Origin of the sequence: Solibacillus kalamii, assembly GCF_002174535.1 — a bacterium.
In the GTDB taxonomy this organism is placed as follows: domain Bacteria; phylum Bacillota; class Bacilli; order Bacillales_A; family Planococcaceae; genus Solibacillus; species Solibacillus silvestris.
In genome coordinates this window covers 1-115,343 of sequence record NZ_NHNT01000013.1, presented here as the reverse complement: position 1 = coordinate 115,343, position 115,343 = coordinate 1, and the positions used below count along the sequence as shown (strand labels likewise).

The following is a 115,343-nucleotide window of genomic DNA, read 5'->3' as shown; positions in this document are numbered from 1 at the left end:
TGAAGCCGTTTAACAAACCGGCAGTAGCAGGGTTTAAAATTGGTCACTGCGAGCCTAATATTGCGATTCCATTAGGTGTGGACGTATTATTAGATGCAGATGAAAAGACATTAAGCATTTTACCGGGTGTAGAGTAGATTTAGATGAAATAAAAAGCAAAGACACCTTTTCACGTGTAGGTGAGCAGGTGTCTTTTAATAACGGGCGAGCAAAAATACTCAATTACGATTGTGTTAGCTTTTACTATAGTTGGTTATGTGTGAAAGGTAACAGTGTAAACGGTAAAGGGTCATCGGTTTGACCATTAGTTGGGAATGCCGAAGCAAAAATCGCCCGTTATTACCTAGTTTGGAGTCTCACCGCCCTAGGTTTAGAAATAGTTGCTGTCATCAAATTCAATTTCAACTTGATAGTTTTTGGAATTAATTAAATTGGAAAGGCGATGTGCTTCCTTTTCAAGCTCATTTGCACGGTTTCGGTATGTCATTGGATCATACAATGCTACACGGTAAAGCATGGCATCACCGGAATTATGGTAGAAAGCCTCTTTTTCCTCAGAACCAAGGTTTTTGCAAAATTGTGCTTCTGCACGTAATTGACTCGCAAGTTCAATCGCCTCTACAATAGGCATTTCCTCATCTTTAAACACAATAGTATTGTCGATATTAGCCCGGTAGATCAGGGCATCAAGTTTACGTGAATCATAACGAAGCTCTTTTAACTCGGCTTCAAGCATTTCGAGTGTATAATCAGGTGTTTTCGGCTGTTCGCCTTTTTCAATGATAGCATGTGTTAATGAATGCACTTGTATTGTTCGTTCCTGGATTCTTTTCGTAATGATACTTTTTAGTTTTACTGCCTCAGCTAAGTTAATAGTCAAACGATTTCACTCCTTAAAAATAAACTTTTGGATTTTCCTTTGAAAGAATATGTACTTCATATTCGCCACCGCTAATTTGCGTAAACATGTTCCCTGCACTGCCTAATAGTTCAGCTGCTTCCTTTCCACTGAGGGAAGGGCGTAAATAAAAGATTTGCAGCGCATTTGTCGTAGCTTCTGTCACTGCCGTTCTTTTTGAGTCAACAAAGGGGCTGCCGAAAGGACCGATTACATCCTTGGCGTGAATGATGTTTTCCAATGAATTAAAGCGTCCATTAATCCCTTTATAGCCTGTCGATGCATTGCCGACATCGATTTCCACATTACCATCTATACTTCCTACATCATAAATGCCCACAGGAATTTCGTATTGCAGGGAGAAGAAGTTATTTAAATCAACAGCCGAATGGAACGGTGCTAAATATTGCTGTTTGGCGATACGGCGCATTAAGCTTTCCGCAGAGTGACGGTACCGGTTCGGATCCCCGCCGAAAGCCTTCCAAAGCTGGCGCCACTCTTTAATACCAGGACGTTCTGTCACAGGTGTTTCCTGTAATTCCAAATATAGATTTTCCTGATAAAGTTGTGTACGTCCTTTAATCATTTGAGGAGATTCTTCGACGATAATTTTGCTATAATGGATAAGGCCAATTTTTAATTGCTCATTGACAGAAAAAAGAGCTTCATTTATTGAAATATTCATGAGAACACCTTCTTACATTGTTTTTAATGGGAGAAATACTAAAATATGTAATACGAAATAAGTTTATAATTATTGTATCATTTGAAAGGAGTATGTGAAATGAAAGTTCATCAACTTCAAGAAGATTTAGTGAAATACGCAGCATCTATTGGTGTTGATAAAATCGGATTTACGACCGCTGCTCCGTTTCATGAATTGAAAAACCGTCTGCGTCGTCAGCAACAATTAGCATACCAATCAGGCTTTGAAGAAGCAAATATAGAGCTGCGTACAGAGCCTTTAAAATTATTAGATGAAGCAGAAAGTATTATTGCGATTGCGATTGCCTATCCTTCACGCATGCAAGATGCCCCGCAAGGAAAAAAAGGGGAACGCCGTGGTATTTTTTGCCGTGCTTCATGGGGGATTGACTATCATACAGCTGTTCGTGAACGTCTGCAGCTCATTGAAGCATGGCTGCATGAACGTGTGCCAAATGTAAAGGTGAAATCGATGGTCGATACTGGGGAACTAGTAGATCGTGCGGTTGCAGAACGGGCAGGTATCGGCTGGAGCGCCAAAAATTGTTCTATTATTACACCGGAATTTGGTTCGTATGTCTATTTAGGCGAGATCATCACGAATATCCCGTTTGCTCCTGACACACCGATGGAGGATGAATGCGGAGACTGTACATTATGTATTGATGTATGTCCAACCGGAGCGATCGTTGCACCTGGGCAGCTGAATTCACAGCGGTGCATTGCCTTTTTAACTCAAACGAAAGGATTTTTACCGGATGAGTTTCGGGCAAAAATCGGAAACCGTTTGTATGGCTGTGATACATGTCAGACGGTGTGTCCGAAAAATAAAGGAAAGCTGAACTGGATCCATGATGAATTCACTCCTGATCCTGAAATCGCAAAACCTTTACTTCAGCCGCTTTTATCGATTTCCAATAAGGATTTTAAAGCAAAGTTTGGTCATGTATCCGGCTCATGGCGCGGCAAAAAGCCGATTCAGCGCAATGCCATTTTAGCGCTGGCCCACTTTAAAGAAGAAGCGGCGATGCCTGATTTAGTTCAAGTACTCCAAAAAGATGAGCGTCCTGTATTAAGAGGGACCGCTGCATGGGCAATCGGTAAAATCGGAACGGATGGGGCAGAGAATATTTTATTGGCTGCCAGAAAAACAGAGCAGGATGAAGAAGTGCTGGTCGAGATTGATAAAGGGCTAGCAATGTTAAATCATTAAGAGAGAAGGATTAGAAGTGCCAAACCATATCGTATTATATCAACCAGAAATCCCGGCAAACACAGGCAACATTGCCCGTACTTGTGCTGGAACTAATACATCATTACATTTAATCCGTCCATTGGGCTTTTCAACAGATGACAAAATGCTGAAGCGTGCTGGATTGGATTATTGGGAACACGTGAATGTCGTTTACCATGATTCTTTAGAAGATTTTATCGAGTACAGTAAAGATGGCGATGTGTATTTAATTGAGACATATAGTGATGAGCCGTTTACGACACATGACTTCAGCAATTCAGAGCGTGACCTGTACTTTATGTTCGGAAGAGAAACGACAGGCTTGCCAAAGGAGTTTGCAAAAGAACGTGCCGATATGTGTTTGCGCATCCCGCAAAGTGACCATATTCGCTCACTGAATTTATCAAATACAGCGGCGATCGTTATTTACGAAGTGCTCAGACAACAAAACTACCCAGGGTTAAAATAAAACAAGGCAAGGAGCACAGGCTGCTTCTTGCCTTGTTTATTATTTCATCTTCGTTTTAATTACTTGCTCAAGCTTTGCCTGGATATTATCTGTTTCGGATAATGTGAGACGGATGAAGCTCTCGTCCATATCGAACGCTTCGGATAAAAATCCGCCAAGGCCGCGCGCACGACGATCAACCTGCACTAAAATTTCAACTGAGTTTGGTGATTGATGTAAAAAGACAATTTCCAGCTCATCTAGATACCGGCGATACGTGCTGTTTGTCGGTGTGAATTCAAACTCCTGGACAATTGGTGTTTGGCGGCGCAAATTGGAAGGGGCTTGTTCGTTATCTACTTTACGCAACCGGAACCCCATATTTTGGATCGCTGTTAACACACCATTTGCAAGTCGAGTTGGCTGAATCTCGATAAAGTCTTTATCTTTAGGGTCGACCGCATTTTTAATATCTAACCCCGTCTGAATCCATACACGCGAGTTGCCTGTTGTTACCGGAACTACAGAAGGTAACGTGAATGAAAATGGGATTTGGCGTTTTTCTTCTGCCTGGATTGTGAATGGCTCGTTCAATTTATATTGGTGCAGCACAGCTTGATCGTTAATTTTTTTATCATCAACTTCACGGATAAAGTTTGTGTGAAGGGTTAAGTAGATTGCATCAATTTGCTGCTCCGTGCTGCCTCCGATAATTTCAACAACCCCTGTAATATCTTCATTTAAAGTGTACGTAGATTTGTGCAATTTCGTATCAACTTTTGCAGCGCCTATTCCAACACTTGCTAAAACTTTATTAAATAGTGACAAATGAATTCCTCCGTTATTTGTAATTAATTATGTATACGTAGGAAAGAAAAGAAAGTTTCAAAAAGAGCCCGAAAAATTTTCCGGGCTCGTGCTTTAGTTTATTTTATTCGCCTTATTCACCATCTAATGTAAAGATGATGCGTAATCCGTTTGGATCCACTGTTGAGAATAGCTGAGTACCGCCGTATGCCGGTGCTTCTGTAAAGTTTTCAACGATGAAGCCGTTAGTTGTCAGGCTTTGTTTTACTTCTTCTGCATACTGCGCATCTTTTAACACGACCGTAAAGGATTTTAAACCGACCATATCGTTTGTTGGAGCATGGCCGTTGTTGCTGTTCCAAGTATTTAAGCCGAAATGGTGATGATATTTACCTGTTGATACAAACAGCGCCTGTGCACCATAACGAGTTACGACATTATAATCCAATACATTTGTATAAAACTGCTCCGATTTGTCCAGGTTTACTACGGATAAGTGTACATGCCCCATAACAGTGTCAGCAGGCAAGCCGTTCCAATTGCCGTCTGCAGCTGCTAAAATCGGCTGGAAATTAAGCTGTTCTGTCACCATATGCACTTGTTCGTCCTGATTCCAAGTCCACTCCGATTCATGACGGTCGATATAAATTTCGATACCATTTCCATCTGGATCGTTTAAGTAAAGAGCTTCTGAAACATCATGATCTGCAGCACCGATTCGAACATTCAGATTAACAAAATGCTGTACGATGTTTCCTAAGTCCTTGCGAGAGGGTAATAGTAATGCTAAGTGGTATAAACCTGCAAAGCCTTGTTTAAGTGGCTGAGCATTTTGTACTTCGACTAGTGATACTAAGCTTGTTTGTCCGTCTGCTGTCAAGTATGCTTCCGTTTCTGTTTGCTGTAATACTTTAAAGCCGATAACTGTTGTGTAGTATTCGATCGAACGTACTATGTCAGAAACCTTTAATTGAACATGAGCTGGGTATAGATTTGGTTTTTTATGAAAATGTGTAGCCATAATATATGATCTCCCTTAATGGTTATTTTTTATAATCAACTTACTTTATGTAACTAATATAAAATATGCAACAATAAAAGTCAAATGAAAAAGACAATCGCTAATTAACGATTGTCCTTTACTGGAAAGCTAGTGGAATTATCTTTCTTTTGAAAATGGTTTGCTATCATAGCCAGCTGTGAAAATAGCGATTAAAAATGATATGCTGACACCAAGAATTAAAAGTAATTTCATGGAAGTATCCTCCTCATGTTTTAATTATCTCTTTTTTCAGTATAGCATAAATTATTTGAATGAATACTTTATTTATGACAGAAATCAGTCAAAATTGGAAAAAAATAATACTAAATTAATTTGGAGGGATTTATATGAAAAGAGAAGAAATCGTTAATGGAAATATGGCTAATACGATGGATGAGCTGAAAATTCTCGGGAAGCAAATGGAGAACTTGCGAGATGGCGGACAATTGGAAGAAGCGGAACGCATTTCAGATCCGCAGCAGTTTGATGATGAAGAGGATGAACAGCAGGAAGAGGAAAAATAAAAAGGTGAGGTCGGGACATAATCAAAAGACGCCACTTTTCTCAAAGAAAAGTGGCGTCTTTTTGCTATGCATAATAATTGATTTCCATTCCGGGACGCTTTCCGCGGGCACGGTCTGTGCCTGTAGTCTCAGGCGTCGGTGCTCCTGCCGCTTCGCTTTCGTCGCAAAATTGTTCCCGCAGAAAGCTTGCTTGTAGCGAAAGGCGTAGCCGTCAGCTACACTCGCCCTTCATTTCAATCAATTTTATAAATATCCGTTTCTTACTAAGATTTTATACTTTTTTAGTTAAATTTGAACTTCGTAGTCTTTTAATTGTTCCCGCAATGTTGCTTTTAGAAATTTGCCGACAGAAGTTTTTGGGATTTCGTTTAAAAATACAACATCATCCGGAAGCCACCACTTTGCAAACTCCAGTTCAATTGACTCGATGAGCTCCTCTTTAGATGCCGTTGCACCTTCTTTTAAAACGACACATGCCAATGGACGCTCCTGCCACTTCGGATGTGGGACCGCAATTACGGCTGCTTCGAAAACAGCAGGATGTGACATGAGGGCATTTTCAAGATCAACGGACGAAATCCATTCACCGCCGGATTTAATAAGGTCCTTCGTACGGTCGGTAATTTTGATATAGCCTTCTTTTGTATATACCGCAATGTCACCTGTATAAAGCCAGCCATCTCGAAATGCTTCTTTTGTCCGCTCATCATTATAATATTCAGAGGCAATCCATGGACCGCGGACACGCAGTTCACCCATTGTTTTGCCATCCCATGGAACCGGACCGTTTTCATTCACGACCTCTGTTTCAATTAGCGAAACCGTCAATCCTTGGGATACACGAATGTTTAACTGTTCATCATCTGTATAGTCGTTCATCTCACTTATAAGATGCGACATACTTACAAGCGGTGAAGTTTCCGTCATACCGTAAGCGTTGATATACGGAACACCGAGTTTTTCATTGTAAGCTTGAATTAAACCTTTCGGGGAAGCGGAACCACCCGAAATGATTAAACGGACAGAAGAGAGATCTCGAGGCTGTTTTTCCTGTTCGGAAAGTGCACCAAGCCAAATCGTTGGAACACCAGCTGTAATCGTTACTTTCTCTTGTTCAATCAGATCCAAAACTAAGCCAGGTGTCATCATCGGTCCAGGTAAAATAATATTTGAGCCGAAATTCAATGCAGCAAACGGGAAGCCCCATGCATTTGCATGGAACATCGGTACAATCGGCAGGGCAGTGTCGCTTTCTTTAATGGCAAAGGATTCAGCAAGACCTAGTGCCAAGCTATGCAGTACGATGCTTCGATGTGTATAAACGACACCTTTTGGCATACCCGTCGTTGCTGAAGTGTAGCACATCCCAGCCGGCAAATTTTCATCCAGATCTGTCGGAAACTCGAAATTTTCATCCGCTTCCTGAAGAAGCTGTTCGTAGCTGTATACATTCGGAAAACTGGATTGGGGAGCGCTCAATTCATCACCCATGACAATAATATGCTTGACCGTTTTTAAGTGGCCTAGTGCAGGCTCGACCAATGGGAATAAGTCGCTATCAATCAATAAAATTTCATCTTCGGCATGATTAATAATATAAACGATATGTTCTGGGGCAAGTCGGATGTTAATCGTGTGTAAAACTGCACCACTGCTCGGAATCGCAAAATACGCTTCGAGATGACGATGATGATTCCAGGCAAATGTACCGACCTTTGTGCCGCGCTTCATCCCAAGCTTTGTTAGGGCATCCGCTAATCGATGTGTTCTTTTTACATAGTCATTGAATGTAATACGATGTGTCTTAGTGGGGCTTGTACGTGAGATAATTTGTTTGTTCGGGAAATACCGTTGTGCACGCTTCAAAAATCCAGTCAAAACTAGTTGTGTATCCATCATAGTTTTTCAGCTCCTCCAAGAGAATATATTATAATATATACTCCTGTAGATGGAAGATTATTCTGGTAATAGAAATATAGTGGATAATAAGTTTACTGGCCAGTAAGCATCAACAATTGATAGCGATTAATGAACGGCAAATAATTAGAATGTTATAATAAAGACAATCAAATTTAAGAGGTGAAAAAAATGAATTTACACTCAACGAAAAAATTAGCCAATGGCGCAGAAATGCCTTATTTAGGATTAGGCGTTTATAAAATGACAGACCGTGATGAAACACTTGAGGCGATTACAACAGCGCTTGATCTAGGTTACCGTGCAATCGACACAGCAGCGCTTTATTACAATGAAGAAGAAGTAGGGGAAGCCATTCGCCATTCTTCTGTACCGCGCGAGGATCTCTTTGTCACAACAAAAGTTTGGAATAGCGACCAAGGCTACGACAATACTTTACGTGCATTCGAAACATCATTGAAAAAGCTTGATATGGATTATGTGGATCTTTATTTAACACATTGGCCGGTCGAGCATAAATATGTAGATACGTACCGTGCAATTGAACGCTTGTATGATGAAAAACTCATCCGTGTAACGGGAGTATCCAACCATCATGAACATCATTTAAAAACAATTTTGGCAACTTGCAACGTCGCGCCAATGGTTAACCAAATTGAAGCCCACCCGTATTTAACCCAAGAACCACTACGTGCATTTTGTGAACAGCAGCAAATTGCGGTAACAGCATGGTCACCGCTTGGACGCGGAAAAGTTTTAAACGATGAAACGATTATTCGTATTGCAGATGAATATAATGTATCACCAGCTCAAATCATCTTACGTTGGCATTTGCAAAACGATGTCATTATCATTCCGAAATCTGTTACAGCTTCACGCATTAAAGAAAATAGTGAATTATATCATTTCGAATTAACGAATAAAACGATGCAGCAGTTAAATGCATTGAACCGTAATGAACGTTTTGGACAAAATCCTGATAATTTCAAGTTTGATTTCTAACATCGTTTTTACTTAGGGGGAGTGAAACTGTGTTTAAAAACTTTTCACCGAGTTTGTTTTTCTCGATGGCTGCAGTAACGATTGTAGTTGTTGCACCTTTTATTATGATTTTCCATCCGATTTTTCAGCTGGAGTTTTTTCAGTATAATAACACAGCCGCTACGTTTATTCCGAATCCAATTAATTTAAGACTAGTTCTTGTGGCATGTTTTGTTTTGATAGTGATGCTGTGGATTTTAGCGTACAGGCGTAATATAAAAGTTTATTTGATTGGCCTATTACTCTTTATATTGAGTGTTGGCATTGGTTATTTATCGACTCAAAATTATTTGTTGATTAGCCAGGAACAATTGGAACGACATCATTTATTTGAGGCGCAACAATATCGGTGGGAAGAGTTCGATAAAGTTGTTTATGAATATGTAGTAGGCAGTAACAAGGGAGATATCACATTTACAACAAAAACAGGGGAGCAGTTTGTCATTAAAGAAAAAGAATTGCACTCAACCGGTAAAAGTTTGATTTATCAATATTCTAGAGCGAATGAATTAACTTATATTGAGCGTGAAAAAAGATAGAAAAAAGGGCGTCCGTATTTTAATTACGAACGCCTCTTTTTTAGTTATCTTTCACGATGATCTGCTCGTCTAAAAATGGGTGCATAAATGCTAGCTGAATGGCGTGCAATGCATAATCACCTGACGCGGTTTCACGTGCACCGTACATTGTATCGCCAACGATAGGGTGGCCCAGATGCGCCATATGCACACGAATCTGGTGTGTACGTCCTGTCTCAAGAACAACATGGACAACACAAGTACCTTTATAGCGATTCACTACCTCGTAATGTGTCAATGCATGCTGGCCGGTAGGTGATACGACACGGCGAGTATTATGATGGCGGTCTTTACCAATACCAGCGTTGATCGTACCGCTGTCTGTACGAAGATTGCCCTGAACTTCTGCGGCATACGTACGCACGATTGTTTTTTCTTCGATCATACGGTCGAAAATAGACTTTGCAATTGGATGCTTTGCGACAAGCAGTAAGCCGTTTGTTCCTTGATCTAAACGGTGAACATGCTCCGCATAATGCCCGCCGTTATCCATAATATAACGCATTACATGATTCATGCATGTGTCGTTGTCAGTTGGCTCGTTTGGATGAGTCGCCATTCCCTTAGGCTTTGAAACAATAAGGCAGTGCTCGTCTTCATAGCGGATTTTTACATCACAGCTGTCCGTTGGAGTATAGTTCGAAGCGGGAATATCAAATGCAAATTCGATTTTTGTCCCTTTTTCAAACGGCTCCTTCCACATAATGGGCTCTCCATCAATTGTTACTGCTTTAGCCATACGTAATTCGTGAACTAGCTTTTTGCCTAACCGCCATTTATCGCGCAGCAGGTCTTCTACGGTTTGCCCGTTTTCGTGAATGATATATGTGAACATTAATTTTCCTCCAAATGAAAAATCGTGCTCGTAAAGAACACGATTTAAATATAGTCTTATTTTAACACAACATCGTTAAAGAATTGACGCGTTGTTTCATTTGGTGCGTCACCTTCCAGACGGGCAACCTCTTTGCCGCCTTCGAAGTAGATAAGTGTTGGTGTTGATGTAATATTATAAGTATTCCATTCATCAAACTCAAGAATGTTTAATTGATCGACTTGAACATCCAGTTCGTCGGCAATCGGCATAAGTTTTGGAGTGTAGTTTTGGCAGTGAGAACATTCTGGACTGAAGAAATAGCCGACAACGCCGTCACCTGACTCGATTTTCTTTGCTAATGCATCCGGTAAAATGATATTTTGATAGTTTTCATCGTCCAATAAGTCGATTGTTGATTGTTTTAAGTTGTCTGTACCGTACGGATTGTTTTCTAGTTTTTCATTGTTTTTCATGTTTGTCAGTACAATAATTGCTGCGAATAATAACACAATAACCGCACCGACAATCGCTAACTTCTTCAAATTATTTCTCCCCCTTTAAAACCTTTAACATATAAAAACTAACTGCTGCTATAATAACAAAAGCAGTAAGCGCCAAAAAAGGAATCGTAATAAAGCCTAACCAGTTAATATACTGACCGGTACATGCTACACGACCACAAGCAGGTGCTGCATCCTGCATAAAAACTAACTTTTGCAGGCTATAATGATAAAGAGATGTTGCCGCTCCAATTGTAGAGAACACGGCTGTTGTTAATGCAATTTTCGCATTTTTCTGGATGTAGGCAATCGTTGAAATCAGCACAATAGGGTACATTAAAATGCGCTGGTACCAGCATAATGTACATGGTTCGTATCCTCGTATTTCAGAAAAATACAATGATCCGAGCGTTGCTGTCAACGATACAACCCAAATAATGAGCAAGGCATTTTCAAGTTTTTTGGACATAGTGCTACCTCGATATTCAAAATTTAACTTCTATCAGCAGAAGTTTTTCATATTTATTCTCATTGATTATAGTTTGAATTCGAGAAAAAGTAAATTACTACGTTTATTGATCGCTATTAAAAGGAAAGTCTATATATGGAGGGGGAGTTTTGCATGACAGATTCATTAGATATGTCCAAATTTGAAAAACCTATGATAATAAGAAATATGACTACAGAGGATATTGACTCGATACTAGAGATACAGCGTATATGTTTTCCGGGTATGGAGCCGTGGGAACGAGCGCATTTATACAGCCATTTAACGATTTTCCCTGAAGGACAAATGGTAGCCGAGCTTGATGGGAAGGTAATTGGTTCCTGCTCGAGCCTGCGCATTAACTTCGATGAATACGATGACCGTCATACATGGAATGATATTACCGACAATGGTTTTATTACTAATCACAATCCGGATGGCTATAATTTGTATGGTATTGAAGTAATGGTACACCCGGAATACCGCCGTATGAAGGTCGGTCAAAGACTATACGAGGCGCGGAAAGATCTGGCGCGAACACTTAATTTGAAATCTATCATTATTGGCGGCCGTATTCCAAACTATCATGTCCATTCGGATGAGATGAGTCCACGTGATTATGTGGATGCTGTAAGTCGCCATAAAATATATGATCCGGTGCTGACATTCCAAATGATGAACGGCTTTATTTTAATGCGTATTAATCCAAACTATTTACCGGATGATACAGCTTCAGGCAAGTATGCGACATTAATGGAATGGAACAACGTCGATTACCGACCGCTGTCCAAGCGTCATTTCAAGACAAGTTATCCAGTGCGTATTTGTGTTGTTCAATATATGATGCGCGCGATTGATTCCTTTGAGGACTTTGCGAAGCAGTGTGAATACTTTGTTGATGTCGGGTCTGATGCAGGCTCGGATTTTGTTGTCTTTCCTGAAATTTTTACGACACAGCTCATGAGTTTCTTAAATGATAAATCACCGTCACAGGCTGTTCGTAAATTGACGAAATATACACCTGAATATATCGAACTGTTTACAAGTCTGGCGGTCCGCTACAATGTGAACATTATCGGTGGTTCGCATTTCGTTGAGGAAGAAGATGAGGAGATTTACAATATCGCCTATTTATTCAGACGTGACGGAACGATTGAAAAACAATATAAAATTCACATTACCCCAAATGAACGTAAGTGGTGGGGAATCAGTAACGGCGATAAAGTCCGAGTGTTTGATACCGACTGCGGCAAGATTGCCATTCAGATTTGCTATGATATCGAGTTTCCGGAACTTGCGCGTATTGCAACAGATATGGGCGCGAATATTATTTTCACACCGTTTTGTACAGAAGACCGCCATGGCTATTTACGTGTTCGCTATTGTGCACAGGCACGTGCGATCGAAAACCAGATCTACACGGTTATTTCCGGAACGGTCGGCAACTTGCCTGAAACGGAAAACATGGATATCCAATACGCACAATCGGCCATTTTTGCACCGAGTGATTTTGAATTTGCACGTGATGGAATCGTCGGAGAGACGAGTCCAAACTTGGAAATGGTACTGATTGGGGATGTCGATCTTGAAATATTGCGCCGACAACGCCAAGACGGTACTGTTAAGCATCTTAAAGACAGACGCCATGACGTATACCGCGTGGAATATTTAAAATAACGTAAAGGGAAATTCTGCTATTGTAAATAATAGCAGAATTTTTTTCATTCAAAAGTATGAGAGGGATAGCGGTGCGTACTATTTAATTGAAATGGTATGATAGAGAAAAGTGAAGTAGCAAAGGAAGAGCCAGTATGACAAAAGACCAATCTAATATTGCCATTTTAAAAGAAATTGCTGAGCTGTTGAACGAGGAAACAGAGATGATTCCGATGCTAAAGGGTGCGCTGTCGAAATTTTTAAGCGGGACAAAATTCGAAACGGGCTGGATTTTCTTTATCGATGAAAAAGGGAAATCGGAGCTTGTCGTGAAGCAGGATCTGCCGGATGCGCTGAACTATAACGAGTGCCACTATTTAAAGAAGGGCGGATGCTGGTGTGTATCACGGTTCCGCAATGAAGAGTTAAAAAAAGCTTCGAATATTATTGAATGTCAGCGCATCGAAAGTGCCATCGCAGCAAATGTAGGTGATCATAACGAAATTACCCATCATGCGACTGTACCATTGCAATCAGGTCAGGAACGCTTCGGGTTGCTCAACGTCGCTTCAAGAAATACGGTGCGCTTTTCTGACGAGGAGCTAGATTTACTTGAATCGGTTGCCTTTCAGATGGGTTCTGCGATTAAACGTATTTACCTGACAAATGAACAGCAGGAAATTGCACTAGTTCAGGAACGTAACCGGTTAGCACGCGATTTGCATGACTCTGTCAACCAGCTGCTCTTTTCCGTAACACTGACAGCCCGTGCAGGAGTAGAGATGAGTGACGAGCAGGACATTAAAGAAACGTTTAAAGATATTCAAGAGCTTACACAGGAAGCTTTGACGGAAATGCGTGCACTGATTTGGCAGCTCCGTCCAAAAGGGTTGGAAAGCGGACTGATCGAAGCGATTAAAGTGTATGCAGAAATGCTGAACCTAAAATTAACGGTCAATGTTTCGGGGGTCATTCAATTCCCTTCAAGAGTAGAGGAAACGCTTTTCCGGATTACTCAAGAAGCATTGAATAATGTACGGAAACATGCAGGTGTAAAGAATGTGGAAATATATATAAATGTGACCGCTACCGATGTATTACTCGTTGTAAACGATGCAGGCCATGGTTTTAATGTGGAGGCACATCGCCGCATACCATCAATTGGCATGCAATCAATTATTGACCGGGCACATGCAGTTGGAGGAACCGCGGATTGGGTAAGTAAAATAGGAAAAGGAACAGAATTACTTGTCCGTTTACCATATTAGGGGGGATTTGATGATACGGGTACTAATAGCAGATGACCATCATGTAGTAAGACGAGGGTTATTATTCTTTTTAAAAACCCAAAAAGATATCGAAGTTGTAGGGGAAGCGAAAAACGGATTAGAGGCAGTAGAGCTTGTTGAACAACTTTCTCCCGATATTGTTTTAATGGACCTCGTCATGCCTGAGATGGACGGCATCCAGGCAACTAAAAAAATAAAAAAGAATTGGCCGCATATTAAAGTACTGATGCTGACAAGCTTTTCGGATAAAGACCATGTGCTGCCGGCAATTGATGCAGGGGCTTCAGGCTACCAGCTAAAAGATATCGAACCGGATGATCTAGTTGAATCGATCCGGCAAATTATGCGCGGTGAAAATACGATCCATCCGGATGCGACTTCGCAATTGGAAGAAGGGCTGCGTGAAGATGAGAATAAGCCCCATATTTTAAATCCACTGACACCTAGGGAACAGGATGTATTGGCGGAACTGACAAAGGGTAAGAGCAACAGGGAGATCGCTTCTTCGTTATATGTAACGGAAAAAACGGTTAAAACCCATATATCGAATATTTTTGCGAAGCTCCATGTACAGGACCGTACCCAGGCGGCTTTATATGCAGTAAAGCATAATTTGACTGAGACGAACGACAGTTAAAGAAGGGTAAAATAACCGAAATTAAAAACCACACTTTTTCTCCAGTAGGAAAAAGTGTGGTTTTTTGTATCAATTATAGAATTTCCTCGTCTGTCGTTTCAGACGGTGGAAGTTTTGTTACTTCAATATACAAAATGTGGTGACCGTCCAGTTCTGTTACTTTGAACTGATAACCTTCTGATTCAATTATATCGCCTTCTTGAACATCAAAGCGTTGAGTCATGAACCATCCGCCGATTGTATCGATATCTTCATCTTCAATTGTTGTACCTAAAATATCATTCATTTCCTGCAATAACATTTTAGAGTCAAAGATGTAGTGGTCTTCAGCGATTTCCTGAATTTCCGGAATTTCATCTTCATCGAATTCATCTTGAATATCACCGATAATTTCCTCGATAATATCTTCAATTGTTACTAAACCGGAAGTACCGCCATATTCATCCATTAAAATTGCGAGGTGAATACGTTCATTTTGAATTTTTAATAATAAATCACTGACAGGAATTGTTTCGATTACCCGAATAACCGGTTGCATATAATCATCAACAAGCTTATCGCCATTTGCAGCATCTTTAATATAAGCTGTTAATAAATGCTTCATGTTAACAAGGCCAATGACATGGTCTTTGTCACCATCTGTAACCGGATAACGTGTATATTGTTCAATGCCCATTACTTCAAATACTTCGCGAATCGTTTGACCTCTTTCAATACTGATAATTTCAGTTCGAGGTACCATTATCTCCTTCGCTATTCGATCAGAAAACTCAAAAATACTATTAACATATTCGTATTCAGAGTGATTAATTTCCCCACCTTTAAAGCTGTCTGATAAAATCATGCGAAGCTCTTCTTCAGAGTGTGCTTCTTCAGATTCAGAAATCATTTTTAAGCCGAAAAGCCCAGTTAATCCACGTGCCGATCCGTTTAAAGCACGGATGAATGGGTACATGATGTTATGGAACAGAATTAAAAATCCAGATAGATTTAATGTTACGGCTTCTGCTTTCTGAATAGCGAGAGTTTTTGGTGCTAATTCCCCTACGACAACGTGTATGAACGTTACGAGTGAGAAGGCAACAATAAATGAAAGAACAGTTGTGACATTACCGCTTAAGTTAAAGAACTCAAATATTGGATGAAGAATAATTTCGAAAGTCGGTTCTCCGAGCCATCCGAGTCCTAATGCCGTAATTGTAATTCCGAGCTGACAAGCAGATAAATACTCATCAAGGTTTGAAATTACTTTTTTTGCCCGGATTGCAGATTTATTTCCTTCTGCAACGAGCTGATCAATTTTTGTCGTTCTTACTTTAACTATTGCAAACTCAGTTGCAACGAAAAATGCCGTAGCGGCAATTAAGATAGCAAATGCTATCAACCTAATGGTTAGTTCGATTCCTATGTCTACGTCCAACTATATTCCCTATCTGCGGCGCAAATGAGCGTGGCAAATAAAGAGTACACCTCCTAAAAAAATTTTAATACTACAATCATAAAATATTTATGTGAAAAAAACAATTTTCCAATTTGAAATTTGAGGAAAAAAATATTGGAGTGAAATTGGAATAGCCACTCGATAATTGAATTTTAATATTGAAGAAATAAATAATTAGTAGATGAGCGTAGATGAGCGTAGATGAGCGTAAATTGATGGAAAATTGAAATTACAATAGATTTATGATACTGTGAAATGGTAGATAATGATAATTTAATAGGCAGAAAAATTAGCAAACGCCAGCAATAATTTCCTGCAGCCAGCTATTAAATTATGATTAACTCGAAACGCGCATAAAAATGGGAGCATCGAAAATTCGATTGCTCCCATTTCTTTTTATTTATTCATAAACGTGAAAGAGCATTAACTCGTGAATCATTTTCTCAAGCTGTTCTTTCTGTTCTTCAGCAGGGCTTTCCCCAAAGAATTTGATGCTTCCGTCTTTATAATATTCAGCTACATAACGTTTCTGCTCATAGAAAAAGCGGATGGACCACCCCGGAATTTGACTGTTTTCAAATAATGGCTTATAGCTAAAATGTTGAATCATGAAACTTCCCTCCCATTTTTATCGTACAAGAAAGTAGTACATTGTTGCAATTTTTCTTTTTTGAAATTAATAATAGAACATAGACATGATGAAGAAAGAGTGAGCAAAATGGGAGAATTTATTTCGCTAATATTCCTGCTGGGTGTTGTAGGGGCTGTCGTTGGTGCAGCGACGAACTATATGGCAATCAAAATGCTGTTTAGACCTTATAAGCCAATCTACTTTAAAAAATGGAAGCTGCCATTAACACCGGGGCTGATCCCAAAACGCCGAGAGGATTTGGCTATTCAGTTAGGGAAAACCGTTTCGGAATATTTACTGACACCTGAAACAATTAAGAAGAAATTTTTATCAAAGGAAATACGTGAAAATGTATTAACCTTTGCGCAAAATAAAGTGACGCAAGAAATATTTACAAATGAAAAAACGATTAATGACTGGATTCGTTTGGCAGGATTCACACAATTACCGCAAACAGTGGAAGGGAAAGTGGATGAACTTATTCACGTGCAGTTCCATAAAGTAAAAAATACGTTATCTACAAAAGCCATTCGTGAACTATTACCGAATGATTTGGAGCCTGTATTGGACCAGAAAATCGATGAGGCAGTCGTACAGATTTTGCAAAAGGGTGAAGATTATTTTCTGTCGCCGGAAGGTACGATGACAATCAAAAATATGCTGGATGACTTCTTGTCGACAAAAGGTTCATTTGGCGGCATGATCCAGATGTTTTTAGGAGACTCCACATCACTTGTAGATAAAGTGCAGCGTGAACTTATAAAGTTTTTAAAAGCTCCAGGAACCGCTGCGCTTTTGCATCGGATTTTCACAACAGAATGGGAAAAAATTAAAAATCGCCCGGCAATGGACTTTATGAATGACGTAAACTTTGATACGATTGAGACGAGTATCCAAAGCTATGCAAAAAATGCACTTGCATTGGAGGCACGCCTGGATAAAACGATTAATGACTATTGGCCACAAGGAAAAGACTGGGCTACAAATGATCTGCTCCCTAAAATGATGGATAAAACATTTATTGCAGCAGAAGGAAAAATCGAAGACGTACTGAAGCGACTGAATTTAGCGGAAGTTGTTCGAGAGCAAGTAGATACTTTCCCGATTGCCAAATTAGAAGAGCTTGTACTAGGTATTATTAGTAAAGAGCTGAAATTAATCACATGGCTGGGCGGCATTATTGGTGGTCTTGTCGGGATCATTCAAGCGTTAATCGTCTTTTTGACGAACTAAAAAGAGAAAGTAGGAATATTACATGATTAATATTTATGAAGATATTAATAAACTTGAAGCAACATTCCGCAAGACTGATGAGTTTCAAAATTTAAAGAACGCAGTGGAAACTGTACGTGCAGACGAAGAAGCTAAAGTATTATTCACAAACTTCCGCGATGTTCAATTAAAGATGCAGGACAAACAAAATGCTGGTGAAGAAATTACAGAAGAAGAGTATGTATTTTTACAAAAAACAGCACAGTTAGCTCAGCAAAACGCTAAAATTATAGCAATGCTTGAAGCGGAGATGGCTTTAAGTGCAGTAATTCAAGAAATTAACCGTATTATCACACAGCCAATCCAAGCAATGTACGACGGACTATAAGATTCTGGGGTCACACTATGTGTGGCTCCTTTTTATTTTGAGGATAATGAGGGCAATATCCCAATTAAATTTACTAACAATAAACATGTTTTTTTTCTTCTACCTTAATATTTGTTACAATGAGATAGATTTTATATTTAATATCATAAGAAGGTAGAGAATAACATGAAAACGATTCATATTAATGAGCAGTTCAAAGAAGACTGGACACGTGTTCTTAATCATATAGCCAATTTATTTTACGAGGATTCCGTTATTCAAATCGGGCAGGACGGTTCGGATATGTCGATTGAGTTTAACAAGTCTATCGATGAAAATTTTACGATTTCCACATTTGCCAAGCTTAACGTCGAGGGCCAGGAATATACAAGCGACTATTCGATTAAGTATTCGACAGAAGGTACGGAAAAAGAGCAAAACATTCGCATGAAGCGGGCACTGTCACATGTCATGCTTGATGTACTTGAACAATATTCCGGTATGACTCAGCAGTGGGGTATTTTAACAGGGGTACGTCCGACTAAGCTTTATCATAAATATCGCAAAGAAGGTATGAACGATGAGCAGATTGCCGCTGTACTGAAAGAGGACTACCGTATTTCAGATCAGAAAATCGCATTGATGAAGGCAATTGTTGAGCGTCAACTTACGGTTATTCCGGATTTGGACGAGCTTGGAAAGGAAATTTCTATTTATATTGGGGTTCCGTTTTGCCCGACAATGTGTGCTTATTGTACATTCCCGGCCTATGCGATCCAATCAAATCGTAAGGCGGGTCGTGTAGAAAAATTTATCGATGGCCTGCATATCGAATTGCGTGAAATGGGCAAATGGCTGACGGAAAAGAATATGCGCATTACTTCGATTTACTGGGGCGGGGGAACACCGACTTCAATAGAGGCACATGAAATGGATGCATTATATAAAACAATGTTCGATGCTTTCCCGAATCCAGAGTCCATTCGAGAAATTACTGTAGAAGCAGGGCGACCGGATACAATTACACCGGAAAAAATAGAAGTGCTGAAAAAATGGGGCATTGACCGCATTTCTGTAAATCCGCAAAGTTATACACAAGAAACATTGAAAGCAATCGGACGCCACCATACTGTAGAAGAAACAGTCGAGAAGTTTTGGCTATCACGCAATTCCGGTATGAATAATATCAATATGGATTTGATTATCGGCTTGCCCAACGAAGGTATCGAAGAATTCGAGCATTCATTAGCGGAATCGGCAAAAATGCAGCCTGAAAGTTTAACGGTGCATACACTTAGCTTTAAGCGAGCATCAGAAATGACGCGAAACAAAGATAAATATAAAGTAGCGGACCGTGATACAGTAGGGGAAATGATGCAGATGGCAACAGACTGGACAGCTGAAAACGGCTATGTTCCATATTACTTGTACCGCCAGAAAAATATTTTAGGAAACTTGGAAAACGTCGGCTATTGTAAACCGGAAGAAGAATCGATCTACAATATTGTCATTATGGAAGAAGTGCAAACAATTTTAGGTATTGGCTGCGGGGCTTCTTCAAAGTTCGTGCATCCAACGACCGGCAAAATTACACAGTTCCATAATCCGAAAGATCCAGCAGCGTATATCCTGACATTTGAAGAATCAATCGCGAAGAAAATCGCCATTTTAGATGAGCTTTATTCTTAATCGTTGACCATCATTTAACAGAGAATAATATAGAATTTAAAATTTGATTGAAAACGCTTAGTAATAAACGGATATTTAATAAAATTGATTGGGAATAGAGGGCGAGTGTAGCTGACGGCTACGCCTTTCGCTACAAGCAAGCTTCCTGCGGGAATAGCGTGACGCCTGAGGCTACAGGCTCAGGCCACGCCCGCGGAAAGCGTCCCGGAATGGAAATCAATTTTTACGCACAGCGAAAAAGTGCCATTTTTCTCCCGGAGAAAAATGGCACTTTTGGTTATGTCTCTGCTTTTTTCTGTGAAGGAGAGATTTTTATATTTAGATCAACTTGTGTAAACTAGTAAGAGAGTAATTGAAAAGGATTTGTAGCAATGAAAAAAATAATAGGACTGTTAATGTTCACATTACTATTCGTAGCTGGATGTACAGAAACAACCGAAGAAATATACAAAGAACCGCTAAAAGAAATGGCCGTCCACTTTATTGATGTAGGGCAGGGCGATTCCATTTTCATCGAAGCGCCAAACGGTAAGACGATGCTGATTGACGGAGGTGTAAAGGGTGCAGGTAAAGAAGTTGTAGCCTATTTAAAAGCACAAGGAGTCAAACGATTGGATTATGTAGTCGCTACACACCCGGATGCCGATCATATCGGCGGGCTGATTCCGGTGCTGAATTCTATCTCGATTAAGGAATTTATCGATTCCGGAAAAGTACATACGTCTCAAACATATGAAGAAATGCTAAGCCTGATTCAAGCGAAAAATATACGGTTTACAATCCCTAAAGCAGGCGATGAAATTCAGCTTGAAGATAATCTCACTATAGAAGTACTTGCTGCTGATGAAGCAGCTTCTGATAATAATGACGCTTCTATTGTACTGCGGGCGGAATACCAGAATATTTCGTTTTTATTAATGGGAGATGCCGACCATGGAGTAGAGCAGGAACTTTTACGGAAAGGAACGGATGTACAGGCAAGCATTTTAAAAGCAGGGCATCATGGGTCGAATACGAGCAGTTCGCCTGAATTCGTAGAAGCGGTGAGTCCACTAGCTACAATATTAAGCTATGGCCAGGACAATAAATACGGTCATCCGCATGCGGAAGTAATCGATATATTGCAACATGTAAATAGTGAAATTTATAGTACTGCAGAAGCAGGAACGATTGTGATCACAACAGATGGGGTAACATATGAAATAGATGCACAGCAGTGGACAGGTGTAGGTGCGACGAATTCGGCACCGTTAAAAGCTTCGACAAGCAACGGTAAAGTGGAGCTGATAAGCAAAGATGTGCATGAAGAAATTGTTGTGATTCAGAATAATAGTAGCGAGGCAGCTAATTTGGAAGGCTGGGAATTGATATCTGTTGAAGGGAATCAAATATTTAACTTTCCGGCTATTAATTTAGCGCCAGGGAAAAAGCTTTCGATTACGAGTGGGCCCAATGCAAAACCAGGTGCTTCCACACTTGAATGGTCGAAAAGACAAATATGGTTAAACAGCGGTGATGCAGCTCAATTAGTCAATGCGAAAGGGGAAGTTGTAAGTGAACTACAATAAATACACGCTAGACCGATTTGATGGGGAATACGCGATCTTTTTAAAACGCTCAAACGAAACGGAGCAGCTCCTGATCCATCATGCTGAAATTCCATCAGAGCTAAAAGAAGGCGATATTGTAAGTATTCAGGACGATGGTTTTGACTATAAGATTGAATTATTGAGAGAAGAAACGGCAAACCAAAAACAGCGTGTCAATAATCTGTTGCAGCAATTACGAAATAAGGAATAAAAGTTCTTCTCATTCTAAATTGAAATTATCCTCAAAAAGTTTGAAAAGTCAAAAAGTATCGGAAATTGTACGCTTTAGTATGGTAAAATATATGGGTACATATATTAATTTTAGGAGCGTAACAATGGCTATCAAAACAATTATTTTCGATTTGGATGATACATTATTATTCGATCAACTTTCGGTAAAAACGGCATTTGAAAAAACATGTGACTATGCTGCGACTAAGACAAACGTCAACTCTCAGCAATTGGAAGAGGCGATTAGATCAGCGGCACGCAGTCTTTATGAAAGTTACCCTACATATGACTACACAGTCTTAATCGGTATTAACCCATTTGAAGGTCTTTGGGGGACGTTTGATGATCCGACACCACAATTTCAGCAGATGAAAGAAATTGTGCCTGCGTATCGGGCTGAGGCTTGGACAAAAGGTTTAGCGGCAGTCGGAATTGAAGATGCAGCATTAGGCGCAGAGCTAGGGGAGCGTTTCGTAGAGGAACGTAAAAAAGCACCGTTTTTCTATGACGATACGTTTGCAGTATTGGATGAATTAAAAGGGAAATACGAGCTTGTTTTATTAACGAACGGTGCACCGAGCTTACAAAATTTAAAGTTGGAGATTACGCCGGAGATTGTACCTTATTTTGACCATATCATTATTTCAGGTGATTTTGGTAAGGGGAAACCGGATGCTTCTATTTTTGAATTTGTAATGGAAAAAGCACAGGTTACTAAAGATGAAGCTATAATGGTCGGCGATAATTTAATGACCGATATTTTAGGCTCGTCGCGTGTCGGTATGCGCAATGTTTGGATTAACCGCGAAAGTAAGCCGCACAATCCGGATATTGTCCCGACATATGAAGTAACTTCACTTACAGAGTTTTTACAGTTAGTGAAAACATTATAAACTAGCAGACGCACTTTAATTAAGTGCGTCTTTTGTATTAAATGAATGAATTTTCTAAAAATTCATGCTATAATAAGTGTATGAAAGGGATGAAAGAGGTTTTTTTATGGTAAATAATAATACTTGTCGCTGTGAAAGCTGCGGCCGCACAAACAACTTAGTTCAGATCAATCGGGTGACGATTGACCATCATACAGCATACATTTGTTTGGCATGTGAACATGTGCTTCATTTACCTGAAAACAAAAACCGATTTTTCAGCCTTGTACGCAGCAAAAACAGAAAACAGGCCAATCCTGAGATGCAAAGAGTACACCGTATACTGTCTGCATTTATTGCAGTTGGTGTCTTATTTTTTGTTGGGATTGCAGCATTAGGGGTAGCGCAAAGCACGGACCTTGTCACATTGCCACTTTTTGAAGCTGACTCCATTCTAATAAATGAGCACTTAAGCTTTTTACAATTAAAAGAATATCAATAAGTTAGGGACCTGTTGAAACATTCACCAGGTCCTTTTATTTATTTCCCTAACAGTTCGGAGACGGTCACAAATTCATAGCCTTGTTTTTGGAGTGTAGCGAGAATCTCATCCAATGCATCGGCAGTCGTCTGGTGAATATCATGCATTAATACGATACTGCCATTTTTTGCACCTTCTTTTACTGCAAGTACCGTTTTTTTCGGCTCACGATGCTTCCAGTCAAGTGTATCAATTGTCCACAGTACATTTGGAACATTTAATTGGTCAGTAATCGTTTCGTCATAGCTCCCATATGGCGGGCGGAAGACGGTTGCCCGTTGACCGATAGTCGATTTAATAATTGCATCGGTTGACTGGATTTGCTGCTTTATATCCTCTGGTTGCAATGTTGTCAGTTTTTCATGATTAAATGTATGATTGCCAATTTCATGGCCTGCGTTATAGACCGCTTTTAAAATTTCAGGATGTTCCTTCACCTCTTGCCCCACAACAAAAAATGTTGCCTTTGCATCGTATTTCTCCAAAGTTTTTAAAATTTGTTTTGTCACTTTTGGATGGGGTCCATCATCAAAGGTTAAGGCGATTTTCTTATCGGTTGCCGGTTTAGGAGTGACTGGTTTTACCGGTTTTTCTTTTTCAACAGGCGGTGTAATCAGTCCATTTGTCAGCACATAGCCTGATAATTTATCCGTTGTGACAAATGCCCAGCCTTTTAAATTTGTGAGCATTGTAACAGGGCTGTTTTTACGTAACACCCCGATTTCCTGACTTGAAGAACTAGCGATTTCCCTTACAACTAAATCGGCTGAACTTTTGACGATCATTGCTTTTGAAACAGGTTTTACAAGAGCCTGCTGATTTACAAAGCCGGCAAGCTTTCCGTATTTTACGAAAACAAAGTCGGCTGTTGCAGACCCGTAAAGCTCTACAATTGTATTTAAATGGAGTTTTCCTTTAATTTCGCTCTGTAGTTTATTCGTCACACGCACAAGTGGCTCTTCTTTCGCTTGTACGAGCATATATTGAGGGGATGCAGACTTTAAATATTCACTTGGAATATAGCCGATCACCGTTTTGTATTGGATTTCAGTCCATCCATCCGCTTCTGAAAGTACGATAACGGGCGTTGCTTTTGACAGAGTAATCAATTTTTTTTGTAACGTTTCATCGAATACTTCGGTCTCTTTTGTTGTGATTTTAATTGTGGCAGAAGGGGCTGCTGCATGGACACGCTCGTTATTTACTAGAGAAACACCAACGATACAGATAACAATTAATAAGAAATAAAGTATTTTTCTCAACTAAACTCTCCTTTTAGTTAAAAGTGAGCGAATAGAGTGAACTGTTGATGGGAATCGGGTAGGGTTCTTCACTTTCGCCAAGTTTTATGTAAGATTTTATCCGATCGAAGTTTCAAATAATAAGAGATAAAATCGTCCTTTAAACTTATGTATGCGAATTGAAAATATGTTAAAACAAAAAAACTACTGATGAACGAAATTTCCGTTCATCAGTAGCGGGAATAATTAAAGTGTAATGGCTTTTACTTCATCGATATTTTCAAGTTGTGCTACAAAAATTAAATCTTCTGTTGTTACTTCGTTATCAACGACAAGCATCATGACTGCAGAGCCGCCGATTTGATCGCGACCTACTTGCATTGTTGCGATATTAATATCTTTTTCAGCCAACTTAGTAGCAACACGGCCGATTGAACCCGGCTTATCTTGGTTTTTAATGTAAAGCAGGTTGCCGTTTGGAATGACATCAACTACGAAGCCTTCTACTTTAACGATGCGGGCACCAAGACCATTTAATAACGTACCAGCTACTGTATGTGTTTCTGTTTCTGTTACGATTTCAACCGTGATTAAATTTGTGAAGCCTTTAGCAGTTGTTGTTTTATGTTCATTAATTTGAATGCCGATACGCTCAGCCAAGTATCGTGCGTTTACGTCATTTACGTGAGAACCGTGGTTCGTTGAAAGCAGTCCTTTAATGGCATTTGCCGTTAATGGACGTACATCAAAGTTTGCAACTTCACCAGCATAAGAAATATTTAATTGTCTGATGCTTTCTTCAGTAACTTGAATTAAAAACTTACCAAGCTTTTCAGCTAATGCGAAGAACGGCTCTACTTCAGCAAGCTTTTCTTTCGGAATAGATGGCATGTTTACTGGGTTTGTTACAGTACCTGTTTTAAAGAATTTAATAATATCATTTGATACATCGACTGCTACTGATTCTTGTGCTTCTACTGTAGATGCACCTAAGTGAGGTGTTGCAATCACCTGTGGCAAAGTTAATAGTTTATGGTCTGTTGCAGGCTCTTGTACGAATACATCAAGTGCGGCACCTGCTACTTTGCCTTCAACAATCGCATCGTATAGATCATCTTCGTTAATGATTCCGCCGCGAGCACAGTTGATAATACGTACACCGTCTTTCATAATGGCAAAACGTTCTTTGTTAATGATGTTACGTGTTTCAGGTAAAAGTGGTGTATGAACCGTTACAAAGTCTGCTGCTGCACATACTTCGTCGACAGTACCTTTTGTAATACCTAATTCTTTTGCACGCTCTTCAGTTAAAAATGGGTCATAGGCGATTACGTCCATACGTTGACCTTTTGCACGGTAAGCCACTTCGGCACCGATACGGCCCATTCCGATAACACCTAATGTTTTGTTTTTAAGTTCAACCCCAACATAAGACTTACGATCCCATTTCCCATTTTTTAATGTGTTGAATGCTTGTGGTATAAAGCGGGCAAGAGATGTCATCATTGCAATTGTATGCTCAGCCGCAGAGTTCGTGTTCCCGTCTGGAGCGTTTACAACAATAATTCCGTGCTCTGTTGCGGCATTTAAATCGATGTTATCAACACCGACACCGGCACGCCCGATTAATTTCAGGTTTTTCGCTGCTTCAATGACTTCGCGTGTAACCGTTGTTTGAGAGCGGACAAGTAATACATCCACATCCGCAATACGAGCAATTAATTGTTCAGGTGCTAACCCTGTATCAACAATGATATTTAAATCTAATTCTGTTTCTTGACGAAGCGGAAAAATACCGTCATCACTTAATGGATCTGCAATAAATACATTAATTGTTTTTGTCGCCTTTTCGATTAATTGTGTCGCTGTCATAATAATCTCTCCTTAAAATTCACTATTATTTTTAAAAATATATACAAAAAAAGCCTTCCGTCCCTTACGAATAACGTAAGGGGCGAAAGGCATTCAATAAACAAATCGCGGTACCACCCTTATTCGTTGCCGACTAACAGAAAAAATAGTCATACAACCTTATCAATATGCGTAACGTGCATGGGACGGAATAACTTACTTGTGGTTTTCGGCTATTCTATTCAAGAGTGGAACGTATTTAGTGTATACACTGGTTCACACCGACCACCAGCTCTCTTTGCTATACAAAACTAAACAGTATGTCTCTATCACAATAGTTTGTCGTTTTTAAATTTGATAACATCATAAACCCGATTGTTCATCTTTGTCAACGAAATTTTCAAAATTAATAAATAATTAGTGAATTAATCAGCTAATATGTGGTTATTTTACGAACTATATTCCAAGTTATTGATTTTAATGTTCGTAAATGGCAAAAAGTATGAAAGCGCTAACGATATTGATTTGAAGGGATTTGTTTGAATTTACAGAAAAATTATGATTCAGCGGATTCATCGGAAAATAACGGTTTTACTATTTCGCTAAAATTTTGCCTTAATTTAAATTTTCGATGCTTTAAAGAAAAATTATTAGAAGGGGAAATAAAAAATAACACGAAATTGTATAACAGGTGCACTGACAAAGGGGGAGTAGAAATGCATTATGATGCAATTGTTATCGGAGCAGGGCTGGCAGGGTTAACTGCAGTTTGTCAGCTTATAGATGCGCAAAAAAAGGTATTGCTTGTTGATCAGGAGCCCGAAAATTCAATCGGGGGTCAGGCATTTTGGTCATTTGGGGGACTATTTTTAGTAGATACTCCTGAACAGAGACGGTTGGGTATAAAAGACAGTAAGGAACTCGCATGGCAAGATTGGCGCGGCTCTGCTGGATTCGACCGATTAGAGGATGAGGATTACTGGGCATATGAATGGGCAAAGGCCTATGTAGATTTTGCAGCGGGAGAAAAATATCAATGGCTAAAATCACAGGGCATTCAATTTTTCCCGGTTGTCGGCTGGGCGGAGCGTGGGGGTGCTTTAGCAGGCGGTCATGGGAATTCGGTTCCACGGTTTCATATCGTTTGGGGTACTGGGCCTGCAATTGTAGAAGCTTTTGCGAGTAAAGTATTACAAGCATCGGAAAGCGGGTTCATCGATTATTTGCCGCGCCACCAAGTAACGGATTTAATGACGGAGGATGGTGCGGTAACTGGTATTCAAGGTAATATTTTAGAAAACTGTATCATTCGCCGCGGGGAAGAAAGTTCCAGAGAAGTCATTGGCACATTTGAATATACGGCAGATGCAGTCGTAGTGGCTAGCGGTGGAATCGGAGCAAATTTAGAACTTGTCAAAGAAAATTGGCCATCACGACTAGGATTGCCACCAGAAAATATGGTGTCTGGCGTACCTGCATTTGTTGATGGGAAAATGCTCGAAATTACCGAGCGAGCAGGCGGGCGAATCGTCAATCGAGACCGTATGTGGCATTATACGGAAGGCCTGAAGAACTGGGATCCGATATGGAAAAACCATGGAATACGTATATTGCCTGGACCGTCATCGATGTGGTTTGATGCAAGAGGAGACCGGTTTAAAGCTCCAAACTTTCCTGGCTTTGATACACTCAGCACACTCGAAGCAATCCAAAAAACCGGATATGATTATTCCTGGTTTATTTTGACGGAAAAAATAATCGAAAAAGAATTTGCATTATCCGGTTCTGAGCAAAATATGGATTTGACAAATAAAAGTATAAAGGACGTGCTGAAGCGTGTTTTACCTGGGCCGCCTAAAGCTGTTCAGGCATTCAAAGAAAACGGGGAAGACTTTGTCATTGCAGAAAGTTTAAAAGATTTAGTCGATGGTATGAACAAACTGGCAGGCAATGACATGCTTGATTTTATGCACATTAAAGAGCAAATCTTGGCGCGCGACCGTGAAATCGACAATCCCTTTTCAAAAGATGCACAAATTAATGCATTGCATGGGGCGAGAAATTATATAGGGGATAAATTGATTCGTGCTGCCTCGCCTCACAAAATCTTGGACCCGAAAGCCGGGCCGTTAATTGCGGTACGTTTAAATATCCTTACACGGAAAACGTTAGGAGGATTACAAACCAACTTAAACGGGCAAGTACTAAATGATGAGGGAAACCCTGTTCAAGGCCTCTTTGCAGCAGGGGAAGTCAGTGGCTTTGGCGGGGGCGGCGTACATGGTTACCGTTCATTGGAAGGGACATTTTTAGGCGGTTGCTTATTTACAGGATTGAAGGTCGGTAAATATTTAGGCACTTTAAAGCCTGAACCGAACAAAGCCAAAGCGATAGAAGTATGAAAAATAAAGGAGATATGCAGGTATTTGTCGAAATGAATGATTATTCATAAATAAGGGGTGTATACAATTGAACTTTGAAACAATAAACTTGGAAATTGCGGAGCGAAAAGCAACATTAACATTAAATCGCCCGAATGCTATGAATGCAATGGATTTTACGATGATGCGCGAGCTGGCGGTTTGCTTTGAAGCGCTACATAATGAAAAGGATGTTCAAATTCTTATCATTAGAGGAGAAGGGAGAGTCTTCTCAGCGGGTGGCGATGTAAAGATGATGGTTTCATCAGACGACTTTTCTGATTTTGGAACGATTATGGAAGACATTTCACGTTTAGTGAAGGCTTACTATACACTTCCGATGATTACGATTGCACAAATTCATGGTGCTGCAGCTGGTTTAGGCTTCAGCCTGGCACTAGGAAGCGATATCATTGTTGCGGAGCAATCGAGTAAACTAGCGATGAACTTTATTGGAATCGGTTTGGTTCCGGACGGTGCTGGACACTTCTTTATGAAGGAACGTCTAGGGACACCAAAAGCGAAGCAAATGATATGGGAAGGAAAAGTGTTAAACGGGAATGAAGCGTTAGCATTAGGACTCATTGATTATAACGTGGAAGATGGTCAGGCATCTGTAACAGTGGACCAACTTGTAGGCAAGCTGCTGGCATCACCGATTTTGGCGATGATTGAAACAAAGCAGATTTTGCATAATTCGAATTTGCCTCTTTTAGAGAAAGTTTTGGAAGGCGAATCAGCAGGACAAGTGAAAATGCGCCAAACACAGGACCATTTAGAAGGAATTCAGGCGTTTGTCGGAAAGAGAATGCCGCAATTTGAAGGAAAATAGATACATGTCGGAGGAACCTAGTGAAACATCGCTGGCTCCTCCTTTTTTATTGGGCTATAAAATATTTACTGTACAACATTACCGAATGCTTATATGATAGTGAAAGACGAAAAATGGAGGTACCTTCATGGACCAAATTTGGCTATCAAATAACCGGCGACAAATTGTGCACAATGTGTATTGTCCCAATATAAATGATGCGATTGCAATTTGCGAAATTGAACTAAAACAGCTAGATCAGGAACAGAGTAATTATTTGGAAGTGCCTTTTGAGCAATATCATGAAATACATGCACATTTTAATAATAGCGATATTATTAAACAAGGTGCTTTCACATATGAGCAAGTCCGTCATATATTAGATGCTGGTAATATCCACAATCTAGTAATTGATGAAAGAGGTTGTATCGATTTTAAGAAAGAAATAATCGGAATGAGTACCGCAATTTCTTTCGCCCAAAGTAAATGGAATGGCGCAGAACGAAGTACCGCAGTTGAAAATGCAGTTCTGACAGGTCTAACAGTAATAGGAGAACCGTTTGCTGAAGAAATAATTGAAAAGCAAATCGATAACCTGAACATTGTGGACCATATAGAGCTGGATGAAGGTATTGCTAGTGCAGTAAAGAAAAACGGTGCCAAAGCAGTAGTGAAGAGGATGGCTAGTACGGCGACGAAAAAGGCGATGTACAGCTCTGTAATCGCTAAAAAAGCCATCACATTACTAAATGCAAATGTTGTAACAGGCGCCATCGTAACAGGTGTTATGTCGAGCGTTGATATTATCCGCGCGATTAAAAATCAGATGTCTCCGGCACAACTATTTAAAAATATTTCCAAAACGGCTGCAAGTGTTGCAGGAAGTATTATTGGTTTAATCGTTGGCGGAGGAATCGGCTTATCGATTCCGAATGTTAGTACAACGGTCATCAGTTTAATAGGCGGGATCGTCGGTCTTATTATAGGGAGTATATTGACGACAACTCTTGTCAAAAAAGTACTTGATCTATTTATAAAAGATGATGCGGTTAAAATGCTGGAAATTTTTAATGAGGAGCTTATCAATTTAGTAGAGCAATATTTGTTGAATGAAAAAGAGCTTCAACTAGTGTTAAGCGACTTTAATGAGATGTATAATATGCAGGAAGAGTTTCGGAAGATGTATGCAACAGAGGATCGTGTTGCCTATGCTAGAGCTATGATCGAAAAGGAATTGAATCGTATCGTTCGGTTGCGCATGTATTTGCAAGTGCCAACAAATGAAGAACTATATGGGGCAATAAAACGTTTAGTATAAAAAAGAGGTGCCCTGAATTTCAGGGCACCTTCTCATTTACCCCAAATTAACGGGGAGTAATTTATTTTTCTAGATAGCACAGCGGCAGAGGAAGGACCCCGCCGCACTGATGGAAGTTACACTTTATGTACGTTTTTAAACGTGGAATAAAATTAATTTACCAGATGAATTTACTAGTCGGTGAGTTTTTTCAGCAATACCTTTTTCTTCGATTTGCTTTTGACCTTCGATTTTTGCAGCGTCATCGTTTGCGAAATTCCACACTTCATCAAATAATGTTTCCCCAGTTTTTTCAAATGCAGTAAAACGATAATTCTCCATTTAAACCACCCTTTATAAGCAAGATAATATAATTATACTAGAAATTTTCCGATAATTCACGAAGCAGCTAACATAATTCGAGAAATATTTGCAGTTTATGAACGGTTCATGAACATTTTAATCCTTCAATATTTACCCGAATCTTTATTTTGTTAAACGCTATTTTGCGAAAAAATTTAGCATTCGTTAGCGGGAGTCGCAATTGATAGTCTTTTAAACGGTAAATAACGCATATACATGTTACAATAAATTGTAATAGAGTTATAAAGGGGCGATTACTTGTGAATGGAATTACAAAACTCCAACCTGGTGAACAAGTGGACCAATATTTATTGATTAAAGAAGCAAAAAAAGGTGTAACGACTGTCGGCAAGCCTTTTATGTCACTAATTTTACAGGATCGTAGCGGCGATATTGAAGCCAAGCTATGGGATACAAACGAGGAACATGAAAATTTATACCGTGCACAGGTGATTGTAAAAGTTGGGGGAGAGATTCACGACTACCGTGGGAAAAACCAACTGCGTGTGAAACAAATCCGACCTGCACGTGAAGAGGAAGGCGTTCAAATCAGCGATCTTTTGCCGACGTCTGCGGTACCAAAGGAACAATTATTTGAAGAGCTGACACAGTACTTCTTTCAAATTCAAAATCCGAATATCTCGCGTATTACACGCAATCTTACAAAAAAATATCAAGACCAAATACTGATTTACCCTGCAGCAACTAAAAATCACCATGACTATGCATCAGGCTTACTTGACCATGTTGTATCGATGCTTAAATTAAGTGAGGCGATTTGTGATCTATATCCTACATTAAACCGTGATTTACTGTATGCTGGGGTTATTTTACATGATATCGGTAAGGTGATTGAGCTGAGCGGTCCAGTAGGTACAATGTATACGGTGGAAGGCAACCTGCTTGGTCATATATCCATTATGGTCAATGAAATTGGTCAAGCTGCCAATGAGCTGAAAATCGAAGGAGAAGAAGTGATGCTGCTTAAGCATTTAGTATTGTCACATCACGGTAAAGAAGAGTGGGGCAGCCCGAAAAAGCCTATGATTCAAGAAGCGGAAATTTTACATTATATTGATAATATTGATGCGAAGATGAATATGCTGACTCGTGCCCTTGATAAAACAAAACCTGGTGAATTTACAGAGCGTCTATTCCCGTTAGATAACCGCTCATTCTACAAGCCGACGATTTAAGCTACCTCGGTTCCATCCTGTGGCTCACATTTTGTGACCAACAGGTGTTTGGCCCCGGTCCGAAGAAAAGCGTCCTCCGTAACGGAGAATAACGTCTACAAGACAGATATAAAAATAAGGCCGTTCAATTTTACTCAGCGTAAATTTGAACGGCCTTTAATTATGGGAAGGATTGTTTGGCTTTATTTGTTATTGATTATCCTGCTGAAATTTCACCATGAAATCAGCTAGGGCTTTGCATGTTTCAAGTGGGACCGCGTTGTAAGTAGATGCGCGGCAGCCTCCTACAGAACGGTGACCATTCAAACCGACAAACCCGGCTGTTTTTGCTTCAGCAAGGAATTTCTTCTCCAGCTCTTCATCTCCTACACGGAACGTAATGTTCATCAATGAACGAGAATCTTCAGTTGCATGCCCGTAGTAGAAACCATTGGAATTGTCGATCACATCATAAATATACTTCGCCTTTTCTTTATTACGCTGCTCGATTGCTTCTAAGCCACCTTCAGCTTTCACCCATTTCAATACTTCACCTAACATATAAATTCCGAAAGTAGGAGGGGTATTGTACAGCGAGTTATTTTTAGAATGTGTTGCGTATTTCAACATTGTCGGGATATTTGAATTTGCTTTTTCAAGAAACTCTTTGCGGATGATGACTACTGTTACACCTGAAGGGCCTAGGTTTTTCTGTGCGCCCGCATAAATCATGGCAAAATTTGATACATCAATTTTCTTCGATAAAATATCAGAAGACATGTCTGCAATTAATGGAAGATCCCCAGTAGTCGGGAACGTTTTCCATTGAGTACCAAAAATTGTATTGTTTGATGTTAAGTGAAGGTATGCAGCCTCTTCATCGATTTGGATCTCCGATAGAGCCGGGATATTTTTGTAGTTATTGCTTTTTGAGCTTGCTGCCTCTACAGGTGTCCCGAATAACTTCGCTTCTGCAAAGGCTTTTTCTGACCATGCCCCTGTTTGGATATAACTTGCCTGCTGTCCTTCTTTTAAGAAGTTCATTGGAATCATTGAAAATTGTAGGCTTGCTCCACCTTGTAAAAATAGTACTTCATAGTTTTCAGGGATATCATATAACTCGCGTAAATTTGCTATCGCTTCATTATGTACGCCTTCAAATTCAGCACTACGGTGACTTAATTCCATTACAGACATACCCGTACCTTTAAAATCTACTAGTTCTGCCTGTGCTTTTTGTAAAACTTCCAATGGTAATGCCGATGGACCAGCATTAAAGTTAAATGCGCGTTTTGTCGTTACTGTCAATGCAATCACTCCTGAATTTTAAAATTAGAATATATAAATTGATAATATACCCTTTCGGAACAAATATGTGAAAATTCTTGAAATTATTTTTCTAATAAACATAAAAGAGAAGAACCTATAGAAAATTTATAGATTTTTGTCACTAAGGAAATAGGAATGTTCGTGTTTAGAGCCATTTACTTGTATAACCTTGTTTAAAATAAGGATCTGTGCGAGTATAGAGGGGATGATAGACAGGGGGGTATATAAAAATGGAACAATTACCGAAATGCCCGGAATGCGGGTCTGAGTATACGTATGAAGATGGTCAGAATTATGTGTGCCCGGAATGTGCACATGAATGGTCTCAATCGGAGGAAACAGTGGAAGAAGGATTAGTCGTGCGCGATGCAAACGGTAATCTGTTAGCTGATGGGGATACCGTAACAGTTGTTAAGGATTTAAAAGTAAAGGGAAGCTCCTCTACATTAAAAATCGGAACACGTGTTAAAAACATTCGACTTGTAGAAGGCGACCACAATATTGATTGTAAAATTGACGGTTTCGGTGCAATGAAGCTGAAATCGGAATTTGTAAAGAAAAACTAAAAAATGCGAGGCCCGTTTGTGGGTCTCGCATTTTGTCCCGCATTAACGGGTAGTATATCTCGCGCCTCTAAATTTAAGCAAGGCGAAAAGGTCAGGCGGGAGATCGACTCCCCGTAAAAGCTCGATTGTTAGTTTCACTTTATATATCAACGATTATTCAGCTTTAATGCCTGAAAATGCGTCTTTTAAATCTTTGTCTTTTACTTTTACATCGGCTTCTTTAATTAACTCTGCCATTTTTGTGTTCCAATCAGCTTTTGTAGCTGCAATTGATTCACGGATTTCTTCTTTTTTGTCCTCAAGTTTACCGTAATCTTTAACATCACGTTTGTCAGTCACTTGAATGATGTGGAAACCGTGCTCAGATTGTACAGGCTCACTGATTTCATCGATTTCCAATGCATATGCAGCATCGTTGAATTCAGGCACCATTGTCCCAACTGTAAACCAACCTAAATCTCCGCCTTGTGCGCCAGAACCTGGGTCAGTTGAGAATTCTTTTGCTAATTTTGCAAAATCTTCACCGGCATCTAATTTAGCTTTGATTTCTTTTGCAGTCTCTTCATCTTCCACTAAAATGTGACGAGCGTTTAATTCTTTAGATGCTTGGTTGTAGTACTTTTCGATTTCCTTGTCTGTTACTTCAACATCTTTTAATGCTTTTTCTTGTAACAATGTGAATCGAATATTTGTTTTTAACGTTTCTTCCGTTAAATTGCTTTGTGCTAAAACAGCTTCATAGCTTTCACCATACTGCTCTTTTACACCTTTTAATTCTTCTTCGATTTCCTCATCTGTTACTTTATATTTATCGTTTAAAATCTGTTCAACTACTACTTGTTGCAGTAATTGATCACCAGCGATGTCCTTCATTGAATTATAAAATTCTTCTTGAGTGATATCGCCAACACTTGTTGATACTACAACTTCATCGCCTGGATTACTGCATGCAGCTAAACCGATTGAAGCAGCAACTGTTAATGCAAAAATGGTCTTTTTCATTTGAATACGCTCCTAACTTAACTTTAATGCAATTGTAACTATAACATAAACGATTTAAAAACAAAATGGTTGCATGTGTATAGTGCCTAAGTTTTGTAACAACAGGCGCATACGATATTGAGAGAAAGAGAGAAGGGAGGTGGCAATATGGGTGGCGGAGGTTACAATGGCGGCGGCTACGGCTCTGGCTTTGCTCTATTAGTTGTATTGTTTATCTTATTGATTATTGTTGGTGCAGCTTTCATCTACTAAGAAAGCAAGGTGTGTTAAAAGTCTTTACGGCTTTTAACACACCTTTTCCAATTATTGAAGTAAGTATGGACAAAAATCTATTTACATAAAAAATTCTTTAAACGGCTAGCAGTACTTCGACATACATGCTCACAAGTAAAATCGTAATTAGTACATTAATCGTACGGAAAATTTTTGGTTGTTTTTCTTCTGGAATTTCACGTCGACTGCATAAAGCGGCAGTCATTCGATTTATTTGGAATAAGTATATTACTGAGAATAAGATTACAATAAGTAGTAACAAATTTATTCCTCCCCTCTAAAGCATCATTAAAACCTAAATATTAATAGGAACTAAAATTTCATAACCTCTTGGTGTTTCTTCAATTATAGCATTGTTTGGTGCATACATTAAATTTTTCACATATAAAAAATCCATTAGACAAATACAAGAGTGAAAAGCGAGCAAACCACTAAAATAATGCGCATATTCAGGGAAATAAATGCCCCCGGCAATCAATGCTGAATTAATAACAATAAAAGGTGTCACAAGTGCGAAAATATAAGATTTTTTCGGAATACCGTTTTGCAGGCGCATCCGGACAACTGGCATGAAATGTTGAATCTTAAAACGAATGACCAGTGATTTTCTATGTTGAAGCAGAGCGAAATAATGTAATAATTTGTGCATAGGATAAATAAAAGGTATTACTAATAAAACTAACCATAAATGGCGATCGATATGCTTACCGTTAAAATTAAAACTAAATGCAATATATGAAAAGCAAAATACAAGGACGAAAAGAGTGATTGCCAATAGTACAAGTCTTCCCGTACCGTATTCGCGCTCAATGTTGATCGTTTTCCAACAATGCATGTGAGCCCTCCTAAAACATTATGGAAAAGGACGTATTATGCTTTTCCATTAACGAAACAATATTAAACATAAAACTAACTATAATCAATAAAAAAAGAAATGTCATCAATTAAAATCGGCGACATTTCTTCTGCAAATTTTATGAAGTTGTTGTGATTGATGGCTTTCCCTTGTCATCAATTGTTTCTTTGAAGTTAAAGAATGAACGTTCGAATATTTCGATGAAATCATCCCCGTAAATATTTCGGATAACGGCCATTACATCTAAAAACTCAGGGAATCGACCGTAAAGTTCTTTTAATGGCAATGCACCTGTTAAAATCGTATGTTCTGTATCGTGATAATGATCATACATACGTAAAATGAGTTCTGCGCCTTTATCAGTTAACTCCACATATGTATTACGCTTGTCTTCATCACGTTTTGAGAAAGTAAGTAATCCACGTTCTTCTAATTTTTTTGAAAAGTTGAAAGCGGTAGATACATGCATGACACCAAATTTAGCTACATCTGAAATGGAAGCACCTTTCAAATGATATGAAATCCATAAAATATGGTGTTCATTAATATTTAAATCAAAAGGTTTAATCCATGTTTGCCAATCTTTTTCGATAGCTTTCCATAGTGCTTTCGAAAGTTGTGCGACTCTTTGGCTAAATAACATAGCCTCTCTTTGCGAGTATAAATCTTCTGTCAAAGCAATCACCTTCTTCTTTCATTTAACATTTTAAAATTATTATAGCAATAAAAGAAAAGAGTTTAAAGTTAGAAAAATGGAATAATTCAACATTGGTTGATTTATGCTATAAAAAGATAAATTTGGGATTGAATTGACTGTTTTTGTTATTTTTATTGGTTCTAAAGTTATAGTGGTGAATTTGTATTCATTACTCGTTATTTCTAGTTGAAGGGATATTTTTCTCGATTTCACTTATAGAATTCTGTAATTTCTCTATTTCTTGTTTTAAATTTATTGCTTCCGGCTCTATCTGAGTTTTGAAATTTGCGAAATTATCCTTTAATTCATTTACTATACTAGGCATACTATTTTGGACTTCTGCCTTTAAAGTTGTGATCGATTGCTTCACATTATTTAGTTCGTATTGAACATCTTGAAGTTTGGATTTGGCGTTTTTCGTATTTTCCAACAGGTTTTGTCGTAAAGCCGTCCCAGATTGTGGTGCTGTAAATAAAATGACAGCTGCACCGCTAACGATACCTGTTGTAATACCTAGTAAAAATGATTTTGCTTTCATATTGTTAACCTCGCTTTATTTATATTTGTTATCCAAATCTTTTTCCAAATCCATCTTCCGATAAACATTGGAAAGATTGTGGGAAAATGTACTAAAAGAAAAACCAGCATTTTCACTTATGAAAAAGATGCTGGCCATCGTCTCCTCGTACAATCATGTAGACATAACTGAGTGGAGCAATTATAAGTGTGATTTAATTTCCTCAGAAAGTGTTGAAAGCACATCTGGCGGGAATTCCTGTGAACGACCATTCCAGTTGACCACTAGTCCATCTTTTTCGTCATAGCGCGGAACGAGATGCAGGTGGTAATGGAAAACGGTTTGACCTGCTTCAGCACCATTATTATTAATCGTATTCATACCAGCCGGGTTAAAAGCAGCTTTAATGGCATTAGCAACTTTTGGGGCAGCAGCATATAAATTACGTGCCACATCTTCAGACATTTCAAATAGATCTTTACAATGTGTTTTCGGAATTAATAGTGTATGACCCTTTGTCAACGGGGCAATGTCCATGAAGGCAAAAGTATGCTCATCCTCATAAACCTTAATACTTGGAATTTCACCGGCAATTATTTTGCAAAATAAGCAATCACTCATCGTATTTCGCTCCTTTTTTATTTTTGATTTTCACCATAAGAAGTTAGAAAATAATGTTATTGTAAGTTGAAAGGTATACAGGGGGTCAGAATCCGTCGGAAAGTGTGCGCCCGCAATGAAAATTAACTGTACAACTCCAATTTATGGTGAACATACTATTATTTTTCTTTATTCTATCATAGATTATTTGGAAAACTACTTTCTTATATGAAAGAATTACTTTTAAACCCGTGTTAACGGGTCCTTCAACGCGTGGCGGCGGAGGCAGCATTTTCCGTAAAAAAATCCTCGCTGAATGAAGTTTCACTTTAAGTTCTTTGAATTGAGTGTTGCATTCAGTGTTCAATTTTATTCGCTTTTGATAAACTAAATTTTAGAAAAGAGGAGTGACGACTGTGACAATTTTACAACTGCAAAATGTAACAGGTGGTTATACGAGAAAACCTGTGATTCAAGATCTATCATTTGAAATTAACAAAGGAGAGCTCGTTGGATTAATCGGCTTAAACGGTGCGGGGAAAAGTACGACGATCAAGCATATTATTGGCACGCTCTTACCACGCTCTGGTGAAATCCGTTTAAACGGTGTGACGTTAAAAGAGAATTTGGACAAGTACCGGTCGAGCTTCTCTTATATTCCGGAAACACCCGTATTATATGAAGAATTAACATTAAAAGAACATTTACAATTAACGGCAATGGCATATGGTTTAGATGAAAAAACATTGAATGAGCGTTCTGAAGTTTTATTGAAGGAATTCCGTATGGAGAAGCGATTAAATTGGTTTCCGTCGCACTTTTCAAAGGGGATGCGCCAGAAGGTAATGATTATGTGTGCATTTTTAGTCGATCCAAGTCTGTATATTATCGATGAGCCGTTTGTCGGTTTAGACCCGCTCGGCATCCAGTCATTGCTTGACCAGATGGACGATAAAAAACGTGCAGGTGCTTCGATTTTAATGTCGACACATATTTTATCGACTGCAGAAAAACATTGTGACCGCATCATCTTACTTCATGAAGGACGTGTACGTGCACAAGGAACAATGAATGATTTGCGCAAAGCGTTCAATATGCCGACTGCGACACTGGATGATTTGTATATTGCAATGACAAAGGAGCAGGACAATGAACAGCATGCATAGTGTATGGGCTAAGCGCTTCGAGCATTACATCGGCGAAGTGATGAAGTATATGCGCTTCGTCTTTACAGGGCATATTGCGATTGTCCTTGTCTTTATCGCAGGGGCAGGGGGATATCAGTACAGTGAATGGCTGAAGGTCGTACAGCCCGATTTTCCGGCAGAATGGCTCATTGCCCTTGTGATCGGGTTCTTAGTTGCATTAAGTAGACCTGTCACATTGCTGAAAGAACCCGATCAAGTATACTTATTGCCGCTAGAAAGCCAAATGCCGAACTATTTCAAAAAGGCGATGAACTGGACGTTTTGGTCACAGCTATTGTTGCCGGTCGTTCTGTATATTATAACGATTCCGTTATTGAAAGAAGTTACGACACTTAGCGTAGGTGAAATTTGGCTTACGGCTCTATTTATCGCGGTTCTGAAATTTATTAATGTGCGCGCCGAATTTAATTACCGTTATGCAAATCGTGGGAATGCCGTACTAATGGACCGTTTCGTACGGGCAATCGTGTCGATTATCGGAATTCAAATGACATTGGCAGACGGTTTGATTGGCATCGTATTTCTCGTTATGATGGCTTATTATACAGTTACATTGAAGAAAAAAGTGCAGGATAATCCAGTACCTTACGAACATTTCATTAAGCTCGAGCAAAACCGGATGATGCGTTTTTACCGCTTTGCCAACTACTTCACAGATGTTCCGCATTTAAAAGGCTCTGTAAAACGTCGTGCTTGGTTGGATATTGCGTATAAAGCGATCAGCTATAAAAAGGAAAACACGCAAGCCTATTTAATTTACCGTACGTTTATCCGTACAGACGACCATTTTTATTTATGGGTGCGATTAACAGCAATTTCAGCTGTTGTAGCTATGTTTATTACAATTCCGTTTGTAACTTGGATTGTTGTCGGTGCTCTGGCATTTGCGACAACGCTTCAGCTTAAGTATGCACTTATGTCAGCAGGGGATTTCCGAATGGACATGCTTTACCCGATTCCCCGTAATACGAGAAAGCAGGCTGTTGCAAAATTGCTTCGTCAATTGAGCATTGTACAGGCTATTATTGTGACACTGTGTGCAGTAATGCAGCCACAGTTTTATTTCATTCCGGTTGTCATTATTGCAGTCAGTGAATTGACGATGAGAATGTCAAAATAAAAAATCGCTAACCCTACGTATGAGTTAAGTAGAGGTTAGCGATTTTTTTATTAACCAAGTTAAATTACAATAGAAATCCGCCAATTAATAATCCTGCGGCTATTACTATAATAGAAGGAACTTTGAATTTTTCCAGAGCAATATAGCTGCCGACAATCATTAAAATCGTTGGAATTAATTTATTTGATTCATAGGAAGACTTGGCGAAATCGAATGTTAATGTAATTAATAATACGGCAATTGCAGGTAATACAAAGCTTGATAACCGCATTACTTTAGGCGAATCTCTATATTTTTGTAGAAGATTCAAAAGTGTGATCATCAAAATCAGGGTAGGGGCTACTGTCGCAAATAACGCTATAATACCCCCTAAAATACCACCGACTTCAAAGCCGATATAACCCGCCATCTTCGTTGCGATAGGACCGGGCAATGAATTTGCCAAAGCAAGAAACTCACTGAATTCACTTTGCGTCATCCACTCATACCTGTCTACCACTTCATGTTCAATTAACGGGATTGAAGCAGGCCCGCCTCCGTATGCCAAAAGGTTCGGTATTAAAAATGCAATAAAAAGCTCCCAAAATATCATTGTTCGTTTCCTCCTTTATTTGGCAATGCCAGCGCCAATATTAAGAGGGAACCAATGATAATCCCAGGGTGGAGATCGAATACAACAATTGTTATAAAACTGAATATGAAAATAATTGCGCTGATTTTTAGACCTAAAGCTTTATGCGATTTCTTTAAAAAGTCAAATGCATAAATCCCCATCATCACTGTCACAATGGGTATGACGCCATTAGACATGTTGTTGATAAAGTCAGAGTTACTGAATTGGTTTAATGAATTTAATAATAAAATAATTAAAAGCACGGTAGGTATAACCGAAGCAAACAGAGCGTTAATTAATCCGAGAAAACCCCCTATCCGGTAACCAATATAGCCTGCCATCTTTGTCGCAATCGGACCGGGCAATGTGTTTCCAATTGATAACACATCAGAAAAATCATCATCTGTCATAAGTTTATATTTTTCAACCACTTCTTTATGAAGCAATGGAATGATTGTCGGACCTCCCCCGAATCCAAGAATTCCTGAAACAAAGAAAGCTTTAAACAACTGAATTTGTATTTTCACATAATAACCGCCTTTTGTTTAGTTAGAAGCAGAATAGTTCGGAAAACGAAAGATTTTCTAAATATGTATTATTTTATATAAAAATGCTACGAAAAACAATCGTAGCATTTTTTATAAAAGCATTATTCTTTTGAAGCTGCACTATATGTCGTAATATAGGATGATGAGTTAAACATCGACTGTAACACTTGTGTCGTGCCTTCAAAGATAGGGGCAAATGAAGTCTTATACTCATTGCTGCCTTTCCAAACTTCATAAGAAGCAGGCCCGCCCCATTGAATAATAAATAAATAGGTTTCTGCTTTAATCGGACGCAGTAAACGATAGGCAATTACAGCGTCATTGGAGTTCAAAGCAGGGATGACATCGAGAGCTTTTTTCTCGAAAACCGGGCTCTCATCTGACATAATGGGCATATTGAAAAAAGTATAATAGCCCTTTTGTGTAAACTGTCCATCTTGAGCAATGACTTCAAATTTGCGGGGTACTGCGAAAATAGATTTGTTCTCTGTTTCATGCAACACCACTGAATTACCATTTCCGTGTAATAAAATTAAAGGGTGCTGTGGATTTTTTGCAATTAAATTTTCCATATAGTCAGGTGTTCCTGAAGTTACATAAAAATTCATATGACTGACCTCCTTTACACTATTATTTCCATTTATAAAGATGTTCAAGCCATTTGTCAAAAAGTTCTGTAGCAGAAGAGACAAATTTATGACATTTATTCAAGAAATCTATACAAATATTTGTGAAAAGTTTATAGTCGATGATGGATATCAATGACGTTTTTGAGGTATAGAATAAAAAAGAATTTACTTTAAGGGGAAGAAATCAAAAATGATGAAATTTAATGACACATTATTACGTGCTGCTCGCGGTGAGCAAGTAGAACATACACCAGTTTGGTTTATGCGCCAGGCAGGCCGTTCACAGCCAGAATATCGTGAAATAAAAGAAAAATATTCATTAGAAGAGATTACAATGCAGCCGGAGTTATGTGCTTATGTAACGCATTTACCTGTTGAGCAATACAATGTAGATGCAGCGATTCTTTATAAAGATATCGTTACCCCTTTACCAGGAATGGGAATTGATGTAAAAATAAAAGCGGGGATTGGTCCGGTTATTTCAAATCCTATCCGTTCAGCTGCTGATGTGGAAAACTTACGTGAGTTCAATGCACAGGAGCATACACCTTACGTGTTAGAGACAATTAAAATGTTAACAACAGAACAGTTAAATGTTCCGTTAATCGGTTTTGGCGGTGCGCCGTTTACGCTTGCGAGCTATATGATTGAAGGCGGCCCAAGCAAAAACTACGCTAAAACTAAATCATTCATGGTTTCGCAGCCAAAAGCATGGTTTGCTTTAATGGAAAAACTGGCTGATATGATTATTGTGGATATTACAGCGCAAGTAGAAGCCGGTGCAAAAGCAATCCAAATTTTCGATTCTTGGGTTGGAGCATTGAATGTTGAAGACTACCGTATTTTTATCAAACCGACGATGACACGCATTTTTGCTGAATTGCGCGCATTGAATGTGCCGTTAATCCAGTTTGGTGTAGGTGCATCGCATTTAGTAAACGAATGGCATGACCTGCCAGTCGATGTAGTAGGTTTGGACTGGCGTTTACCGATTCGTGAAGCAGAAGCACGCGGCGTAACAAAAGCGGTACAAGGGAACTTGGATCCTACTTTATTACTGGCAGACTGGAACGTAATCGAAGCACGAGCGAAAGATATTGTCGATCAAGGTTTAGCGCATACAGGCGGACATATTTTCAACTTAGGCCACGGCGTCTTCCCGGAAGTAGATCCAGCTGTATTAAAACGACTAACTACATTTGTACACGAATACAGCCGCGAACAAATCGCAAAACGTTCATAATACAAATACTAATATAAATATGATTATTCACCGGTGAAGGTGAGAAAACTAGATAGATGAAAAGTTGATTGGAATGGAGGGGAGGCGACTCCAGCGGGAACAGCAAAATTTATTTTGCGACGAAAGCGAAGTGGCAGGAGCACCGACGCCTGAGACGTTCGTGTAAGGCCGTGCCCGCGGAAAGCTTCCGACCCGGAATGTAAATCAACCCCTTATTAAGATGAAGAATCTTTAATAACTTACTAAAAAAGAAACGTGTTAAAAAACATGCAGAGGTGAACTTACATGAAAGAAGTACGCGGTTTATTAGTAATGGCTTATGGTACGCCATATAAAGAAGAAGATATTGAACGTTATTACACACATATTCGTCATGGCCGCAAACCAAGCCAGGAACATTTGGACGACTTAACTGAACGTTACCGTGCAATCGGCGGTATTTCTCCGCTTGCGAAAATGACGGAAGCACAAGCCCATGCATTATGTGCACGTTTAAACGAAGTGCAGGACGAAGTGGAATATAAAGTATTTATCGGCTTAAAGCATATTGAACCATTCGTTGAAGATGCAGTAGAAGCAATGGTGAAAGAAGGTATTACTGAAGCGGTATCGATCGTTTTAGCACCACACTTCTCTACTTTCTCTATTAAATCGTACAATGGACGAGCAAAAGAAGCGGCTGAAAAGTTAGGTGGTACGTTAAATATCACTTCTGTTGAAGCATGGTATGACGAACCGAAGTTTATTGAATTCTGGAAAGATGCCGTGAATGGCGAACTGGCAAAAATGACAGAAGAAGAGCGCGCAAATGCTTGCTTAATCGTATCAAACCACTCGTTGCCGGAAAAAATTAAACTTGCAGGCGATCCGTATGAAGAACAGTTAGTCAAAACGGCACGTTTAATTGAAGAGGCTTCTGATATTGTGAACGTTGAAGTAGGCTGGCAGTCAGCTGGACAAACACCCGAGCCGTGGCTAGGACCGGATGTACAGGATTTAACAAAGGAATTATTTGAGCAAAAAGGTTATAAAGCATTCATCTATACACCAGTAGGATTTGTAACGGAGCATTTAGAAGTACTCTATGATAATGATATTGAGTGTAAAGTTGTATGTGATGAAATCGGTGCAAGCTATTATCGCCCGACAATGCCAAATACACATCCTTTATTCATTGATGCAATGGTAGATGCTATCAATAAAAAATTAGCGGAATAGTAGAGAGTGATGATGAGGGTGACTTTAAAAAGGAAGAAGGTTGTTATCGTTGGCGGTGGGATCACTGGTTTAACGACGGCATACTATTTACAGCAAAAAACGAAGGCGCATAATTTACCGATAGATATCGTGTTGATCGAAGCGTCACTACGTTTAGGTGGTAAAATCCATACTGTACGTCAAAATGGATATATTATCGAACGTGGGCCTGAATCGTTTTTTGATACAGGTAGCAGTGTCCGAAAGTTGGCACGTGATTTAAATATCGAACATGAGATGATTCAAAATAATTATGGTCGAACATTTATCGCAGTTGGTAGCAAGTTACACCAAATTCCGAGTAATATTCTGCTCGGAGGGTCACCTAAAATCCTCCCGTTTATGACATCGAATGTTCTATCTTTAATGGGGAAATTCCGTGCAGCAGGAGATTTGTTGTTGCCGAAATTACCGCATGCTGCAGACGAACCGATTAGTGAATTTTTCAATCGGCGCTTTGGTAAAGAAGTGGTAGAAAATTTAGTTGAGCCGGTGTTAGCGGGTACTTTTGCAGGCGATGTTGACCATCTTAGTATGCAATCGATGTTCCCGCAGTTTTATCAGTTGGAAAAAGAATATCGCAGCTTATTGCTCGGTATGAAAAAAACCGGAAAAGGTATTTACGCGCTCGTAGATACGCCAGGTGAACTACATTACGAATCATTTGAAAATGGATTGGAATCCTTAATTGAAACATTGGAAAAAACTTTAACCGATGTAACGATTTTAAAAGGATTGAAAGTGAATTCCATTGAAAAAAATAATGATGATACACATCTTGTAGAATTGAATGATGGGACGTCGATTCAAGCAGATAAAATCGTCGTAACGACACCGTTTAATGTAACAAAAAAAATCTTTCCGGACTCAATGACAATGATGAAAGTTCCGGATATGAATTATGCCACAATTGCCACGGTTACGATGGCATTTGAAAAAGGTTCGATACAGAAATATGAAGATGCACTTAACTTCTTCGTTTCACGCAATAGTCATTTTGCAATTACAAGCTGTACGTGGAGTCACCGGAAATGGGATAATGTGTCACCAGATGGTCAGGAACTACTTAGAGTGTACATTGGCCGTGTAGGGGACGAATCGATTGTAGAGCTGTCCGACAGTGAAATTGAAAAAATTGTATTGCAAGATTTAGAGCGGGCAGTGGGGTTGAATGCCCAGCCGCTACTGACAACAGTTGCCCGCTGGAAAGAAGCAATGCCTCAATATACAATTGGTCATGAATTGCGCATGTCTACTATGAAAGAACAGTTTTATCAAGAGTTTCCGAATGTCTTATTAACAGGAAGCTCCTATGAGGGGATTAGTATTCCGGACTGTGTATTGCAAGGGAGAAATACTGCCGAGCAATTACTCAACCAATTTGCCGAGTCAAAAGTAGCAATGTAATAATTCAATAGACTAATTGAACAGAATGCTGTATTAAAAGTGAACCGCTTTTAGCAGCATTTTTATTTGGATAATTTTTCAATGGTTCACAAATTTACCTTAATTATAGTATGCATCTGCACGTATTTTTTAGTACGCTAGTAAGGATGGGAAAGATTGCATTAAAATACATAATAGTTAACAGGATGGGAGATTTAACGATGAAAAAATGGTTTTACAGTTTAGTAGCAGTCCCTTTTTTATTGGCAGCATGTGGCGATGACCCTGAAGTGGAAACACTTGATACTGCCGAGGTGCCGGCAATCGTCGAAGTAGATATTCAAACGGCAGAACAGTTAAACGTAGGGGAAACGATACAGCTATCTGCACGTGTTACTCAAGAAGAAGAAGCGGTAAATGATGCAAAAGAAGTGAAGTTTGAAGTATGGGAATCCGGCCTTCGCGATGAAGGGGAGATGCTGGACGGGGAACTGACTGAAGACGGGATCTATGTCGCTGACTATGTATTTGACCATGATGGCGTATACTATATGTTTGCCCATACAACGGCGCGCGGCATGCATGTGATGCCCAAACAGGAGCTAATTGTTGGCAACCCTGATATGAGCAAAGTGCTGGAAGATACAAGTTCTAATTCGATGGAACACGATGAAAAAGATACTGAAGAAAAAGAAGAAGATCATAACCATTAAATATTGCAATATGAGAAAAACGGTGTATAATAGTGACTGAATGACCGAAGTGTTATTTTGGTCACTTTTTTTGAGGAGGTGGATTTATGGATCGTCGACATGAAATTTTAATAGCTGCTACAAAATCCTTTACATTATTTGGGTATAAAGCAACAACGATTGAGCAAGTTGCTAAGATTGCAAATGTAGGGAAAGGGACTATTTATACTTTTTTTAAAAATAAAGAAGAGCTGTTTCAGGAAGTTGTATTCCATTTAATCGGTGAAATGAAGCGCGAAACAGATCAGCTAATCGACGCAAACGCTAGCTTTATGCAAAATGCCCATACAGCATTAATGAAAATGCTGCAGTTCCGTGAGCGTCATTTACTGTTTGCCAAATTAATAGAAGAGGAAACAGCACTGGGCACTCCTGAAGTACAGCAAATGCTGTTAAAAATCGAGTCGGAAATTATTTCTTACGTCTCGATGCGTATTCGTAACGGCATTGCAAAGGGTGAGGTCATTGAATGTAATCCTGAGCATGTAGCCTTTTTATTGTTTAAATCGTATTTGGCTTTTATTGTAGACTGGCAGTTGACACATAATGAACCACTCAACGAACAAGAAATTCTGACATTATTCAGCGAAACCATTTTCCGTGGTTTGGCAAAGAAAAAGTAGTAGTCACTTCCTGGTGAAGTGGTTTCTTTTTACCATGAAATGACCAATTGACGATATTGGTCATATAGTTTTAAAGGAGGAAATTAGTGTGATAAAAGCAGAATGGCTGAAGATTTTTAAAACAAAAAAAATGCTTATTTCAGTTATTGCCGTTCTTTTTGTTCCCGTTATGTACAGTGGGATGTTCTTATGGGCATTTTGGGATCCATATGCCAATTTAAAGAGCTTGCCGGTTGCCGTTGTCAATGAAGACAAAGGGGCTATGATGGATGACGAAACAATGGAGCTCGGTCAAACATTGGTCGATAAGCTGATAGATAGCGAGCAATTCCAGTTTGAGGAAGTTGATGCAAAGGAAGCGGACCAAAAATTATTGGATCAAAAGTATTATATCTTAATTAAAATTCCGGAAAACTTTTCTGAGCATGCAACTACATTATTAGATGACGAACCACAAAAATTGGTTATTGATTATATTCCAAATGAAGGCTTCAACTTTTTAGGCGCACAAATTGGTGAAACAGCAATGGATCGCATTAAAGCAGAAGTAAATACACAAGTTTCAGCAACATATGCCGAAAAATTATTTGATTCCATTACACAACTTGGTGACGGTTTTGCCGAGGCAGCAGATGGAGCAGGGGAGCTAGATAAAGGTGCCGCGAAGCTGGCGGATGGCGCTGATGAGTTGAAAGGCTATTTAGAACAATTGGCATCAAGCTCTGTTGAATTATCCGATGGTACTGACACTTTAGTTACCGGTGCTAAAAATGCTGCGAAAGGTGCTGCCGATCTGGCGGCAGGTGTAGCAAAAATTGCGGATGGCAGCGGCCAACTTGAAACAGGAGCAAAATCTGCAGCAGATGGCGCCAATACATTGCAGCAAGGTATTGAAAGCTATACTGATGGTGTTGCACAAGTAGCAAACGGACAAAAGGATCTTACATCCGGTCAGGCGAGCTTAGCTGAAAACCTGAAATTATTAACACAAGGTACAGCGAATATCGATGACAAAGTAAAAGCGCTGGCAGATGGTTCAGCTAATGTAGCAGGCGGTATGGATCAGTTGGCAAGCCAACTTGAAGCGATTTTACCTATGCTGCCTGAAGAAAATCAAGCAGCTTTAAAAACCGCTCTAGGGCAGCTGCAAGAAGGCAGTAAACAAGTAAGTGGCGGTTTAAGCCAGCTGCATGCAGGAACAAATGGATTGGACGATAAAATCGCGGCAATCAGTGAAGGTGCAAGTAAATTAAATGCAGGGCAACAACAAGTAACTTCAGGTGTTGCACAATTGCAGCAAAATTCAGCACAGCTGATAGCAGGTGCCAATTCATTAGCACAAGGCAATACGACAATTGCCGGAAAACTAAATGAACTAACAGCAGGTGCATCAAGTGCGGCAACTGGCGCCAACACATTAGCACAAGGTTTGAACACATTAGTGGATGGTTCGAATAAATTATATGACGGTACGAGCTTGTTGGCAGAAAAGTCAGGTGAGTTGGCACAAGGTTCTACTACTTTAGCGGATGGTACGAAAGAGTTGAAGGATGGTACGACAACTTTATCTGAAAAGTTGACGGAAGCAGGCGAAAAAGCCGCTGTAAATCCGACTGAAGATACGTACAATATGGTCGGTTCTCCAGTGGAAGTCGAAAAAGATTCAGTAAACCATGTACCGAATTATGGTACAGGTTTTGCACCATACTTTATTTCTTTAGGATTATTCGTTGGGGCATTATTAATTTCGATTGTATTCCCATTTGTTGAACCAGCCGTTATCCCGAAAAACAGTGCAAGCTGGTTTGTAAGTAAAGTAACTGTATTAATCGGTGTTGGATTGGTGCAATCATTTATAACGATTGCAATTGTCGTTTGGGGGCTTGGACTTGAGGTAAATAATATGCCGCAATTCATTCTGACAACAATTATAACTAGCTTTACATTTTTAGCTATGGTTCAATTGCTTGTGTCTGTGTTTGGTGATCCAGGACGATTTATTGCCATCGTCGTGTTGATTCTTCAATTAACAACAAGTGCAGGGACATTCCCGATTGAGCTAGTACCAGAGCAATTGCATTTCTTCAATAAAATTTTACCGATGACATTCTCTGTACAAGGCTTCAAAGCAGCCATTTCAACTGGTGATACATCATTCCTAATGTTTAACTGGTCGATTTTAGGTGCAGTTATGATTTCATGCTTAGCAATCACGTTCGGTTACTTTGCATTGCTTTATAAAAAACGTTATTCAAAACAACATACAGAACTATAAAATGAAAAAGCGTGGATCCGGGTTTTTCCCCTGAATCCATGCTTTTTTTATACAGAAAAAACCACGGCCATTAAGCAATCTCGTTCGCGTTCTGTGCGCTTCTATACAGATGCCGTTATTCAAAAGTACAGGAAGCTTAATCTTTATAGTTGTAACCATAAAAAAACGATTCGCTATTTAGCGAATCGTATTTTTTATTGTAAACATTGAGCGGGGTTTACAATAAAAATGTAAGCTATTATAGGTTCATCCTAGTCCTAAGATGAAGGTTGTCAGTAATACGAATTAAACAGTGTGTAAAGAATTAAAGAGAGTTACATTTATCACAATTGTTGCTGTAGCACTCGCTTTGTTCTTCGATTTTATCACCGCATTGAACGCAAATTTTATCAGGTAAATTCTTGAAAAATTCCACTACGTTTTCTAACATTGTGCATGCCTCCTTTAAGTTTCTGTTATACTACTTCTGTTTATATATTGTATTGTATTATAACAGATTTAATTCGTCAACACAAAATGCCTAATTTAAGTTAAAATATAAATGGACGATTTTTGAAGGAGTGAGCCTCTTGTATTTTATCGATAATAAAGGAATTACAGATCCGCGTATTAACCTGGCAATAGAAGAGTATATATTGAAAAACATGGATATTGAAAAGGATGATTTTTTACTGTTTTATATTAATCAGCCTTCGATTATCATCGGAAAAAATCAAAACACGATCGAAGAAATCAACACAGATTACGTTGAAGAAAATGGAATCCTTGTCGTACGTCGTCTTTCCGGAGGTGGCGCAGTTTACCATGATTTGAACAATCTGAATTTCAGCTTCCTGACAAAGGATGACGGCAACAGCTTCAGCAACTATAAAAAATTCACCCAGCCTGTTGTTGATGCACTTGCAAAACTGGGGGTTAATTCAGAGCTTTCAGGCCGTAATGATATTTTGGCTGAAGGGAAAAAGGTTTCGGGCAATGCCCAATATTCAACGCGCGGCCGCATGTTCAGTCATGGGACACTAATGTTCAATCTGGATATTGATGCTGTCGTGAACTCACTTAAAGTAAAACAGGACAAGATCGAATCAAAGGGAATTAAATCAGTTCGCTCGCGTGTTGCAAACATCATTGATTTCCTTCCAGAAAAAATTACAGTAGAAGAGTTCCGTATGGAAATTTTAAAATCTATTTTCGGTGGCGAGGAAAATATTCAATACTACGAGCTTACCGAAGAAGATTGGGAAAACATCCATGAAATTTCAAAAAACCGTTACCAGTTATGGGAGTGGAATTACGGAAAATCACCGCGCTTTAACATTCAAAAAACGAAGCGTTACCCTTCAGGAAGCTTGGATATTCGCTTAGAAGTGAATAAAGGTGTTATTGAAGAGGCGAAAATTTTCGGAGATTTCTTTGGTGTCGGTGATGTAGATGAGGTCGCTGAATTATTGGTCGGGACGAAATATGACCGTGCCGCAATTGCAGAAAAGCTGAAAGATATTGAAATCCCGGTATACTTTGGCGGGATCACGGAAGAGGATTTCCTACATCTAATTTACTAGCAGCTGCTGTCAATCACCATGAACGTAATAGAGAGTGTGAAAAGGGAGGCTCCTGTTTTCGGGAGCCCCCTTTTTTTGATACAATGGAACAATATGAACAAATAACTTATGTAGGGATAATTTAGTTGAAAACCTATTGAAAAGGAGGTCATTCAGATGGAAAAACATCGAATTTTCATCGTTGAGGATGATCCTAAAATAGCTGCACTACTCGCAGACACATTGAGAAAATACCAATACGAAGTCGAAACGATTAAAGACTTTGATTCATTAATGGATCAATGCTTAGCGTTTTCTCCTCATATAATTTTACTGGATATTAATTTACCTTCCTATGATGGGTACTATTGGTGCCGTGAGTTGAGACAATATACGAAATGTCCGATTTTATTTATTTCGGCTCGCTCGGGTGAAATGGATCAAATATTTGCATTGGAAAACGGCGGAGATGACTTTATTACGAAGCCGTTTAACTATGAAATTGTACTTGCTAAAATTCGCAGCCATTTGCGTCGTACATATGGAGAATATTCTGCAAGACAGGAAGAGCGGAAAATTGTACAAGGACAGCTAACATTGTATTTGGAACGGATGGAACTTCAATTGAAGGAGCTCGTCGTTCCGCTTCAAAAGAAGGAATGTGTCATTTTAGGATTATTGATGGGACAAGCGCCAAAAGTCGTATCACGTGAACAGCTGTTGGAGGAATTGTGGGATGATCAGGCATTTGTTGATGAAAACACGTTAAATGTAAATATGACGCGTGTTCGGAAGAAGCTGGCCGATTATGGCATTTCATCTGTTATTGAAACAGTGCGCGGCGCAGGGTATCGCTTTTTATTGAGCTCGGAGGAAATGTAATGGCGATCAAATTATTTGTGAAGGAAAATCTTTCCTACCTGATTTTTCAAATCGTCCTAACATTATTTTTACTTTCTTTGTTTTGGCTAGATGGATTTCGCAGTGTCACGACCGCCATTTATGCGATAGCGATCAGCCTTCTGTTAATCGTCTCATTTTTAGTTGTGCGCTATATGTTGAGGCGCCGTTACTTGGCGAAGATTTCCACGTTGCCGCAAACGATGGAAGATGCGCTTCAAAAGAATGCGAAAACAACGGAATATATGGAGACTGAGCGTTATTTGCATGAGCTGTACAAATTATATCAGCATGAAGTACAGGCGCTTTATGCGACCCAGTCCAGACAATATAAGTTTATGAACCAGTGGGTACATCAGATGAAAACACCCGTCTCGGTTTTGGAGCTTTTACTGCAGCAGGAAGAAGAGCTTGATAAAAAAAGTGTGCAGGAAGAAGTCGAACGTTTGAAGCGCGGTCTTGAAATGGTTTTAGTGAATGCACGTTTGGAAAACTTTTCGGATGATATGCAAATCGGAAAAGTACCGCTGAAATCGGCGATTATGTCTAATGTGAATGACAATAAACGTCTGTTTATCGCCAATCGGGTATTTCCGGAAGTGAAGATCGATGAGGAATTAATCGTAATGAGCGATATAAAATGGCTGAACTTCTTAATTGGACAGTTCATTACAAATGCAGTCAAATATACATTTGAGCCGAATAAGAAATTGTATATTACGGCGGAACAAAAAGAACAGCATGTCCATTTATTCATTCGTGATGAAGGAGTCGGCATCCCTAAATCTGATTTACCCCGTGTAATGAAACCATTCTTTACCGGTGAAAACGGCCGGAAAACTGGAGAATCTACCGGCATGGGACTCTATATCGCAAAGGAGATTTGTGATAAGCTCGGACACCAGCTTTTGATTACATCGGAAGTTGGGAAAGGTACACAAATTGAAGTGATTTTTCAATCATGAAGTATTACTATTGATTGAAAGAAACAGACTTGGTTAAAAGGAGTTACTATGTCTATTTTACAAATACAAGATGCAACGAAAGTATATGAAGGAAAAGTGACGAAGCGAGCGCTCAACCAGCTAAGTTTTGAAGTGGAAAAGGGTGAGTTTGTCGCAATAATGGGTCCATCCGGCAGCGGGAAAACGACGTTGTTGAATATGGTATCCATGATTGATACGCTGACATCAGGCGAAATTATCTTTAACGGGATGAAACCGCAAAAGCTTAATAGTGAGGAACTTGCTTATTTCAGACGCCGTCAGCTCGGTTTCGTCTTTCAGGACTTTAATTTGCTGCCGACATTGACGGTCGAGGAAAATGTTATTTTGCCGCTGACAATTGATGAACAGCCGATATCTGTCATGGAGGAACGTCTGCAATATTTAAGTGAACTGCTCGATTTAACGTCAATTTTAATGAAACGTCCGTATGAAATTTCAGGTGGACAAGCCCAAAGAACAGCAATTGCACGTGCACTGATCCACCATCCGATGCTCGTTTTAGCAGATGAGCCGACAGGAAATCTAGATTCGAATGCATCACGTGAAGTGTTGGAGCTTCTGGCAAGAATGAATAAAGAAAACGATACGACGATTTTGATGGTGACACATGATCCGATTGCGGCGAGTTATTGCGATCGAGTTATTTTTATTAAAGACGGCGAGTTTTTCAATGAAATTTATACAGATGATCGTCGCCAAACATTTTTCCAGCGCATTTTAAATGTATTAAGTTTATTAGGGGGACATGTAGGTGACTTTTCTTCAATTCGCTTACCGTAACGTTTTCCGGAATTTCCGTAACTATGCCGCCTTTTTTATGGCCAGCTTTTTTAGTGTTTTTGTGTTCTTTATTTATTCGATGCTCATGTTCCATCCTGAAATCGAACGCGGTTTTTTAGGGGAAGTATCGATAGCCGGAATGGTTTTTGCTGAAATCGTTCTTGTGCTGTTTTCATGGTTTTTTATTTTTTACTCGATGCGTGCCTTTTTGGAAGCGCGATCTAAAGAGTTTGCGATATTGCTTCATCTTGGCATGGACCGGAATCAGCTAGGAAAACTGATCATCATCGAAACAATGACGATTGGAATTTTCTCCTGTATATCCGGTATTGTTTTCGGATTCGCTTTTTCGAAATTCTTCTTTATGATTGTCCGTGAAATTTTAAACTTAAATGCATTACCGCTCTATTTATCATGGGAGCCGTTTGTGCTGACATTATTCGTTTATTTAAGCGCATTTGTTGTCATCTCGACGTTGAGTACCCTGTTTACCCCGGACATTAAAATACGGAATTTTATAAGAGGCCCGAAGTTTGTCGATGCTGCAGTGACCTATTCAAAGCGCAATGCCATTTTAGGAATCATCCTCATTTTATGCGGATACGGTCTTGCACTTATTACAACGAAGTCATCTATTTTTTCATATACATTACTGATTCCTGTTTTCGTGACATTGGGGACCTATTATTTCTTTACGGATACGACGCTTTATATTATTGACCGGTTGAAGGGACGAAAGCAGTTTTACTGGAAAAAGGCCCGCATGCTGGCGATTGCCGAACAAGTGCAGATTTTACGTTTCAACTCACGCATGTTTTTCATTGTGACACTCGTCTCGACACTTGCCTTTTTAACGGTCGGCGTTTTATCGGCGATGTCTTCCTATACATCACAATATGACAAGATCAATCCAATCGGCCTAATCTATAAAGGGGAAATGGATAATCCTTATGAAATAGAACATATTTTATCGGTCATTGATGAGCTTGAATTTAATGGAATCAGTTATCATATGACACGCTTTACGGTCATGCGCCAAACATCATCGTATACATCGAATCCGGTGGAAGTTTTCCGGGAAACGGATATTAACCATCTGCTGTTTTCGTATAAATACCCGCTCGTGAATTTAAAAAGCGGGGAAGCAATGTTCATCCCATATTCGGAAGATTCGATTGAAAAGCTGGAGAAAACGGAAGTAAAGACGGTGCTAAAGGAAAATAATGTGGACCTGACGATTAACAGTGTATACCCGAAAATGTTTTTCCCGACGGCTATTATTAGCAGCAACTCCATTATCATTAGTGATGAAGACTTTGAAAAACTGACAAATGAGTTTGAAATGTCGCCATATGTTGAGCCTGGCTATCATTTATTTACATTTGATATCCCTAACTGGACCGAAACGGAAAATATCGGAATCGATATTCAGCAGATGGTCGCCCGCGATTATCTGATCAACAAAAAATATACGTTACCGTTTTATTTTGAAAATGCCGGATTAAATTATTCTTATATATTAGCTACGTATTCTTTATTAACACTCATCGGTATATTAGTAGTAGCTGTATTTCTACTTGCTTCCGGAAGTTTCGTTTATTTCAAAATCTATGCCAACTTGGATCGTGAGAAAAAACAGTTTGATATGCTCGTTAAAGTAGGGTTGAGCGGAAAAGAACTGAAACGCCTTATTACGAGAAATTTAATGATTCAATTTTTCCTGCCGTGGGGTTTAGCCTTTGTACATAGTGCATTTGCGTTCTATGTTGTGCAAACCGTATTGAATGATGTGATGAATTTATCGATTGTAAAAGAGGTCGTATTTTCATTTACAATGTTTGCCCTTATTCAAATTGTTTACTTTTTCTTAATTCGCTGGCGTTATATTTCACATGTACGCGGTTGAGTTTAAATAGAGAAAAAATGATTTTAGTACAATATTTGTGAATAAGCGAGATTTTCATATTGTTTTATTAATATACTTATTCTATAATGCTAATAGAGTGAATATTTTTTCATTTTACGCAATAGGGGGATGGGTGTATTGAATTTAGTTGAAAAGGTAAGACAACAAGCTTTCGAACAACCAGAAAAAACAGCGTACTACTTTTTAGGTAAAGGCACATCTTACGGTGAATTGGAGCAATCTGTTGCACGATTTGCAGCTGCTTTGGAAGATTTAGGTGTAAAAAAAGGCGATCATATCGCGTTTTTATTAGGTAATACACCGCATTTCATCATCAGTTTATACGCGTCAATGCGTATTGGTGCTGTGGCAATTCCGATTAATCCAATCTATACAGCAGATGAAATTTCATACATCATACAAAATGGTGATGTAAAAGTTGTTATCGCACTTGATTTACTATTACCGCTTGTGGAAGCAGGGGTGCATAGATTCCCACAAGTAGAACAATATATCATTTGCGAAACGACTGAAGACATCGGTGAAAAGTATGCCGCGCTTTCAGATGAGGCGAAAGAAAAAACGAAGCTGTTTTCACAAGTATTAGCAACAACAGCACGTACAACGGATCCAGTAGAAGTAGCGCCTGATGATACGGCGATTATTTTATATACTTCCGGTACGACAGGTCATCCGAAAGGTGCCATGCTGACACATAATAATTTATTCTCAAATGCAAGAGATATTGGCGATTACTTAAAAATGACATCAGAAGATCGTATTGTGGCAACATTGCCGGTTTTCCACGTCTTTGCATTAACGGTCGTTGTGAATTCACCGTTAACACGAGGTGCAACGATCTTATTAGCGCCACGCTTTAGTCCGGGAGAAATTTTTGAGTTAATTTCGACGTATAAAGCAACAGTATTTGCGGGTGTTCCGACAATGTACAATTTCCTTTATCAATATGACAAAGCGAATGTTGCTGCATTCTCAACAATTCGTTTAGCGATTTCAGGCGGTGCTTCATTACCTGTATCATTGCTACATAACTTTGAGCAAAAGTTCAATGTACGAATTTCTGAAGGATATGGATTATCTGAAGCTTCACCTGTTACTTGTTTCAACCCAACAGACCGTGAGCGTAAACCAGGCTCAATTGGACAATCGATCAGCAATGTTGAAAATAAAGTGGTCGATGAAAATGGGGATGAAGTGGGCGTTGGGGAAGTAGGCGAGCTAATCGTACGCGGACCGAATGTCATGAAAGGCTATTACAACATGCCTGAAGAAACTGCTGTAGCGATTCGCGACGGCTGGTTATATACAGGTGACTTGGCAAGAAAAGACGAGGAAGGTTACTTCTATATCGTCGACCGCAAAAAGGATATGATAATTGTAGGCGGTTACAATGTTTACCCACGTGAAGTAGAAGAAGTATTGTTCTCACATGAAGGGATTGTGGAAGCGGCAGTAGTAGGCTTCCCGGATTTGGACTTTGGTGAAGCGGTACATGCCTATGTTGTTTTGAAGGATCCTTCATTAACAGTAGAAGCAATTCGCGAATTTTGTGCAGACCGTATTGTGAAATACAAAGTACCGACTGTCATCGAAATTTTGGACGAGCTGCCAAAAAACACTACTGGTAAGATTCTGCGCCGTTCTTTAAAAGAAATAGCAAGAACATAATATTCCAGCACCTGCCATACGTTGTGGCGGGTGTTTTTTAAAATGGAAAATAAGGTGACGGTTGTTATTGGCGGGCTAAGCACAAAAGTCACCAAGCCATGTTGCACATGTCTTTGCGACTTTTCTTCGTGCTTTTTGAAACGCCCGCCAATCATAAAGTTCCGGTATTTCCATCGTTACTTATATCGGGAGGCGCTGTGCATTCGCAAGGCGCCTTACGTACTCATAGGGATATGCCTTCTTTTTAAGGAAGGGAAATTATTTTTTTACCGTTTCAAGGGCTATTGATTTTTATAAAGAAAGATGAACTTTGTGCGTAGAACCGGAAAAAATGTGCTTCTGCGGTGGCCGCAACAAGTTGCGACCATCCTCGGCGCAAATAAAAATAGTGCATCATGAGGCATGCACTATTTTTATTGCCTACCACTGTAAGCGCCGACTATAGAGCGTAACGGTTTAGAGCCGGACACTATTGATTTGGCGGGAGTCCCAAGCCGCAATGCGGGTGCTCCTGTCGCTACGCTTTCGTCGCAAAGCCTAACTCGCATAAAACGGAATGCGAGTTAGGCTTCCCCGCCAAAATAAACCGGAACTAAATAAGAAGCCCTATGAGAAGAGGACTTAAACTTTTATTCTTATATATTTATATTTTGAAATTTCAAATAAAAGATGGTACATTGTTATTACGGAAATCGAAATAAATGAAGAGGTGTTTTAATGACAAAGTATATGACAAAAGAAAGCTTATTCGAAATTCAATCCATTGCAAATCCGGTACTTGCGCCAAATGAGCAAGAGGCGGTATTTATTCGTACCCAAATCAATGAAAAAGAGAATAATTACAATACCCATCTGTTCCACATCGACCTGGAATCAGGGGAAATAACGCAATGGACTTACGGCAATGAACGTGTCTCAAGCCCACAGTGGTCAACAGACGGCAAACAAGTCGCATTTTTAGTAAAACGCAATGAAAAACAGCAACTATACATATTAAACCGTCGTGGCGGGGAAGCACAGGAAATTACGACACTTCCAAATGGCGTCAATTCATTTTTATGGAGTCCTTGTGGTAAGAAAATTTGGATCACAAGCACAGTAAAAAAAGGGTTGGACATTACGAAAGAGGAAGAAAAAGAAGATACGAAATTCCCGAAAGCCTATGTCGTAGACAAAATGAAATACAAAGCAGATAGTGTCGGGTTATTGAAGCAGGACCGCTATTCACAAATTGCTGCTGTAGACTTGGCAACAAAAGAAGTGAATACTTTTACAGAAGGAAATTATTCACATAGTCTACAAGGCATTTCACATGACGGGAAAACATTGGTGATCGGTGTGAATCGTGAAGAAAATACGGATAATGTATTCCGTACACCGCTTTATCTAGTAGATGTAGAAACGAAAGAAGAAACAGTACTAATTGAGGAAGATGGCTACTTTGGTGGTGCTGATTTTTCATTTGATGACCGTTATATTGCATTTGGCGGTTCGGATCATACATTCAGAAATGCAACACATGGCCATGTCTATATTTATGATACAGAAACGAAAACAACACAAAAGCTGACAGAGATGCTGGACTTGCCTGTTGGTGATTATGGTGTTGCAGACATTCAGCAAGGTGTATCGGCCCCATCTGTAATGTGGACGGAAAACAATGATTTGTATTTCCAAGTATCTACACAAGGGGATATTCGCTTATATTATGCAACGTTAGAGGGCGCACTTTATCCTGCGTCACCTGAAAATGAGCATGTATATGGCTATGCAATCTTTAAAAACGGCAACCGTGCATTATTGACGGTATCCAATGGAACATTCCCTGGGGAGCTGTTTGACTTTGATATTACAACAGGTGAGCGCGAGCAGTTAACAACATTTAACGAAAAGTTTTTAAATGAGACTACGCTGTCAGAACCGGAAGCGATTTCGTATACATCAAAAGACGGTTTGACTGTACATGGCTGGATTATGAAACCTGCACAGTATACAGAAGGGGAAAAATATCCATTAATTGTTGAAGTACACGGCGGACCGCATACTTTATATGCGAATACGTTTTTCCATGAGATGCAGCTATTAGCAGCGAAAGGATATGGTGTGCTTTATGTGAACCCACGAGGCAGTCATGGCTACAGCCAGGAATTTGTTGATGGCGTGCGCGGTAATTATGGTGATGGAGACTATGAAGATATAATGGCTGGTGTTGATTATGCACTCGAAAATTATTCATGGATTGATGAGTCGCGTTTAGGGATTACTGGCGGAAGCTATGGCGGCTTTATGACGAATTGGGTTGTTGGTCATACGAACCGCTTTAAAGCAGCTGTTACCCAACGGTCAATCTCAAACTGGATCAGCTTCTATGGTGTATCGGATATCGGTTATTATTTCTCGGAATGGCAAATGCTCGCAGATATGAATGATGTGGAAAAACTGTGGCACCATTCACCATTAAAATATGCGGCTAATGTGGAAACACCGCTGCTTATTTTACACAGTGAACGTGATTTCCGCTGCCCGATTGAGCAGGCAGAGCAACTTTATATTACGCTTAAGAGCATGGGCAAAGAGGTCGGTTTCGTCCGTTTCCCTGAATGTGATCATAACTTATCACGTACAGGTATCCCGAACTTACGATTAGAACGACTTGAGCAAATTACAGGCTGGTTTGAGAAATATTTATAAAATACAAACAGGGTGTCCCATTGGCGGGCACCCTATTTATATGAGTGGGTTTATCTACCTTTAAACTGAGGTGGCCTTTTTTCAGCAAAGGCATTCAGTGCTTCAATACGGTCTTCAGTAGGAATTGTCAGTTCATAGGCTTTTCGTTCAATTTGGAGACCTGTTTGAATATCGGTTTTCATCCCTTGTTTTACAGCAAATTTAGCCTGCTGGATCGCAATCGGCGCATTTCGTAAAATAAGTGCGGCAAAGTCGGCCGTCACTTCATGTAAACTTTCAACCGGTGCCACCTTCGTAATAACCCCATAGTCGAGGGCTTCATGCGCAGTCATTCGTTTTGCTGTCAAAATGAGCTCCAATGCTTTCGCTTCGCCGATTAAGCGCGGCAGTCGCTGTGTTCCTCCAGCACCTGGAATGATGCCTAAGCTCGTTTCCGTTAAGCCGAGTGAAACGGTATCAGCAGCAATACGGAAATCACAGGCAAGCGCAAGCTCAAGTCCGCCGCCAAAGGCATAGCCGTTTAATACACAAATCGTCGGTTGCGGTAATTGCTCAATGAGTGTGAATACTTCCCCGAATCGATTTAAGTTGCGTTTTACAAGTGTATCGGGCAATGTTTTACGTTCTTTTAAATCCGCACCAACTGAAAAGGCTTTATCACCGGAACCTGTAATGATGACAAGACGAATGTCAGGATGGATTTGAATGGATTCCATGACATTGCGTAATTGTTCCAGCATTTCATAATTAAAGGCGTTTAACATATCGGGGCGATCAAGTGTTACATATGCAATAAAGTCTTTTTGCTCATATTTTACAGTGTTCACATTTACTGCCTCCTTGAATTTTGTTAATCTAGTTTTATAGTACATTGGAAAATTGTAAAATAACAGCAATTTCCATAATAAATAGAGAGAAAATAAACGAGTATTGGGGAAATTACAAAATGGAAGTATTCGTTGGGCGACAACCTATATTTAACAAACATGAAAAAATCGTAGCATATGAGTTGTTGTATCGAAATAATTACACCAACCAGTTTCCGAATATTGATGCAGATAAAGCAACCGTTGAGCTGATCATCAATTCATTTCTTTCGATTGGCATTAAGGAGCTGGCCAATGGAAAGCCATCTTTCATTAACTTTACGGAAAACCTGATTATGCAGGATTCAATAGACGTTATTGAACCCGAACAAATTGTCATTGAAATATTGGAAGATATTCCGATTACAATGGAATTGATCGAACGGCTCAAACAATTAAAAAATGCGGGAAATAAAATTGCGCTAGATGATTTTGTCATTAATGATGAAGTTTTGATCTATGATGATCTCTTTCCGCAAATCGATTATATAAAAATCGATTTTTTACATAGTGGTCAACACGAGAGAACTGCAATTGAAAATACAATAAAATCGAAATTTCCTCATATTAAGCTATTGGCAGAAAAAGTAGAGACGCGTGAGCAGTATAATATTGCTAAACAATCGGGGTATTCATTATTTCAAGGCTATTTTTTTGAAAAGCCGCAAATACTGACAGCGACAGACATACCGGCAAATCTGTTTCAATATTTTCAGATTATCTCGTTGTTGCGGGATGATGAGGCCAATATCGATGTATTGGCGAATCATATTGAACGGGAAATTTCATTATCATACCGGTTGCTCAAATTAATCAATGGTTCATCAAGACGTTCGAAAACGAAAGTCCGCTCGATTAAACAGGCCATATTATTACTAGGGTTAACGGAGTTGCGGAAATGGATTTATTTACTGGCGATGCGGGAATCGGACGTGAATCGAAATAATGATGTGTTTCAGGAGTTAATGTATGCTTCGTTGTTCAGAGCAAAAGTCTGTGAGAAAGTTGCCCGTCGTAACTACAAAAAGAATTTCTCGGAGTATTTTTTAGTTGGTCTGTTTTCATTGATTGATTCTTTATTAAAACGGCCGATGAATGCAATTGTTTCGCAGTTGCCGCTATCGGAAACGATTTTGGAAACAATCTCTGGTGAACATACGGAAATGACGCCGTATTTACAATTTGGGTCGGCTTTAAGCAAATTGGACTGGGAAAATATTATTCCATTATCTCGTAAATTAAACATACCGGTCGAAGGGCTATTGCCGATGTATGAAGAAGTGAAAGCATGGGTAGATGAGGCACTAATAATCCAATAAAAAGTAATAAAGAAGGCGTCCTTTTGTAGGGCGCTTTTTCTTTAGTTTGATGAAGTTCTCATTTTATGTAGGATTTGTTATAATTCAATGGAATTTACAAAAGAATCGAGGATTTGTATGACATATAGCTCACAGAGTTCACTGAAAAACAGTGTAATGGAATATGTATTTGTCATTGTCGGCGCAGCAATCATTGCGTTTGGCTTTAATGTGTTTTTATTTCCAAACCAAGTCGCATCCGGCGGAGTAAGCGGAATCAGTACGATCTTGCATGGAATGTTCGGATGGAATGCCGGGATTGTTCAATATGCATTCAATATTCCTTTATTTATAGCAGGCGTGCTTGTACTAGGAAAAAAATTCGGGATTAAATCCTTTATTGGTACAATCGCCCTTCCTTTTTTTGTTATATTAACGGAGAGCTGGGATCCTTGGACGCTGAATCCATTATTAGGGGCTATTTTTGGCGGGATTGTTGTCGGTTTGGGGATAGGTCTTGTTTTTAAAGGGAATGCTTCAACTGGCGGGACGGATTTGCTTGCCCAAATTATTACGAAGTATACAGGCTTAACATTGGGGACAAGCGTGCTGTTAATCGATGGACTCATTGCCGTAAGTGCAGCAATTGTATTTGACCTTGAAAAAGGACTGTATGCGTTAATCGGCCTATATGTCACGACAAAAACGATTGATATTGTGCAGCTTGGTTTTAGCCAATCTAAAATGGTTTACATTATTTCACAAAAAGAAGCAGAAGTGCGCGATGCGATTTATAAAGAGATCAATCGCGGGATTACAAGACTTCCGGCATTTGGCGGGTATACGGGTGAGGAGCGCCCGGTTTTAATGGTCGTAGTTTATCAAACAGAGTTCACACGGTTGAAACAAGTGTTGAAAACCGTGGATCCTCAAGCATTTGTCATCGTTTCGGACGCATATGAAGTGCTAGGGGAAGGTTTCAAAAAAGTATAAGTTTGTTATAATGGGTAGTGGAATAGTAGTTCATTTTTGGAGGGGTTCAGAATGAAAAAGAGTTTTCTTACATTAGTTTTCGGCTCGGCAATTTTTCTTGCTGCATGCGGTGGAGACGATACGGCTACAAACGGCGAAACAGCTGAAATCGATGGTAAAAATGTCGTTCAGCAATCATGCGCAACATGCCATGGCGGTCAATTACAAGGCGGCAGTGCACCGGCATTAAATCAATTAGGGGCGAAATACTCGGAAGAAGAGATTTTGGATATTATTTTAAATGGTAAAGATCGTATGCCTCCAGGGATTGTAAAAGGCGAAAAAGCGGAAGCGGCTGCAGAGTATTTATCAACATTAAAGTAATGTATACATAAAAAAGATGGAGCTTTTTTGCTTCATCTTTTTTTACCTTTTCAGCGAATTGCTAAACGATGTGATTGATAATTTAAAAAACTAAGCGCGTTATATATTGGAAATGGGATAGACATGATAAAATACAGTGGAGATGCTAGAAGATAGGAGCGTACCAAATTTATGATTCAAGTAATTGCGAAAGATGTTATGGAAAAGTTTAATTTGGAGCTAGTCAGCGGGGAAGCCGGAGTTGGGCGATACATAACGACGAGTGATATATCCCGCCCAGGTTTGGAAATGGCCGGCTATTTTACACATTATCCAGCTGATCGTGTTCAGCTGTTAGGTAAAACAGAGCTCTCATTTTTCGAAATGTTGCCTGAAGAGGAAAAAAGAAGCCGGATGAAGCAACTTTGTTCGGATGAAACACCAGCGATTATTATTTCGCGTGATTTGGACGTGCCTCAGGAACTGATTGATGCATCGAATGAAAATCATGTCCCTGTGCTCGTGACAAAGCTGACGACGACTAGGTTTTCAAGCCGGTTGACGAACTTTTTGGAAAGCAAGCTTGCGCCAACAACTGCCATTCATGGGGTTCTCGTTGATGTTTATGGAATTGGTGTACTTATCATTGGTAAAAGTGGTGTCGGTAAAAGTGAGACGGCACTCGAGCTTGTGAAAAAAGGGCATCGGTTAGTAGCAGATGATAGTGTGGAAATTCGTCAGGAAGGCGAAAACATGCTTGTTGGTTTCCCGCCTCCATTATTGGAACATCTGCTGGAAATTCGAGGTATTGGTATTATTGATATTATGACATTGTTCGGTGCGAGTGCGGTACGTCCATACAAGCGTATTACTTTGATAATAGAGCTTGAAAATTGGGATCCGGATAAGTTTTATGATCGTCTAGGGCTGGATGAGGAGAAGATGAAAATTATTGATTCGGAAGTAACGAAGCTGACAATTCCAGTTCAGCCTGGTCGAAATGTATCTGTAATTATTGAAGTAGCTGCGATGAATTACCGTCTGAAGAAAATGGGAGTCAATGCAGCGGAGGAATTTTCACGTCGTCTGGACGATATGCTTGTTCCGAATGATGAAATAGACGATTATTAAAAGGTAGTTGAAGGGAGAAGTTTATGGTTACAAATTTATTAGCAATTAATCCGGTGGCATTCCACTTAGGACCAATACCGGTGAACTGGTACGGAATCATTATCGGACTCGGTATTGTCGTTGCCTATTTTCTCGCACAAAAAGAGTCGGTCCGCCGTGGATTAGATCCAGAGTTTTTCGCCGATCTGCTCATTTGGGCGATTCCGATTTCAATCTTGTCAGCCCGCGTGTATTACGTTGTGATGAAGTGGGACTACTATAGTCAACATCCGGGTAGTATCATTCAAATTTGGAATGGCGGTATTGCGATTCATGGTGCATTAATCGGTGCGTTTATTACAGCATACATATTTACGAAAAAGCGCAAAGTGAGCTTCTTGAAACTGGCCGATATTGCGGCTCCAAGTATTCTCGTTGGTCAGATTATTGGGCGATGGGGCAATTTCGTGAATCAGGAAGCTTATGGCGGCCCTGTATCACGAGACTTTTTGGAAAGCTTGTTTTTACCGAATTGGCTGATCGAACAAATGTACATTAGTGAAGATGGGAACTATGTACATCCGACTTTCTTGTATGAATCATTATGGAATGTAGTCGGTTTAGTCATTTTGCTGTTTGCCCGCAAATTAAACTGGCGACGCGGCGAAATGTTTTTCTTCTATTTAATCTGGTATTCAATCGGACGTTTCTACATCGAAGGCTTACGAACAGATAGCTTATACTTAGTGGGCGATTTGCGCTCTGCTCAAGTTGTTTCAATCATCGGTATTACGGTCGGTATTATTGCCATTGTTTATCGCCGTATGAAAGTAAAACCGGTTATCCACTATTTAGATGAGGAAAAACCTGCTGCGACTAAAAAGAAAAATAATACTACTAATAAAATGAAGAGCAAGAAAAAATAATTCTGCTGGGAAGTTAAATAAGTAGAACGAAAAATATTAAAGCTGGTTGATTGGAATAGAGGGAGGCGACATCCGCGGAAAGCGTCCTTCCCTGAAATCAACCCCCTCTAATAGGGGAAATAAATATTCTTAACACCGTTTGCATTAGTGCGAGCGGTTTTTTAAAAGGGAGCATTCTTCAATATGAAAACAAAAGCATTGCTGTTTGATTTTGACGGCACATTATTAAATACAAACGATTTAATCATCCAGACATTCATGTATATTTTTGACGAAAAATTTCCCGGGCAATATTCGACAGAAGACTGCCTAAGATTCATTGGTCCGTCATTAAAACAGACATTTGACGAATTAACACCTGGTGAAACTGATGTCATGATCGGGAAATATAAAGAGTGGAACGCCATCAACCACGACCGTTTAGTAACAAGCTATGATGCAGTAGTCGAAACATTGGAAGAGCTCCATAAATTAGGAATCAAAATGGCGATTGTTTCAACGAAGAGCAGAGAAAGTCTTGCCCGTGGTTTAAAAGTACTTTGTGCGGAACAGTTCTTTGATGTTATTGTCGGGTTAGATGACGTGGAGCATGTGAAACCACATCCGGAACCGGTTCTATTAGCATTGCAAAAGCTAGGTATTGAAAAAGAGGAAGCGATTATGATTGGCGACAATTCACATGATATTGAGGGCGGACAAAATGCAGGTGTCCGAACAGCGGGGGTTGCGTGGTCTGCCAAAGGTGTCGATTCTTTAATGTCCTATGAGCCAACCTATATGCTTCATCATATGCGTGATTTATTGGAAATTGTGAAAGGGGAGTAGGCATGCGCAGAACAGAACGCTACAAAGTTCAAGGTGCGAATTCATTATGGAAAGTTTATAATACCGTTTCCTTTTGGAAAGTAATGAAATGTTTTATTGTTATTCAAATTGGACGGGTTACTCCGGTTATGGCCTGGAAAAACTGGCTGTACCGCTCGTTTTTAAAAATGAAAATCGGCAAGCAGACATCCTTGGCATTGATGGTAATGCCGGATTCCATGTTTCCGGAACGCATTTCAGTTGGTGATAATTCGATCATTGGCTTTAATACGACCATTTTAGCGCATGAATATTTAATTGAAGAATACCGGCTAGGTGATGTCGAAATTGGCAGCAATGTGATGGTTGGTGCAAATTCCACCATTTTACCGGGTGTGAAAATTGGAGATGGGGCAATCGTTTCTGCCGCGACATTGGTTCATAAAGACGTACCGGCTGGCGCAATGGCAGGCGGCAACCCGATGCGTATTATTTTTACCGCGGAACAAATGGCAGAACGAAAAATGAATGACAAGCCAGTTTGGCAAAATTAAATGCAGAATGAGGTTGGGACATAAGTAGAAATACCGTTTATTAAGAAGAAAACCCTTATTAAGAAATGGATATTTTATAAAATTGATTGGAATGAAGGGCAGGGCGACTCCTGCGAGAATAGCGTGACGCCTGAGACTAGGAACAAAAGCTAAGAACGCCACGTCCTGTGGCAATGCTTTTGTGACCAACATCCTGTTGGCCTCACGCCCGCGGAAAGCGTCCCGGAATGGAAATCAATTTTTAACGCTCAGAAAAAATGCTATTTTTCTTTTCAAAGAAAAGTAGCATTTTTTGGTTATGTGCTTACGCTCATTTTTTTATGTCTTTTCCACCAGAAAACTTAAATTGCCAAAATATGATGTATAATATAAAAATATATCAGAAAATTAAATTAACTAAATATTTGTATGAATCCATTGACTGCAAACGTAAGTAGCAGTAAAATACTTTCATACACTAGTGATTTAACACTCTAGTATACTAAAGTGTAGTATACAGACTTTTACCAAGTATAAAAATTAGGATGTGTGAAAATGTCATCGATTAAAATGTTTGAAAAGCCACTTGGAATGCGTGATACGTTACCGGAAATCTATGAAAAACTAGAATTAATCCGCACGACAGGTCGAGCACTGCTGCGTGAACGCGGCTATGAATTAATTAAAACACCATCTGTAGAATATTATGATACGGTCGGGAAAGCATCTGCAATTTCCGATGCCCGACTTTTTAAATTGGTGGACAGCCAAGGGAATACGCTTGTACTACGACCTGATATGACAACACCGATTGCCCGTGTTGCGACTTCGAAATTACTGAAAGAGAAAATTCCGCAACGTCTTGCCTATTTTGCCAATGTATTCCGTGCGCAGCAGCGTGAAGGGGGACGCCCGGCTGAATTTGATCAAATGGGAATCGAACTGATCGGCGACAATTCTGTGTATGCCGATGCGGAAGTCATCATGACGGCAATTGATTTAGTAAAGGCGTATCAAATTACAGATTTCAAAGTAACAATTGGACATGCAGGTGTATTGAGCTGCATTTTAAAGGACTATACAGAAAGTGATGCACAGGCAGATGATTTAAATGATCTTCTCGTTCAACGAAATTTTGTCGGGTTTGAAGAAGCCGTACTGGCATTTGATTTACCGAAAACAAAATCCGATGCGCTGTTAGCCTATATTGCAGATGCTATCAGCCTACCTTCTATTGAAGCAATTGAAAAATATGTGCGCAAAAATGATGCGCTGGAATATATGCGAAACTTGGCAAGAATTTTGGATGCTGCCGGTTATGAAGAGTACATCGCATTTGATTTTACATTATCAAGCCATATGAGTTATTACACAGGAATGTTATTTGAAGTGTTTGCTTCAGGCAGTGGGTTCCCGTTAGGAAATGGCGGACGTTATGACGGCTTAATGCAGCACTTTGGCTCACAAGTTGGGGCAACAGGCTTTGGCTTACGCGTTGACCGTGTCTTTGAAGCAATGCCAAAAATCAAAGTCGAAAAAGATGAAGTGCTTGTATTGTTCACGGCAGAGCGTTTTGCGGAAGCACTGGATGCAGTACAACAGATGCGCGCGCAAGGAAAGCAAGTGACATTCCAATCCTATGAAGGCATCGAAAATATCGAGGCATTAAAAGCACACTTTAAAATAATTAATGAATACAATAGCAGGGAGGCGTAATTAATGACACAGCTAACAATTGCGATGCCAAAAGGCCGTATTTTTGAAGAAGCTTATGAAATGTTGCTTGAGGCCGGCTTTAACCTTCCTGAAGAAGTGGAAATGTCGCGTAAACTCATGATTGAAATACCTGAGGAAAACATCAGCTTTATTTTAGCGAAACCGATGGACGTACCGGTTTATGTCGAGCATGGGGTGGCAGATATCGGAATTGCGGGTAAAGATGTATTACTGGAGCAACGCCGAACGGTCCATGAGCTGCTCGATTTAAAAATTAGTGAATGCTATATTGCTTCAGCAGGTTTGCCAAATACAACAATTAACGAGATTGCGCCGCGCATTGCGACGAAATATCCGAATATTGCGATGAAGTATTATAAAGGAATCGGCGAGCAGGTTGAGATTATTGAGCTGAACGGATCGATTGAACTGGCACCGATGATCGGCCTGGCAGATCGCATTGTCGATATCGTTTCAACGGGTCGTACATTGAAGGAAAACGGCTTAGTGGAATATGAGCATATTGCCGAAGTTTCATCCCGTTTAATTGCCAATCCTGTAAGCTATCGCATGAAAAGTGACCGCATTCAAGATTTAGTGACACGCTTGAAAAAATGTGTGAAATAAGAGGGGCCAATGAGATGAAAATAACAATTTTGGATAACGATATTTCTTTAAAACGCCAACTCGAGCAAGGCAATGAACAACAGCTGCAAACGGTACGTGAAGTCATTCAGGATGTACGTGCGAAAGGTGATGCGGCGATTAAATATTACAGTGAAAAATGGGACGGTTTTGCGCCTGAAAACTTACGCGTAGCCGAATGTGAAATCATCGAAGCGGTTAAAAGTTTTGATCCGCAATTATACGGCGATTTACAAGAAGCAGCAGATAATATTTATCGTTATCATAATAAACAAAAACGTACGGGCTTCCAGTTGCCGTTAGAAGACGGTTCGTATTTAGGGCAACGAATTACACCGCTTGATGCAGTAGGGTTATATGTACCTGGCGGATCTGCGGCTTACCCATCTTCTGTATTAATGAATGTCATCCCGGCACAAGTTGCGGGAGTGAAACGCATTGTCATTACATCACCTGCAGGAAATGACGGGAAATTGCCGGACGCTGTACTTGTTGCGGCCCATATTTTAGGTGTGACGGAAATTTATAAAGTAGGCGGTGCACAGGCGATTGCAGCACTAGCATACGGAACGGAAACGATTGCCCCTGTTGATAAAATTACAGGTCCGGGAAATATATTTGTAGCATTGGCAAAGCGTGAAGTATTCGGTGAAGTGGCGATTGATATGATTGCCGGCCCATCTGAAATTTGTATTTTAGCGGATGAAAGTGCCTATGCTGATGAGATTGCTGCAGACCTTCTGTCACAGGCAGAGCATGACACATTAGCATGTGCTGTCCTGATCACAACAAGCGATGACTTGGCAGATGCAGTGGCAGATCAAGTCGAGATTCAATTGTCAAAATTACCACGACAGGCGATTGCTCGAAAATCGATTGAAAACTTCGGTCATATTTACGTAGCAGAATCTATTAAAGATGCGGTACGTGCTGTCAATTCATTGGCACCCGAACATTTGGAAGTCATTACGGAAAATGCTGAAAAGGTTTCGGAGATGATTACGCATGCGGGTGCGATTTTTATCGGCCGCTATAGCTCGGAGCCGGTAGGAGATTACTTTGCAGGCACGAACCACGTATTACCGACAAACTCAACAGCGCGCTTTGCAAGTGGCTTAAATGTCGATGATTTTATTAAACGCACGAGCGTTGTTTATTATAGCGAAAAAACTTGGCAACAAAATGCGCCGAAGATTGCGCGTCTTGCACGACTGGAAGGGTTGGAAGGACATGCAAGAGCGGTAGAATCGCGCGGCTGGGATAAAGGAGAAGAATAATGACACGTTTTTCAAAAATCGAACGCGATACAAATGAAACAAAAATTAAAGTAGAGCTCAACTTGGACGGTACAGGTCAAGCCGACATTAAAACAGGTGTTGGCTTTATGGACCATATGCTCGATTTATTTATAAAGCATGGATTGTTTGACGGCAAAATACTGGCGGATGGGGATACATGGATTGATGATCACCATACGACAGAAGATATCGGAATTGTGTTAGGACAAGCATTCCGTGAAGCGTTAGGCGATAAAAAAGGAATCAAACGCTACGGTACGGCATTTGTACCGATGGATGACGCGTTAGCACAAGTTGTCGTTGACTGCTCAAACCGCCCGCATTTGGAATACCGCGTTACACCGGAGCTCAATGCCAAAGTAGGGAACTTTGATACAGAGCTCGTCCATGAATTTTTATGGAAGTTTGCACTGGAAGCCCGCATTAACCTGCATGTCATCGTTCCTTATGGCCATAATACACACCATATTATTGAAGCGATTTTTAAAGCAACGGCACGTGCATTGGATGCAGCGGTAGAAATCGACCCACGTGTAAAAGGTGTGCCATCAACAAAGGGGCTGTTAACGTGAAAATAGGTGTAATTGATTATGGAATGGGCAATCTGTTTAGTGTCGAGCAGGCATTAAAGCGATTGGATGTACAAGTAATTGTTTCAAGTAATATTGAACAGCTGGAAGCGGCGGATGCTTATGTACTGCCGGGTGTAGGTGCATTTCCGGATGCGATGAAACGCCTGGAAGAAACGGGGTTCATCGATTTCATTAAAAAGACGAAAAAGCCGCTGCTTGGCATTTGCCTTGGGATGCAGCTATTGTTTGAGGAAAGTGATGAAGTGGAGCAAACGAAAGGTCTTGGCATTTTCAAAGGACGTATTCAGCGCTTTACTGATGTTACCCGCATTCCGCATATGGGCTGGAATGAGCTGAAATTAAAGCAAACACCAGAATGGTTAGATAAAGAGGACTTGCCGCAAGAACGCCATGTCTACTTTGTTCACTCGTACTATGCGAGCGGTATCGATGAGATGGAGCTGATCGCCTCAGCTGATTATGAGCACGTACAAGTACCGGGCATCGTGGCAAAAGATAATTTTACAGGTATGCAGTTCCATCCAGAAAAGTCAGGGCCGTTTGGTGTGTATTTATTGACGGCTTGGACACAGGGAGTGAAAGAGGGAGTATGTTAACAAAACGAATTATTCCATGTCTTGACGTTAAAGAAGGACGAGTTGTAAAAGGGGTACAGTTTGTAGAGTTGCGTGATGCAGGCGATCCTGTCGAGTTAGCTAAATTTTATGATGAGCAAGGCGCCGATGAGCTCGTATTTCTCGATATTTCCGCTTCACATGAAGGACGGGAAACGATGGTCGATGTTGTCCGTCAAACGGCAGCAACATTGGCGATTCCATTTACAGTAGGCGGCGGAATCCGAACGATCGATGATATGAAGCGTATTTTACGTGCAGGTGCCGATAAAGTATCGGTCAACACATCTGCACTGGAACGCCCGCAGCTCATAAAAGAAGGTGCGGATTACTTCGGGGCACAATGTATCGTTTGTGCAATCGATGCGAGGTACAGCGAAGAAGACGGCACATGGATGGTATATACTCATGGCGGCCGTAATAAAACGACATGGACAGCAGTCGATTGGGCGAAAGAAGCGGTACGACTAGGTGCCGGAGAAATTCTTCTTACTTCGATGAATCAGGACGGCGAGAAATCAGGCTTTGACCTGGAATTAACGAGAGCGGTACGTGATGCGGTAACTGTACCTGTCATCGCTAGCGGCGGAGCAGGGAATGCCGAACACTTCCGTGCAGTATTGCAAGATGTTGATACAGATGCCGCATTGGCAGCGAGTATTTTCCACTATAAAGAAACAAGCGTAGCAGAAGTGAAAAGCTACTTAAAAGAAAAAGGGGTTCGTGTACGATGAACGTAAAATTTAATGATCAAGGCTTAATTACAGCCGTAGTACAAGATGCACAGTCAAAAGAAGTATTAACAGTAGCTTATATGAACGAAGAGTCACTCCAAAAAACGATTGAAACGAATGAAACATGGTTCTATTCACGTTCTCGTCAGGAGCTTTGGCATAAAGGGGCAACGAGCGGCAACACGCAAAAAGTAGTTTCGATTAAAACAGACTGTGACAAGGATGCGCTCGTAATTGAAGTAATTCCAGCTGGCCCGGCTTGTCATAACGGAACGACTTCATGCTTTACTGAAAGCTTGGTAGAAAACGAACGTCCAGGTTCTGTCGCGATTCTTCCGCAGCTAGTAGAAGTGATTAAACAGCGTGAAATCGATATGCCTGAAGGGGCGTACACAACGTATTTATTCGATAAAGGAATCGATAAAATCTGTAAAAAAGTCGGCGAAGAAGCTACAGAAGTTGTCATCGGTGCGAAAAACCGTGACGCAGAAGAAGTGAAATGGGAATCGGCAGATCTTCTTTATCACTTATTAGTTCTTCTTCAAGAGCAAAAAGTCGATGTTTATGAAGTGCTGGATGTATTGCAAAAACGCCATGAAGGAAAGAAGCAGTAACTACTGGAAAAATAACACCGCTTTGTCAGACGTGTTTTTAGTACATATGTGCCGGATATGCTATAATAGTTAGAATTGATTAAGGGACCACACCTGTGCGTTCCTTATTTCTTTGTTTACAAACAAATGACCTGCGTATTTGATGATATAGAATGTATTGAACGGAATGACTCGGAGGAATATTATTGGAAAATAAACGTTTAAAAACAAAAGTTACTAATGTCGTGTCGTTTGTTCCGAATGGTGATTATTATTACAATAAAGCTTTAAAGGCAATTGAACGAGACGAAATGGATAAAGCATATAAATTTATTAAGCGCGCGGCGGATTTAAGTCCGGATGATGCGCATGTGTTATTACAGTACGGAATTCTTGAAATGGAACTTCAAAATTTCGAGCATGCATATGAGTTGATTCACACAGCCTATAGTTTAGAGCCAAATGAATCCGAAATCATCTTCATGCTGGCGGAAGTGTCGGGCTGTATCGGTCATATTGCTGATGCCCAAAAATACGCAGCCCAATATTTAGAAATGGAACCTAATGGCACATATACGGAAGACGCCTCCGAAATAATGGAGTTTGTCGACTATGTGGGCGAAGATATGGATGACATGGATGAATTTGATGGGGCGAAGCATGTGGCACAGGAAAAGGCCCGCCGCCATATGGAGCAGGGCGATTTTAAAACAGCAATCGAAATGCTGGAGCAACTCATTGAAGAGTATCCAGACCTTTGGAATGCATATAACAATCTGGCGTTAGCCTATTTTTATGTCGGTGAGGCAGAACAGGCACGGGCACTTTTATATAGAGTACTGCGTGAAAACCAAGGCAATCTTCACGCACTTTGCAACTTGACCGTCTTTGCTTATTACGAAAAAAGCAGTGAAGAGCTGAATGAACTGGTCGGTTTATTGAAGAAAATCCAACCGTTTGATTGGGAAAACCGTTATAAGCTCGGTGCCACATTTGCGTTAATCGGGCAGTATGAAGAGGCCTATAAATGGCTGCGCTCTATGAGTAAAAAAGGTTATGATGGAGAGCCTGGCTTTTATTTCTGGCTTGCCCAGTCAGCCTACTTCTCAGGACATGAAACGATTGCTAAAGAAGCGTGGAAAATGCTCATCCAGTTGGATCCATCAAAAGAAGGGATGGAACCGTGGGCAAATGGTGAAGGCTCTATTTTACGGAATTCCGCGGAAAATCATCGTGACTTCATCATTCGTCAACTAACAGATGAGCACCAGTCAAGCCGATTATTTGGCATGTTTTTATTGAAGCGTTCGGCACATAAACAGGAAATTGTCGCACACCCTTCTATTTTAAATGTCTCAAATTTTACGGCTATCGAAAAACTTTGCCTGGCATATGCACTGGACTATGATTTCAGTAACGGCAGCAAGGAAGAAAAGCAATTCCTGCGTTTTATGGAAGTAGCTGAGCAGATTACAGAAGTAAATGATTCGATTTCTTTAGAGGTCGCGCAAGTGTTAAGTACATGGTTTGCACTTGGGGAAATTGCATTCGAACAAGGCTATTCGTTTAAAAACAGCGCGGCTCTGGCTGCTGCTGTTGAATATTCGTTCCATGTAGCACTGGAAAACAAAGTGACGAAAAAAGCAGTAGCGGGCAAATATAATATTTCAACTGCAACATTATCGAAATACAATGATGAATTATATGAATTTGTACCGTCGGACTTTGAATAGGCAGTATATTTGTATTTATTTAAGCAATCTTATACGATAAAAATATAGAAAAGGTATACGCAAGAGGAGGATCTTCATGTCAGAAGAAAAAATTTATGATGTAGTCATTATCGGAGCAGGTCCAGCAGGTATGACAGCTGCGGTATATGCATCGCGCGCGAACTTATCAACATTAATGATTGAACGTGGGATTCCCGGCGGACAAATGGCTAATACAGAAGCAGTGGAAAACTACCCAGGTTTTGATACAATTTTAGGACCGGAGCTATCGACAAAAATGTTTGAGCATGCGAAAAAATTCGGTGCTGAATATGCTTACGGTGATGTAAATGAAATCATCGACGGTGAAGAATATAAAATTATCATTTCTGGTAAAAAACAATATAAAACACGCACGATTATTATTACAACAGGTGCAGAATACAAAAAACTAGGCATTCCTGGCGAAACAGAGCTTGGCGGCCGCGGTGTAAGTTACTGTGCTGTATGTGATGGCGCATTCTTCAAACAAAAGAAACTGATCGTAATCGGCGGGGGCGACTCTGCAGTTGAAGAAGGTATTTACTTAACACGTTTTGCGGATAAAGTAACAATCGTACACCGTCGCGATAAACTTCGCGCACAAAAGATTATTCAAGACCGTGCATTTGCCAATGAAAAAATTGACTTCATCTGGAACACAACAGTAAAAGAAATTCATGAAGTTGACGGTAAAGTAGGGAAAGTGACGTTAGTTTCAACAGTTGACGGCACTGAAACGGAAGAGGCTGCAGATGGCGTATTCGTATATGTCGGCATGCTTCCATTAACAGCGCCATTTGCTTCGTTGAATATTTTAAATGAAGCAGGCTATATTGTAACAAACGAGAAAATGGAAACATCAATTCCGGGTATTTATGCAGCGGGCGATGTTCGTGATAAAATGCTGCGTCAAATTGTAACAGCTACAGGTGACGGCAGTATTGCAGCACAATCAGCGCAACATTACGTGGAAGAAATAAAAGAAAAGATAAATCAATAATTCTTTAATATAAATGTAATCATATCGTTACAAAATAAGGGTATACTAAAAGTGGAATTTGTTTTAACCCCCTTATTTTTTTATCCTAAGGTTGTTTCAAGCGTGCTTACGCTGAAGCAACCTCTTTTTTTGTGGCTTTCCGGCACAAATGTTGACTTTATAAATGAAACGCTTGCTTTTACGGAATGCATAGGACAAGGTATAATAGAAATAAGCTTTAGAAAAACACAATTCGCTGCACAAAGCGAAATTGTGTCTTTACTTATGTGGAATTCGTGAAATATTAGTTATTCACTTATCCCATTAAATGAAAAAGTTGAGGTGTTGTGTATGCAACGTATTACAAATTTACTCGCTATTAAAGATGGTCAAGTGTTACTGCTGCAAAAACCGAGAAGAGGCTGGTTTGTGGCACCCGGTGGGAAAATGGAGCCAGGAGAATCCATCTATGACTCCGCTATACGCGAATTTCAGGAAGAGACGAATCTAACACCAAAAGACGTTCATTTAAAAGGTGTATACACAATGGTTATCAAAAATGGAGATACAGTCGTCGATGAGTGGATGCTGTACACATTTATCGCAACTGATGTTGAAGGAACACCATTTGTCGAAACGCGGGAAGGCATTTTAAGCTGGTATGAAATTGAACGTTTAAAGGATCTTCCGATGGCGGCAGGTGACCGAACGAATTTATTATTTGCAGCATTAAATCAAGGTACGCAATATGGTACATTTGAATATACAGAGGATTTTGAGCTAATCAGCGAAAAAATTCAAAACTCGACGGAACAAAACTAGAGGAGATGAAATAAGTGGCTAGTTCGAGCTATACACATGAGTTAGTGATTATTACGGGAATGTCAGGGGCGGGCAAAACGGTAGCAGTTCAAAGTTTTGAGGATCTAGGTTATTACTGTGTAGATAATTTACCTCCGGAACTTTTAACGACTTTTTTAGCGCTAATGAAGGATTCCGAAAAAAAGATTTCACGTATGGCAGTTGTTATGGATTTACGTGGGAGAGAATTTTTTGGCTCATTGATCGAATCGCTCGACGCACTACTGGACGAAGAAGATATTTTACTCCGTATTTTATTTTTGGAATCCGATGATGCCACATTAGTTCGGCGCTATAAAGAATCACGCCGATCACATCCGCTTGCACCTCAGGGATTACCGCTGGAAGGGATTCAATTGGAGCGCGAACTGCTCTCTGAAGTAAAAGGGCGCGCCAAATCGATCGTCAATACTTCCCAGTTAAAGCCACGGGAATTACGTGAACGCATCGCCCAGGAATTCAGCAATATGAGCAGTCCTACGTTTTCGTTAAACATTATGTCATTTGGATTTAAGCATGGGCTGCCGATTGATGCAGATTTAGTATTCGATGTTCGCTTTTTGAAAAATCCTTACTATGTTGAAGAATTGCGACATAAAACAGGGCTACAAACAGAAGTTTCCTCTTACGTACTAGCAACAGAAGAAACACAACAGCTAATTGCCAAACTGACTGACTTGTTCACATTCATGATTCCTCATTACCGTAATGAAGGCAAATCACAGCTTGTCATCGCTTTCGGCTGTACGGGCGGGCAACATCGCTCCGTTACACTTGCTGAATACTTCGGGAAGCTATTGGCAAAAAATGATCAAGTCATCGTTACACATAGAGATATCAATCATAGGAAGGATTGATGAGATGAAAAAAAAGAGAACAAGAATCGTCGTAATTGGCGGGGGGACAGGCCTTTCTACAATATTACGCGGTTTAAAGCAGCATCCTTTTGATATTACGGCCATCGTTACGGTTGCAGATGACGGTGGCTCTTCCGGACGTTTGCGGGATGACTATGATATCCCGCCGCCCGGAGATGTGCGAAATGTAATTGCCGCGCTTTCTGATGTAGAACCGTTAGTGGAGCAGATGTTTCAATATCGCTTTTCCCAATCAAATGATTTAGGCGGACATTCGCTCGGGAATTTGATGTTGACCGCTTTAACGGAAATTACAGGTGATTTTAACCATGCGATTGCTGAAATGAGCAAAGTACTCAATGTGCACGGAAAGGTCATCCCAGCGGCCAATAAAAAGGTTACATTACATGCCGAGTTATCGGATGGATCGGACATTATAGGCGAGTCGAAAATTCCATCAGGCCATGCACCGATTAAACGGGTATACTTGGAGCCTAGTAACCTCAAACCATTACCTGCTGCAGTTCATGCGATTGAACGAGCAGATTTTATTTTGATTGGACCTGGCAGCCTTTATACGAGCATCATTCCGAATTTATTGGTTAAAGGAATTGGGCAGGCGGTTATTCGTGCGAAAGGTGAAAAGATTTATATTGCGAATTTAATGACACAGCAAGGCGAAACGAGAAGCTTTACTGCCTCACAGCATATAGAAGCAATCCATGAGCATGTGGGAGAAGCATTTATCGAATCGGTACTGATCAATGAAAAGGAGCTACCTCCTTCGATTTACGAAAATTATCGGGAGGAAAATGCTGAGCCTGTTAAGTTTGATATTGAAAGATTGCAAGAAATGGGCATTAATATTATTCCAAAAGAGATTGCGCTTATTGAAAATGGAACAGTACGTCATGATGCGGTAAATCTCGCTGAATGGCTTTGGGAATATACAGTAAAGAAAAGACAAACGATGCAAGAATAGTAGTATGAAACAAACACTACATAGGTTGCTAGGAAAGGGGGAGCGAATCCATGTCATTTGCATCTGAAACAAAGAAAGAACTGACGCAAGTAGAAGCAGGTGATAGTAGTTTAAAGGCAGAAGTTTCTGCTCTTATACGGATGAACGGTTCGTTAAGTTTTGCGAATCGCCAATTAAGCTTAGACGTACAAACAGAAAATGCGGCAATCGCACGTCGGCTTTATACAATTGTAAAAAAGCTTTATCCATATAATGTAGAGTTGCTTGTTCGAAAGAAGATGCGTCTTAAAAAGAACAATGTGTATATATGCCGTGTACGGGAAGGTGCGCGGGAAATTCTTGCGGATTTAGAAATTGTCTCAAATTCATTTGAGTTTAATCATACAATCGCCAAATCAATCATACCGAAAGAAAATGAACGCCGTGCCTATTTACGTGGAGCCTTTTTGGCAGGAGGCTCGGTAAACAATCCGGAAACCTCTTCCTACCATTTGGAGATCTATTCTTTATATAAGGAGCACGGGGAAGCGTTGGCAGAGCTCATGAACCGCTATGATCTAAATGCGAAAACAATTGAACGGAAAAAAGGCTTTGTCACGTATTTAAAAGAAGCTGAAAAGATTTCGGATTTTATGAATTTAGTCGGTGCTGTTCAGGCGATGCTGAAGTTTGAAGATGTTCGGATTATTAGAGATATGCGGAACAGTGTAAACCGTATTGTAAACTGTGAAACGGCCAACTTAAATAAAACAATTGGCGCGGCATTGAGGCAAGTGGAAAATATCCGCTATATCGATAATGCGGTAGGGCTTGATCAGCTGCCGGAAAAACTGCGGGAAATTGCACGTCTTCGTGTAGAATATCAGGACGTGACATTAAAAGAGCTCGGTGAAATGGTTTCAACTGGCGTTGTCAGTAAATCAGGTGTCAATCATCGTCTGCGCAAAATCGATGAAATCGCGGATGCGCTCCGTCGTGGAGAGAATATATAAATCCACTTGCGCGTATGGAGCACATACGTCATGGCGTAATAAAAAAATTGGTAACGATTTCATAAAAGATGTTTCCAATTGTTGTTCTTTTCGGACAATTTCGTTAAGATAAACATAGAAGCGATGAACGGTTGTGAAAGGGAGTATTTCAAGATGATTGAAAAACAAGTAGAAGTAAAGTTAAAATCGGGCTTACAAGCAAGACAGGCGGCTTTGTTCGTCCAAGAGGCAAATCGTTATAAAGCAGATGTCTATTTACAAAAGGATACGAAAAAAGTGAATGCGAAGTCGATCATGGGCATTATGAGCCTTGCCGTTGCAAAAGGCACGGTTGTCACATTATGGGCAGACGGCCATGACGAAGAAAAAGCAATCAACGCATTACAACTACTTATTGAAAAAGCGGATTAAGACAAAAGCACAGCCAGTTCAGTTTACATGAACGGCTGTGCTTATTTTTTAAAATACAAAAAAGCATACAAGATGAATCTTGTATGCTTGAATGAATCGATTATTTTAATTGGTTACGCTCATAAATTTTATCGATAAGACCGTATTCCAATGCTTGCTCTGCAGACATGAAGTTGTCACGATCTGTGTCGCGTGCTAACGTTTCGTAATCTTGGCCACTGTTTTCAGCCATGATGCGGTTTAGTTTTTCACGTAGGTGTAAAATACGTTTTGCAGCGATTTCGATTTCTGTTGCTTGACCTTGTGCACCGCCAAGTGGTTGGTGAATCATTACTTCTGCGTTTGGTAAAGAAACACGTTTGCCTTTTGCACCAGCAGAAAGCAGGAATGCACCCATTGATGCAGCCATACCGATACAGATTGTTGATACATCAGGTTTGATGAAGTTCATTGTATCGTAGATCGCCATACCTGAAGTGATAGAGCCACCTGGTGAGTTGATATATAGGTAGATATCTTTATCTGGATCTTCTGCTTCTAAAAATAATAGCTGTGCTACGATTGAGTTCGCAACATTGTCGTCAATCCCACTACCTAATAAAATGATGCGGTCTTTAAGTAAACGTGAATAAATGTCATATGCACGCTCGCCGCGGTTTGTTTGTTCAATAACTGTAGGAATTAAGTTCATTGAAAAATCCTCCCTTTGTTAAAGCTTATATTCGATTACTTTTGCTGAAAATGACAAATATTTCAGCTGTAAACATATCATACACGTATTAGTCAGTTATGGTCAAATATAAACTCTGAATTTTACAGTTGAAAATAAGGGGTTCCATCTGTATAATGAAAAAAGTTGCACATATTCTTATTTATATGTCCTCGTGGTGTAATGGATAACACTTCAGATTCCGGTTCTGAGGCTGGGGGTTCGATTCCCTCCGAGGGCGCTTTCTTTTTAAAGATTATTACTGATCTATATAGAGTTAAAATAATCTTTCTCTTCCATTTTTCTACAGTTTATTTTTGACGCTACACTATAAGTTTCCTAAACCAATCTAATTTAAACGCTCTTCCTATAAAAAATAAAATTCTTTATTAAAAATCACAATTTATACTTGAATTATATGTGAAAAATTAGTACATTATTAAATGTTGTGTTTTCACAAAACTAGTTAGATAGACCATATTATCATGTCCTTTAGGGGGCACCATTTTACTGTTTTAATATACGTTTCAATATCAATTGCAAAAATCATCTGAGATTTTTTTGCAATGGAGAATGAAGTTTTAGTAGGATAGAAGGAATCACTGTACCGGTTCTTTTTATCCTTCATTCGTTCTCTGACTAATTAATACTCCAAGGCTGTATGAGAGGCTCACCTCTTGTGCAGTCTTTTTTGTTTTGGAAAAAAATTACCTATCTAATTGACATATATTTTAAATAACAGGGAATATATGTAATGGAGTTAGAGTCTTTTTGGAGGAGGAAACACAATAACGAAATAGTAATATAATGAATAAATATTTAATTATATGCCATTTTACCGTTAATTTTGTTATAATAATTCATCATACTGCAATAATAATCAATTTTTTAAAAATTAAATGTTGTATATTAATTGCGGAATTAATATAATTGAACATGTTATTAACAAAAAAACTACTACATCCAGGAGGATATTCATAATGAGTACTAGAAAACTATTTAAATGGGCAGCACCATTAGCTGCAGCTTCAATGATTTTAACAGCATGTGGAGCGGACGAATCTACATCTACAGGGGATAAAGAATATAAGAAAATTGTTGCAGGTACGGAAGCTACATATGCACCATTTGAATACTTAGATGATAAAGGAAATGTTGTCGGCTTAGATTCAGAGATTTTAGCAGCGATCGGCGAAGAGATGGGTATTGAAACAGAAGTGAAAAATGTAGGCTGGGACTCAATGATGAGCCAAGTAACAACTGGCGAAGTGGATATGGGTGCAGCGGCTATTACAATTACAGATGAGCGTAAAGAATCATATGACTTTACAGATCCTTACTATGAAGCAACTTTACTGATCGTGACAAAAGAAGGCTCGACAGTGGCATCGCTGGAAGATATTAAAGACAAAAAAATTGCAGTACAGATTAATACAACAGGCCACATCGCAGCACAGGAATTGCAAGGCGTTGCAAGCTCAAAAATTTTAGCATATGAAAACTTCTCTGTTGCGTTAACGGAAGTGCTGACAGGTGCAGCAGATGCCGCAATCGGTGATAATGCAGTTATTTTAGATTACCTTGAAAACAATCCTGATTCTGGCTTAAAAGCAGTGGAAGATAACTCATTTGAGAAAGACTACTTCGGCTTTATGGTGAAAAAGGGCAACAAAGAGCTATTGGATATTTTAAATGAAGGTCTTCAAAAAATTAAAGACAATGGCAAGTTAGCTGAAATAACAGGTACGGAAATCGAATAAGCTATATTTTAATTTATTGGAGGGTTTCAGATGGACTTTTTTGATTTTTTCCGTTGGGATATAATCTGGAACTACCGTGAACTATATGCAAAAGGACTTTGGGCGACTATTGTTTTAACAGCATGTGGTTATATTGGTGGTATCATATTCGGTCTAGTTTTAGGATTAGGCCAGGTTTCAACAAAAAAATGGATTTACTGGCCGGCTAAAATTTATGTCGACGTATTCCGTGGTACGCCAATGCTCGTACAATTATTATTAATTCACTTAGCTGTTATTCCAACTATTTTTGGAACATCGCAAGGTTGGTGGGTATCGGGTATTGTCGGTCTGATTTTAAACAGTGCCGCGTACAATGCAGAAATTTTCCGTGCAGGGATCCAGTCGATCGACAAAGGGCAAATGGAAGCTGCAAGGTCATTAGGGTTAACACAGGGCCAGGCGATGCGCAAAGTTATTTTACCGCAGGCGTTTCGTCGTATGATTCCACCATTAGGGAATGAATTTATCGCATTGTTAAAGGATTCTTCACTTGTAACGGTAATCGCCGGGGCCGAGATTTTATATGTAAGTAAAGTAGTAGCCGGAACGTATCAGCGTTTCTGGGAGCCTTATTTATTCGCAGCGTTCCTATACCTTGTATTGACGTATGCTGTAACGAAGCTTATTGCATTTATCGAAAAACGAGTTGATATTAATTACAACCCACGTAAGAAAAAGGAGCGCGCGTAAATGATTAAAGTAGAAAACTTACACAAGCATTTTGGCAAGCTCGAAGTGTTAAAAGGAATCGATTATGAAGTACGTGAAAAGGAAGTAGTTTGTGTCATCGGGCCATCCGGTTCTGGGAAATCAACGTTTCTTCGCTGCATGAATTTGCTGGAGGAAGTAACGGATGGTGCAATCTATATTGAGGGTACTAAAATTAATGATCCGAAAACAAATATTAACGAGATCCGTACAGAAGTAGGGATGGTATTCCAACAGTTCAACTTATTCCCGCATATGTCGGTCATCGATAATATTACGATGGCACCGATGCAAATTCGTCAACTGAACAAAGCCGATGCCGAAACACTGGCACTGGAGCTATTGGATAAGGTCGGTTTGCGTGAAAAAGCCTATAACTACCCACAGCAGTTATCAGGCGGTCAGCAGCAGCGTGTAGCGATTGCCCGCGCATTGGCAATGAAGCCGAAAGTGATGCTGTTTGACGAACCAACATCAGCCCTTGACCCGGAAATGGTAAAAGAGGTTTTGGAAGTAATGAAAAACCTTGCAAAAGAAGGGATGACAATGGTTGTCGTAACACATGAAATGGGCTTCGCACGTGAAGTAGGCGACCGTGTACTGTTTATGGATGGCGGCTATATCGTAGAGCAAGGGCACCCGGATGAAGTATTCGGCAACCCGCAAAACGAACGTACAAAAGCCTTTTTAGGAAAAGTACTATAAATGTAGGTAAACTATCTTCTATTATGTTGAGTAGTAGAAGGTAGTTTTTTATATTGCGTCTTACTAAGTTTAGAAGAATGCACAAATATATAAAAAGCGTTGATTGGAATGTAGGGAAGGCGAGTGTTCGTGCTGACGGTTTCACCTTTCGCACTGCTAAAACATTAGCTGACGGCTAGCGCCTTTCGCTACAAGCAAGCTTCCATCGGGAATAGCAAAATTTATTTTGCGACGAAAGCGAAGCGGCAGGAGCACCGAGCGAGAGACTAGGAACAAAAGCTGAGAGCGCCACGTCCTGTGGCAACGCTTTTGTGACCAACATCGTGTTGGCCTCGTGCCCGCGGAAAGCGTCCGACCCGAAATGGAAATCAACACTATATGAGTAGTAGATATTTTAGTAGCATAAATTATTGGGCAAATTTTTATCGCCTAAACTATCAGAAGATTTAGAATTACATATTGTGTGGCACTACTAAAAAATGTATAATCTTAACAAAATTAGAGGGGGTTTTATAATGTTCAAAACAAAGAAGTTTTTCATAACAATGCTGCTAATGGCATTAACAATCATTTTAGCCGCATGCGGTACAGCGGATGATGAAACATCAGGAAGCGCAACATCCGGAGAAGGTGGCGTTAAAAAGCTGTTAGTAGGAACGGAAGCAACATTTGCCCCATTTGAATCGATGAATGATAAAGGTGAAATTGTTGGAATCGATGTAGATATTATGAATGCAATCGGTGAAGAAATCGGTTCAGAAGTTGAATTCCGAAATGTCGGTTGGGAGCCGGTATTCCAGCAAATTACGAACGGCGAACTGGACTTAGGTGCATCAGGCATTACCATTACAGATGAGCGTAAAGAGACGTATGATTTCACAGATCCGTATTATGAAGCATCATTAATGATTGTTGTGAAAGAGGATTCACCAATCAAAACATTGGATGAGTTGAAAGATCAAAAAGTTTCTGTTCAAATTAATACAACAGGGCATATTGCAGCACAAAACTTGCAAGGAAAATCAAGTTCAAAAATTTTAGCGTATGAAAACCAGCCGATAGCATTCCAGGAAGTAATCAATGGTGCAACAGCAGCGGCATTTGGCGATAATGCGGTTGTCATCGAGTACTTAAAGAACAATCCGGATTCAGGACTAAAAGCGATTGAATCGGATCAGTTTGAAAAAGAATATTACGGCTTCATGGTAAAAAAGGGCAACACTGAGTTACTGAACCGTTTAAATGAAGGTCTAGCAAAAATTAAAGAAAACGGTAAATTAGAAGAAATTACAGGGCAGAAAATCGATTAATTTATAAGTGAAAAATATGATAAAACCGGTATTTTGAAACTTAAACTTTATGAATTGATTGGAGTGCAGGGGCGACTCCTAGGGAAATAGCGTGACGCCTGAGACTTAGGAACAAAAGCTAAGAGCGCCACGTCCTGTGGCAACGCTTTTGTGACCAACATCGTGTTGGCCTCACGCCACGCCCCTGGAAAGCGTCCCCGGAACGGAAATCAATTCTAGGGTAAGCAGAAACACCTCAATTTTCTCCCAGAGAAAATTGAGGTGTTTCGTTTTGTCCAAGTTTATAAGGACTATATTAGAAAATTCTTTAGCCGAATCGCTCTGGAAAATAAATTTGCGTCCCTCCCCATTTTCGTTGAGGGGTTTTTGTATTGATTTAAACATTGTTGAAAAATTGCGTCACAATATCTTTTATCGTAGCCACTTGCATAACAAGCATCGTGGTGCAGACAGCAATTATCGACTGCATTCGTTGGTGCACCAGGTCCGCTGCAGCCAGGTCCGCAGTAACGGTAACCAGGGAAGCAGAACCCCATTGCAGGACGTCTCATCATCCCACCTCCTTCTACTAGATACCATATAGTATGTTCACCTAATAAGAAGAGGAGGGCAAACCTATTGATTTCATCATAAAAACCCTTACTTTACACTAGCAGACTTAACGGGTGAAACCGAAGATTCGGCTACTTTCAATATTGCATTAACAAGGACATCGGCACCCTTTGAACATTCTTCGTAGGAAGTATATTCATCTTCCCGGTGACTATAGCCTTTCGCACTTGGAACAAAAATCATTGTAGAAGGAATATATCCTGCGATAAATTGAGCATCGTGGCCCGCACCGCTGAACATATGATGGCGTGAATAGCCCAGTTCATCTGTACTTGCTGCTACAGCATGGACAACTTCCGGTGCGAAATAGACCGTATCCCGGCTCCATAGTTTTTGGTAGCTCAGCTCGCAGTTTTCGATTTCTTTAGGAAGGTCAAAAATAATTTGTTCCACTTGCTGGATGACTGCAGGGTCTTGGTGGCGGGACTCCAACGAGAAAGTTACGTTACTCGGGATGACCGTATGAATATTCGGGTAGGCATTGATACGTCCGATTGTATAAACAAGATCTTCAGGAAGCTGTTTTAGTTTATTTTGCAGGATGGAAATGATCTGCATCGCGGCAAACATACTGTCTTTACGCATGGAAATAGGGGTAGTGCCCGCATGGTTCGATTCACCGGTTAATGTAATGTCATAGCATACCATGCCAAGAACGCCTTCTACGACTCCGATTTCTTTTTTATAATGTTCCAAAACCGGACCTTGCTCAATATGAAGCTCCAAATAGGCATGCGCTTCGGTTAGACGGTTTGCGACATCGCCTTCATAGCCGCTTTCTTTCAAGGCTTGTTCAAATGTTACCCCTTTACGATCCGTCGAAGCGAACATCTTTTCCTTATCGAATTTTCCTGAAAGAACACCTGAAGCCATTAAGGACGGTTCAAAACGTGCACCTTCTTCGTTTGTGAAGTTTACTATTGTTATAGGGTGATTTAGTTCGAGTTCTTCATCAATAATTGTTTGGACAGCTTCCAGTGCAGTTAAAACACCAAGCACCCCATCAAAGCGTCCTCCCTTTATGACGGAATCTAAATGTGAGCCGATGACAATCGGCAAGTTATCGGAGTTGGATGGCAGTGTTGCGTACATAGTGCCCATATCATCAACCGTTACCGTCATGCCAAGCTGTTCACAAATTTCCTTGAACTTGTTGCGGGCGAGAATATCTTCGGGAGATAGGCTTAAACGTGTGACACCATTATTTTCTGTTGCCCCAAATTGGCTAAATAAATCAATAGTGTTTTGAAGTCGTTCGCGGTTTGTTTTTAACATAAAATTCCCCCTTAAATTCAATAATATATAAACATTAGCACTAGCATATAACAAATTAATATATACTTAATGTAAAATGATACAATAATTGTATGGACGAATTGTTAATGATAGGGGGCTGCTTATGTTAACCGTAAAAGAAGTTCTAAATCGAAAATACTTTGAATCGGCGAAGGTCGTCGCAGGTCAAACCGGCTTAAACCATGCGATCAAATGGATTCATATATTGGAAGTTACCGATGTGAAGCAGCTGATAAAAGGAAATGAGCTCATTCTGACAACGGGCGTCATTTTAAAAGATAATGAACAAGGCTTTCTGAACTTTGTAAAGCAACTTAATGAATTAGATGTAGCCGGGCTATGTATTGAATTAGGTATGTACATTCAAACGATTCCGGAAAGTGTCATTAAACTGGCAGATCAACTGGATTTTCCGCTCATCGTTTTTCAGGAAATTGTCCCGTTTGTCGGCATTACGCAAGATTTGCATACAGCGATCATTCATCAGCAGTACGATATTTTAAGGCAGCTCGAAGATTATTCCCAGAAGATCAACAACTATGTTTTAAAAGTGAACGACAAAGTGAAGATTTTGCAGTATATGCAAAAGTATTTAAACGTGGATATTTATTTTGATGTGAACAAAGGAACAAGTCTCGCAATCCCGAATAAAAAGATTGAAAATTGCGAAAAGTATATCAATCTTTTAGGTAGTAAACATAAAGCAAAGATTGAAGTGAATTTATTTGATCAGTTGTACGGGACGGTCTATATATACTCCGAAAAAAGAGAAATGACGGAATTGGATTTACTTATTTTGGACCGAACTGTAGTTACGCTGTCTCAGTTTATTTTAAGAGATTTATATATTGAAGAAAAATTGGAAAGCGAAAACCGGAAGTTTTTTGAGAAATGGCTCGAAGGTGAAAACAGCGATGATGAATTGCTTTATTTTATCGAAGAGATCGATCAAAAACTGAAGCACAATGGTTGGATGGTCATGATTCATCAGCTTAGAAGAAAGAATGCAATAAAGGATTTAACGAATTATAAAATCAATCTTCGCCAGGCACTGCAGAAAGAAGGGTTTTACACATTTATTGTCGAGCAGTCCCAATATTTAATTTTTATCATCAACGATTTGGCGCAGGGAGCTACGTATAAAGAGCGGATGAACCGAGTAATGAATGAGATGATTCATCAAAGTAAACAGGACATGCTTATTGCTGTTGGGAAATATGTTACGCATTACAATGAATTGAAAGAAAGCTATCAAACAGCGCAGGAAACCTTGCAGATCCGGATGAAACATACAGAGCTTTCGTATTTTTATGATGAACTGGTGTTGTACCATATGGTGAAAGTTCTGCAAAACAACAGCAGTCTTATGCAGGCGGCAATGGAAAAAATCGAAAAACTCAGCCAGTATGACAGCAAGCACAACGCGAATTTAATTCAAACACTCGATGTTTATTTTCAGTGTAACGGACTAAAAAAGGAAACTGCCGAAAAACTGTTTATCGTCCGCCAAACTCTTTATCACCGCCTGGAAAAAGTGGAACAGATCATCGGCAGTGATTTTATGAAGTACGAAAACCGGCTCTGCCTGGAAATCATGCTGCTCATGACGAAGCATAACTATTATGAGGGTGTGAAGGTATAGATGCCATGATTGAAGATGATGCAATTAAATATCAAATGCGTTGATTGAAATGGAGGGGAGGTGAGTGTTCGTGCTGACGGTTTCACCTTTCGCACTGCTAAAACACTAGCTGACGGCTGGCGTTTTTCGCTACAAGCAAGCTTCCAGCGGGAACAGCGAAATTTATTTTGCGACGAAAGCGTAGCGGCAGGAGCACTGACGCCTGAGACTAGGAATAGGAACAAAAGCTAAGAACGCCACGTCCTGTGGCAACGCATTTGTGACCAACATCGTGTTGGCCTCGTGCCCGCGGAAAGCGTCCGACCCGGAATGGAAATCAACCCCCTTGCCTGATCAGGATATCCTCATGTGCTAAATGTGAAATCAAGGCAAACATCCATTTGACACTATGTATAATGCCCTTAATCTTCCAATAAGCGAAAATAGAAATAGAGTTTAGGAATGTAGGAGGGAAATGCATGAGCCAATATGTAGAGTATAACTGGAAAGCAAATGACGAAAAACATGTATGGCACTCGATGAAGCCGTATAACCCAGAAGCAACATTTATCGTTGAACGAGCGGAAGGGGCTTGGCTGACAGATATCGATGGCAATAAATATTTGGATGCAATGGCAGGGCTTTGGTGTACAAATATTGGTTATGGTCGTAAGGAAATTGCCGACACAGCTTACGAGCAAATGCTTAAAAATTCTTATACACCGCTGACGAATGGGCACACCCCTGCAATTTTGCTGAGCCAGAAAATCAGTGAACTGCTTGGTGACGAATATGTTGTCTTCTATTCGAACAGCGGATCGGAAGCAAATGAAGTTGCGTTTAAAGTGGCAAGACAATATCATCAGCAAAAAGGTGATACGACCCGTTATAAAATTATTTCCCGCTACCGTGCTTATCATGGGAGTTCAATGGGCGCTTTAGCAGCAACAGGCCAAGCGCAACGCAAATATAAATACGAGCCGCTTGCACCCGGCTTTTTACATGTGGCACCACCTGATCAATACCGGAATCCGGAACAGGCGGAAAACGGCGATGCTACAACATTGCCTAGTGTGAAAAACATTGATCAAGTAATGACTTGGGAAATGTCCGAAACAATCGCCGCTGTCATTATGGAGCCGATTATTACAGGTGGCGGTGTCATTATACCGAACGAAGATTACTTGAAAGGTGTAAAAGAGGTATGCGAGAAACATGGTGCGCTTTTAATCGTTGACGAAGTAATCTGTGGCTTCGGACGTACAGGTACAGCGTTCGGATTCCAAAACTATGACATTAAGCCGGATATTGTGACGATGGCAAAAGGTTTAACAAGTGCCTACATGCCATTATCAGCAACTGCAATCCGCCGTGAAATTTACGAGCAATTTATCGCGAACGGGGACTATGAGTTTTTCCGTCATATTAATACATTTGGCGGTTCACCGGTTGCATGTGCTGTCGCATTGAAAAACATTGAAATTATGGAACGCGAAAATTTATTTGAGCAATCCGTTGTTCTTGGAGAATCACTTAAGCGCACATTGCAAGAAAATTTAAATGATCATCCATTCGTAGGTGATATTCGCGGAAAAGGATTATTGATTGGTATTGAGCTTGTGGAAAATAAAGAAACGAAGGCACCGCTTGATGTTGAACGCGTGAATGCAGTGATTGGCTACTGTAAGAAAAAGGGCGTCATTATCGGGAAAAACGGTGTAACGGTCGCGAACTTCAACAATATATTAACGCTGTCACCACCGCTTTCGATTTCAGTGGAAGAAAAAGATCTGATTGCCAATACAGTGATTGAAGCAGTAAACAGTATTAAATAAAGGGGGATCATCATAATGACAGAAGCAGTTTCGGTAAAAAAGTTAACACATTTTATCAATGGTGAATTGGTCGAAGGGAAGAGCAACAACTATTCGAAAGTTTATAACCCGACGACAGGCGAAGTAATTGCCGAAGTTCCGATTGCGACAGCTGAAGAAACACGTGAAGCCATTGCAGCAGCAAAAGCAGCTTTTCCGGCATGGCGTGATCTATCTGTTGCGAAGCGTGCGGAAGTGTTGATGCGTTTCCGATTTTTACTGACGGAAAATATGGAGCAGCTGTTGGATATTATTTGTACGGAGAGCGGGAAAACGTTGGAGGATGCGCGCGGTGAAGTGACACGTGCCCTGGAGTCAGTTGACTTGGCAATCGGTGCGCCTCATCTTGTGAAAGGGGAATATTCGGTAAATGTGGGCGGGCAAATTAATGCCTACTCTGCGAAGTATCCTTTAGGTGTTGTAGCGGCTATCTCGCCATTTAACTTCCCGATTATGGTGCCGTTAGCGCAAACATCGATGGCAGTCGCTGTTGGGAACGCGGTTATTTTAAAAGCATCCGAAAAGGTGCCGATGACTTCGCTGTTTGTCAGTGAGTTATGGAAAAAGGCAGGTTTGCCGGACGGAATCTGGACAGTTGTAAACGGCAGTAAAGATGCGGTAAATGAGCTGTTGGAAAACCCGACTGTTCAAGCGATCTCATTTGTCGGTTCGACACCTGTTGCGAAATATATTTACGAAACGGGTTCGAAATACGGTAAGCGCGTTACGGCTTTAGGCGGCGGGAAAAATAATATGGTCGTTATGCCGGACGCGGATTTAGAGCAAGTGGCGAATGCGTTTATCGGTGCTGCATATGGCGCGGCTTCCCAACGTTGCATGGCAATTTCTACAATTATGCCGGTTGGTGAAGAGACGGCTGATCGACTTGTGGCGATTTTGAAAGAGAAAATCAGCAACTTAAAAGTGGGCAGCTATAAAGAGGAAGGCACGGATTTTGGTCCGGTCATTTCGAAAGAGTCGAAAGAGAATATTTTAAAAGCGATCGATTTAGCGGAACGTCAAGGTGCGACGGTTGTAGTCGACGGCCGTGAACTGGATATCGTGAAAAACGCGGAAGGCTTCTTCGTTGGTCCGACATTACTGGATAATATTACGAAGGAGATGGAGATTTTTGATGAGGAAGTATTCGGTCCGGCTCGTAATGTCGTGCGCGTGAGTACACTTTCGGAGGCCATTGATTTCATTAACGGTCAGGATCTGGCGAATGGCGTTACGATCTTCACGAATGATGGTGCAGCAGCTCGTAAGTTTACAACGGAAATTGATGTAGGCATGGTCGGCGTCAATGTGCCGATTCCAATCCCTGTCGGCTATCATAACTTTGCCGGCTTTAAAGGTTCGCGCTTTGGTGAAGGGCATATGTTTGGTCCGGATCAGGCCCGATTCTTTACGAAAACGAAAACGGTATCGGAACGCTGGCCAGACACAAAAGAAACGACAGCATCGACATTCGCTTTCCCTAGCAACAACTAAAATACATGCAAATACCAGCCTAATTCCGGAAGTGGGGTTAGGCTGGTATTTTGTTGGGATGATGGGGTGTGTGGATACTGATTTGGGCTTGGTGAAGGCGGTTTTATAGTTTTATTAGAACAATGAGAGCGGTTATTAGAAGAAGTGGGCCGGTTATTAGAACAGTTGGGCGGTATAGGTGTCTACAAGTACTTATTTTAGACGGGTGAGTAAACGAGTAATAGGTTTATTAGAACATTGCCAGCGGATATTAGAAGAAACAGAATGGATATTTGAAGATTTGGGGGAGATATTAGAACATGGCGGACACATATTAGAACAAGAGAAGGATATATTAGAAAATCCAAACTTTATTAGAACAAATAAAAATATATTAGAACAACTCCGTAACATATTAGAAAACTCTTCACCGAAGCTTCCTCCTACTAAATACCCGACAAAAACAATACATTATGTTAGAAAAACTTACATAAATACAGTATATTTCCTTACAACTTTTAACCTTTTGTCTAAAATATTTACGGAAAAAATTACCTTTTGTATATTAATTTTATTCTAAATATTCAGTAAAGTTATATTTATAAAGGATTCACAAGGGTTTTATTAACAGAAAATATTTATTTAAATTTTTTCCGTTAATTAGATATTATGTTACTAATTGTTACATATAATACTATATATTAAATTATATGCTTAAAAACTAGTAAATATTCTCAAAAGTTAATAGTACTAGAATCGAAATTAATCTTCGCTTTGGTTTTTCATTTTTTCAATAGAAATTACTAGAAAACTAGGAGGGTTCATATGAAAAAGATTATTACTGGGGGAACAATTGTTACTGCTGCGGATACGTTTAAAGGGGATGTGCTGATTGAGGACGGGATCATCACTCAAATTGCAGCAAAAATAGAAGATGCGGAAGCAGAAATTATTGATGCAACAGGAAAGCTTTTATTCCCGGGTGGTATTGACCCTCATACCCATCTTGATATGCCGTTCAACAATACGGTAACTGATGATGACTGGCAATCAGGAACGATTGCTGCGGCATACGGTGGAACGACGACGATTATCGATTTCTGTATTAGTGCGGGCTCGCCAACATTGATGGATGCGATTGATACGTGGCATGGCAAGGCACAAGATAAGGCCGTGATCGACTATGGCTTCCACTTAATGATCGGTGATTTGAATGAGCAGCGCCTGCAGGAATTACCGGAAGCATTGGAAAGAGGCGGGATCAGCTCGATCAAAGTGTTTCTTGCTTATGCGAAGGAGTTCCAGGCGACGGATCGTACGTTATTCCAGGCGTTTAAAGTCGGGAAGAAGCTTGGTGCAACGGTGATGGTCCATTGTGAAAACGGATCGGTTATCGATGAGCTAGTAGAAGAAGCGAAAGCGAATGGTCAGACGGAGCCGATTTATCATGCGCTTACTCGTCCGCCTGAAGTAGAAGGGGAAGCGACGAAGCGTGCGATTGAGCTGGCGAATTTAGCGGGAGCGCAGTTATATGTCGTGCATGTAACGTGTAAAGAAGCGGTCGATGAAATCATTTCGGCACGTAATAAAGGTTACAACGTGTTAGGGGAAACTTGTCCGCCGTATTTAGTGCTTGACCAGACAGCATTGGAAAAGCCGAATTTTGAAGGCGCGAAATATGTATGGTCACCACCGTTACGTCCGGTAGAGCATCAGGAAGTATTGTGGAATGCACTGAAAGCGAAGCAGCTGCAAACGATTGGTTCAGACCAATGTTCATTCAGCTTCAACGGCAAGAAAACATTAGGGAAAGATGACTTCTCGAAAATCCCGAATGGCGGGCCGTTTATCGAAGACCGTTTCTCTGTACTGTATTCGGAAGGTGTTGCGAAAGGCCGCATTACAGAAAATGAGTTTGTTGATATGATTTCGACGCAGTCTGCGAAAATTTTTGGGCTATTCCCTAAAAAAGGAACGATCGCGGTCGGTTCGGATGCGGATATCGTATTATTCGATCCGACAGTAAAACGTACGATTTCTGCAGAAACACATCATATGAATGTGGACTACAACGCATTTGAAGGGCTTGAAGTGACGGGTGAGCCGACAAGTGTGCTCGTGCGCGGTGAATATGTTATTCAAGATAAAAAATTCGTCGGACAGCTTGGAAGCGGCAAGTATATCCGTCGTGAAGTAAAGGGTTCCACTAAAGTAACTTCATAACACAATCAATTCGCTTTTGAGTAATTGTGTCCAGATTTTAGGCCCACAGGACGTGGGTCAGTCAGCCTTTGTCGCACAATACGACGTTTTTAGGCTGACATCCATTCCATTAAAAATCTGTGGCATCCGCCGGGGCTTATCTTCATTCAGCAGGTGATTGGGGCATCGGCTGAATTTAATAAACAAGCGTCAAATCATCTGTAAAGGTTAACGAAGGTATAGCTAAAAGTAATAACAAATCAAACTGGAGAGGGTTGTTATGAAATGAGCAATAGTTTAGCGAAAAACTTTGAAGAAATATTTGGTGGCTTAACAACATACGCGGCAACTGTTGAAGCGAATCGTTGTTTGTATTGCTACGATCCACCTTGTGTGAAGGCATGTCCAACGAGCATAAATATTCCAAGCTTTATTAAGAAGATTGCTTCCAATAATATGAAAGGTTCAGCGCGTGTCATTATGGAGTCAAATCCCGTAGGCGCAAGCTGTGCACGTGTTTGTCCAACGATCGAGCTTTGTGAGGGGGCTTGTGTGTTGAACAGTGAGGAAAAACCGATTCAAATTGGTCATCTACAGCGCTATGCAACGGATTGGCTGCGCGAGTCGAATGTCAATCTGTTTACACCACAACCGGCAAACGGCAAGAAAGTCGCGATTATTGGAAGCGGGCCGGCAGGGTTATCTGCCGCACGTGAACTGGCATTGCTTGGGTACGGTGTGACGATTTTCGAAGCAGATGAAAAAGCGGGCGGCCTGAATTATTACGGTATCGTTTCATTCCGCTTACCGCAGGATGTTGTGGAGTGGGAAGTGCAGCAAGTACAAAACCTCGGCGTTGAAATTAAAACGAGCACGAAAATCGGCGAAGATGTACTGGTAGATGAACTGCTTGCAAATTATGACCGTATCATTGTAGCGGTTGGTATGGGCAAAGTACCGATGCTTGGCGTTGAGGGCGAAAACTTGGACGGTGTATATGATGCGATTGATTTTGTGAAGGAATCAAAATCTTCATTCACTGATCGAGTGTTAGGCAAAAAAGTGCTAGTTATCGGTGCCGGTAATACGGCGATTGATGCAGCGACATGTTCTGTAAGGTTGGGTGCTGAGCAAGTACAAATCGTTTACCGTCGTACATCAAACGAAATGACGGCGTACGATTTTGAGTTTGATTTTGCGAAGCAGGACGGTGTTGAGTTCAGGTGGCTGACATTACCGAAGCGCATTATTGGCGACGATAATGGGAAAGTGATCGGAATGGAATGCATCAAAATGAAACTGACGGACATCGAAAATGGAAAAGGGACATTAATGGAGATTCCTGGTTCTGAATTTGTCATTGAGGCGGATGCGGTTATTCGGGCGATCGGTCAAACGAAACAGTATGAGCTGATTGAGCATTTAGGGTTGGCAAATACACGTGGTGTGATTGATGTAGATCATAATAGCCTGAAGACATCGAATCCGAAAATTTACGCTTGCGGTGATGCGATTTACGGCAACGGATACGGTGAGGCGACAGTTGTATCAGCGGCGCAGCAAGGCAAAGATTCGGCTTACGCGATTCATTATGAACTAAACGCAAATTCAGAAATTGCATAGGGGGAATTGAAATGGCAGATTTACGAATAGATTTTGCTGGTATTAAGTCACCGAATCCTTTTTGGTTGGCATCGGCACCACCGACAAACTCCGGCTATCAAGTGCAGCGTGCATTTGAAGCGGGGTGGGGCGGCGCTGTGTGGAAAACGTTGGGGGATCCTATTTTAAACGTTTCGTCACGTTTTGCTGCTGTCAGTTTTAATGGGCAAAAGGTGGCGGGTTTCAACAATATTGAGCTCATCACTGACCGACCGCTCGAAGTGAACTTAAAGGAAATTTATGAAACGAAAAAACGGTTCCCGAATCATACGATCATCGCATCGTTAATGGTGGAGCCGAAAGCAGAAAAATGGCATGAAATTGTAAAAAGAGTACAGGATGTTGGGGTAGATGGCTTCGAATTAAACTTCGGCTGCCCACATGGTATGGCGGAACGTGGCATGGGAGCCGCTTCGGGTCAAGTGCCTGAACTGGTGGAAAAGCAGACCTATTGGGCGAAAGAATATGCTGAAGTACCGGTCATCGTCAAACTGACACCGAATATTACGGATATTACTGTAACGGCGGAAGCGGCGGTGCGCGGCGGTGCTGATGCGATTAGTATGATCAACACGATCAATAGTTTGGCGGGTGTTGATTTAAACTCTTGGAACACGATTCCGCATGTTGGCAATAAAGGGGCGCACGGCGGTTATTGCGGACCGGCCGTTAAGCCAATTGCTCTGAACATGGTTGGTGAATGTGCAAGAAGTCCGTATATCAATTTACCGATTTCCGGAATTGGCGGTATTTCGAACTGGCAGGACGCTGCTGAGTTTATCTTAATGGGTTCGACGAGTGTGCAAGTTTGTACAGCAGCAATGCATCATGGTTTCGGTATTGTTGAAGATATGATTGATGGTTTAAACAACTATTTAGATGATAAAGGCTTAGCATCGGTCATGGATCTTGTTGGGAAAACAGTACCGAAATATTCGGATTGGGGAGATTTGGACTTAAATTATAAAGTTGTGGCAGAGATCAATAATGATGTTTGCATTAACTGTAATAAATGCCATATTGCCTGTGAAGATACGTCCCATCAATGTATCGATCTGTATACAGAAGATGGCCGTCCAATGCTGAAAGTGCGTGAGGAAGACTGCGTTGGGTGTAACTTATGTTCGATTGTTTGTCCGGCAGAAGGTGCGATTTCGATGAAGGAACTTATTCCGACACAGCCTCCGATGACGTGGAATGAAAGACAGACATTAATAGCAGGTTTTGCTCCAAGCAGTTCAAGTATTGCGAGGTAGTTGGCACCAATTTTTTAAAGGAATGGATGTCAGTCTAACAGCATCGCATCGTGCGACAACGGCTGACTGACCCACGTCCTGTAGACCTAAAAATTGAATAAAGAGAGGTGTAGCGATGTCAGACAGAAAAAGCACAAGTAGTAACTATTTAAAATCACCAGACTTACTTCCTGTCACACATGAGAATCGCAGTATTGGTATGATGGGCTTTGGCGTCATCTGGGTAGGGATGGCCATCGTACTCGCCGCATTTGCGATCGGTGCAGGAGGAATTGTTAATTTAAGTATGCCGATGCTCATCCTGGCGACACTGGTTGGCTCGATTTTAATCGGGATTTTCATGGTCGTCATCGGGGATATCGGTGTTGAACACGGCTTATCGTTTCCTGTTTATATGCGTGCCCCATTCGGAACGATCGGTACGCACTTCCCGTCATTTGCCCGTGCGTTTACAGCGTCGTGCTGGTTCGGGATTAACACGTATTTCGGGGCATTGGCGATTAACGGCATTCTAAATATTATGTTCGGCTTTGACAACTGGTTTATTTGCTTCCTTGTATTTGCGACATTGCAGTTGTTCAATGTGTCTCTAGGGATTAAATCGATTGAACGTTTCGCAGATTTCGCTGCACCGATTATTATCTTTATTTCAATTTGGATGTATTTGCAATTATCTGCTGAAGCGAAAGAGCAAGGAAAAGCGGTATGGTCTTGGGTGGAAGCACCGCAAACCGGTTTTGAACAGTTTACGGCATTCATGGTAGTCGCGATGGCGATTATGGGCTTCTGGGCTACATTGGCTGCGGATATGCCGACTCTTTCCCGTCACTTCAAAGCACCGAAAAATGAGCGTAACTGGTTCAAACGAAATAAAACACAGTTACTAGGTTCCCTTGTCGTTCAGCCAATTTTCAATACGCTGATGATCGTCATTGGTGCGGTATGTTATATGGCGACTGGCTCAGGTGATCCGGTCAACGCACTACAGCAAGCGGCGGGCGGTATTGTCCTAGTGATGCTGTTATCGATGATCGTACTTGCACAGTGGTCAACAAATACGTCCGCGAACGTTATTCCGGCCGCAACGATTTTCTCGAATATCGGCGGACCGAAAGTACCTTTCTGGATTGGTGTAGTCATTGCCGGAATTGTCGGAACGATTGTTCAGCCTTGGAGTTTGTTCGATATTTTAAATAGCGTTCTGCTCGTTGTCGGCGGAATCCTTTCTTCCATTGTCGGTATTTTATTTGCTGACTATTACTTGCTCCGTAAGCGACGAGTAAATGTAAAGGACCTTTATGAGGTGGAAGGGCAATATCGCTATTTAAAAGGTGTCAATGTAGCGGGTATTATTGCTTGGGTGCTTGGCGGTCTGATCGCGAATATTTGGCCATCATTTTCTTCGCTTGTCGGCTTCTTTGTAGGGGCGGCAATCTATTATGTGCTGGCGAAATACTGGTGGTTCAAAAAGTATCCGCAAGCTGAAATCGTGAATCCGAGCGATGATGAATATTTAGGTATTACAGCAGGACGCAGCTGGGAAATTGACGCTGTTCCAGAACCAATTGGTGTTCAACAAACAGCTTCCACAGATTAAATTGTAAACGAGGTGCAATCATGTCAGAATTTCAGTTTGTAGAAAAAGAAATTCAGCAAATTGACGAACTGCTTGCTGAAAATTATATGATTAAAACGATCGATGAAAATCTGGAAGGGGCTTTCGTTACGTTTATCAATCCGGTAAGCCTTGAAGAGCGTTTACTGCATATTAAAATGGCAGATACGCGGAAATATTTCTCCAGTAAATTATTAGAACAAATAAGCAGTTGAAAATTTGGATCGGGCGGGCGCATTTCTTTACGGGATGCGCCTTTTATTATTTTACGGGGAACTTAAATGGGAACGAAAAATTTATCCTGCATTCCTTGTAATTAGTGAGGATGAAAAAAAATTCACACTGATTGAAGTTTCATTTTATAACAAAGCATATTTCGACATGGAAATACATATTGTGAAGAAGAACAAGTGGATGCACCAGTTGAATCCAGAAAAATTTCTGATTGAAGTGGAGGGTTATTATGGGTGAAGGGAAAGGCACATTTCAGAAATGGAGGAAGAAAGTCAACAAGAAGGTGACAACGCTTAGCAGTAAAACGTCTTTTGCGGTCGACCGGTCCAAACTGCGAAAACAAATCAATGGAATTGAAGAAGAAATCAAAATACTGAAACAGCAAATCGGGGAAATCGTCAATTTGAACCGCAACAGCCTGTTTTCGGTCAGCATGGTGAATTATCAGCTCGCACAAATTGAGGCGAAAGAAAACGCGATTGCGCAGCTGGAAAAAGATATTGAAGAATTAAATGAACTTAGTAAATTAGCGGGTGTCGAAGAGGAGGAAATAGTGCCCGACTTTAAAGCAAAGCAAACGATTGATGATATTACGGCGTCATATATATATAATTGCGCCAACTGCAATGAATGCTACGATGAACCGAAAAAGTTTTGCGAGGAGTGTGGTTATAACATGGTTGACTAGGGCTGAAGGGGGGTGACCTTTAGCTCAACATTCAGGGGGTGTGCTGGCAAGCAGTGATTTCTGCTTTACTATATATCACTTAAAAAGGAGCAATCAGGAGACAAGATACAGGGCTTTATACGGAGAGTTCCACCAGATCTTTCAGTGAAAATACCGTGTTATCAGGGTTTGTGGGGATTGTATAAAAAGGTGTATAAAGGATGTTCTATAGGATAGGGCACAAACACTGATATAACAGCGTTTGTGCTTTTTTAGTATGTTTGCAAGCTTTTGTTAGAGGGATGTTATTTTGTATGACTATGTATGCTAAAATCTAATTTCTTCAAAATCAAAGGAAGTTCTAAATAATCATCAATTATTGCATCTGCTTCTACACCAGTCCATTGATTATCTTTTTTCCAAATTCCCTTCATTCCAACGTTTTGGGCGGCTTTCACATCATTTTCAGGATGGTCACCAATAAATACACTTTCTGAAGGTTCTACGTTTAATTTTTTTAATGCATTCCTAAAGATTTGGGGATTAGGTTTCTTGATACCTTCCCACTCGGATACTAATATTACGTCAAAATATTTCTCAAAGCTTTCATGTTATCCATCTGGAACTGACCGTACCCATTTGTAATTATGCCTAAAGCGATTTTATTTTTTTTAAGCTCTTCCAACATTTCATGAATATGAGGAAATGCTACACAATGATGTTTGAATTCCTCAATATAATCTTGGAGGAGTTCTTCCCAAGTTATTGAAGATATTTTAAATTCATCAATCAGTTGTTGGTATACTTTATCCTTCCAAACATATCCATGATTGTCTAATTCAATAAACCTTGAAATATATTGCTCTTTTGGAGTATGAGAAAGTAAGTCATACAATCTTTCATATTGCTCGTTTATAAAAAGCTCAACCGATTTATCACGATTCAATAACGTTCCATCTAAATCAAATAATACCGCTTTAAACATTTTACAGTTCCCCCTTAGGCAAATTTTTACGTGCAAAGAATTACTTGAATTTTCTTAATACAATTATGTAAATAATATCATGATTGAATGAAAGAATCTTCGTATGTTGCGGAATTCAATAAAGGCAGGGATAAGAGTAAAAAGCCGGCCATAAAGAACCGTAAAGATTCTTTAAGCCAGCTTTTTCTAAGCAGGATATCCTGCTCTTACTTACGATGTTCTACAAGGTCAATTGCTCCTAATACAATATGGGCAAGGCCGAAACCGAAAATGGTATTGGCAAGCATCTTGTTCGTACCGATTTTTTGTTTCATTGCATACCCCGTTGCAGTGACAGCTGATCCAAGTACAGTCGGAATTAAACCTTCACGAATGTTTTTCATAAAAGCCCCTCCTTCATCGTAGTAGGTGAAACGAGCACCGTTCTTATTGTTTGTATATCCACCCGAAATATTTGTTGTAAATATTGGATGGATTATTTAAAAATTGAAACTATACAATGATTCGTTCGTATAGTTTATTGGGCATACTAGTTAGGCATATTTTTCGCTTGATCTGCTTTGCCATACATATTGAGCATTGCGCTCATGTCCTGTGGAGATAGTTGTGGCACTTGATAATAACCTTTTTTGTTTTGGTACAATGAAATTTCATAGGCCATTTCAATGCAGTTTGGTACTGAATCTTGTAGCACGCGACGTACTACCGGGTTTGTGCTTTCTAAAGCAGCACCTGTTTTTCCTGTAGCCCCAGCTTTATGGCAGCCGAGCAAGAAACCTGAAATAATGCCATCATTAATTTCACTTGCCGAAGTGATCGGCTTTTTAGGCTCACCTGGTTTTAAGCCGTAAATAGTATCGTTGCCCATATTCATATTGTAGGTGCGTGTAGGGTGTTTTGGATCATGACCTGTTTTAAAGGCTTCCACAGTAATATTATACTCATCAAGCATAAACGCATACTGGCGATCCATAATAGAAAGAAGCTCGCTATCTTGAACTTGGTCGCGAAGTAAAACGTATTGGTTTAATCCGCCGATCATAGCGCTTAGTACTTCATGAACATCCAGAATTTCGTGGGCGCCATGATTTGTTGAAAGGGGCATTTGATTGTCTTGAGATTCAGATGATTGGGTAAACATTAATAAAAAACCTCCATAGTAAGATATTTCGTACGCTCTTATTGTGGAAACGAACCGTAATTTTATACGCATTTTTAAAAAAAGAGAGGATGGGGCAAATGTTTAAAAAAAATGAACGAGGCAGTGCGGTATTGGTCGCCCTTATTGCAATTGTTGCTTTGATCGTCATTGCGGCAATGCTTATCGTGCCAAAATACAACAAACTGGTAACAGGTGAAGAAACGGTGGACGCAGCATGGGCGCAAGTCGAAAACCAGCTGCAGCGCCGATTTGATTTAGTGCCGAACTTAGTAAATACGGTTAAAGGTTATGCCGAACATGAGGAAGAAATTTTCACACAGATAGCAGATGCCCGAACACAATACGGGAATGCCAATACAGTAGAAGAAACGGCGGATGCTAATAATGAGCTATCTTCTGCATTGTCCCGTTTACTCGTTGTAGTTGAAAACTATCCGAATTTAAAAGCGGATGTGCAATTTACGAGGTTAATGGATGAATTGGCAGGGACGGAAAATCGTCTAACGGTAGCGCGTAAAGATTATAATGACACGGTTCAGCAGTTTAATAATGATGTTCGCCGCTTCCCAGGAAACTTAATCGCGGGCATGTTCAGCTTTGAACAAAAAGACTACTTCGAAATTAAAGAAGGTGTGGAAGAAGCACCGGCTGTCGATTTTGGCGATTAAAGATGGGAGTCATGACGGAGCTTTTCGGCATGACCGAAGCTTCTGAAAAGGGGGACTGTATGTGAGACTAATGGTATCGCTTTTAATATGGGTAATGCTCGTACCACTCCAGGCGATGGCAGCAATACCGGAAAAACCGGCCTACAATTCTTACGTTTATGATTACGCCAACGTTTTGTCCGATGATGTGGAACAAAACTTGATCCAGTCGGCAAAAGCGCTCGAAGGTTCAACGGGAAATGTCATTGTTATGATGACAATTGATACGATCGATGGAATGGATGCGTTTGAGTTTGGTACGGAGACAATGCGCAGTTGGGGAATCGGTGAGGAAGCGCTTGATAACGGCATGCTTATTTTTGCGACAACCGAGCAAGGACCGGAGCAAAATGATGTGTGGATTACGGTCGGCGGCGGTCTGGAAGGAGAATATCCGGACGGAAAGCTCGGCGGCATGATCGATACGTATATGCTGCCGTATTTAAAGAACGATGATTATACAAATGCGTTCGCCAGTATTTTCTCCGCATTTTATGAAGAAATGGGTGGTGAAGCAGGAGGTGCGGATTTAGTCCAGCCTGTTGCATCAAATGAGGATGATGGGATTTCAATCGGTTTCATTATAATGATCATTATTATTTACTTCATCATTACGAAGTTTGGTGGTGGCGGTGGCCCAGGTGGACGCCGACGCACAGCACGCCGGGTGTACCGTAGTGGCGGTTTCGGTGGCTTTGGAGGCGGCTTCGGCGGAGGCGGCGGTTCATCGGGCGGCTTTGGCGGCTTCGGTGGAGGCGGCTCGTTCGGCGGAGGCGCGGGGAGGAAATTCTAGGTTTTATGAGGAAGGCATCTTACTCTTTGCGGGTGGGATGCTTTTTTGATGCGGGTGGCGGCGGTTTTCTAATAAGTTGGCGCGATGTTCTAATAAATTGGGGAAAGTTCTAATAAAACGCGGATGTTCTAATAAAAGCCGCAGATGTTTAAATAAGTGGTGCGGATTTTCTAATAAGTGAGGGAGAACTTCTAATATGTCAGCCGGATGTTCTAATAAATCCTTCAAAGTTCTAATAAAATGCGGATCTTTTAATATTAGCAATAAGTGGTGCGGATTTTCTAATAAGTGAGTGAGAACTTCTAATATGTCAGCTGGATGTTCTAATAAATCCGTGAAAGTTCTAATAAAATGCGGATCTTTTAATATTAGCAATAAGTGGTCCGGATTTTCTAATAAGTGAGGGAGAACTTCTAATATGTCAGCCGGGTGTTCTAATAAACCCGTGAAAGTTCTAATAAAACACCGATCGTCTAATATCAGCCTCCAAAGTTCAAATAAGTGCCCCGCATTATCTAATAAGCAATCGAGAACTTCTAATAACCAACCCGGATGTTCCAATAAATCAAAAAACCTTCTAATAAAGTCCCCGCCATCCCCAGCATCATCAGCTATAATAATAAAAAAAGGGAGGAACTGCCAATGATCATCAAATTTTATTCAAAACCGGACTGCGGACTTTGCATAGAAGGACTCCATACGTTAAAAATGGTGCAGGAAGACATCGACTTCTCGATTGAGCACTATAATATAGAAGAAGATGATGAAGCGCATGAAAAGTATATGCTCATGATTCCTGTCGTTGAGCATAACGGGGATGTTGTGCAATACGGACAGCTAGATTATGCGACATTGTACGAGGCACTGGTGGACTAGCCATCGGTGCCTGTTCGCTATTTTTTGCGAATAATTCCGTCATAAAAGTTGCAAATCACTCCGAGACGATCTATAATGAAGACAGAAATTCTTTTTTTTACCCCATGTGGGACATAAAATATTTATGTGGGACATATATTGTCCAACAAGATAAATCAGGTAGGTGGTTTTTTGACGGATATTTCATTTTTTGCAGCTGAGCGTAAACTAATGCCTGAAATTGATGCTCTTTTTCAAAAGAGGTTTCGAGTTTTACAAGCAATTGCGACATTTAGCCCGATTGGCAGACGTGCTTTAGGAGAACAGCTTCAGTTGACAGAGCGTGATATTCGTAATGAAACAACGGTCCTGAGTGAGCAGCAATTGATCTTGATTCAAAAAAAAGGCATGATTTGCACGCCAAAAGGGTATGAAGTAATAGAGCAGCTTTACGAACTGTATCGTGAGCTTTCCGGTATTGTGGCGATGGAACAGCAGCTTACAAACATCTTTGGCATTGCACGTGTCATCATTGTGCCAGGTGATGCCGAACAGGATGAAACGGTAAAGCAGCAGCTCGGTAAAGTTGCGGCACAAGTACTACAGCAGATTGCACCTGCAAAAGCGAAAATTGCGGTGACAGGCGGCAGCAGTGTTGCTTCGATGAAGGAATATTTATCGGATGTCCCGGTGCTGAGCGACGCAAACTTTATTGCGGCACGCGGTGGTATGGGGGATGAGATGACATTCCAGGCGAATACAATTGTTTCGAAGTTTTCAAAAAGATGCGGGGCAACATACCGTACATTGTTTTTGCCGGAGCATTTAAGTGAGCAGGCATATGAAGCGATGAAGGATGAACCGATTATTCGGGAGATGATTACACTTTATGAACAGGTGGATATCGTGATTCACGGAATCGGTGCAGCACAGGAAATGGCACTTCGTCGTAAAAGCTCACAGCAGGAGCAGCAAATACTTGATGAAAAAGGCGCGGTTGCGGAAGCATTTGGCTACTATTTCAATGCAGATGGCGACATTGTCCATCATCTGAGGACAATTGGAATCCAGCGTCATCAAGTCAACAAAGCGCAGCATGTTCTTGCCATTGCGGCAGGCAGAAATAAGGCAGCAGCGATTCAGGCGTATTTTAAAAACGCTGCACCGCAATCGATTTTGATTACAGATGAGCAAACTGCAAGTACAATCCTTAAAAATTAAAACATGTTTTTAAAAGTATGATTTTACACATACTATTTTAATAATAAAGTTATTGGAGGAATTACACATGGCATTACAATTAGCAATCAATGGATTTGGACGAATCGGACGTTTAGTATTCCGTGAAGCAATGAAGCACGAGGAATTTGAAGTAGTTGCAGTAAATGATTTAACTGATGCGAAACAACTTGCACATTTATTAAAATATGACTCAGTACATGGAGTGTATGATGCAGACGTTCAAGCGGAAGAAGATGCATTTATCGTAAACGGCAAACGCATTCAAGTGCTTTCAGAAAAAGATCCTGCACAATTACCATGGGGTGAACTTGGTGTAGATGTAGTTTTAGAATGTACAGGTAGATGGCGTTCAATGGAAGAAGTATCAAAACATATCGAAGCCGGCGCGAAAAAAGCAATCCTTTCTGCACCAGCACAAGGCGATATGCCAACATATGTAATGGGTGTTAACCATACGGAATATGATCCAGCACAAGATGTTATTTCAAATGCTTCTTGTACGACAAACTGCTTAGCACCACTTGCAAAAGTGTTGGATGAAAAGTTCGGCATCAAACGCGGTATGATGACAACAATTCACTCTTATACAAATGACCAACGTATCCTTGACTTCCCGCACTCTGACCCACGTCGTGCACGTGCAGGCGCGGTATCAATGATTCCGACAACTACAGGTGCAGCAATCGCAGTATCGAAAGTATTGCCTCAATTAAAAGGCAAACTGGACGGTTTCTCAATGCGTGTTCCAACACCAAACGTTTCATGTGTTGACTTAGTTGTTGAATTGGATAAAGACGTAACAACAGATTCAATTAACGCAGCATTAAAAGAAGCATCAGAAGGCGATTTAAAAGGCATTCTTGCATACAACGAATTACCGTTAGTATCAATCGACTACAATGGTAACCCGGCTTCATCTACAATTGATGGTTTATCAACAATGGTAATGGAAGGTCGTATGGCGAAAGTTGTTTCTTGGTATGATAACGAAATCGGCTACTCAACTCGTTTAATGGATTTAGCTTTATATATCGCTAAACAAGGAATCGAAAAAGCATAATATTTCGATAAAATGTGACATACTTTTTCGAAATTAAAGGAAAAGTGTGACATATTAAAAGGAAATGGGCATAAAAAGTATAGCCTTTAATACAGGTAAACCTTATAATAAATAAGGGTAAAAGAGCGGCAGGGACTCACCCGGACCGCTCTTTTTTCGGATATAAGGAAAATATACAAAACAGAGGCGATACCAAGACAGCCTTATCGAATTTTGTTACTATTTTAACTAACGAGTATACAATCCACAATAATTGACGAACGAGTATGAAGGAGGATGTTCAGTATGTTTTTAAAGAAATCAATGAACGATGTAGATGTAAAAGGAAAACGCGTATTTGTGCGTGTCGATTTTAATGTGCCGATGGATGAGGGCCGCATTACCGACGAAACGCGTATTCGTGCAGCTATTCCAACAATTGAACAATTAGTAAACGCTGGAGCAAAAGTAATTTTAGCTTCACATCTTGGCCGTCCAAAAGGCGAAGTGAATGAGGACATGCGCTTAACAGCAGTCGGCGAGCGTCTTTCTGAATTAATGGACAAGCCAGTCAAAAAATTGGATGAATCAATTGGTTCAGATGTAGAAGCAGCGGTTAATAATATGCAAGACGGCGAAATTATCCTGCTCGAAAATGTTCGTTTCCATAAAGGCGAGGAGAAAAACGACGAAGCATTGGCAAAAGAGTTTGCGAAATTAGCGGACCTTTATGTAAATGATGCGTTTGGCGCAGCTCACCGTGCACATGCTTCAACAGAAGGTATTGCAAAACATGTACCGGCTGTATCAGGTCTATTAATGGAAAAAGAACTGGACGTATTAGGGAAAGCTTTATCCAATCCGGAGCGCCCGTTCACAGCAATTATTGGTGGAGCGAAAGTTAAAGATAAAATCGGTGTTATTGAAAACCTGTTGGATAAAGTGGATCACCTGATTATCGGCGGCGGTTTAGTATTTACGTTCGTAAAAGCGATGGGTCACGATATCGGGAAGTCATTGCTGGAAGAAGATAAAATCGAGCTGGCAAAAGGCTTTATCGAACAAGCGAAAGAAAAAGGTGTACAGCTGCATATGCCGGTCGATGCTGTCGTAGCAAACGAGTTTTCTAAAGATGCGGAAACTCAAGTTGTGGCAATCGATGCAATTCCATCTGATTGGATGGGACTGGATATCGGACCGAAAACGGCTGAAAACTATGCAGAAGTCATTAAGCAATCAAAATTAATCATTTGGAACGGACCAATGGGTGTATTCGAAATGGAAAAATTCGCAAACGGTACGAAAACAGTAGCGGATGCAATGGCAACAACAGACGGCTACACAATTATCGGCGGCGGTGACTCAGCTGCAGCGGTAGAAAAATTCGAAGTCGCTTCGAAAATGGACCATATTTCAACAGGCGGCGGTGCTTCATTAGAGTTAATGGAGGGTAAAGAATTACCGGGAATTGTTGCGTTAAACGATAAATAAATCATTACTAGGCCAGAATATCTGTAGAAACAGTTGTTTGAAGCAAAGGCAGCTCACCCGAGAAAAGCGTGCGCCTTGGCTCATATCAACAGCGTTTATGAACAGAATCTTTTAAAAACGGAGGGTTTTGAATGAGAAAACCGATCATAGCAGGAAACTGGAAAATGTATAAGTCCTTTGATGAGGCAGTTGATTTTATCGAAGAAATCCAACAAGAGATTCCTTCTCCGGATAAGGTCGATGCAGTCATCTGTCCACCTGCATTATATTTACCGACACTTGTCGTAGCGGCTGAAGATTCAAGCCTGGCAATTGGCGCGCAAAACATGCACTTTGAAGACGAAGGGGCATTCACAGGCGAGATTAGCCCGAAAATGCTTTCGAATGTCAATGTCGATTATGTCATTTTAGGACATTCGGAGCGTCGTGAGCTATTCAACGAAACAGACGAAGCGATCAACAAAAAAATTCGTGCTGCCATCAATTACGGCATTGTACCGATTATTTGCTGTGGCGAAACATTGGAAGAGCGTGAAGCGGGTCAAACCGAAACAAAAGTAGCACGACAAATTACAAAAGCGTTAAAGGACTTTGCTCCAGTAGAAGTTGAGCATATGGTCATTGCGTATGAACCAATCTGGGCAATCGGTACAGGGAAAACAGCTACTGCCGATGATGCGAATACAGTATGCTGTGCAATCCGTCTGGCGGTTGAAACATTATACGGAAAAGATACAGCTGAAAAAGTGCGCATTCAATACGGCGGCAGTGTAAAGCCTGAGAACATTGAAGAACTTTTATCAAAAGAACATATTGATGGCGCATTAGTAGGAGGAGCAAGCCTACAACCAGCATCATTCATGAAATTATTGGAGGCGGCAGCAAATGCCTAAACAACCCGTAGCATTAATTATTTTGGATGGCTTTGCCTTTCGTGATGAAGTAAAGGGAAATGCCGTAGCACAAGCAAATAAACCGAATTTTGACCGTTACTGGCAAGCCTACCCACATGCAACTTTAACAGCAAGTGGTGAAGCGGTAGGTCTACCGGAAGGCCAAATGGGGAACTCTGAAGTTGGACACTTGAATATCGGGGCTGGACGCATTGTGTACCAGTCCCTGACACGTATTCACAAATCGATTCGTGATGGGGATTTCTTCCGCAATGAATCGTTTCTTGCGGCTGTTGAACATGCAAAAGCACATGGTTCGAAGCTCCATTTGATGGGTCTTCTTTCAGATGGCGGTGTTCATAGTCACTATGAGCATCTATTTGCCTTATTGAAATTGGCGAAAGCAAATGGTCTTGAGCAAGTATATGTTCACGGCTTCCTGGATGGTCGCGATGTCGGTCCAACGACAGCACTTGAATATATTTTAGAAACAGAAAAACAGATGAAAGAAATCGGGATCGGGAAGTTCGCATCGATTCATGGCCGTTACTATGCAATGGACCGTGACCGCCGCTGGGAACGTGTCGGTTTAACGTACAATGCATTAGTTGACGGAATTGGACAAACTGCCTCTTCCGCAACAGCAGGTGTTGAGTCTTCTTATGAACGTGAACTACATGATGAATTCGTTGTACCGTTTGTCGTGACTGAAGAAGGACGACCTGCCGCAACGCTCAGCACGAACGATGCGGTCATTTTCTTCAACTTCCGTCCGGACCGTGCGATTCAATTATCATCTTTATTTACAAATGAAAAATTTGATGCAATGCCACGCTCTGAAAATCATCCGACGAATCTGAAATTCGTTACGTTTACACATTACAGCGATGATGTTGTAGCGGATGTGGCATACGAAAATGACAATTTAGTCAATACGGTCGGTGAGGTTATTTCAAAAGCTGGCAAAACACAGCTGCGCATTGCGGAAACGGAAAAATATCCGCATGTCACGTTCTTTATGAGCGGTGGACGTGAAGAGACATTTGCTGGCGAGGAGCGTATTTTAATTGCCTCTCCAAAAGTGGCGACTTACGATTTGAAGCCTGAAATGAGTGCGTATGAAGTGACGGATTCTTTACTGGAAGCTATTGCAGGAGAGAAGTTCGATGCGATCATTTTAAACTTTGCAAACCCGGATATGGTCGGACATTCCGGAATGCTTGAACCAACAATTAAAGCAATCGAAACAGTGGATGAGTGCCTAGGTAAAGTCGTTGATGCGATTACTGCTAAAGGCGGTTATGCGATCATTACAGCTGACCATGGCAACTCGGATGAAGTGGTGACACTGGATGACAAGCCGATGACAGCACATACGACAAACCCGGTACCGGTGATTGTCACAAAGCCTGGTGTCATGCTGTATGAAGACGGCATCTTAGCTGATTTAGCACCAACAATGCTTGAATTACTTAATATTGCCCAACCTGCAGAGATGACAGGGAAATCGTTAGTTATGCCAAGCGAACAGTAATTGATCGCGCGGTTAATTATATAGCTTGTCCTTGTGCAAGCACCTACTAAATTTATCAATAGAGGAGTTTTTTATTATGCCATTCATTACTCAAGTATATGCTCGTGAAGTATTAGATTCTCGCGGTAACCCAACAGTAGAAGTAGAAGTATTCACAGAATCAGGCGCATTCGGCCGTGCTATCGTGCCATCTGGTGCTTCAACTGGTGAATATGAAGCAGTGGAATTACGCGATGGAGACAAAGGCCGTTACTTAGGTAAAGGTGTTGAAAAAGCGGTAGAAAACGTCAACACAATTATCGCGGAAGAACTTGAAGGTCAATATTCTGTATTGGACCAAGTTGTGATCGACCAAGCGTTAATCGAACTTGATGGAACAGAAAACAAAGGTAAATTAGGTGCAAACGCAATTTTAGGTGTGTCAATGGCAGTAGCGCACGCAGCAGCCGACTACTTAGACATTCCTTTATACCAATACTTAGGTGGCTTCAACTCGAAGCAATTACCAGTACCAATGATGAACATCTTAAACGGTGGTGCACACGCGGACAACAACGTGGACATTCAAGAATTCATGGTAATGCCAGTAGGTGCTAAATCATTCAAAGAAGCATTACGTATGGGTACAGAAATTTTCCATAACTTAAAAACAGTATTAAAAGAAAAAGGCCACAACACAGCTGTAGGTGACGAAGGCGGATTAGCTCCAAACTTAGGTTCAAACGAAGAAGCAATCACGGTGATCATCGAAGCAGTTGAAAAAGCAGGCTACAAAATGGGCGAAGAAATCCGCTTAGCAATGGACGTTGCCTCTTCTGAACTTTACAACAAAGAAACAGGCAAATATGTTTTAGCTGGTGAAGGCGTAGAAAAAACTTCTGAAGAAATGGTTGCTTGGTACGAAGAGTTAACTTCTAAATACCCAATCATCTCAATCGAAGACGGTTTAGACGAAAACGACTGGGCTGGCCACAAGCTATTAACAGAGCGTATCGGTGACCGCGTACAATTAGTTGGTGACGATCTATTCGTAACAAACACAACGAAATTATCTCGCGGTATCGAAGAAGGCGTTGGCAACTCAATCTTAATCAAAGTAAACCAAATCGGTACATTAACAGAAACATTTGAAGCAATCGAAATGGCGAAACGCGCTGGTTACACAGCAGTAATCTCTCACCGTTCAGGCGAATCAGAAGATAACACAATCGCTGACATCGCTGTTGCAACAAATGCAGGCCAAATCAAAACAGGTGCACCATCTCGTACAGACCGCGTTGCGAAGTACAACCAATTACTACGCATCGAAGACCAATTAGGCGCAACTAGCCGTTTTGAAGGGCTAAAATCTTTCTACAATATTAAATAATTGTTTGGTGAACGAGCACTCGCTTTTTTGGCGGGTGCTTTTTTGTGTGGTGGGGGCGTGAGTTTTATTAGAAGATTAGGGTGGGTTATTAGAAGATTTTTAGATGATATTAGAGGAAACGGCTGGGATATTAGAAGTACTGTGAATTGGAGGGGCAGGGAAGTTGAGTTTGCCGGTGTAGGAAGTTGAAATTCGCGGAGAAGAAGCCGAGCTTTGATTTTATTAGAACAATTGAGTGGTTTATTGGAAAATGTTGATGGGATATTAGAACATGCAGAAGCTTTATTAGAACTTTCGGAGGACTTATTAGCACATTGGGCACTTATATTAGAAAATCGGCAATATATTAGAACAAATAAATTTATATTAGAACATTTCCGAATATATTAGAAAATCCGGGGACAACACATTCCTTAGAGTTATTGAAAATTTGTGAACGTTGGCATCAGGTTATTATATAAGCGGGAGAATTTGTGATATGTTTAAGCTATTCAAATTTGACCGGTATCAATTAGACCAGTTGTTATAGAAGGTGGGAGAACGATATGTCTAATCAAACGAAGGAAAAGATTTTGGAAACAGCTACGCGGTTGTTTTACTTTCAAGGTTTCCATGGGACCGGCTTGAATCAGATTATAAGTGAATCGGGATCACCAAAAGGGTCGCTGTATCACTATTTTCCTGAAGGGAAAGAACAGCTTGCGGAAGAAGCGATCGTACTGTCAAAACGGCGGATCGGCGCGGTCATTCAACATTTTATGAATGAGTTCGGGGACGTAGGAGCAGCACTGAATGCCCATATTTTGGCGATGGCCGACTTATTTGAAGTGGAAAATGGACTGGAGGAGCATTCCTATACGATGATGCCGTTCGGGCTTCTTGCGGCGGAATCGGCCTTTATGAATGAGCGTTTGCGGAAAGTTTGCGGCGATACGTATAAGTACTGGGAATCAATCTACTATACAAAATTGATTGCCAACGGGTTTAGTGATGAAGCGGCGGTCACACTAAGTAAAGCGGTAAGTGCGATGATTGAAGGGGCGGTTACACTGTCATTGTCCCAGCGATCGAATGAACCGTTATTAAATATAAGCAAAGTCATCCCTGCGTTGCTTGCACAATATAAGTAAAGGCTTGTCCGGAATAGGATTTCTGGACAGGCCTTTTTGTTGTTGTCGCAAATAAATTTTGTTCACAATTAGCCTGATTTTCGAAATAAGTGTGTGGAAAACTCTTGCAAATTTATTATTTTTCAGAGCAATGGAGTTGAAATCGTTTGCAAATGTTGATGTAGCAACGTTTTTGTTGTTTCTCTCTATAATTTATTGAAAAAAGTGCAATCGTTTTCATAAAAATATGTTAAAAAATGTCTACGAAAGATAGGCCCAGTTAAGGTTAAAAATGGATAATTGATGTTCACAATTATAACGACCGGTCTAATATTTTTCTCTTGAGCGATTGAATTTCCATGAAAAAATTTGATATATTTTAAAGCGTGCTGTTTGAAGAATCGTTCTATAACAGCAAAAAGCATGATACGAAGCAATTAGCATCTTTCATAAATGAGTCTTATAAAATTGGAGGAAGAAAAAATGGAAGCACCTATATTCAATGTGAAAAGCCCAAAAGGTATGGCAGCTGTTCTGATGATCAGTACATTCGTTGGTTTATTTGGTGAAACGGCATTAAACATGGCGTTAACAAATATTATGGATGACTTCGGTGTATCAGCAGCATCAGCGGCATGGTTAACAACGGGCTACTTATTAGTATTAGCCGTATTAGTTCCATTATCATCTTATTTAGTACGCTGGTTTACAACACGTCAATTAGTAGTGGCAGCCGTTGTATTCGCAGTGATCGGTTCGTTATTAGGCGCATTAGCACCGAACTTTGCGGTATTACTGGCAGGTCGTTTCGTACAAGCACTCGCTACAGGGATTATTCTACCGTTAATGTTCAGTGTTGTAATGCTGATTTTCCCGGTGCAAAAGCGCGGTGCCGTCATGGGAATCGTCGGGATTATTTTAACGGCCGGTCCGGCATTAGGTCCATCAATCGCAGGTTTGATCGTATCTTCATTAAGCTGGAGATATATTTTCTGGATCATGGTCGTTGTGTATGCCGTTGTCATCGTTTTAGCACTATCTAAAGTGGACAATGTATCCAACGTAACATGTCCAAAAATTGATTTATTATCATTAATAGCTTCTACGTTCGGTTTCGGTGGTGTTGTTTTCGCATTAGCAACATTAGCGGAGCAATCGATTACAAAACCAATCGTTTGGGTACCACTTGTCGTTGGTTTCGTTTTATTAGTAGTCTTCGGCATTCGCCAAACAAAAATGGATGAGCCAATGATCGACTTATCGGTATTTAAATCACCAATGTTCTCTTTAGGTGTCGCATTGATGGTTGCGACAATGTTCATGATTCTTTCAGTGGCAATCTTAGTGCCAATGTTCCTGAAAACAGTATTAGGTTTTGCAGCTTTAACTGCAGGTTTATGTATGTTGCCAGGTAACATCTTAAATATCATCATGTCACCGATCGTTGGGACAAACTTCGATAAAGTCGGAGCAAAAATCTTCACACGGATCGGCTTTACACTGATTTTAGTGTCAATGATCGTGTTCTTAACGACGATTTCGGCAACAACAGTAGCTTGGATCATTATCGTTAACTTATGTGTATTCTTTGTCGGGGTATCGATGACAATCATGCCGGCACAAACAAATGCGATGAACTCGTTGGCACCACATAAATTTGCTGACGGTTCAGCGGCATTGAACACCCTAACGCAAATCGCGGGTGCTTCAGGTACTGCGGTTGCCATTACAATGTTCACAATCGGTCAGCAAAACTACATCGAAAAATTCAGCAACGCCTTACCGGCAGAATTTTTAGCACACGGTGTACACTCAGCGTTCATCGTTGTGACAGTCGTTGCAGTATTAGGTCTGGTTGGTTCGTTCTTTGTAAAGAACAGTAAGCCGGTTGGGAATTAAGTTAATAGCTATGAATTAACTGCTCAAATTTATAGTGAATCGTTTATAGAACAGCATCGGGAATTGCCGGTGCTGTTTTTTTGTTTGGGCGGAGCTGGAGGGCGCTGATAGTAGAAGTTTCGTGTTGTGCCTGAGTTTTATTAGAACAATTGAGGTTAGTATAAAAAATGGACACGTCTTAAGAGACACTTTAAGATTAAGATATCTAAAAAAGGACGTGGAACCGATGAAAGAAAAACAAACTCGTAAGCGATTAGACGCACAAACAAAAGAATACATTTTAAAGTCTGTTTTAGAAG

At 40.4% G+C, this 115,343-nt stretch carries 114 protein-coding genes, 1 tRNA gene and 1 pseudogene (1 of these 116 running past the window's edge); 84 read left to right on the top strand and 32 right to left on the bottom strand.

Annotation, left to right across the window (positions count from 1 at the left end):
• On the top strand, positions 1 to 137 hold the 3' portion of the coding sequence (locus tag CBM15_RS16540; RefSeq protein ID WP_087618344.1) for a S66 peptidase family protein. The gene continues 775 nt to the left of window position 1, outside the view; the window shows 137 of its 912 coding nt (coding positions 776–912); its start codon lies beyond the left edge, outside the window; the stop codon is at positions 135 to 137.
• A gap of 233 nt (positions 138 to 370) precedes the next feature.
• Here CBM15_RS16540 and CBM15_RS16535 read toward each other — a convergent pair whose 3' ends face one another.
• Positions 371 to 880 (bottom strand): DIP1984 family protein, encoded by a 510-nt coding sequence (locus CBM15_RS16535; RefSeq protein ID WP_087618343.1) that lies wholly within the window; start codon positions 878 to 880, stop codon positions 371 to 373.
• A gap of 13 nt (positions 881 to 893) precedes the next feature.
• Complete coding sequence (locus CBM15_RS16530; RefSeq protein WP_087618342.1) at positions 894 to 1,583, bottom strand: B3/B4 domain-containing protein; 690 nt, start codon at positions 1,581 to 1,583, stop codon at positions 894 to 896.
• Positions 1,584 to 1,682: 99 nt separating this feature from the next.
• Between CBM15_RS16530 and queG the strand changes: the two genes are divergently transcribed.
• Positions 1,683 to 2,816, top strand: a complete 1,134-nt coding sequence (queG, locus tag CBM15_RS16525) for a tRNA epoxyqueuosine(34) reductase QueG (protein ID WP_087618341.1) — start codon at positions 1,683 to 1,685, stop codon at positions 2,814 to 2,816.
• A 16-nt stretch (positions 2,817 to 2,832) separates the two neighbouring features.
• Positions 2,833 to 3,306 (top strand): tRNA (uridine(34)/cytosine(34)/5-carboxymethylaminomethyluridine(34)-2'-O)-methyltransferase TrmL, encoded by a 474-nt coding sequence (gene trmL, locus CBM15_RS16520; RefSeq protein ID WP_014822725.1) that lies wholly within the window; start codon positions 2,833 to 2,835, stop codon positions 3,304 to 3,306.
• 39 nt (positions 3,307 to 3,345) lie between these two features.
• On the opposite strand, the gene CBM15_RS16515 is transcribed toward trmL, so the two are convergent.
• Together CBM15_RS16515 and CBM15_RS16510 are read right to left on the bottom strand one after the other, a co-directional pair.
• Positions 3,346 to 4,113, bottom strand: coding sequence for a sporulation protein (locus tag CBM15_RS16515; RefSeq protein ID WP_087618340.1), 768 nt, complete (start codon positions 4,111 to 4,113; stop codon positions 3,346 to 3,348).
• Positions 4,114 to 4,225: 112 nt separating this feature from the next.
• Positions 4,226 to 5,113, bottom strand: coding sequence for a VOC family protein (locus CBM15_RS16510; RefSeq protein ID WP_087618339.1), 888 nt, complete (start codon positions 5,111 to 5,113; stop codon positions 4,226 to 4,228).
• A gap of 368 nt (positions 5,114 to 5,481) precedes the next feature.
• Here CBM15_RS16510 and CBM15_RS16505 point away from each other — a divergent pair, with 368 nt between their 5' ends.
• The gene (locus CBM15_RS16505; protein ID WP_087618338.1) at positions 5,482 to 5,658 is read left to right on the top strand and encodes a hypothetical protein; all 177 of its coding nucleotides are present in this window, start codon (positions 5,482 to 5,484) and stop codon (positions 5,656 to 5,658) included.
• A gap of 285 nt (positions 5,659 to 5,943) precedes the next feature.
• Here CBM15_RS16505 and CBM15_RS16500 read toward each other — a convergent pair whose 3' ends face one another.
• Positions 5,944 to 7,557: a long-chain fatty acid--CoA ligase gene (locus CBM15_RS16500; protein ID WP_008406498.1), complete on the bottom strand. Its 1,614-nt coding sequence runs from the start codon at positions 7,555 to 7,557 to the stop codon at positions 5,944 to 5,946.
• A 189-nt stretch (positions 7,558 to 7,746) separates the two neighbouring features.
• Between CBM15_RS16500 and CBM15_RS16495 the strand changes: the two genes are divergently transcribed.
• Together CBM15_RS16495 and CBM15_RS16490 are read left to right on the top strand one after the other, a co-directional pair.
• On the top strand, positions 7,747 to 8,577 hold the full coding sequence (locus CBM15_RS16495) for an aldo/keto reductase (RefSeq protein WP_087618337.1): 831 nt from the start codon (positions 7,747 to 7,749) through the stop codon (positions 8,575 to 8,577).
• Between the two features lie 29 nt (positions 8,578 to 8,606).
• Positions 8,607 to 9,155 (top strand): acyl dehydratase, encoded by a 549-nt coding sequence (locus CBM15_RS16490; RefSeq protein ID WP_087618336.1) that lies wholly within the window; start codon positions 8,607 to 8,609, stop codon positions 9,153 to 9,155.
• 40 nt (positions 9,156 to 9,195) lie between these two features.
• On the opposite strand, the gene CBM15_RS16485 is transcribed toward CBM15_RS16490, so the two are convergent.
• From CBM15_RS16485 to CBM15_RS16475, 3 genes are read right to left on the bottom strand one after another with little or no spacing between them, the layout of a single operon-like run.
• Complete coding sequence (locus tag CBM15_RS16485; protein ID WP_087618335.1) at positions 9,196 to 10,029, bottom strand: RluA family pseudouridine synthase; 834 nt, start codon at positions 10,027 to 10,029, stop codon at positions 9,196 to 9,198.
• Positions 10,030 to 10,085: 56 nt separating this feature from the next.
• Positions 10,086 to 10,553 (bottom strand): thioredoxin family protein, encoded by a 468-nt coding sequence (locus CBM15_RS16480; RefSeq protein ID WP_087618334.1) that lies wholly within the window; start codon positions 10,551 to 10,553, stop codon positions 10,086 to 10,088.
• Between the two features lies 1 nt (position 10,554).
• Positions 10,555 to 10,980, bottom strand: coding sequence for a disulfide oxidoreductase (locus CBM15_RS16475; protein ID WP_079524496.1), 426 nt, complete (start codon positions 10,978 to 10,980; stop codon positions 10,555 to 10,557).
• 153 nt (positions 10,981 to 11,133) lie between these two features.
• Between CBM15_RS16475 and CBM15_RS16470 the strand changes: the two genes are divergently transcribed.
• From CBM15_RS16470 to CBM15_RS16460, 3 genes are all read left to right on the top strand, one after another.
• The gene (locus tag CBM15_RS16470) at positions 11,134 to 12,675 is read left to right on the top strand and encodes a bifunctional GNAT family N-acetyltransferase/carbon-nitrogen hydrolase family protein (RefSeq protein ID WP_008406492.1); all 1,542 of its coding nucleotides are present in this window, start codon (positions 11,134 to 11,136) and stop codon (positions 12,673 to 12,675) included.
• Positions 12,676 to 12,809: 134 nt separating this feature from the next.
• On the top strand, positions 12,810 to 13,922 hold the full coding sequence (locus tag CBM15_RS16465) for a GAF domain-containing sensor histidine kinase (RefSeq protein WP_008406491.1): 1,113 nt from the start codon (positions 12,810 to 12,812) through the stop codon (positions 13,920 to 13,922).
• A 10-nt stretch (positions 13,923 to 13,932) separates the two neighbouring features.
• On the top strand, positions 13,933 to 14,580 hold the full coding sequence (locus CBM15_RS16460) for a response regulator transcription factor (RefSeq protein WP_087618333.1): 648 nt from the start codon (positions 13,933 to 13,935) through the stop codon (positions 14,578 to 14,580).
• Between the two features lie 73 nt (positions 14,581 to 14,653).
• Here CBM15_RS16460 and CBM15_RS16455 read toward each other — a convergent pair whose 3' ends face one another.
• Together CBM15_RS16455 and CBM15_RS16450 are read right to left on the bottom strand one after the other, a co-directional pair.
• Positions 14,654 to 15,964, bottom strand: coding sequence for a hemolysin family protein (locus CBM15_RS16455; protein ID WP_173364530.1), 1,311 nt, complete (start codon positions 15,962 to 15,964; stop codon positions 14,654 to 14,656).
• 457 nt (positions 15,965 to 16,421) lie between these two features.
• On the bottom strand, positions 16,422 to 16,631 hold the full coding sequence (locus tag CBM15_RS16450) for a YheE family protein (RefSeq protein WP_008406488.1): 210 nt from the start codon (positions 16,629 to 16,631) through the stop codon (positions 16,422 to 16,424).
• Between the two features lie 108 nt (positions 16,632 to 16,739).
• On the opposite strand from CBM15_RS16450, the gene CBM15_RS16445 reads away from it, so the two are divergent.
• The 7 genes from CBM15_RS16445 to CBM15_RS16415 all read left to right on the top strand — a co-directional run bounded on the left by CBM15_RS16445 (position 16,740) and on the right by CBM15_RS16415 (position 23,114).
• Positions 16,740 to 17,885, top strand: coding sequence for a DUF445 family protein (locus CBM15_RS16445; protein WP_087618332.1), 1,146 nt, complete (start codon positions 16,740 to 16,742; stop codon positions 17,883 to 17,885).
• A 22-nt stretch (positions 17,886 to 17,907) separates the two neighbouring features.
• A complete protein-coding gene (locus tag CBM15_RS16440) occupies positions 17,908 to 18,252 on the top strand; it encodes a YlbF/YmcA family competence regulator (protein WP_065216702.1) in 345 nt (114 codons plus the stop codon).
• 165 nt (positions 18,253 to 18,417) lie between these two features.
• Complete coding sequence (locus tag CBM15_RS16435; RefSeq protein ID WP_087618331.1) at positions 18,418 to 19,920, top strand: coproporphyrinogen III oxidase; 1,503 nt, start codon at positions 18,418 to 18,420, stop codon at positions 19,918 to 19,920.
• Positions 19,921 to 20,291: 371 nt separating this feature from the next.
• The gene (locus tag CBM15_RS16430; protein ID WP_087618330.1) at positions 20,292 to 21,488 is read left to right on the top strand and encodes an MBL fold metallo-hydrolase; all 1,197 of its coding nucleotides are present in this window, start codon (positions 20,292 to 20,294) and stop codon (positions 21,486 to 21,488) included.
• Positions 21,475 to 21,720, top strand: coding sequence for a DUF3006 domain-containing protein (locus tag CBM15_RS16425; RefSeq protein ID WP_008406484.1), 246 nt, complete (start codon positions 21,475 to 21,477; stop codon positions 21,718 to 21,720). The genes CBM15_RS16430 and CBM15_RS16425 overlap by 14 nt, the downstream gene beginning before the upstream one ends.
• 124 nt (positions 21,721 to 21,844) lie before the next feature.
• Positions 21,845 to 22,633, top strand: a complete 789-nt coding sequence (locus CBM15_RS16420) for an HAD family hydrolase (protein WP_087618329.1) — start codon at positions 21,845 to 21,847, stop codon at positions 22,631 to 22,633.
• A gap of 106 nt (positions 22,634 to 22,739) precedes the next feature.
• Positions 22,740 to 23,114 (top strand): DNA polymerase III subunit delta, encoded by a 375-nt coding sequence (locus CBM15_RS16415; protein WP_087618328.1) that lies wholly within the window; start codon positions 22,740 to 22,742, stop codon positions 23,112 to 23,114.
• A 38-nt stretch (positions 23,115 to 23,152) separates the two neighbouring features.
• Here CBM15_RS16415 and CBM15_RS16410 read toward each other — a convergent pair whose 3' ends face one another.
• Entirely contained in the window at positions 23,153 to 24,415 is a 1,263-nt protein-coding gene (locus CBM15_RS16410; RefSeq protein WP_087618327.1) for a polysaccharide deacetylase family protein, read from the bottom strand.
• 225 nt (positions 24,416 to 24,640) lie between these two features.
• The gene (gene serA / locus CBM15_RS16405) at positions 24,641 to 26,266 is read right to left on the bottom strand and encodes a phosphoglycerate dehydrogenase (RefSeq protein ID WP_087618326.1); all 1,626 of its coding nucleotides are present in this window, start codon (positions 26,264 to 26,266) and stop codon (positions 24,641 to 24,643) included.
• A gap of 695 nt (positions 26,267 to 26,961) precedes the next feature.
• Between serA and CBM15_RS16400 the strand changes: the two genes are divergently transcribed.
• The 3 genes from CBM15_RS16400 (at position 26,962) to CBM15_RS16390 (ending at position 30,794) form a co-directional block, all read left to right on the top strand.
• The gene (locus tag CBM15_RS16400; RefSeq protein ID WP_087618325.1) at positions 26,962 to 28,647 is read left to right on the top strand and encodes an FAD-binding dehydrogenase; all 1,686 of its coding nucleotides are present in this window, start codon (positions 26,962 to 26,964) and stop codon (positions 28,645 to 28,647) included.
• 67 nt (positions 28,648 to 28,714) lie between these two features.
• A complete protein-coding gene (locus CBM15_RS16395; RefSeq protein ID WP_087618324.1) occupies positions 28,715 to 29,497 on the top strand; it encodes an enoyl-CoA hydratase in 783 nt (260 codons plus the stop codon).
• Positions 29,498 to 29,624: 127 nt separating this feature from the next.
• Positions 29,625 to 30,794, top strand: a complete 1,170-nt coding sequence (locus CBM15_RS16390; protein WP_087618323.1) for a hypothetical protein — start codon at positions 29,625 to 29,627, stop codon at positions 30,792 to 30,794.
• Positions 30,795 to 30,929: 135 nt separating this feature from the next.
• On the opposite strand, the gene CBM15_RS16385 is transcribed toward CBM15_RS16390, so the two are convergent.
• A complete protein-coding gene (locus CBM15_RS16385) occupies positions 30,930 to 31,115 on the bottom strand; it encodes a YhzD family protein (protein WP_008406474.1) in 186 nt (61 codons plus the stop codon).
• Positions 31,116 to 31,396: 281 nt separating this feature from the next.
• Between CBM15_RS16385 and yhaM the strand changes: the two genes are divergently transcribed.
• Complete coding sequence (yhaM, locus tag CBM15_RS16380) at positions 31,397 to 32,332, top strand: 3'-5' exoribonuclease YhaM (RefSeq protein WP_008406472.1); 936 nt, start codon at positions 31,397 to 31,399, stop codon at positions 32,330 to 32,332.
• Positions 32,333 to 32,521: 189 nt separating this feature from the next.
• Here yhaM and serC read toward each other — a convergent pair whose 3' ends face one another.
• Positions 32,522 to 33,619 (bottom strand): 3-phosphoserine/phosphohydroxythreonine transaminase, encoded by a 1,098-nt coding sequence (gene serC / locus CBM15_RS16375; RefSeq protein WP_087618322.1) that lies wholly within the window; start codon positions 33,617 to 33,619, stop codon positions 32,522 to 32,524.
• Between the two features lie 251 nt (positions 33,620 to 33,870).
• Here serC and CBM15_RS16370 point away from each other — a divergent pair, with 251 nt between their 5' ends.
• Positions 33,871 to 34,206, top strand: a complete 336-nt coding sequence (locus tag CBM15_RS16370) for a zinc ribbon domain-containing protein YjdM (RefSeq protein WP_008406469.1) — start codon at positions 33,871 to 33,873, stop codon at positions 34,204 to 34,206.
• Positions 34,207 to 34,359: 153 nt separating this feature from the next.
• Here CBM15_RS16370 and CBM15_RS16365 read toward each other — a convergent pair whose 3' ends face one another.
• Complete coding sequence (locus CBM15_RS16365; protein WP_087618321.1) at positions 34,360 to 35,208, bottom strand: peptidylprolyl isomerase; 849 nt, start codon at positions 35,206 to 35,208, stop codon at positions 34,360 to 34,362.
• 147 nt (positions 35,209 to 35,355) lie between these two features.
• Here CBM15_RS16365 and CBM15_RS16360 point away from each other — a divergent pair, with 147 nt between their 5' ends.
• The gene (locus tag CBM15_RS16360) at positions 35,356 to 35,460 is read left to right on the top strand and encodes a YjcZ family sporulation protein (RefSeq protein ID WP_081483416.1); all 105 of its coding nucleotides are present in this window, start codon (positions 35,356 to 35,358) and stop codon (positions 35,458 to 35,460) included.
• A gap of 97 nt (positions 35,461 to 35,557) precedes the next feature.
• Here the strand turns inward: CBM15_RS16360 and CBM15_RS16355 are convergent, their stop codons facing one another.
• The 5 genes from CBM15_RS16355 to CBM15_RS16335 all read right to left on the bottom strand — a co-directional run bounded on the left by CBM15_RS16355 (position 35,558) and on the right by CBM15_RS16335 (position 38,172).
• Positions 35,558 to 35,743, bottom strand: a complete 186-nt coding sequence (locus CBM15_RS16355) for a hypothetical protein (RefSeq protein ID WP_008406465.1) — start codon at positions 35,741 to 35,743, stop codon at positions 35,558 to 35,560.
• Between the two features lie 33 nt (positions 35,744 to 35,776).
• On the bottom strand, positions 35,777 to 36,316 hold the full coding sequence (locus CBM15_RS16350; RefSeq protein WP_087618320.1) for a DUF3267 domain-containing protein: 540 nt from the start codon (positions 36,314 to 36,316) through the stop codon (positions 35,777 to 35,779).
• Positions 36,317 to 36,455: 139 nt separating this feature from the next.
• Positions 36,456 to 37,019 (bottom strand): HTH-type transcriptional regulator Hpr, encoded by a 564-nt coding sequence (locus CBM15_RS16345; RefSeq protein ID WP_173364531.1) that lies wholly within the window; start codon positions 37,017 to 37,019, stop codon positions 36,456 to 36,458.
• A gap of 184 nt (positions 37,020 to 37,203) precedes the next feature.
• Positions 37,204 to 37,572 carry a YtxH domain-containing protein gene (locus tag CBM15_RS16340; protein ID WP_087618319.1) on the bottom strand — a complete coding sequence of 123 codons (369 nt, stop codon included), beginning with the start codon at positions 37,570 to 37,572 and terminating at the stop codon, positions 37,204 to 37,206.
• Between the two features lie 180 nt (positions 37,573 to 37,752).
• Positions 37,753 to 38,172, bottom strand: a complete 420-nt coding sequence (locus CBM15_RS16335) for an HIT family protein (RefSeq protein ID WP_008406458.1) — start codon at positions 38,170 to 38,172, stop codon at positions 37,753 to 37,755.
• A gap of 395 nt (positions 38,173 to 38,567) precedes the next feature.
• Here CBM15_RS16335 and CBM15_RS16330 point away from each other — a divergent pair, with 395 nt between their 5' ends.
• The gene (locus tag CBM15_RS16330) at positions 38,568 to 39,317 is read left to right on the top strand and encodes an ABC transporter ATP-binding protein (RefSeq protein ID WP_087618318.1); all 750 of its coding nucleotides are present in this window, start codon (positions 38,568 to 38,570) and stop codon (positions 39,315 to 39,317) included.
• Positions 39,301 to 40,479 (top strand): ABC transporter permease, encoded by a 1,179-nt coding sequence (locus CBM15_RS16325; RefSeq protein ID WP_087618317.1) that lies wholly within the window; start codon positions 39,301 to 39,303, stop codon positions 40,477 to 40,479. The genes CBM15_RS16330 and CBM15_RS16325 overlap by 17 nt, the downstream gene beginning before the upstream one ends.
• Positions 40,480 to 40,543: 64 nt before the next feature.
• Here CBM15_RS16325 and CBM15_RS16320 read toward each other — a convergent pair whose 3' ends face one another.
• The 3 genes from CBM15_RS16320 to CBM15_RS16310 form a co-directional block, all read right to left on the bottom strand.
• The gene (locus tag CBM15_RS16320) at positions 40,544 to 41,071 is read right to left on the bottom strand and encodes a chromate transporter (RefSeq protein WP_087618316.1); all 528 of its coding nucleotides are present in this window, start codon (positions 41,069 to 41,071) and stop codon (positions 40,544 to 40,546) included.
• Complete coding sequence (locus CBM15_RS16315) at positions 41,068 to 41,619, bottom strand: chromate transporter (RefSeq protein WP_087618315.1); 552 nt, start codon at positions 41,617 to 41,619, stop codon at positions 41,068 to 41,070. The genes CBM15_RS16320 and CBM15_RS16315 overlap by 4 nt, the downstream gene beginning before the upstream one ends.
• A gap of 122 nt (positions 41,620 to 41,741) precedes the next feature.
• Positions 41,742 to 42,248, bottom strand: a complete 507-nt coding sequence (locus CBM15_RS16310; protein WP_087618314.1) for a Target of RNAIII-activating protein — start codon at positions 42,246 to 42,248, stop codon at positions 41,742 to 41,744.
• Between the two features lie 211 nt (positions 42,249 to 42,459).
• Between CBM15_RS16310 and hemE the strand changes: the two genes are divergently transcribed.
• The 6 genes from hemE to CBM15_RS16280 all read left to right on the top strand — a co-directional run bounded on the left by hemE (position 42,460) and on the right by CBM15_RS16280 (position 49,805).
• Positions 42,460 to 43,512, top strand: a complete 1,053-nt coding sequence (hemE, locus tag CBM15_RS16305; protein WP_008406449.1) for a uroporphyrinogen decarboxylase — start codon at positions 42,460 to 42,462, stop codon at positions 43,510 to 43,512.
• Positions 43,513 to 43,797: 285 nt separating this feature from the next.
• The gene (gene hemH, locus CBM15_RS16300; protein WP_087618313.1) at positions 43,798 to 44,730 is read left to right on the top strand and encodes a ferrochelatase; all 933 of its coding nucleotides are present in this window, start codon (positions 43,798 to 43,800) and stop codon (positions 44,728 to 44,730) included.
• A 12-nt stretch (positions 44,731 to 44,742) separates the two neighbouring features.
• Positions 44,743 to 46,176, top strand: a complete 1,434-nt coding sequence (hemY, locus tag CBM15_RS16295) for a protoporphyrinogen oxidase (protein ID WP_087618312.1) — start codon at positions 44,743 to 44,745, stop codon at positions 46,174 to 46,176.
• Between the two features lie 200 nt (positions 46,177 to 46,376).
• Positions 46,377 to 46,868 (top strand): FixH family protein, encoded by a 492-nt coding sequence (locus CBM15_RS16290; RefSeq protein ID WP_087618311.1) that lies wholly within the window; start codon positions 46,377 to 46,379, stop codon positions 46,866 to 46,868.
• 86 nt (positions 46,869 to 46,954) lie between these two features.
• Positions 46,955 to 47,530, top strand: coding sequence for a TetR/AcrR family transcriptional regulator (locus tag CBM15_RS16285; protein ID WP_087618310.1), 576 nt, complete (start codon positions 46,955 to 46,957; stop codon positions 47,528 to 47,530).
• 88 nt (positions 47,531 to 47,618) lie between these two features.
• Complete coding sequence (locus CBM15_RS16280; RefSeq protein WP_087618309.1) at positions 47,619 to 49,805, top strand: YhgE/Pip domain-containing protein; 2,187 nt, start codon at positions 47,619 to 47,621, stop codon at positions 49,803 to 49,805.
• Positions 49,806 to 50,109: 304 nt separating this feature from the next.
• Here the strand turns inward: CBM15_RS16280 and yhfH are convergent, their stop codons facing one another.
• Positions 50,110 to 50,235 (bottom strand): protein YhfH, encoded by a 126-nt coding sequence (yhfH, locus tag CBM15_RS16275; protein ID WP_008406441.1) that lies wholly within the window; start codon positions 50,233 to 50,235, stop codon positions 50,110 to 50,112.
• Positions 50,236 to 50,374: 139 nt separating this feature from the next.
• Here yhfH and CBM15_RS16270 point away from each other — a divergent pair, with 139 nt between their 5' ends.
• The 7 genes from CBM15_RS16270 to CBM15_RS16240 all read left to right on the top strand — a co-directional run bounded on the left by CBM15_RS16270 (position 50,375) and on the right by CBM15_RS16240 (position 60,319).
• Complete coding sequence (locus tag CBM15_RS16270) at positions 50,375 to 51,367, top strand: lipoate--protein ligase (protein ID WP_014822754.1); 993 nt, start codon at positions 50,375 to 50,377, stop codon at positions 51,365 to 51,367.
• A 156-nt stretch (positions 51,368 to 51,523) separates the two neighbouring features.
• A complete protein-coding gene (locus CBM15_RS16265; protein WP_087618308.1) occupies positions 51,524 to 52,228 on the top strand; it encodes a response regulator transcription factor in 705 nt (234 codons plus the stop codon).
• On the top strand, positions 52,228 to 53,211 hold the full coding sequence (locus tag CBM15_RS16260; RefSeq protein ID WP_087618307.1) for a sensor histidine kinase: 984 nt from the start codon (positions 52,228 to 52,230) through the stop codon (positions 53,209 to 53,211). Before CBM15_RS16265 ends, CBM15_RS16260 begins: the two co-directional genes overlap by 1 nt.
• A 48-nt stretch (positions 53,212 to 53,259) precedes the next feature.
• Positions 53,260 to 54,033 (top strand): ABC transporter ATP-binding protein, encoded by a 774-nt coding sequence (locus CBM15_RS16255; protein WP_087618306.1) that lies wholly within the window; start codon positions 53,260 to 53,262, stop codon positions 54,031 to 54,033.
• Complete coding sequence (locus tag CBM15_RS16250; protein ID WP_087618305.1) at positions 54,005 to 55,939, top strand: FtsX-like permease family protein; 1,935 nt, start codon at positions 54,005 to 54,007, stop codon at positions 55,937 to 55,939. Before CBM15_RS16255 ends, CBM15_RS16250 begins: the two co-directional genes overlap by 29 nt.
• Before the next feature lie 138 nt (positions 55,940 to 56,077).
• The gene (locus tag CBM15_RS16245; protein ID WP_087618304.1) at positions 56,078 to 57,628 is read left to right on the top strand and encodes a fatty acid--CoA ligase family protein; all 1,551 of its coding nucleotides are present in this window, start codon (positions 56,078 to 56,080) and stop codon (positions 57,626 to 57,628) included.
• A gap of 717 nt (positions 57,629 to 58,345) precedes the next feature.
• Entirely contained in the window at positions 58,346 to 60,319 is a 1,974-nt protein-coding gene (locus CBM15_RS16240) for a S9 family peptidase (protein ID WP_087618303.1), read from the top strand.
• A 50-nt stretch (positions 60,320 to 60,369) separates the two neighbouring features.
• Here CBM15_RS16240 and CBM15_RS16235 read toward each other — a convergent pair whose 3' ends face one another.
• The gene (locus tag CBM15_RS16235; protein WP_087618302.1) at positions 60,370 to 61,146 is read right to left on the bottom strand and encodes an enoyl-CoA hydratase-related protein; all 777 of its coding nucleotides are present in this window, start codon (positions 61,144 to 61,146) and stop codon (positions 60,370 to 60,372) included.
• A 119-nt stretch (positions 61,147 to 61,265) separates the two neighbouring features.
• Between CBM15_RS16235 and CBM15_RS16230 the strand changes: the two genes are divergently transcribed.
• From CBM15_RS16230 to CBM15_RS16125, 21 genes are all read left to right on the top strand, one after another.
• Positions 61,266 to 62,504 (top strand): EAL and HDOD domain-containing protein, encoded by a 1,239-nt coding sequence (locus CBM15_RS16230; RefSeq protein ID WP_087618301.1) that lies wholly within the window; start codon positions 61,266 to 61,268, stop codon positions 62,502 to 62,504.
• A gap of 117 nt (positions 62,505 to 62,621) precedes the next feature.
• Positions 62,622 to 63,476 (top strand): YitT family protein, encoded by an 855-nt coding sequence (locus CBM15_RS16225; RefSeq protein WP_087618300.1) that lies wholly within the window; start codon positions 62,622 to 62,624, stop codon positions 63,474 to 63,476.
• A gap of 51 nt (positions 63,477 to 63,527) precedes the next feature.
• A complete protein-coding gene (gene cccB / locus CBM15_RS16220; protein WP_087618299.1) occupies positions 63,528 to 63,839 on the top strand; it encodes a cytochrome c551 in 312 nt (103 codons plus the stop codon).
• A 171-nt stretch (positions 63,840 to 64,010) separates the two neighbouring features.
• Entirely contained in the window at positions 64,011 to 64,949 is a 939-nt protein-coding gene (gene hprK, locus CBM15_RS16215) for an HPr(Ser) kinase/phosphatase (RefSeq protein ID WP_008406426.1), read from the top strand.
• A gap of 23 nt (positions 64,950 to 64,972) precedes the next feature.
• Positions 64,973 to 65,854: a prolipoprotein diacylglyceryl transferase gene (lgt, locus tag CBM15_RS16210; protein WP_087618298.1), complete on the top strand. Its 882-nt coding sequence runs from the start codon at positions 64,973 to 64,975 to the stop codon at positions 65,852 to 65,854.
• 183 nt (positions 65,855 to 66,037) lie between these two features.
• On the top strand, positions 66,038 to 66,679 hold the full coding sequence (gene ppaX, locus CBM15_RS16205) for a pyrophosphatase PpaX (protein ID WP_087618297.1): 642 nt from the start codon (positions 66,038 to 66,040) through the stop codon (positions 66,677 to 66,679).
• A 2-nt stretch (positions 66,680 to 66,681) separates the two neighbouring features.
• Positions 66,682 to 67,212, top strand: a complete 531-nt coding sequence (locus CBM15_RS16200; RefSeq protein ID WP_087618296.1) for an acyltransferase — start codon at positions 66,682 to 66,684, stop codon at positions 67,210 to 67,212.
• 534 nt (positions 67,213 to 67,746) lie between these two features.
• Positions 67,747 to 68,907 (top strand): ATP phosphoribosyltransferase regulatory subunit, encoded by a 1,161-nt coding sequence (locus CBM15_RS16195; protein WP_087618295.1) that lies wholly within the window; start codon positions 67,747 to 67,749, stop codon positions 68,905 to 68,907.
• Between the two features lie 3 nt (positions 68,908 to 68,910).
• Positions 68,911 to 69,534: an ATP phosphoribosyltransferase gene (hisG, locus tag CBM15_RS16190; RefSeq protein WP_008406420.1), complete on the top strand. Its 624-nt coding sequence runs from the start codon at positions 68,911 to 68,913 to the stop codon at positions 69,532 to 69,534.
• A gap of 14 nt (positions 69,535 to 69,548) precedes the next feature.
• Entirely contained in the window at positions 69,549 to 70,829 is a 1,281-nt protein-coding gene (gene hisD / locus CBM15_RS16185; protein WP_087618294.1) for a histidinol dehydrogenase, read from the top strand.
• Positions 70,829 to 71,422 (top strand): imidazoleglycerol-phosphate dehydratase HisB, encoded by a 594-nt coding sequence (gene hisB / locus CBM15_RS16180; protein ID WP_008406417.1) that lies wholly within the window; start codon positions 70,829 to 70,831, stop codon positions 71,420 to 71,422. Before hisD ends, hisB begins: the two co-directional genes overlap by 1 nt.
• Positions 71,419 to 72,039 (top strand): imidazole glycerol phosphate synthase subunit HisH, encoded by a 621-nt coding sequence (hisH, locus tag CBM15_RS16175; RefSeq protein ID WP_008406415.1) that lies wholly within the window; start codon positions 71,419 to 71,421, stop codon positions 72,037 to 72,039. Before hisB ends, hisH begins: the two co-directional genes overlap by 4 nt.
• Entirely contained in the window at positions 72,033 to 72,791 is a 759-nt protein-coding gene (gene hisF, locus CBM15_RS16170) for an imidazole glycerol phosphate synthase subunit HisF (protein ID WP_087618293.1), read from the top strand. The genes hisH and hisF overlap by 7 nt, the downstream gene beginning before the upstream one ends.
• Positions 72,788 to 73,405 carry a bifunctional phosphoribosyl-AMP cyclohydrolase/phosphoribosyl-ATP diphosphatase HisIE gene (hisIE, locus tag CBM15_RS16165; RefSeq protein ID WP_014822772.1) on the top strand — a complete coding sequence of 206 codons (618 nt, stop codon included), beginning with the start codon at positions 72,788 to 72,790 and terminating at the stop codon, positions 73,403 to 73,405. Before hisF ends, hisIE begins: the two co-directional genes overlap by 4 nt.
• A 185-nt stretch (positions 73,406 to 73,590) precedes the next feature.
• Positions 73,591 to 75,117, top strand: a complete 1,527-nt coding sequence (locus CBM15_RS16160) for a tetratricopeptide repeat protein (RefSeq protein ID WP_087618292.1) — start codon at positions 73,591 to 73,593, stop codon at positions 75,115 to 75,117.
• A gap of 76 nt (positions 75,118 to 75,193) precedes the next feature.
• A complete protein-coding gene (gene trxB, locus CBM15_RS16155; RefSeq protein ID WP_014822774.1) occupies positions 75,194 to 76,138 on the top strand; it encodes a thioredoxin-disulfide reductase in 945 nt (314 codons plus the stop codon).
• Positions 76,139 to 76,468: 330 nt separating this feature from the next.
• Positions 76,469 to 76,939, top strand: a complete 471-nt coding sequence (locus CBM15_RS16145) for an 8-oxo-dGTP diphosphatase (RefSeq protein WP_008406405.1) — start codon at positions 76,469 to 76,471, stop codon at positions 76,937 to 76,939.
• Positions 76,940 to 76,953: 14 nt separating this feature from the next.
• Positions 76,954 to 77,835, top strand: a complete 882-nt coding sequence (gene rapZ / locus CBM15_RS16140; RefSeq protein ID WP_087618290.1) for an RNase adapter RapZ — start codon at positions 76,954 to 76,956, stop codon at positions 77,833 to 77,835.
• A 4-nt stretch (positions 77,836 to 77,839) separates the two neighbouring features.
• Positions 77,840 to 78,817 carry a gluconeogenesis factor YvcK family protein gene (locus CBM15_RS16135; protein WP_087618289.1) on the top strand — a complete coding sequence of 326 codons (978 nt, stop codon included), beginning with the start codon at positions 77,840 to 77,842 and terminating at the stop codon, positions 78,815 to 78,817.
• Positions 78,818 to 78,867: 50 nt separating this feature from the next.
• The gene (whiA, locus tag CBM15_RS16130) at positions 78,868 to 79,809 is read left to right on the top strand and encodes a DNA-binding protein WhiA (protein ID WP_008406400.1); all 942 of its coding nucleotides are present in this window, start codon (positions 78,868 to 78,870) and stop codon (positions 79,807 to 79,809) included.
• 153 nt (positions 79,810 to 79,962) lie between these two features.
• On the top strand, positions 79,963 to 80,220 hold the full coding sequence (locus CBM15_RS16125) for an HPr family phosphocarrier protein (RefSeq protein WP_008406398.1): 258 nt from the start codon (positions 79,963 to 79,965) through the stop codon (positions 80,218 to 80,220).
• A 100-nt stretch (positions 80,221 to 80,320) separates the two neighbouring features.
• Here CBM15_RS16125 and clpP read toward each other — a convergent pair whose 3' ends face one another.
• Positions 80,321 to 80,911, bottom strand: coding sequence for an ATP-dependent Clp endopeptidase proteolytic subunit ClpP (clpP, locus tag CBM15_RS16120; protein WP_008406397.1), 591 nt, complete (start codon positions 80,909 to 80,911; stop codon positions 80,321 to 80,323).
• A 187-nt stretch (positions 80,912 to 81,098) separates the two neighbouring features.
• Here clpP and CBM15_RS16115 point away from each other — a divergent pair.
• From CBM15_RS16115 to CBM15_RS16095, 5 genes are all read left to right on the top strand, one after another.
• Positions 81,099 to 81,170: transfer RNA gene (locus CBM15_RS16115), tRNA-Arg, on the top strand.
• Between the two features lie 739 nt (positions 81,171 to 81,909).
• Entirely contained in the window at positions 81,910 to 82,689 is a 780-nt protein-coding gene (locus tag CBM15_RS16110; RefSeq protein ID WP_008406396.1) for a basic amino acid ABC transporter substrate-binding protein, read from the top strand.
• A 30-nt stretch (positions 82,690 to 82,719) separates the two neighbouring features.
• Positions 82,720 to 83,421: an amino acid ABC transporter permease gene (locus tag CBM15_RS16105; RefSeq protein WP_008406394.1), complete on the top strand. Its 702-nt coding sequence runs from the start codon at positions 82,720 to 82,722 to the stop codon at positions 83,419 to 83,421.
• Complete coding sequence (locus CBM15_RS16100) at positions 83,422 to 84,144, top strand: amino acid ABC transporter ATP-binding protein (RefSeq protein WP_087618288.1); 723 nt, start codon at positions 83,422 to 83,424, stop codon at positions 84,142 to 84,144.
• A 515-nt stretch (positions 84,145 to 84,659) separates the two neighbouring features.
• Positions 84,660 to 85,454 (top strand): basic amino acid ABC transporter substrate-binding protein, encoded by a 795-nt coding sequence (locus tag CBM15_RS16095; RefSeq protein WP_087618287.1) that lies wholly within the window; start codon positions 84,660 to 84,662, stop codon positions 85,452 to 85,454.
• A 290-nt stretch (positions 85,455 to 85,744) separates the two neighbouring features.
• Here the strand turns inward: CBM15_RS16095 and CBM15_RS16090 are convergent, their stop codons facing one another.
• Together CBM15_RS16090 and CBM15_RS16085 are read right to left on the bottom strand one after the other, a co-directional pair.
• The gene (locus CBM15_RS16090) at positions 85,745 to 86,005 is read right to left on the bottom strand and encodes a phospholipase A2 family protein (protein WP_306341334.1); all 261 of its coding nucleotides are present in this window, start codon (positions 86,003 to 86,005) and stop codon (positions 85,745 to 85,747) included.
• 88 nt (positions 86,006 to 86,093) lie between these two features.
• Positions 86,094 to 87,341 (bottom strand): Zn-dependent hydrolase, encoded by a 1,248-nt coding sequence (locus tag CBM15_RS16085; RefSeq protein WP_087618286.1) that lies wholly within the window; start codon positions 87,339 to 87,341, stop codon positions 86,094 to 86,096.
• Positions 87,342 to 87,465: 124 nt separating this feature from the next.
• Here CBM15_RS16085 and CBM15_RS16080 point away from each other — a divergent pair, with 124 nt between their 5' ends.
• From CBM15_RS16080 to CBM15_RS16030, 10 genes are all read left to right on the top strand, one after another.
• Positions 87,466 to 89,004, top strand: a complete 1,539-nt coding sequence (locus tag CBM15_RS16080; RefSeq protein ID WP_087618285.1) for a PucR family transcriptional regulator — start codon at positions 87,466 to 87,468, stop codon at positions 89,002 to 89,004.
• A gap of 458 nt (positions 89,005 to 89,462) precedes the next feature.
• On the top strand, positions 89,463 to 90,818 hold the full coding sequence (locus tag CBM15_RS16075; RefSeq protein WP_087618284.1) for an aspartate aminotransferase family protein: 1,356 nt from the start codon (positions 89,463 to 89,465) through the stop codon (positions 90,816 to 90,818).
• Between the two features lie 15 nt (positions 90,819 to 90,833).
• A complete protein-coding gene (locus CBM15_RS16070; protein ID WP_087618283.1) occupies positions 90,834 to 92,351 on the top strand; it encodes a CoA-acylating methylmalonate-semialdehyde dehydrogenase in 1,518 nt (505 codons plus the stop codon).
• Between the two features lie 178 nt (positions 92,352 to 92,529).
• Positions 92,530 to 92,910 (top strand): hypothetical protein, encoded by a 381-nt coding sequence (locus tag CBM15_RS19390; RefSeq protein ID WP_193433806.1) that lies wholly within the window; start codon positions 92,530 to 92,532, stop codon positions 92,908 to 92,910.
• Between the two features lie 245 nt (positions 92,911 to 93,155).
• Complete coding sequence (gene hydA / locus CBM15_RS16060; protein WP_008406382.1) at positions 93,156 to 94,553, top strand: dihydropyrimidinase; 1,398 nt, start codon at positions 93,156 to 93,158, stop codon at positions 94,551 to 94,553.
• Between the two features lie 264 nt (positions 94,554 to 94,817).
• Complete coding sequence (locus CBM15_RS16055) at positions 94,818 to 96,155, top strand: NAD(P)-dependent oxidoreductase (protein ID WP_087618281.1); 1,338 nt, start codon at positions 94,818 to 94,820, stop codon at positions 96,153 to 96,155.
• Between the two features lie 11 nt (positions 96,156 to 96,166).
• Positions 96,167 to 97,450, top strand: a complete 1,284-nt coding sequence (gene preA / locus CBM15_RS16050; protein WP_087618280.1) for an NAD-dependent dihydropyrimidine dehydrogenase subunit PreA — start codon at positions 96,167 to 96,169, stop codon at positions 97,448 to 97,450.
• Between the two features lie 115 nt (positions 97,451 to 97,565).
• Complete coding sequence (locus CBM15_RS16045) at positions 97,566 to 99,047, top strand: NCS1 family transporter (protein ID WP_087618279.1); 1,482 nt, start codon at positions 97,566 to 97,568, stop codon at positions 99,045 to 99,047.
• A 20-nt stretch (positions 99,048 to 99,067) separates the two neighbouring features.
• Positions 99,068 to 99,280 (top strand): hypothetical protein, encoded by a 213-nt coding sequence (locus tag CBM15_RS16040; RefSeq protein WP_087618278.1) that lies wholly within the window; start codon positions 99,068 to 99,070, stop codon positions 99,278 to 99,280.
• A gap of 248 nt (positions 99,281 to 99,528) precedes the next feature.
• On the top strand, positions 99,529 to 99,987 hold the full coding sequence (locus tag CBM15_RS16030; RefSeq protein WP_087618276.1) for a nucleotide-binding protein: 459 nt from the start codon (positions 99,529 to 99,531) through the stop codon (positions 99,985 to 99,987).
• Between the two features lie 284 nt (positions 99,988 to 100,271).
• Here CBM15_RS16030 and CBM15_RS16025 read toward each other — a convergent pair.
• The 3 genes and pseudogenes from CBM15_RS16025 to CBM15_RS16015 form a co-directional block, all read right to left on the bottom strand.
• A pseudogene (locus tag CBM15_RS16025) lies at positions 100,272 to 100,951 on the bottom strand (HAD family hydrolase).
• Between the two features lie 206 nt (positions 100,952 to 101,157).
• Positions 101,158 to 101,334, bottom strand: coding sequence for a hypothetical protein (locus CBM15_RS16020; RefSeq protein ID WP_008406370.1), 177 nt, complete (start codon positions 101,332 to 101,334; stop codon positions 101,158 to 101,160).
• Between the two features lie 146 nt (positions 101,335 to 101,480).
• Positions 101,481 to 102,092, bottom strand: a complete 612-nt coding sequence (locus CBM15_RS16015) for a spore coat protein (RefSeq protein WP_087618275.1) — start codon at positions 102,090 to 102,092, stop codon at positions 101,481 to 101,483.
• 98 nt (positions 102,093 to 102,190) lie between these two features.
• Between CBM15_RS16015 and CBM15_RS16010 the strand changes: the two genes are divergently transcribed.
• Positions 102,191 to 102,781: a LemA family protein gene (locus tag CBM15_RS16010; protein ID WP_087618274.1), complete on the top strand. Its 591-nt coding sequence runs from the start codon at positions 102,191 to 102,193 to the stop codon at positions 102,779 to 102,781.
• Positions 102,782 to 102,851: 70 nt separating this feature from the next.
• A complete protein-coding gene (locus tag CBM15_RS16005; protein ID WP_239534875.1) occupies positions 102,852 to 103,613 on the top strand; it encodes a TPM domain-containing protein in 762 nt (253 codons plus the stop codon).
• A gap of 3 nt (positions 103,614 to 103,616) precedes the next feature.
• Here the strand turns inward: CBM15_RS16005 and CBM15_RS16000 are convergent, their stop codons facing one another.
• On the bottom strand, positions 103,617 to 104,174 hold the full coding sequence (locus CBM15_RS16000) for a hypothetical protein (RefSeq protein ID WP_087618272.1): 558 nt from the start codon (positions 104,172 to 104,174) through the stop codon (positions 103,617 to 103,619).
• An 81-nt stretch (positions 104,175 to 104,255) separates the two neighbouring features.
• Here CBM15_RS16000 and CBM15_RS15995 point away from each other — a divergent pair, with 81 nt between their 5' ends.
• The 9 genes from CBM15_RS15995 (at position 104,256) to CBM15_RS15950 (ending at position 115,044) form a co-directional block, all read left to right on the top strand.
• Positions 104,256 to 104,489 (top strand): glutaredoxin family protein, encoded by a 234-nt coding sequence (locus CBM15_RS15995; protein WP_087618271.1) that lies wholly within the window; start codon positions 104,256 to 104,258, stop codon positions 104,487 to 104,489.
• 138 nt (positions 104,490 to 104,627) lie between these two features.
• Entirely contained in the window at positions 104,628 to 105,689 is a 1,062-nt protein-coding gene (locus CBM15_RS15990) for a sugar-binding transcriptional regulator (RefSeq protein ID WP_239534873.1), read from the top strand.
• Between the two features lie 67 nt (positions 105,690 to 105,756).
• Positions 105,757 to 106,770, top strand: coding sequence for a type I glyceraldehyde-3-phosphate dehydrogenase (gene gap / locus CBM15_RS15985; RefSeq protein WP_087618269.1), 1,014 nt, complete (start codon positions 105,757 to 105,759; stop codon positions 106,768 to 106,770).
• Positions 106,771 to 107,055: 285 nt separating this feature from the next.
• Positions 107,056 to 108,240: a phosphoglycerate kinase gene (locus CBM15_RS15980; protein ID WP_087618268.1), complete on the top strand. Its 1,185-nt coding sequence runs from the start codon at positions 107,056 to 107,058 to the stop codon at positions 108,238 to 108,240.
• Between the two features lie 131 nt (positions 108,241 to 108,371).
• The gene (tpiA, locus tag CBM15_RS15975) at positions 108,372 to 109,133 is read left to right on the top strand and encodes a triose-phosphate isomerase (protein WP_087618267.1); all 762 of its coding nucleotides are present in this window, start codon (positions 108,372 to 108,374) and stop codon (positions 109,131 to 109,133) included.
• Entirely contained in the window at positions 109,126 to 110,667 is a 1,542-nt protein-coding gene (gene gpmI / locus CBM15_RS15970; RefSeq protein WP_087618266.1) for a 2,3-bisphosphoglycerate-independent phosphoglycerate mutase, read from the top strand. Before tpiA ends, gpmI begins: the two co-directional genes overlap by 8 nt.
• Positions 110,668 to 110,743: 76 nt before the next feature.
• A complete protein-coding gene (gene eno / locus CBM15_RS15965; protein WP_087618265.1) occupies positions 110,744 to 112,036 on the top strand; it encodes a phosphopyruvate hydratase in 1,293 nt (430 codons plus the stop codon).
• A gap of 545 nt (positions 112,037 to 112,581) precedes the next feature.
• Positions 112,582 to 113,166, top strand: coding sequence for a TetR/AcrR family transcriptional regulator (locus tag CBM15_RS15955; RefSeq protein WP_087618263.1), 585 nt, complete (start codon positions 112,582 to 112,584; stop codon positions 113,164 to 113,166).
• 462 nt (positions 113,167 to 113,628) lie between these two features.
• Positions 113,629 to 115,044: a DHA2 family efflux MFS transporter permease subunit gene (locus CBM15_RS15950; protein WP_087618262.1), complete on the top strand. Its 1,416-nt coding sequence runs from the start codon at positions 113,629 to 113,631 to the stop codon at positions 115,042 to 115,044.
• The last annotated feature ends 299 nt before the right edge of the window (positions 115,045 to 115,343 follow it).

Coding starts and splice junctions, on each gene's coding strand:
- CBM15_RS16530 (WP_087618342.1), bottom strand. CDS start 1,583: ATGAATATTTCAATAAATGAAGCTCTTTTTTCTGTCAATGAGCAATTA.
- queG (WP_087618341.1), top strand. CDS start 1,683: ATGAAAGTTCATCAACTTCAAGAAGATTTAGTGAAATACGCAGCATCT.
- CBM15_RS16510 (WP_087618339.1), bottom strand. CDS start 5,113: ATGGCTACACATTTTCATAAAAAACCAAATCTATACCCAGCTCATGTT.
- CBM15_RS16505 (WP_087618338.1), top strand. CDS start 5,482: ATGAAAAGAGAAGAAATCGTTAATGGAAATATGGCTAATACGATGGAT.
- CBM15_RS16500 (WP_008406498.1), bottom strand. CDS start 7,557: ATGATGGATACACAACTAGTTTTGACTGGATTTTTGAAGCGTGCACAA.
- CBM15_RS16495 (WP_087618337.1), top strand. CDS start 7,747: ATGAATTTACACTCAACGAAAAAATTAGCCAATGGCGCAGAAATGCCT.
- CBM15_RS16485 (WP_087618335.1), bottom strand. CDS start 10,029: ATGTTCACATATATCATTCACGAAAACGGGCAAACCGTAGAAGACCTG.
- CBM15_RS16475 (WP_079524496.1), bottom strand. CDS start 10,980: ATGTCCAAAAAACTTGAAAATGCCTTGCTCATTATTTGGGTTGTATCG.
- CBM15_RS16470 (WP_008406492.1), top strand. CDS start 11,134: ATGACAGATTCATTAGATATGTCCAAATTTGAAAAACCTATGATAATA.
- CBM15_RS16465 (WP_008406491.1), top strand. CDS start 12,810: ATGACAAAAGACCAATCTAATATTGCCATTTTAAAAGAAATTGCTGAG.
- CBM15_RS16460 (WP_087618333.1), top strand. CDS start 13,933: ATGATACGGGTACTAATAGCAGATGACCATCATGTAGTAAGACGAGGG.
- CBM15_RS16450 (WP_008406488.1), bottom strand. CDS start 16,631: ATGATTCAACATTTTAGCTATAAGCCATTATTTGAAAACAGTCAAATT.
- CBM15_RS16445 (WP_087618332.1), top strand. CDS start 16,740: ATGGGAGAATTTATTTCGCTAATATTCCTGCTGGGTGTTGTAGGGGCT.
- CBM15_RS16440 (WP_065216702.1), top strand. CDS start 17,908: ATGATTAATATTTATGAAGATATTAATAAACTTGAAGCAACATTCCGC.
- CBM15_RS16435 (WP_087618331.1), top strand. CDS start 18,418: ATGAAAACGATTCATATTAATGAGCAGTTCAAAGAAGACTGGACACGT.
- CBM15_RS16430 (WP_087618330.1), top strand. CDS start 20,292: ATGAAAAAAATAATAGGACTGTTAATGTTCACATTACTATTCGTAGCT.
- CBM15_RS16420 (WP_087618329.1), top strand. CDS start 21,845: ATGGCTATCAAAACAATTATTTTCGATTTGGATGATACATTATTATTC.
- CBM15_RS16415 (WP_087618328.1), top strand. CDS start 22,740: ATGGTAAATAATAATACTTGTCGCTGTGAAAGCTGCGGCCGCACAAAC.
- serA (WP_087618326.1), bottom strand. CDS start 26,266: ATGACAGCGACACAATTAATCGAAAAGGCGACAAAAACAATTAATGTA.
- CBM15_RS16400 (WP_087618325.1), top strand. CDS start 26,962: ATGCATTATGATGCAATTGTTATCGGAGCAGGGCTGGCAGGGTTAACT.
- CBM15_RS16390 (WP_087618323.1), top strand. CDS start 29,625: ATGGACCAAATTTGGCTATCAAATAACCGGCGACAAATTGTGCACAAT.
- CBM15_RS16385 (WP_008406474.1), bottom strand. CDS start 31,115: ATGGAGAATTATCGTTTTACTGCATTTGAAAAAACTGGGGAAACATTA.
- CBM15_RS16370 (WP_008406469.1), top strand. CDS start 33,871: ATGGAACAATTACCGAAATGCCCGGAATGCGGGTCTGAGTATACGTAT.
- CBM15_RS16365 (WP_087618321.1), bottom strand. CDS start 35,208: ATGAAAAAGACCATTTTTGCATTAACAGTTGCTGCTTCAATCGGTTTA.
- CBM15_RS16360 (WP_081483416.1), top strand. CDS start 35,356: ATGGGTGGCGGAGGTTACAATGGCGGCGGCTACGGCTCTGGCTTTGCT.
- CBM15_RS16350 (WP_087618320.1), bottom strand. CDS start 36,316: ATGCATTGTTGGAAAACGATCAACATTGAGCGCGAATACGGTACGGGA.
- CBM15_RS16340 (WP_087618319.1), bottom strand. CDS start 37,572: ATGAAAGCAAAATCATTTTTACTAGGTATTACAACAGGTATCGTTAGC.
- CBM15_RS16335 (WP_008406458.1), bottom strand. CDS start 38,172: ATGAGTGATTGCTTATTTTGCAAAATAATTGCCGGTGAAATTCCAAGT.
- CBM15_RS16325 (WP_087618317.1), top strand. CDS start 39,301: ATGAACAGCATGCATAGTGTATGGGCTAAGCGCTTCGAGCATTACATC.
- CBM15_RS16320 (WP_087618316.1), bottom strand. CDS start 41,071: ATGATATTTTGGGAGCTTTTTATTGCATTTTTAATACCGAACCTTTTG.
- CBM15_RS16310 (WP_087618314.1), bottom strand. CDS start 42,248: ATGAATTTTTATGTAACTTCAGGAACACCTGACTATATGGAAAATTTA.
- hemE (WP_008406449.1), top strand. CDS start 42,460: ATGATGAAATTTAATGACACATTATTACGTGCTGCTCGCGGTGAGCAA.
- hemH (WP_087618313.1), top strand. CDS start 43,798: ATGAAAGAAGTACGCGGTTTATTAGTAATGGCTTATGGTACGCCATAT.
- hemY (WP_087618312.1), top strand. CDS start 44,743: ATGAGGGTGACTTTAAAAAGGAAGAAGGTTGTTATCGTTGGCGGTGGG.
- CBM15_RS16290 (WP_087618311.1), top strand. CDS start 46,377: ATGAAAAAATGGTTTTACAGTTTAGTAGCAGTCCCTTTTTTATTGGCA.
- CBM15_RS16285 (WP_087618310.1), top strand. CDS start 46,955: ATGGATCGTCGACATGAAATTTTAATAGCTGCTACAAAATCCTTTACA.
- yhfH (WP_008406441.1), bottom strand. CDS start 50,235: ATGTTAGAAAACGTAGTGGAATTTTTCAAGAATTTACCTGATAAAATT.
- CBM15_RS16265 (WP_087618308.1), top strand. CDS start 51,524: ATGGAAAAACATCGAATTTTCATCGTTGAGGATGATCCTAAAATAGCT.
- CBM15_RS16260 (WP_087618307.1), top strand. CDS start 52,228: ATGGCGATCAAATTATTTGTGAAGGAAAATCTTTCCTACCTGATTTTT.
- CBM15_RS16255 (WP_087618306.1), top strand. CDS start 53,260: ATGTCTATTTTACAAATACAAGATGCAACGAAAGTATATGAAGGAAAA.
- CBM15_RS16240 (WP_087618303.1), top strand. CDS start 58,346: ATGACAAAGTATATGACAAAAGAAAGCTTATTCGAAATTCAATCCATT.
- CBM15_RS16230 (WP_087618301.1), top strand. CDS start 61,266: ATGGAAGTATTCGTTGGGCGACAACCTATATTTAACAAACATGAAAAA.
- CBM15_RS16225 (WP_087618300.1), top strand. CDS start 62,622: ATGACATATAGCTCACAGAGTTCACTGAAAAACAGTGTAATGGAATAT.
- cccB (WP_087618299.1), top strand. CDS start 63,528: ATGAAAAAGAGTTTTCTTACATTAGTTTTCGGCTCGGCAATTTTTCTT.
- hprK (WP_008406426.1), top strand. CDS start 64,011: ATGATTCAAGTAATTGCGAAAGATGTTATGGAAAAGTTTAATTTGGAG.
- lgt (WP_087618298.1), top strand. CDS start 64,973: ATGGTTACAAATTTATTAGCAATTAATCCGGTGGCATTCCACTTAGGA.
- ppaX (WP_087618297.1), top strand. CDS start 66,038: ATGAAAACAAAAGCATTGCTGTTTGATTTTGACGGCACATTATTAAAT.
- CBM15_RS16200 (WP_087618296.1), top strand. CDS start 66,682: ATGCGCAGAACAGAACGCTACAAAGTTCAAGGTGCGAATTCATTATGG.
- CBM15_RS16195 (WP_087618295.1), top strand. CDS start 67,747: ATGTCATCGATTAAAATGTTTGAAAAGCCACTTGGAATGCGTGATACG.
- hisG (WP_008406420.1), top strand. CDS start 68,911: ATGACACAGCTAACAATTGCGATGCCAAAAGGCCGTATTTTTGAAGAA.
- hisD (WP_087618294.1), top strand. CDS start 69,549: ATGAAAATAACAATTTTGGATAACGATATTTCTTTAAAACGCCAACTC.
- hisB (WP_008406417.1), top strand. CDS start 70,829: ATGACACGTTTTTCAAAAATCGAACGCGATACAAATGAAACAAAAATT.
- hisF (WP_087618293.1), top strand. CDS start 72,033: ATGTTAACAAAACGAATTATTCCATGTCTTGACGTTAAAGAAGGACGA.
- hisIE (WP_014822772.1), top strand. CDS start 72,788: ATGAACGTAAAATTTAATGATCAAGGCTTAATTACAGCCGTAGTACAA.
- trxB (WP_014822774.1), top strand. CDS start 75,194: ATGTCAGAAGAAAAAATTTATGATGTAGTCATTATCGGAGCAGGTCCA.
- CBM15_RS16145 (WP_008406405.1), top strand. CDS start 76,469: ATGCAACGTATTACAAATTTACTCGCTATTAAAGATGGTCAAGTGTTA.
- CBM15_RS16135 (WP_087618289.1), top strand. CDS start 77,840: ATGAAAAAAAAGAGAACAAGAATCGTCGTAATTGGCGGGGGGACAGGC.
- whiA (WP_008406400.1), top strand. CDS start 78,868: ATGTCATTTGCATCTGAAACAAAGAAAGAACTGACGCAAGTAGAAGCA.
- CBM15_RS16125 (WP_008406398.1), top strand. CDS start 79,963: ATGATTGAAAAACAAGTAGAAGTAAAGTTAAAATCGGGCTTACAAGCA.
- clpP (WP_008406397.1), bottom strand. CDS start 80,911: ATGAACTTAATTCCTACAGTTATTGAACAAACAAACCGCGGCGAGCGT.
- CBM15_RS16110 (WP_008406396.1), top strand. CDS start 81,910: ATGAGTACTAGAAAACTATTTAAATGGGCAGCACCATTAGCTGCAGCT.
- CBM15_RS16105 (WP_008406394.1), top strand. CDS start 82,720: ATGGACTTTTTTGATTTTTTCCGTTGGGATATAATCTGGAACTACCGT.
- CBM15_RS16100 (WP_087618288.1), top strand. CDS start 83,422: ATGATTAAAGTAGAAAACTTACACAAGCATTTTGGCAAGCTCGAAGTG.
- CBM15_RS16095 (WP_087618287.1), top strand. CDS start 84,660: ATGTTCAAAACAAAGAAGTTTTTCATAACAATGCTGCTAATGGCATTA.
- CBM15_RS16090 (WP_306341334.1), bottom strand. CDS start 86,005: ATGAGACGTCCTGCAATGGGGTTCTGCTTCCCTGGTTACCGTTACTGC.
- CBM15_RS16085 (WP_087618286.1), bottom strand. CDS start 87,341: ATGTTAAAAACAAACCGCGAACGACTTCAAAACACTATTGATTTATTT.
- CBM15_RS16080 (WP_087618285.1), top strand. CDS start 87,466: ATGTTAACCGTAAAAGAAGTTCTAAATCGAAAATACTTTGAATCGGCG.
- CBM15_RS16075 (WP_087618284.1), top strand. CDS start 89,463: ATGAGCCAATATGTAGAGTATAACTGGAAAGCAAATGACGAAAAACAT.
- CBM15_RS16070 (WP_087618283.1), top strand. CDS start 90,834: ATGACAGAAGCAGTTTCGGTAAAAAAGTTAACACATTTTATCAATGGT.
- hydA (WP_008406382.1), top strand. CDS start 93,156: ATGAAAAAGATTATTACTGGGGGAACAATTGTTACTGCTGCGGATACG.
- CBM15_RS16055 (WP_087618281.1), top strand. CDS start 94,818: ATGAGCAATAGTTTAGCGAAAAACTTTGAAGAAATATTTGGTGGCTTA.
- preA (WP_087618280.1), top strand. CDS start 96,167: ATGGCAGATTTACGAATAGATTTTGCTGGTATTAAGTCACCGAATCCT.
- CBM15_RS16045 (WP_087618279.1), top strand. CDS start 97,566: ATGTCAGACAGAAAAAGCACAAGTAGTAACTATTTAAAATCACCAGAC.
- CBM15_RS16040 (WP_087618278.1), top strand. CDS start 99,068: ATGTCAGAATTTCAGTTTGTAGAAAAAGAAATTCAGCAAATTGACGAA.
- CBM15_RS16030 (WP_087618276.1), top strand. CDS start 99,529: ATGGGTGAAGGGAAAGGCACATTTCAGAAATGGAGGAAGAAAGTCAAC.
- CBM15_RS16020 (WP_008406370.1), bottom strand. CDS start 101,334: ATGAAAAACATTCGTGAAGGTTTAATTCCGACTGTACTTGGATCAGCT.
- CBM15_RS16015 (WP_087618275.1), bottom strand. CDS start 102,092: ATGTTTACCCAATCATCTGAATCTCAAGACAATCAAATGCCCCTTTCA.
- CBM15_RS16010 (WP_087618274.1), top strand. CDS start 102,191: ATGTTTAAAAAAAATGAACGAGGCAGTGCGGTATTGGTCGCCCTTATT.
- CBM15_RS16005 (WP_239534875.1), top strand. CDS start 102,852: ATGGTATCGCTTTTAATATGGGTAATGCTCGTACCACTCCAGGCGATG.
- CBM15_RS15995 (WP_087618271.1), top strand. CDS start 104,256: ATGATCATCAAATTTTATTCAAAACCGGACTGCGGACTTTGCATAGAA.
- gap (WP_087618269.1), top strand. CDS start 105,757: ATGGCATTACAATTAGCAATCAATGGATTTGGACGAATCGGACGTTTA.
- CBM15_RS15980 (WP_087618268.1), top strand. CDS start 107,056: ATGTTTTTAAAGAAATCAATGAACGATGTAGATGTAAAAGGAAAACGC.
- tpiA (WP_087618267.1), top strand. CDS start 108,372: ATGAGAAAACCGATCATAGCAGGAAACTGGAAAATGTATAAGTCCTTT.
- gpmI (WP_087618266.1), top strand. CDS start 109,126: ATGCCTAAACAACCCGTAGCATTAATTATTTTGGATGGCTTTGCCTTT.
- eno (WP_087618265.1), top strand. CDS start 110,744: ATGCCATTCATTACTCAAGTATATGCTCGTGAAGTATTAGATTCTCGC.
- CBM15_RS15955 (WP_087618263.1), top strand. CDS start 112,582: ATGTCTAATCAAACGAAGGAAAAGATTTTGGAAACAGCTACGCGGTTG.
- CBM15_RS15950 (WP_087618262.1), top strand. CDS start 113,629: ATGGAAGCACCTATATTCAATGTGAAAAGCCCAAAAGGTATGGCAGCT.